Source organism: Pseudomonas putida, assembly GCF_028682395.1.
Classification (GTDB): Bacteria; Pseudomonadota; Gammaproteobacteria; order Pseudomonadales; family Pseudomonadaceae; genus Aquipseudomonas; species Aquipseudomonas putida_AB.
In genome coordinates, this window is the sequence record NZ_JANHLC010000012.1 from 1 (window position 1) to 113,338 (window position 113,338).

Below are 113,338 nucleotides of genomic sequence, written 5' to 3' on the forward strand. Positions count from 1 at the left end.
GCGCTTGGGCTCCGTGACTCTTATTAAGTTTATGTAGGCACGAGCGTGCTCGCGATCTCCAGCGATGCCAAAGACGCTGCAACTCGCGTGCAAGCTCGCACCTACAGGTTTTCGGGTTACGCCAGTTCCGGCGTGGCTTCGCCCGCAGCGGTGGCGCGCGAGAACTTCCAGGCATCACCGGCCGGCGCCATGCCCTTGTCGTAAGGCTTGCCCAGTAGCATGTAGAGCAGGCCGCAACCCATGACCACCGCAGTGGTCAGGATCATCGCGTAGTTGATAAACCAGGGTGCCTCGGGTGACCGTGGCCAAACCATATTGATAATCGCGCAAACCCCGTAGACCAGTGCCGCCAGATTGACCCAGATCCCCCAGGCTCCCAGGGTGAACTGGCCATTGGGCCGCCAGCCCTTGGCCCGGGCGATCAGCGCCGCGACCACGATCAACTGGAAGGCCATGTAGATACCAATGGCGGCAAAGCCGACGATGGTCGCGACCGCATCGGCCATAAACATGCCCAGGCAAACAATCGCCGCCGGCACCAGGCCGGTAACCAGCAGGGCCACCGATGGCACATGATTGGCCGACAGGCGCTTAAGCTGAGTGCTGCCGACGATCATTTCATCGCGTGCATAGGCGAACAACAAACGGCTCGCCGCCGCCTGCAGGCTCAGTACGCAGGAGATGAACGACACCATCACTACCGCCATCACCAGGCGCGAGCCAATCGGGCCGAAGGCATTGGCCAGGATGGTCGCCACCGGGTCGGTGTCTTCGCCGGCCAGGACCTTGGCCATGTCCGGCACCGACAGGATCAATGCCAGGCAGGCGAACATCGCCGCCGCACCGCCGATATAGATGGTCATGCGCATGGCCTTGGGAATGCGCTTGCCAGGGTTCGGGGTTTCCTCGGCGACATCGCCACAGGCCTCGAAGCCGTAGTACTGGAACAGGCCGGCCAGGGAGGCGGCGAGGAAGGCCGGCAGGTAGGAACCGTTGACTTCCAAGTTGAAGGTATCGAACAGCACGCTGAACGGCTGATGACGCTCGAAGATCAGCAGGTAGCCGCCGACCAGGATCGCCCCGACCAGCTCACAGAGAAATCCGAACATCGCTACCCGGGCCAGCAGTTTGGTGCCTACCAGGTTCAGCGCGGTGGACAGCAGGATCAGCGTCAGCGCGATATAGATATTGGCCTGAGCGCTTGGCTCGAAACCGAGCATCAGCGCCAGGTACGGCCCGGCGCCGACGGCGACCCCGGCAATGGTGGCGCACAGGGCCCAGGCGTAGACCCAGCCGACCATCCACGCCCAGCGCTTGCCGACCAGGCGGCGGGCCCAGGGGTAGACGCCGCCGGAGATTGGGAACTGGGAAACCACTTCACCGAAGATCAGGCAGACCAGCAACTGGCCCGCACCAATCAGCAGGTACGACCAGAACATCGGCGGGCCGCCAGCGGCCAGGCACAGGCCGAACAGGGTATAGACCCCGACGACGGGCGAGAGGTAGGTAAAGCCTAGGGAGAAGTTCTCCCACAGGCTCATGCTGCGGTTGAAATCCGAGCTGTAGCCCAGGGCACGGAGTTGTTCCGCATCCCGGTCAGCTTCGGCGCTTGCACGCGAGGTGGATGAGCCACTCATGTTATTTCCTCATTATCAATGGCAGGTGTTTTCAAAGTCGGTGGGTGGGCCCACCGTTGCTCGTGTCGAGCTTGTTGTTGTGATCGTGCTAAGGCCGCGAACCAGGCGCGGGTACGTCTGGGTCAGCGACCGTCGTCGTATTGGGAGAGCCACTCGACGGCCGCATCGCGGTAACGGGCAAAGCCCTTGTAGTCGACCAACTGCTGGTTCAGCCCCTTGAGTACCCGGTGCATGCGGCGGGCCCAGTCGGGGTGGGTGGCGATATCTTCGAGGCTCAGCAGGTAGGTGCGGATCGGGAAGACGATGGCGTTGCTGCGCGGCAAGCGGTGCAGGGGCTGCAATTCGATGCGCAGGTAGACCAGCTTGCCGGCATTTTCAGCGGTCACCATGGTGCGGTCCGGCGCCCATTCCGGCAGGCTTTCGGCCGAGACTTCGAGGCGCGGGTTGACCGTCAGCGACCAGTTCAGGCGGCGTACCGGGTGGCCGGTGCGCAGGCGCAGCAAGAACTTAAGCGCCCGGTCGAGCATGCCGATTTCCTTGACCAGCGGCACCGGGCCGTGGAATTCCTCCCAACTCATGCCCAGATTGAAACGCAACGAATAGTCGGCGCGCTGGGTGGCAATGCCCGCACCCCAGTAGAGGGTTCCATCGCGCTCCTCCTGGAGCACCCAATCGCCCTGTGCCTGGCGGGTGATGTATTCCATGGGTTCGTAAGGCAGGGTGGTCGGGTCGCCGAAGGTGAAGCGGTCGTCGATGTCGAGCAGGTGGTTGACCCAATGCCATTCACGGCCTTCGCGCTCAAGGCGGAAATACTGCGGATAGTCCCTGGCGTAGCACTCCATGATCAGTTCCAGCAGGTCCCATTGCGCTTCCATCATGTGTGGCGCCGAGACGTAGTGCATGCCCGGGTCTTTCTCCAGGGTGATGGCTCGGTCGCGGCATTCGCTGATGTAGTGCTCGTCAATGTCGAATGCCGCGCGGAACGCACCGTCGCCCACCGAGACGTGGGGCTCAAGGTTCATCGAGTACATGTAGTCGTCGTCAGGAAACGGGAAGGGCGCGCGGGCAATGGTCTGCGGGCTGTTGGCGAAGGTGTAGTCGTCGCGGTAGGTTTCGTCGGGCTTGAATTGGATTGTCATTGTTCTGTTTCCGTCGCTCAGAGGTCGATAACCAGGCGGTTGCATTTGGCCCGGGACACACAAGGCATGATTTTCTGGTTGGCCAGGCGGTCTTCTTCGCATAGCCAGTCGTCGCTGTGCAGCAACTCGCCGTCGAGTTCCAAGACCACGGTCTCGCAATGCCCGCAGGCCCCGCCCCGGCATAGGTACGGCAGGCTGTAGCCAGCTGCTTCGACGGCTTCGAGCATGCTCTGGTCAGGAGATACTTCGATGGTCGCGCCGCTGCGCCCGAGGGTGAAACTGAAGGCTTCGCCGCCACTGCTCTGTTCGAGGAAACGCTCGAAATGCACATGGCTGTCGGTCCAGCCCAGGCTTCGGGCGCAGGCCAGGGTCGCGTCGATCATGCTATCCGGGCCGCAGGCATAGACATGGCTGCCTAGGGGCCGGTTGGCAAGCACGGCGGCGATATCCAGGCGTGCCTCCACGCCCTTGCGGTACAGGTGCACCTGCTCGCCATAAATGGCCTGCAGCTCCAGACCCAGTTGCGCATGTGCTTCACCGCGTACCGCGTAGTGCAGCTCGAAGGGCACCTGGCTCAGGCGCAGTTCTTCCAGTTGCGAGATCATCGGAGTGATCCCGACGCCGCCGGCGATAAACAGATGCAGGCGTGCCTGCTTGACCAGCGGGAACAGATTGACCGGAGGGGTGACTTCTATCAATTCGCCTTCGCTGACGCGATCATGCAGGGCATTGGAGCCGCCGCGACCGTCGACCACCCGGCGCACAGCGATCTGATAGCAACTGGTGTCGTAGGGCGAGCTCAGCAGCGAGTAGGGGTTGCGTAGGGTATTGCGCTCATTGGCGATCAGTACCACCACATGGCTGCCGCCGGAAAAGGCTGGCAAATGGGCGCCGTCCGGCGAGACAAGGGTGAAGCGCTTGATTTCAGGGGTGACTGTTTCGATCCGCGCGACGCGCAGGTTCAGGGTTCCGTTTTGCTGGCTCATGTGTCGAGCTCCTCGGCCGGTGGCAGTTCGCCGGGGACTTCGGCATCTGCCTTGACGGCCTGGAAGGCCGCCAGTCGCCGGGAGTAGTGGTCGCGCACCACCAGCGTCACGCCGCAGCCGGGGCAGTCGTAGACGCGCTGGGTGACGTTTTCGGTGTAGGTGTCGCAATGCACGCACCAGACCCTGCGCACCAGGGTGCCGGAATGTTCGCGCAGCACTTCGTCGCGGTTCAGGTCGAACGGCGTGGCGACCTGCATGGCGCTGCCCAGAAAACTCTCGGACCCGGCGAGGTACAGACGGGTGCCCATGCGCGCAGCACCGAGCAGCGCCCGCAGGTCTTCGATCAGCGCCTGGTTGCTGGCATGGACTCGCAGTGCCTGGCAGCGGGTGTTTTGCAGGGCGGCGAGGTGGTCGTGCCCGGAAAACGATTCCTGGGAGTAGAGCAGGGTGACGGGAGCGTCCTGTCCCTGCAGAGCGTCGAGCAGTCGGAGCATGGCCCGGCCGCCGCTGCCCTGGCCGGCGACTATGTGGTGCAGGCCTCCTGGCAAAGGGTGCAACTGGTCGTAGACCGGTCGGCTTTTGATCCCGGTAATCAACATTCTTATTGTTCCTCCTGGCTGCCGGCTCGATAACGGACGGCCGGTTCTGTCGAAGATCCACGCACGCAGCGGGATTGAAAGAAGCAGAAGCACAGGCTATGCCAATTACTTATATATTTGATTTATAAGGATTTTAATTTTATGGAAAGGGCCTGAATAGGCATATGTGACAAGATGTGTATGCGGTATCGCAGCAGTGGCGACACATCCCTGTGTCGGTGGCGGGGTCAGTCGCGTTGCAGCTTGCGGATCAGCGTGCCGATATCGATGCCCAGGTGCTGGGCGGCCTTGCGCTTGCTGCCGCACAAGTGCACGGCGCGCAGGATGACCTGGCGTTCGAACTGCTGGACCTGCCGTTTGAGGTGCTGCCCATCCTGCTCGGGCTGGCTACCAGGAGCAGCGACGACGGGCAGCGGCCCGAGCATTTCCGCAGGCAGATGGTGTTCCTGTGCTTCGTCATCCGCCAACACCGCCAGACGTTCGAAGATATTCACCAGCTCACGGATATTGCCGGGGAAGTCATAGCCCATCAGGCGTTTGCGACAGGAACTGGACAGGCTCAGTGAAGGCTCGCGGTCGCGATTGATGCGGCTGAGCAGGATATCGATCAAAAACGGCAAGTCGTCCAGATGCTCGCGTAGCGGCGGAATTTCCACCGGCAGCACCGCCAGGCGGTAATAGAGGTCGGCGCGAAAGGCGCCGAGGCTGACTTGCTGGCGTAAGTCCTTGTTGGTCGCGGCAATGACCTGGACCTGTACGGTCTTGCTCAAGGGCGAGCCTACTGACTGGATGGTACTGTCTTCCAGAAATTTGAGCAGTTTGGCCTGGACATGCAGCGGGATTTCGCCGATTTCATCGAGAAACAGTGTGCCCCCGGATGCAGCTTCGATATAGCCCTGCTTGCCGCCCTGCAAGGCCCCGGTAAAGGCTCCGCGCTCATACCCGAACATCTCCGACTCAAAGAGGCTTTCCGGAATGCTGCCGCAATTGACGTGGATAAAGGGCCGGTCGCCCCAGCCGGCAGCTCGATGGATATGCCGGGCAATGGCGGTCTTGCCCACGCCGGGCTCGCCCAGTAACAACAGCCGGGCGCGACGGCGAAAGGCACGTACGCCGGTGTCGGCAATGCTCGACAGCAGCGGCGAGAGGTGCAGGGCATTGTCCTGGGGGTCGCTCAGCCCGTCGGGTTCGACCGGGCGCGGGCTCAAGGGCGAGCGCCGTACCGATTTGCCGGCGTCGCTGTCACGCAGACTCAATAGGCTGAAGGGTTTTTCATAGGGGCCGGTGGGAAGCGCCTGAGTGCTGGCCAGCAGTACACGGCCTTCGCGTGAGCGGGTCAGGGCGCTGTTGCTGCCGCGATTGAGCGCTGCCTGTAACTCGTCGTAGTTCAGGGCTGAGCGTTCGAAGAATTCGCTGTCGGACAAGCCGATGGCCTGCTGCCTGGAGAGGCGATTGAGGCGTTCGGCGGCCAGATTGATAAAGCGCACCCGCGCTTCGCCGTCACTGATGACCAGGGCGTCAGCGAAGGTGTCGAGCAGGGCATGCAGGGCCGGGGTTTCCAGCAGTACGGCGAGGATTTCACTGCTGACGCTGACGGAGGAGCGCATGCCCATTTGCAGGGGGGGAAGCAGGTGGCGGTCTTTCATGGGTGCAACTCTTCGACGTGCGCCGCGCCGTCACGGCTTTCACGCAGCACCGCGACCCGCCAGGCCACGCCTTCACGGATCAGAATACGCGAGCAATGCACGTTGAAATGCAGCACGCGGCCGTACTGGTCGGGCAAGGGCAGTTGTTGCCAGGTACGTTCCGCCAGCTCCTGATTGAGCAGGGTCTGGGCGATAGCGATGCCATGAGTGATGCCGAACGTTTGTTCGAACGCAGCATTGCGCCATTGCGGTTGCCGGGTTTCGTCGATGACCAGCACGGCATCGGGCACGGCATCGAACACTCGGCGCAGGGCCTCGATACGTTGTTCGGCGTCGTGCTGCATGCGCAGCTCCTGGCTGACATCGCGGATGCTGCCCCACATGCGCAACAACTGCCCATTGACGATGGTGGCGCGCACATCGTTCTCCACATAGGCAGGGGAGCCGTCGTGGCGCCGGTCCACGGATAAGGCGCCGTCGACGCTGAAACCAGATTCGATCAGGCGTCGGACAAACTCTTCGTTGGCCGGACTGCGGGGCCAGTAGAGCCGGACGGGTTGTTGATTGAAGTCGACATCGGAAGGCATTTCATAGACCCCGGCCATGGCCCGGTTGCACATGCGCCAGTGGGAGTCGTTTTCAAACACCTGGCGCACGATCTCGTCCGGCGAATTGTGAGTATCCACGGCCTGGGCGAACTCGATGCACCAGTAGGCAACCTTGGCACTGAACAGCATCTGGTTCATCACTTCATTGGCATTGCGCATCTCGCGCAGCTGATGGCCCAACGCCCCCAGGGGGATCATCAGCAGATGCAGCTGCGCAGGTTGCTGCGAGCGCCATTGCAATAGGCCGCTGGCAATCACCGGCAGGAGCCCGCCGTTGCGCCGGATCAGGGTCAGTTCCAGGCTCTGTACGCGCTCGTCCGCGGGCGGATTGGCGAACAATTGGCGCAAGGCCTGGGCCGAATCGGCGTTGTACAGGCGTTCGAGCGGTTGCTCCACAAGCTCTGCGCTGGCATAGCCCAGTTGGTCGCTAAGGCTGGCGGAAAGGCCAAGCAGGCGCCCATTGGCGGCGGTGGTGCTGGAAAGCGGCTGGGCCCTTTCACTGAGCAGGCTAAGAATATCCACAGGGGGTGGGCTCCATCAGGGTTGGAAACGGATTACTTGAAACACTATGCAAAAAAACTGATGGCATATTGCATGCCAGGCATCCGGTCCATGCTTTGTAGGAGGTTTACCTTCCAGGGTGCTGCACTTCTGCAGAAGTGTAGGCATTTTTGCATACGCATCTGCCTATTTTCTTTTTGTTTTCAGGGGTAATTCTTCATTGCTTGTAGGTTTTTTCATTTGTCGTTTCGGGTGATTTATCCGGCAATAGTCAACGGCCCTGGACGCTGTGTAGATGGCCAATAGCCCGTAGTACCTTTGCGGCCCTTCATGCAGGCGCTTTCATATCGCGCAGGGTTGTGCTCGGGCTGTAGCGGCTTTCGACATGCATTCCGGTCGCGATCAGGAGGTGGGCCTGCTTAATCCGCACAGGTCTGTCGTACACCGCGTTGTGCGGCCAGGCCTGGAGTGTGCGCCAGGAGAGTGGACCTTGAGTCATGGACTGAAACTGAATCGAATATCCGTCAAGCAGCGGTTGCTGTGGCTGTCGTTGCTGTCACTGGTGCCGTTGCTCGTGGTGGCCTTGATTTCGCTGAGCCAGATGAGTCGTCTGAATGCCGGGATCGACAGCCTGTACGCCGATCGCCTGGTGCCCATGCAGCAATTGCGCGAAGTCGCTGATGGCTACGCGGCGAGCCTGGTCGACCTGCCTCGCCAGTATCGGGCAGGGCAGTTGGAGGGGGCGGCCTTTGAGCGTGCGGTAAAGATGAACCTGGAGCAGGTGGAGCGCATCTGGGCCGCGTATCTGCTGACTTCCATCGAGGGCCGCGAGCGCGAGTTGGTCAATGAGGCCAATGCCAGGATACCCGAGGCCCGTAAACACGCGATCCAGCACCTGGACCATGTTGCCAATGGCCAGTTACGCGCGATGGATGTCGCATCGTTTGAACGCCAAACGAATGCCGCCTACGAGCCTGTGCAACGGGTCCTGGCGCAGTTGTCGGCTTTTCAGCTGGAGTATGGCAATGCCTTTCGCCTGCGGGCGGCGGCCGATTTCGACCGGCTGAAGCAGTACTACATCATCGGTTGCGTGCTGTTGATCGGGGTGCTGGGTGGGTTGGGCGGGTTGATTTATCGCTCTATCAGCCAGCCCCTGGGGCATGTCTGCGAGGTGATCCAGCGCATTGGCGAGCAGGCGGACCTGCGCCTACGTGTCGAGTTGGACGGTACGGACGAGTTGAGCCGACTTGGCGAGGACTTTAACGCCATGATCGCGCGATTCCAGGCGCTGATTGCTGATCTGAGCCTGGCCGCGAGCCAGTTGGCGTCCTCGTCGCAGCAAATGAGCCGTGTCAATGCGCTGGTCAGTAGCAACACGATGGCCCAGGAACAGCAAACCCTGCTGGTGGCCACGGCCATCGGGCAGATGAACGTGGCTATCGAGGCCGTCGCCGGGAATGCCCAGCAAACTTCCGCGCAGGCGCAGCAGGCGGATGATCGAGTGCGTGATGGCAGCCAACGCGTGCACGACAATCTGTTGGCCATCGAGGTCCTGGCAGGACAGGTGGATACCGCCACGCGGGTGATCGAACAATTGGGGCAGCGTTCCGAGGGGATTGGCGAGGTGCTGGTCACGATTCGCTCGGTGGCCGATCAGACCAATCTACTGGCCCTCAATGCGGCCATCGAAGCAGCGCGCGCGGGTGAGGCCGGACGGGGTTTTGCCGTGGTTGCGGATGAAGTGCGCAGCTTGGCCGGACACACTCAGCGGGCCACCGAATCGATTAGCCAGATGATCGGCCAATTGCAGGGCTCGGCCCGCGAGGCCGTGCAGACCATGGATCAGGCACGTAGCCAGGCGCGCAGCAGTGCTGAGCAGGCGGGTGAGTCCCGGGCGATTTTCGAAGCAATCAAAAGCTCGGTCGAGCGCATTGCCCAGATGAGCGGGAAAATCTCCCTGGCCACCGAAGAGCAGGCCGCGATGGGCGGCGAAATCAATCGCAATATCCTGAGCGTCAAGGAGAGTCTGGGAGAGGTGGGCGAAGGCTCGCGGCAAAGCTCCCAGGCGAGCCATGAACTGGCCGACCTGTCGGCGCAGTTGCAGCGTCAGGTCGAGCAGTTCAAGGCTTGAGAAGACCCTAGCGTGGCGCCGGGTCGAGCAGGTAGCGGCCCAGGGCCTCGAACGCCGGCAGGGTCACCGGATCATTGGCCGAGTTGCTCGCGATGGGGTGGGAGGCATAGCGCACGATGACCATTTCGGCCTTGGGGTCGATATAGATGCGTTGGCCATGGACGCCGCGCGCCATATAGGCGCCGTGGTCGTTATGACTGACCCACCACATGTCGCGGTAGCTGAAACCCGGCAGCAGGGTGTAGCCGGCCTTGGCGAACTGCTGCTGGTCGCCGCCGCGGCGGATATCTTCGATGACGGCCTTAGGCAGGATCTGTTCGCCATTGAACCGGCCATCGTTGCGCAACAGCTCGCCGAAGCGGGCCAGGTCGCGCAGGCCGGTATTCAGGCCGCCGCCGGCGAACGGGGTGCCGGTGGAGTCAACGGTCAGGTAGGCATCCTGTTCGGCGCCGATGCGGCTCCAGATGCGCTCCGACAGCAACTGGGCGACGTCGCGTCCGGTGGCCCGGGCGATGATCCAGCCCAGCACGTCGCTGTTGACGGTTTTGTAGGCAAAGGCTTCGCCATGTTTGCCTTGGGGCTGCACGGTCTGCAGGAATTCGAAGTAACTGCGCGGCCCGGTGTAGTCCTTGGGTTTGGGCAGCGGGCTGCCGGCCTGGGCGTGGGCCCAGACTTCGGCCTTGGGATCGGCATAGTCTTCGCTGAACTTGAGGCCGGTGGTCATGTCGAGGACCTGGCGCACGGTGGCATTGCCAAAGGCCGACTGCGCCAGTTCGGGCACATAGGCGCTGACCTGCTTATTCGCATCCAGTTTGCCTTCGGCCACCAGGGTCGCGCCCAGCGTGCCCATCACGGATTTGGTTACGGACATTGCCCCATGTTGGCCATCGGCTTGAAGGGCGCCGAAGTAGCGTTCATAGACAATCTGCCCGCGATGCAGCACCACGATCCCGTCCGTGTAGGCCGCCGCCAGGGATTGCTCCCAGGTCATTTTCTGCTGGCTGCCCAGGGGGGTGAAGCTGATGGCGTCGATATCCTTGCGCAGCGCGGTTGCCAGGGGCACTGGCGCACCAAGGCCACGGGACACATTGATGGTCGGCATCAATTGACGGAAATGGGCGACGCTCCAGCGAAATGCCGGGAAGCGGTAATAGCTGCCGTCTTCAAAGCGAATCTGGCGATCAGCCGGTGGTGGCGCGCCGACCATCCAGCCGAGCTTGACCGGGTCACTGGCGGCCGCATCCGGGAAATCGGCGGCATTGGCGCTGGCGACCCCGGCCAGCACAAGGGCCAGAGCCCGATACGTGTGTTTCAACGGAGCGGTAAACATGGCGATTCATCCCTGGCGCAAAGAGCTGCACTTTGGCTAAACCCAGGGAGCGACGCAAGGGGCCGCCGCTCCAGTCAATAGGCTGGGGCCGACCCGTCAGCCCAGGCGACGCTCAAGCAGTGCCCATAGCGCCGGGTCATTGAAGTCCTCGATCACCAGCGCGGCACCGTGGGCCAGCAAGGTTTCGCGACTCTGGCTGGTGGCCAGGCCCACCGTGGTGATACCGGCCGCCACGGCGGCGCTGAGCCCGGGGACCGAGTCTTCGAATGCCAGCGCCTGTTCGGCCCGGGCGTGGGTGCGTTGCAGGCCCGTCAGGTAGGGCAGCGGGTCCGGCTTGGCGCGGGCCAACTCTTCGGCCACCAGTACAGGCTCGAAGCGTTCGCGCAGGCCCAGGGCCTGGAGCATATGTTCGGCATTGGCCCGTGGGGCATTGGTGACCACGGCCATGGCAATCTCGCGCTCGCGAGCAAAATCGAGCAAGTGAACCAGCCCCGGCAGCGGTGCCAGATGCTGGGAAAGCTGGCGAAAACGCACTTCCTTGCGTTCGGCAAAGGCTTCATGTTCGGCGATGGATCGCCCGGGAAACAGGTAGTGGCACATGGCGGCATTGACGCAACCACTGACATGGGCCTCGAACGCCTCGCGGCTGAAGACCCGGCCTTCCTCTTCCAGGAGCAGTTGTTGCAACGCCAGCAGGTGCAAGCCGTCGGTGTCGGTCAGGGTGCCGTCGAGGTCGAACAGTAGCGCGTGGAGCATGGTGTGTTCCCGTACCTGAATCGTTAAAGCGCTAGCCTAACAGGCTTTATTGCCGATCAAGCCTGTTCGACCAAGGTCGCCTGTAGCCAATACAAGCCATCTGCCATGATGGTGGGTCATTATCAATTCAATCAATTCTGCTGCCATGAAACTATCCATGCAGCGGATGGCTGCGCCTGTCGGCGCAGTGTCTGGTCGTTGGAGTTTGTCTCGATGTCCCGCTTTTTCCACAGTGCTCCACGGGGTCAAGCGATTGCCCTGGGGACGCTGGCTGTTTGTGTATTTTTCCCCGTTCAGGGTCAAGCCAGCGGCTTTTTCGAGGACAGCCACGCCCGGCTGGAGTCGCGTACGTTCTATTTCAATCGTGATTTTCGCGATGGCCACACGTCCAACCCCCAGGGAGCGTCAAAGCGCGAGGAATCGGCCCAGGGCTTTATTCTCGATCTGCAGTCGGGCTATACCCCCGGTGTGGTCGGGTTTGGCGTCGATATGCTGGGGATGTACGGACTCAAGCTGGATTCTGCGGCCGATCGCAGTAACTCCGGTTTGCTGCCGTCCCGTGGCCAGGATCCTCGCGGGTCCGAGGATCAATACGCCAAGCTCGGCGCAACCGCCAAGGTCCGGGTGTCGCACACCGTGTTGAAATACGGCACCTTGCTGCCCGATCTGCCATTGCTCAAGTACAACGATGGCCGTCTGCTGCCTACCGCGTTCAATGGCGCGCTGCTCAACTCCGAGGAGATTCGCCACCTCAAGTTCATGGCCGCGCGGCTGGATCGCTATACCGCCCGTGACTCCACCGACCGCGAGGAGGTGCGCCTGAACTGTAAGAACAAGCGCTATGGTTGCGGCATCAGTACCGGGCATTTCGATATGTACGGGCTGGACTACCGCTTTGGCGAGCGGCTCAACGTCCAGTACCACTATGGCGAATTGGAGGATATCTATCGCCAGCACTTCCTCGGTCTACAGGCCAGTCAGCCCCTGGGTGCCGGCGTCCTTGGCGCGGACTTGCGGCTGATCAAAAGCGCCGACAGTGGCAAGGCCCTCGCATCGCGTATCGATAACCGGGCCGTGGGTGCGCTGCTGAACTACGCGGTGGTCGGCCATAAATTCAGTGCGGGCTGGCAGCGTATGAGCGGCGACAGTTCGATGCCTTACCTCGATGGCAGCAATCCGTACCTGGTCAACTATGTGCAGGTCAACGATTTTGCCGCCGCCCAGGAGCGTTCCTGGCAGTTGCGTTACGACTACGATTTCAAGGCCGTGGGTATCAATGGCCTGAGTTTTCTGACGCGCTATGTCAGTGGCGACCATATCAAGGTGCTGGGCCGAAACTCGGCGGGCAAGGAATGGGAGCGCGACAGCGAACTGAAATACCAGGTGCAGAGCGGCCTGTTCAAGGATGTCAGCCTGCGCTTGCGCAACGCCACCTACCGCAGCAATTACCAGAAATTTTCCCGTGATATGGATGAGACGCGGTTGATCGTCAGTTACAACCTATCGATCTGGTAGGCGCGGGCGGGATGCATTTTGCCGCGATTGACCGATAATCCCCGGCACGTATCCCCGCTGAGGACAGGCTATGAAGAAACTGCTGTTGATCGGTATCGGCGCCGGTGATCCGGAACAGATCACGGTGCAGGCCATCAAGGCGCTGAATCGAGCCTCGGTGTTTTTTCTGCTGGACAAGGGCGAGGCCAAGGACGACTTGTTGCGCCTGCGTCGGGAAATCTGCGAGCGCTATATCGAGACGCCGGGTTACCGGCTGGTCCAGGTCCAGGATCCGCTGCGCGACGGTTCGACGCCCTCGTACCGCGAAGGCGTCGAGCAATGGCATGAGCAGCGGGCGCAGTTGTTTGCCCGCCTGATCGGCGAAGAGTTGGCCGACGGTGAGTGCGGCGCTTTCCTGCTCTGGGGCGATCCTGGGTTGTACGACAGTACGTTGCGGATCCTGCAGCGGGTGGTCGATAACGGTTGCGAGCAGTTCGACTACGAAGTGATTCCCGGGATCAGTAGCGTGCAGTCCTTGGCGGCGCGGCACCGAGTGCCGCTCAACCGCATTGGCGAGCCGATCCGTATCACCACCGGGCGGCGCCTGGAAGTGGCGGACCTGGACAATGTGCTGGTGATGCTCGATGCCCATTGCAGCTTCCAGCGTTTTCTCGGGCAGGACCTGGATATCTACTGGGGCGCCTATCTGGGCACCGCCGACGAGCTCTTGATTGCCGGTCGACTCGATGAGGTCGCCGAGCGGATCGTGCAGGTGCGCGAGGCGGCGCGGCAGCGCAAGGGCTGGATCATGGACACCTACCTGCTCAGGCGTCCACTTGGCGAGTCGTAGCGGTTTCAGGCAAGCGGGCGGTTTTTCGCTTCGATCCACTGGGCCATGTACTGGGTGCTCTTGTGATGGTGATGGCGCAGCATGGCGCCGGTGAAATTGGCGCGGCGCAGTTGCGCCAGGTCGCGCTGGCAGGCGCGGATCCGTTCCACCAGTGCCGGGCCGTGCTCGCTCTGTTCATAGCGGGCGGCCAAAAGCGTGCGCCCGGCGTCCTGGGCCTGTTGCCAGGCCAACGGGTCCTGGTAGAGCCGGACCGCTGCGGCCGCCAGGGCCTCGGCCGAACTGGCAATCGCCCCCGGCCAGGGCAACGTGCCGTGCATGGCTTCGGCCCCGATCGGCGTGGTGACGTTCGGCGTGCCGCAAAGCATGGCGTCGGCCAGCTTGCCCTTGATCCCCGCACCGAAGCGCAAGGGCGCCAGGCAAATCCGCGCCTGGCGCATCACCTGCAAGGCATCCTCGGCCCAGTTCAGTACATGAAAGCCCTGGGCGGCATTGTGCAGGGCGGTGGCCTTGGGCGGCGTGTAGGCGCCATAGATATGCAACTGAGCCTGGGGCAGTTGCTGGCGAATCAACGGCCAGAGGCTGTTTTTCATCCAGAGTACGGCGTCCCAGTTGGGCGCATGGCGAAAGTTGCCGATGCTCAGGAAGTGCGCGCGCTCATCGAAGCCGGGCAGGGCGCCCTGCGGGCTGTCCACCATCAACGGGCACCAGTGCAGCAACGCCGGTGACAGGCCAAACGGACCGGTCAGCAGCTCGATCTCGACATCGGAGATCATCAGGCTCAGGTCCGAGCGGTAGATCGCGGCGATTTCCCGCTGGGCCAGATCGGTTTCGCTCATCTGGGTAAAGATCTGCGCCGGTTCAGGGGCGAACAATTCGCTGAAGTCTTCCTGGCGTGGGTCGGCTTTCAGGCAGGTCTTGAGCTGCTGTTGGCGGGCATCACGCAGGCTCTGCAAATCCGAGGTTTCCAGCACGCGCACGGCGTTGGGGCACTGCTGTTCGACCCGCCAGCCGAACTGCTCTTCCATCATGAAGCGGTCGAAGAGCACGATATCCGGCTGTAATTGGCTGATGAAGCGGTCGAAGCTGCTGTTATTGAGCTCGATCGCACACTCGTCGATGCCCAGGCTGCGCAGGTCGGCCTTGTGTTCGCCCTCGCTGGCGGGGCTGGCAAAGGTGATATGCCAGCCGGCGGCGAGAAAGCTGTCGAGGATCTGCATCATATGCCCGCCGGCGGCCGAGGAGCGTGGCTCGGGCCAGACATAACCGATGACCAGGACTTGCGTAGGACCGGGGCGATGCATGGACAGGGCTCCTCGAAGCGTGCAGGTAAAAAAGGCGGCGCATTAAAGCACAGGTGCAGGCTATCTCCGTCAGGTTTGCGCTGCCCGACATTGACCCGCCCCCAAGCACTGCGTAGCCTTGCGCTTTCGAGGTTCTCCGACCCAGGTCGGAGCTAAGACGGGAACGCGGAATGCCGCGGCTGCCCCCGCAACTGTATACGGTCCGACAGTTTTGCATGGCCACTGCCCACGGGCGGGAAGGCGCAAGACTCTGCTTGCTGGGCGCTATGCCTACAAGCCGGCTGTAAGCCAGGAGACCTGCCTCGTAACAGATTCTCACCTACAACCGGGCGGGGTGATCCGGTGGCGAACGTTTGCGCAGGCGGTGCCTGGGCATCGTCCCGTATGCCCGCCACCTTGCCAAAGGGCATCCGATGAAAACACTGGCCAAACTTCCCGTCACTATCGTTACCGGCTTTCTCGGCTCGGGCAAAACCACCCTGTTGCGCCATATGCTCGACAACGCCCAGGGGCGTCGGATCGCGGTGATCGTCAATGAATTCGGCGAGCTGGGCATCGATGGCGAGATTCTCAAGCAATGCTCCATCGGCTGCACCGAAGAAGAGGCCAATGGCCGCGTCTACGAACTGGCCAACGGCTGCCTGTGCTGCACGGTGCAGGAAGAGTTTTTCCCGGTCATGCGCGAACTGGTGGCCCGGCGAGGCGACCTGGACCATATCCTGATCGAAACCTCCGGCCTCGCGCTGCCCAAGCCGCTGGTCCAGGCCTTCCAGTGGCCGGAAATCCGCAGCGCCTGCACCGTGGACGCCGTGATCACCGTGGTCGACAGCCCAGCAGTGGCGGCCGGGACCTTTGCCGCCTTCCCGGACCAGGTGGATGCCCAGCGCAAGCTCGATCCGAACCTGGACCACGAATCGCCGCTGCATGAGCTGTTCGCCGACCAACTGTCCAGCGCCGACCTGGTGATCCTCAATAAGGCCGACCTGATCAGCGCCGAAGACCTGGCCGCCGTGCGCCTGGAAGTCGCCGAAGAACTGCCGCCGGCGGTCAAGGTGATCGAAGCCAGCAGCGGGCGCCTGCCGCTGGACGTGCTACTGGGCCTGGGGGCGGGCTCCGAGGAACATATCGACAGCCGCCATAGCCATCACGACCACCACCATGGTGACGGTGATGATGACCACGATGACCATGATCACGACGCCTTCGACTCGATCTCCATCGAACTGCCACAGACCGACGAAAGCCTGCTGCTCGATGCGCTGAGCCAATTGGTGGTGCAGCACGACATCCTGCGGGTCAAAGGCTTTGCCGCCATTGCCAACAAGCCGATGCGCCTGCTGATCCAGGGCGTGGGCACGCGCTTCGACAAGCATTTTGACCGCGCCTGGCGCGCCGACGAGCCGCGCAGCACGCGCCTGGTGCTGATTGGCCAGGACCTGGATGCCAGCGCCCTCGAAGCGCAATTGCGCGCTGCCTTGACCGCCTGACGTATGCACCTGCTCAGGACTCAGCCCGGTGGTTTCGTCTCGGACGACAATATTGCCGACCTTGGACAGACCCCCGCCGAGCTGGTGATCCTGTGCAGCGGCGATTCCAGCCTGGCATTGCTGGCCGAAGCGGCCCAGCAACTGCCCGATGACTACCCGAGCCTGCGCCTGGCCAACCCCATGCAGGTGCAGAATCACGCTTCGGTCGACCTGTATTTCGAGCAGGTGCTGCAGCATGCTCAGGTCATCCTGATTTCCCTGCACGGGGGCATTGCCTACTGGCGCTATGGCGTTGAACGCCTGGTGCAACTGGCTGAACGCGGTGTGACGCTGATTCTGGTGCCGGGTGATGACCGTCCGGACCCGGAATTGAGCGGCTTGAGCACGGTGTCGGCGGAGCAGGGCGAGCGCCTCTGGCATTTTCTGCGCCAGGGTGGGCTGGGCAATGCCCTGGAACTGTACCGCTGCCTGGCCAGCCAATGGCTGGGGCGCGATTACCCGTGGGACGAGCCGCAGGTTCTGGCGCGTACCGCGATCTATCATCCGCGCCAGGCCTTTGCCGGGCTGGCGCATTGGCAAGCCGACTGGAAGGCCGGGCAGCCGGTGGTGGCGCTGCTGTTCTACCGTTCCCATTTGCAGGCCGCCAATACCGCCTTTGTCGATGTGTTTTGCCAGCGGCTGCAGGCCGCCGGGCTGAACCCGCTGCCGATGGCGGTGGCGAGCCTCAAGGAGCCAGCCTGCCTGGCGGTGGTCGAGGATTGGCTGGATGAGGTGGACGCGGCGGTGATCCTCAACACCACCGGCTTTGCCCAATCGAGCCCGGAAGCCCCTCATCTACGCCCGTTTCGCCGCGATATCCCGGTGATCCAGGCCATCTGCGCCCAGGACAACGAACCCGGCTGGCAAGCCAGCGAACAAGGCCTGGGGCCGCGGGACCTGGCCATGCATATCGCCTTGCCGGAGCTGGATGGACGGATTATCAGCCGGCCCATCAGTTTCAAGGACCTGGCCTGGCGCAGCGAGCGCAGCCAGTGCGATGTGGTGTGCTACCGGCCGCAGCCCGAGCGTATGGATTTTGTCGCCAGCCTGGCCCGGCGCTGGAGCGATCTGGCGCGCTTGCCCAACGGACAGAAGCGAATTGCCCTGATCCTGGCCAATTACCCGACCCGCGATGGTCGCATCGGGAATGGCGTGGGCCTGGATACGCCGGCAGCGGCGTTGAATATCCTGCGAGCCATGCAGGCCGAGGGCTATCCCCTGGACGTCGAACTGCCGGCCAGCGGCACGGCGCTGATCCAGGCGCTGCTTGGCGGCGTCAGCAATGACCTGGAAAGTATTGACCTGCGGCCATGCCAGCAGAGCCTGGCGCTGGCCGAGTACCAGGCCATGTTCGACCGCCTGCCCGAGGCCAATCGCCAGGCGGTACTGCAACGCTGGGGCGCACCCGAGCGCGACCCGATGTTTCGCCGTGGGCGGATGATGGTCGCCGGGCTACGCCTAGGCCTGACCTTTGTGGGTATCCAGCCGGCGCGCGGTTATCAGGTCGATGCCAGCGCGGTCTACCACGATCCGGACCTGGTGCCGCCGCACGGTTATCTGGCGTTCTATTTCTGGCTGCGTGAAACCTACGGGGCCCACGCGACTATCCATGTGGGCAAGCATGGCAACCTGGAGTGGCTGCCGGGCAAGGGCGTGGGCTTGTCCGAGCATTGCTGGCCGGATGCATTGCTGGGGCCGCTGCCCAATATCTATCCGTTTATCGTCAACGACCCGGGGGAAGGTGCCCAGGCCAAGCGGCGTACTCAGGCGGTGATTATCGACCACCTGATGCCGCCACTGACGCGCGCCGAAACCTATGGGGCGCTGCGCAATCTGGAATTGCTCGCCGACGAGTACTACGAAGCGCAGTTGCTGGACCCGCGCCGCGCCCGCGAACTGCAGCGCGACATTCTCCAATTGGTTCGCGAGACCCGGCTTGACCGCGAATTGCAGCTCGATGGCACCTTGACCGGCGACGCCGATGCGGCGGTCTGGCTGCCGCGTCTGGATACTTATCTGTGTGACTTGAAGGAATCGCAGATTCGCGACGGCCTGCACATCTTTGGCGAGTCACCCGCCGGTCGACTGCGGATCGACACCTTGCTGGCCTTGTTGCGCATCCCCCGGGGCGACGGTCGCGGTGCGCAATCGAGCGTGCTGCGGGCGTTGGCCAAGGCCTTCGGGCTGGGTTTCGATCCCCTCGACTGTGCGCTCGCCGAGCCGTGGAACGGTCCGCGTCCCGACGTGCTTCTTGCCCTGGGCGACGAGCCCTGGCGTACTGCCGGTGATAGCCGCGAGCGGCTTGAACACTATGCCGCGCAGATGATCGAGCAGGCCCTGGCGGGGACGTTGCAGTTGCCGGCTGGCGCGGAGTGGGACGAGGTCCGGGCGATTGTCGACGCACTGCTTGGCGTCGTGGCGCCACGCCTGGATGGCTGTGGTCCGGCAGAAATGCACGGGCTGCTGGCCGCCCTGGGCGGACGCTTTGTGCCGGCCGGGCCCAGTGGCGCGCCCAGCCGGGGCCGGCTTGATGTGCTACCCACCGGGCGCAACTTTTACTCGGTGGATGTGCGCAATTTGCCCACGACTACCGCCTGGCGCATCGGCTTTCAGTCGGCCAGCCTGATTCTTGAACGACACTTGCAGGACCATGGCGACCACTTGCGTCAGCTAGGGCTGTCGGTCTGGGGCACGGCGACCATGCGCACCGGCGGTGACGACATTGCCCAGGCCATGGCGCTGATGGGCGTGCGTCCGGTTTGGGCCACCGGCAGCCAGCGCGTGGACGATTTTGAAATCCTGCCCTTGAGCCTGCTCGACCGCCCGCGGGTGGATGTGACGCTGCGAGTCTCCGGGTTCTTTCGCGATGCCTTTGCCAACCTGATCCGCCTGTTCGATGCAGCGGTGCAGGCGGTGGCGGCGCTGGATGAGCCGGATGATCTCAACCCCCTCGCGGCCAAGGTGCGCAGCGAGCGCGAACAGTTGCAGCGCGACGGCCTCGATGCCGAGCAGGCCGCGCGCCAGGCCGGTTGGCGAATTTTCGGGGCCAAGCCGGGCGCCTATGGGGCCGGCGTGCAGAATGCGATCGATGGCCGCCTGTGGCAGAGCCGCGAAGACCTGGCCGAGGTCTACCTGAACTGGGGCGGCTATGCCTATGGCGGCCAGGATGAGGGGACCGCTGCGCGCGGCCAATTTGCCCAGCGGCTGGGCCAGGTCCAGGCGGTGGTGCAGAATCAGGACAATCGTGAGCATGACCTGCTCGACTCCAATGACTATTACCAGTTCCAGGGCGGCATGCTGGCGGCGGTGGAGACCCTCGGCGGCGCACCGGCGGCCAGCTATCATGGCGATCACAGCCAGCCGGACCTGCCGCGTATCCGCACGCTCAAAGAAGAGTTGAACCGGGTGATTCGTGCCCGGGCGGCCAATCCCAAGTGGATTGCCGGGGTCAAGCGCCATGGCTATAAGGGCGCCTTCGAGCTGGCGGCGACGGTCGACAACCTGTTTGCCTTCGATGCAACCACTGGCCTGATCGACGATCATCAGTACGCCTTGCTGGCTGATGCGTACCTGCTGGACCCGGACACCCGCGACTTTGTTCGCGAGCACAACCCCCACGCCCTGCGGGATATGACCGAGCGCCTGCTCGAAGCCCAGCAGCGCGGCCTGTGGCAGGAACCCGGCGAGTACCGTGAGGCGCTGGAAAACCTGCTGCTGGATATTGAAGAAAATTGAGGCCCGAGATGAGCGATACCCCCCATTTCCCGTTGTCAGCCGTGGTGGGCGCCGATGAGCTGAAGCTGGCGCTGTGCCTGACGGCCATCGACCCGAAAATCGGCGGGGTGCTGATCGAAGGACCACGGGGCATGGCCAAGTCGACACTGGCCCGCGGCCTGGCGGACTTGCTGGTCAGCGGCCAGTTCGTCACCTTGCCGCTGGGGGCGACCGAAGAACGCCTGGTGGGCACGCTCGATCTGCAGGCGGCACTCGGTGAAGGCCGCGCTCAGTTCTCGCCCGGCGTGCTGGCGAAGGCCGATGGCGGCGTGCTGTATGTCGATGAGGTCAATCTGCTGCCCGATCACCTGGTGGACCTGCTACTCGATGTGGCCGCCAGCGGAACCAATCTGATCGAGCGTGATGGGATTTCCCACCGGCATTCGGCACGCTTTGTCCTGATCGGCACCATGAACCCGGAAGAAGGCGAACTGCGTCCGCAACTGCTCGACCGCTTTGGCTTGAATGTGGCGTTGGTTGGGCAGCCACTGCCCGAAGAGCGCGGGCAGATCATCCGCCGTCGCCTGGATTTTGACAGCGACCCACAGCGCTTTTGCGCACAGTGGGCCCAGGCCCAGGCGGACTTGCGCGAGCGTTGCGAGCAGGCGCGCGGGCGTCTGCACGAGATCGCGCTGGACGACCAGTCCCTGGCGAGTATTACCGAGCGCTGCTTTGCCGCCGGTGTCGATGGTTTGCGCGCCGACCTGGTCTGGTTGCGAGCGGCGCGGGCCCATGCTGCCTGGCGCGGCGCCGAGGTCATCGAGACACAGGATATCGAGGCGGTGGCCGAATTTGCCCTGCGGCATCGCCGTCGCGAGCCGATGCCCGGGAGTGCGCCGCAATCGCCGTCCAGTCCTGCCCCGGTGAGCCCGACCGAGACGGACGCGGGCCAGGGGCAATGGGGCGAGCTGGCGGCAGTGCCCTTGCCCAGCGGTGCCCGCCGGGAAATACCGAGCTGGCCAAAAAAGCCCTAGGCATTCGTCCAACCCAGCCCCGAGGGGCGGATGCCAGGCCCCGGGCCGGCCGGCTTGCCAGCGGTCAGCGTGGCGCGGCGCGCGTTGCGCAGCAAGGGCGTATCGATTGGACGGCGACCTTGCTGCAGGGGCGCCCACGGGCAGTGAGTGAACTGGTTTTTCGGCAACGGCGCAGCGCGAGTCATGAGCTGTGGCTGGTGATTGTCGACGCGTCGGCCTCGACCCGCCGGCATCAGGCACTCAGTGATGCGAAGGGGCTGCTGGCCCAGGTCTTCGACGATGCTTATCGCCAGCGTGCGCGCCTGGCGTTACTGACCGCCAGCGGCGCAACGCCGCACTGGCATGTCCAGGGGTTGAAGGCTGCCAAAGGGGTACGCGGTTGGTTGCAGGCGCTGGGGGCGGGCGGTGGTACGCCCTTGTTCGCGGCGCTGGAGGAGGCGGCACGCTGGCTGGTATTGCGCCAGAAGCACTTTCCAGAAGAGCAGCAGCGTTTGCTGGTGGTCACCGACGGCCGCTTGAAGGAGTGGCCGCGCCTGCCTCGACTCAACTGCCCGGGCTTGCTGGTCGATATCGAGCGCGGTCCGATCCGTCTGGGTCGTGCCCGGCAACTGGCGCACGACCTGGATGCCGAATACCGGCATATCGATACGTTGTAGCCGCTTACGCTTCGCCGCACGCGAGGCGGCGCTGAGCGGCGCGGTACCGGCGTATCAGGCGGGCATTACCCAGGGTTGCAGGGCATAGCCTTCGCGGCTCAGTTCGGCGCGGGCTTGCTGCAGCACGTCGGCCAGTTGCGCCGGGTCGGTGTAGGTGCGGCTGGAAATCTGTTTGCGACCGATACGCTGGTTGGTGCGGTCGATGACTGTCAGGCTCAGTTCGCCATTGCCGTCTTGTGGGGCCCAGGCGACGCATTGGAAAGGTTCAAAGGCGTGGCCGGCAATCAGCAAGGCTTCATTGAAACGGAGCGGGGCGTTCATGGGGTCTTCTCTCTGTATGCCCAATCAAGTCGTTGGCCGTCGGTTGGGCTTACCGTTCGGCGGGTTCCTTGTACTGATGCCCGCAGGTGGCCGTCGGGTCACAGAACTTCAGAACTTTTTTAAACTTTCGTTTATCTGGCGTGCTCGGCAGAGCCTAAAGCCAAGGCGCTGCCAGGCCGTTGATCGCTGTCAGTCTAATTCGGCATTAGGGTTATAGATAAACGGTACAAGGGCGCGTCAAGTTCTTGCTAACGTTACAGCCAGGTTTGCCAACGTACTGTTTCTAAATGGTTTACTCATTTGCAATAAAGGAACAGTGATGCCCGAAATTGCCTCGCAACGCCGTTTGCTGGTGGTCGATCCCTGTGATGATTGCCACCGTTTACTCCCCGGTTTGCGCACTGCCGGCTGGGATGTTGACAGTTGCAGCCTGGAGACCGCTACGGAGCGCAGTTGCGATGTCGGGCTGCTGCGTTTGCAGCCTTTTCACCTGGAACGCCCGGAAGCAGTCAAGGAGTTGATCAGCCACAGCGGCACCGAGTGGATTGCCGTGCTCAATCCGCAGATGCTGCGTGGGCAGAATGTCGGCGATTTTGTCTGCGAGTGGTTCTTTGATTTTCATACCCTGCCGTTCGATGTCTCGCGGGTCCAGGTCACCCTGGGCCGGGCCTTTGGCATGGCGCGCTTGCGTGGCCAGGGAGCGGTGCGGGTCGATGCGCCCGAGCATGAACTGCTCGGGGACAGCCGCTCGGTACGTGAGTTGCGCAAACTGTTGGGCAAACTGGCGCCGACCGAGTCGCCGGTGTTGATCCGTGGCGAGAGCGGCACGGGCAAGGAACTGGTGGCGCGGACCCTGCACCGCCAGTCCCAGCGCAATGGCAAACCCTATGTCGCGATCAATTGCGGGGCGATTCCCGAACATCTCATCCAGTCCGAGCTGTTTGGTCATGAAAAGGGCGCGTTTACCGGTGCCCACCAGCGCAAGGTCGGGCGTATCGAAGCGGCCCACGGCGGCACGCTGTTTCTCGACGAGATCGGCGATCTTCCCCTGGAATTACAGGCCAATCTCTTGCGTTTCCTGCAAGAGAAGCATATCGAGCGCGTCGGTGGCAGCCAGCCGATTCCGGTGGATGCGCGGGTACTGGCGGCGACCCACGTGGACCTGGAAGCGGCGATCCGCAATGGGCGTTTTCGCGAAGATCTGTACTACCGCCTGAATGTCTTGCAGGTGGTGACCGAGCCGCTGCGTGAACGCCATGGCGATGTGTCGCTGCTGGCCAACCATTTTGCCCACTTCTACAGCCAGGAAACCGGGCGCCGGCCCCGCAGCTTCAGTGAGGACGCCTTGGTCGCCATGGGCAAGCATGAATGGCCAGGCAATGTGCGCGAGTTGGCCAACCGGGTGCGCCGTGGTTTGGTGCTGGCCGAAGGGCGGCAGATCGAAGCCGGTGACCTGGGGCTGCAAAGCCAGCAGGCATGCATAGCGCCCATGGGCACACTGGAAGACTACAAGCTGCGCGCCGAGCGCCAAGCCCTGTGCGATGTCTTGAACCGCCACAGTGACAACCTGAGTGTGGCGGCCAAGGTGTTGGGTATTTCCCGGCCGACCTTCTATCGGCTGCTGCACAAGCATCAGATCCGCTAACCACGGCCTGCTGGCGCGTGCTTTAGCCAGGTTTCAGCTCGATGCAAAAAGGGCCCGCTGCGTGGGTACGCAGTGGGCCCTTTTTGGGGCGTGGCGCCTAGAAGTAGTAAGGGAATTTCAGGCTGAAGGTAAAGTCCGACGCGTCCGGGGTGAGACCGATGGACAGGTTGGGCACGATGGTCAGGTGCTGGTTGGCAGCAATCGTCATGCCGACGTTGAAATAGGCCGCATTGGCATCGCTGGTAACCACCGACTGCCAATCGCCGCCGTCCTGCTTGAGCTTGCTCTTCTGTTGAATCAGTTCGGAGACGGAGAAGGCCATACTCATCTTCTCGTTCAGCGCGAAAGCGATACCGGCCCCCAGTTGCCAGCTGTTGCCCAGGCGGACCTTGCCCGGATTTTTCTGGCCCTGGGTCGAGCTGATGTCGTCGAATGACTCCTCCAGGTTATAGGTGTAGGACAGGCTACCGAACAACACAGCCGGGTCGATGGTCTTGACCAGGGAGATGCCCGGGGTGACCGACCAGACGCCGTTACCCGTAGGCAGGCTCTCCGGCACGGTGAGGTTGGTGTTGGCCGTCGAGGCATTGACCAGTTTGATCCCAAACGGATCTTTGCCGGTTGGCGCCTTGACGCGCAGGGTCAGCACGGCATCGGGCAGATCGGGGGTTTCGTCGAGGAACTTGTAGGCAATACCGAAGTTGACGTCGCCGATGGTCGGGTCGCGGGTCACGGTTTTTTCGGTGATCGCCTGGGCATTGCCGCCCTGGGCGCCGCCGGACTGGTAGGTGGACTCGCGGTAGACCACGGGGACGTTGAGGTCGAACTGCCAGCGTTGGTCGAGGTTATAGCGACCGGTCAGGTCCAGGGTCCAGTTATCGGCCTGGATGCGGTCCAGGTTGATATCACCGAGGAAAATCGCGTCCAGCGCCAGGAAGCCATTGAGGATCAATTGTTTGGTGTCGTAGCGCGAGTAGGTCAGGCCGGTTTCGAAGCTGAACGTACCGCCGCCGAAGAAGCCGCTGGCTTCGTCGTACAGGTTGGTGACGCTCTGGGCCGGTTCCGAATCGTCTTTGAGCGACTGGCCATAGGAGCTGCCCCCCGCAGCTGTGCCAGCGCTGTTGGTGGCGACCGACGAGCCTTTTTTCAGCTCGGCGGGTGAGCGCACCAGGCGGTTAGGCGGCGTCACGGCGGGCTGAGCCTCGACCTGGCGGACCCGTTGTTCGAGGACCGACAGGGCGTTCTGTTGTTGATCGTAGCGTTGGCGCAGCTCCAGGAGTTCTCTCTTTAATACCTCCACTTCCGAGTCCGGCGCCGCCTGGAGCATGGCGGCGGGGAAAAACGTGCCTAAACATACAGCTACGCGAAGTACCGACGATCGATGCATGGGAAAAGCCGTCCTTTATAGTTCTGATATCGAGGCTCAGCGTAGTTCAATATCCTATATTGCGTAGGCCCTTTAGTTGATCCAAATTGCAGTCCAGCGCCCCCACCGTTGGCATGTTGTTGCGTAGCACCACATTCAACTGGGTCATGTTGTTGACCATGTTGCTGGCACCCAGCAGGGTGGTGTTTTGCATCACGCCACCCTGGGCAATTTGCTGCAGGGTGTTGCCTTGATTATTGTTGGCCTGGATGTTCAGCAGAACCCCGCCGCTGTTGACGCTGACGCTCAGATTACCGGCCCCGTTGGTGCCGGTGATTGGGGTGCCGCTGGTCAGGAGTTGCCCTTGCGGTGTGCTGCTGGCGGGTGGGTTGTTGCTTTCGCTGACATTGATACTCACGTTGTTGTAAGCACTGTTGTTGTCGCCCGCAGCGCGAATGCTCTGGGTTACGCCCTGGGTGGTGCTCAGGCCGGCGCCGCCGGTGACTGTCCCGGTGCCGGTACTGGTGGGGGTGCCATTGCCGGTTGTATTGACCAGCGAGACGTAGAACTGCGGTTTGATCGTGGTTTGTTGCACTTGCATGGTGGTGGTGGCGCCAATCACGTCACCACTGGCGTTCTGCCAACTGGTGCTCATGACCACGCCAAAGCTGATGATCCGCCCGGGCATTACATAACGTCCGCGCAGTTGGGCCAGTTCCTGGTCCTGGACTTCGATCGGTTTGAAGGTTGCGCTCGCCTGGAGGGGCACGATGGCGGCGAAGCAACCAGCTAACAGCCAGTAGGGGGTCTTCATTTGCTGCTCCCGGAGCATCCAGCCCCATTATCATTATTGCGCCTCTAGAAAAAGTCGCTCTGAATGAAGCCGAAGTCCATCAGTTCCGCGTCCTTGACCGGGTTGAACCCGTCGAGCTGGTTCTTGGCGGTCAAGGGGGTGGGAGGGTCGAGCAAGGCGTTGGTCTTGTCGTAGCCCGGGCCGATCACGGCGAAAACGATGCCGTTCCAGCCTTTGATGAAGTCTTCGCGCGAGTACCGTTTGTGGCCCAGCACCGGGTCGCCGACATAGACCCAGTCTTTCTGTGCCCGCTGCATCACGACGAAGTGCTTGTAGCCACGGATTTCCATCAGCACCACGACCGGAATCGTCACGCTGTCCAGGCGATCGGGAGGGATCCGATAGCCCCGGGCACGCATGCCGATACTTTCCAGGTAGCGCTTCATATCGAGCATGGAAAAGCCGTTGGTTTGCACCTGCGCCGCGTCGGCGGTCTGTAGCATGCCCTTGATCACATGTTCTTCGTCGACATCGAGCCAGTAGGCTTGGCGCAGGATCGTCGCCAGGGAGGCGGCGCCACAACTGAAGTCGGTTTTCTGCTCGACCAGGTCGCTGAAGCGGCGCTCGCGAATACTCTGCACGGGTTTATAGATGAGGACGCCGCCACTGAGGCCGGGAATCGGCATCTGCCCGGCATACACCGGAGCGGCCAGGCAAAGTAGAAGAGAGAGCGCAAGAGTTCGCATGATCGACACGCCTCTGAATGCAGAAAAGAGCCCTGTTGCCAGGGCTCTTGTTGTTGCAGCGATGACTACTTGCCGGCGCAGGCCGAGCAGCCGGCGGCAATCGACAGCGAGTTGCTTTGTTGGTTGCCCACACCAGCGGCGTTGTTCACGCCGATGTTGCCGGAGTTGCCATTGACCGAGTAGTCGAGGCTGGCGTTGTTGGTCACGACATTTTTCCAGCCATCAGGTTTAGGCATTTGTGGGTGGTTTTTGTCGAGCCATTTGTCATCCATCGCTTCGTATTTGCGGTCGGCGAGGTTGTTCACGATCAGGCCGGTTTCGGTCTGGCTGGTCGCGTTGCCTGCGGTCGCTACACGGCCGCCGGACACGGCAATGGCCAGGTTGTTTTTCTGTTGGTTGAAGTTGCCGGCAGCGTTGTTCAGGCCCAGGTTGCCGGAGTTGTTGTTGGCCGAATTATCCAGCGACGCGTTGTTTTTGGTGCTGTAGTTGGCCACGGTGTTGTACGAGTTGTTCTGGGTCACGTTGGTCGCGGCGGCTGCGGAACCGAAGATGAAGTGCTCGTCGGCCGTGGCGATGGCGGCGGAGTTGTCTTGTTGGTTGCCGTCGCCGGAGGCGTTGTTGACGCCCACGTTGCCTTTGTTGTCATTGACCGAGTGGTCCATCGAGGCGTTGTTTTTGGTGCCCTGGTTCAATACCGCGTTGTTGTGGGTGTACTGGGTATCGATTACGGCGGCACTGGCGCCATCGGTGTTGGCCGGTGTTGGTTTTGGATCGTGTTTGGGTGGATTGGCTTGTGCGGCCATGGCCATGATTGCGGCGAGGGCGAAGGCCAGTGGCTTCAGAGCGGTTGTTGTTTTCATGATGTCTCTCCGTGCTGCTGATTGAGTTAAGTGTTGGTACTTGTCTCTAACTGCACTTCGTGTCGGATCAGTCTGCGACCCGGATGCTCAGGGTATTGGCCATGCGGTTTCCCACCCCGGCACTCTGGTTCAACTGCGTCACCCCACGGCTGCCGGTGAAGGCCTGGTCGCCGGTGACGACCTGGCGGCTACCGCTCTGGGGATCAGTTGCTCCCGAGTTGTTCGACAGCGCGACGTTCTGCTGCAGGAGCGCGCTGTCATCCATGCTCTGCGGTTGGGCACTGATGCTGACCCGCATGACATTGATCATCTGGTTACCGGCACCGGCGGACTGGTTGACGCCCAGTGAGCCGCTGCCGTTGCTGAAAGAGTTGCCGAGGATCTGGGCCTTGGCGTTGATCGAAGGGTCGAGTTGACCCGAACGGGTCTGGCTCAGGTTGTCGTGCGTTGCGGCCTGAGTCCCGATGGCGATCGAGCGGCTGTTGATCTGTTGTTGCTGGTCACCGGCGGCCTGGTTGATAAGCTGGTTGCCGCGGTAGTTCGAACCGCTGTTGTTGATCGTGGCGGTGTCATTCACCTGGGCGCTGGAGTCGGCCAGGGCGCTGGCGCTGGTGAGCAGCGCGAGAATCAGAATGGACGCTTTCATCTTATTGGCCCCGGGTCAGAACATTGAGGGCGCCCATGCCTTGCTGGACGCTTCGATTGACTTGGCCGGCGACCCCTCCGGTGCCGGCGCTGGAGCCGCCTTGCAGGGCGCCCATACCGCCCGGCAGGCTGCCGTTGCTGCTGTTGCTCAGGCCGCGCAGGGTGCTGCCATCGGGCATCAGGGCGTTGCGCACGGTGTTGCCGGAATTGACCCCGGCAAAATCGCCGTCGCTCAACTCACCCCGGCTGGTCAGGCCGATGATTCGCCCCGAGGCGTCGGCATTGACGGTGGTGGGGTTGGGGTCCGGGCGCATTGGCGGGTTGCCGAAGGCATAGGGATGGACATCACGGGTCAGGACAATCTCGCCATTACCCTGGGCCAGAGCCTGGAAGCTCAGCGCGGCGCTGAGGGCAGTGCCTATCAGCAGCGTGCGGGTAAAGCCAGAATTGAGCATCTCCACGGTGGCATTCCTTCTGCAAAGTACGCCGGCTTCGATCAGCCATGTGAAGGACAGAGCAGGGCCCATGCCAGTTTTTGAAAAGTCTTTGAAAACAGAGGCTTGGGTTAGGGGAGGGACGGGGAGGCGTGGGCAGTGTTTCAAAGATGAGACAGGCCGTCGGGCAAGCCAATGGCCATTAGTTAGCCGGCCCTCTATTCCGGGGGTTGTAGCGGACTGTATCAGTGACTTAACAGTATTCGAGGAGAACGCGCGCACCCCCGGGTTTGGCTGGCTGCACCGCGCCTGGGTGTTTCAGAAGTGGACACTTGCAACGAACGCGAGGCCGAACACCAGCCTCAGCCGAGCAGGCGCTCAACTGCGGCAAAGGCGCCTTGACGGCGCTGCTGCCAGTCGCCTTCAAGCACCTGGAGGGGCTGCTGGTGCGCGATCAGCCAGGTTCGGCTGGCCTCGAAGAACGCCTGGCGCTCCTCCAGCAGGGGCTGGCACCGCTGGCCATCGTCATACCAGCCGACCCCCGTCGGGGACAGCAGCAGGTGCAGGTCGTAGTGGCGAGCCAGCAATTGCGGTTCGAGCCAGGCTGGGCAGTCATCGAACAGCACCTGGCTCCAGAGGATATTGCTGAGCAGGTGCGTGTCGAGAATCAGCAGCTCGGGTTGTCGAGCCCGGGCCGCATCTTCCCAGGCCAACTGGCCATTGGCGATCTGGCTGATATCGGCCAGGCAGGTATCGCGCTGGTGCTGTTCGATAAAGTGGCGGACATATTCTGCGACCTGCACGCCGCCAAAGTGCGCGAGCAATTCACCGGCCAGCCAGCTTTTACCGCTCGATTCGGGTCCTGCCAGCACCACCACTTTCATGAGCGTAGCGCCGGATCGGCGCGCCATTCACGCCAGCCTTGCACGGCCAGCAGGGTGAAGAGTGCGTAAAGGGCGGCGGTGAGATAAAGGCCTTTGTAAAGAAACAGGCCGACAAAAATCACGTCGACCGCGATCCATAGCGGCCAGCATTGCACACGCTTTTGCGCCATCCACAGTTGCGCGACCAGGCTGAAACTGGTCAGTGCGGCGTCGAGCCAGGGTTGTGCCGCATCGGTCCAGTGGGCCATGGCAGCGCCCAGTAGGCCCCCGGTCACCGCGCCGACGGCGAGCCCGGTGCAGAGGCTGCGCGCATCCAGGCTCGTGACATCCCGGCCATGGGCCGCGAGGCCGCCACGGGTCCATTGCCACCAGCCGTAAAGCTGCAGGACGGCGTAGATCAGTTGCAGGAGCATGTCCGAATACAGCTTCACTTCGTAGAAGATCCAGCTATAGAGCACCACCATGACCAGGCCGATCGGCCAGCACCAGGGATTCTGTTTGACCGTCAGCCAGACAGCGATCACCCCGAGCCCGGCGGCGAACAGTTCAAGCATGGACATGGTGGTTCCTTGGGCAATGGCGAACAGGGCCCGGATTGTAACCACACTGCGGCGGATTTGCTGCCCTGGCGAGGTGACGACCCTGGCGCACGCAATGGTGCGCGCGCCAGGGCCCGGGGCGTCAGACCTTGAACTGACGCAACAGGCTGTTGAGTTGCTCGCTCAACTCGCGCAAATGCAGGCTGGCGGCGCTGGACTGTTCGGCCGCCAGCGCTGTGCCGTGGGACAGGCCGGCGGCCTGGGTGACGTTCTGGTTGATGTCTTCGACGGTCTGGGCCTGCTGCAGGGTTGCGCTGGCGATGGAGTCGTTCAGGCTGTTGAGGTTGCGCAACGCCTGGCCGATGGACGCCAGGCTCTGGCCTGCTTGGCTGGCTTGTTCGACGGTGAGTTGCGAGGCGCGGCTGCTGGCGCTGATCACCTGGACGGCGGCATCGGAATGATTTTGCAGGCGCTCGATCATCGACTGGATTTCTGCGGTCGATTGCTGCGTACGCTGGGCCAGCAGGCGCACCTCGTCGGCCACCACCGCGAAGCCGCGGCCCTGCTCGCCGGCCCGGGCGGCCTCGATGGCGGCGTTGAGGGCCAGCAAATTGGTCTGTTCGGCAATGGCGCGAATCACCTCCAGGACCGTGCCGATCTGGGTGCTTTCACCGGCCAGGGTGCGGATGACGTCCACGGCTTCGTCGATGGTGCCCGAGAGCGCATCGATCTGGCGCAGGCTGCCGTCGATATTGAGCTGGCCCTGGCGGGCCTGGGCCTCGGCATCGCGGACTTCACTGGCGGCGTGCTTGGCGTTCTTCGCCACGTCCTGCACCGCGTAGGTCACTTCGTTGATGGCGGTGGCCACCAGTTCCATCTGCTGCGATTGCTCCTGGCTGCGGTTCTGGGCCTGGATCGCGTTGTCGCCCAGCTCGCCGGAGGATTGCCCCAGGGCGCTAGCCGAAGCCTGCAACTGGCCAACCACTGCGCGCAGCTTGGCGGTAAACCCGTTGAAGTGGCGGGACAGCTCGGTGACTTCGTCATTGCCATGGGTGTCGAGGGTGCGGGTCAGGTCGCTTTCGCCGCTGGCGATATTGGCCATGGCGTGGACCGCCTCGCGTAACGGATGGACGATACTGCGGGCAATCATGACGACCAGCAGGGTCATGACCAGGGCAATGACCAGCCCCATGGCGGAAGCCTCCAAGAACTGGCCGTAGAACTCGGCCTGCATATCATCGATATACACGCCCGAACCGATGATCCAGCCCCAGGGCTCGAACAGTTGGATGTAGGAGGTTTTCTGCACCGGTGTGGAGGCGCCGGGCTTGGGCCAGCGGTAGTCGATGCTGCCAGCGCCCTGGCTCTTGGCCAGGCTGACCATCTCATTGAACAGCGCAAAACCATCCGGATCGCGGATGGCACTCAGGTCCTGGCCTTCGAGCTTGGAATTGGCCGGGTGCATGATCATCACCGGCTTGAGATCGTTGATCCAGAAGTAGTCGTTTTCCCCGTAGCGCAAGCCGCGCACGGCGGTCAGTGCCTGCTGCTGCGCGGCCTCGCGGCTAAGGGTGCCTGCGCTCTCCAGGCCATGGTAATAGGCAAGCAGGCCGCTGGCGGTCTGGACCACATGGGCGGTTTTTTCGGCCTTGGCCTGGTACAGATCGTTATGGATCTGCTTGAGCATCAAGAGCCCCAGTGTCAACAGCATCACCACAGCCACTATCAGGATGAGCCACAAACGTCGGCTGATCGACACTCTGCGCAAGCTGTTCATAAAACCGTCACTCCTTGTTCTTTTTTTTGAGGCTGTCTACTGGCCAGCATCGAAGCATGCTTTGCCATCCAGGCCAAGCATGCTTTTGGCTAGTTACGCTCAAGCGTTATTCGGGCATGTCTGCTAGGATTTCGCGCCTGGACCGCCAGGTCGATAGTTGCGGCCTGATTATTCACGGTTTTCCAGGGCGCAGGACTGACGTCCGGCAGGTTTTCGGTAGGAAAGCCTGTCTGCCGCCACTTACTTCACACTAATCAAAAGGGGCCTGCCCGGCGCAGTGCTTCAGGGTAAATGATGGATTTCTGGACCGCCGCACAGGCATTGATACTCGGTATCGTCGAAGGGCTGACGGAGTTTCTGCCTATTTCCAGCACAGGACACCAGATCATCGTCGCGGACCTGCTCGACTTCGGTGGCGAGCGCGCGATGGCCTTCAACATCATCATCCAGCTGGGGGCCATCCTGGCGGTGGTGTGGGAGTTTCGCCGCAAGATCTTTGAAGTGGTACTGGGCTTGCCCCGTGAACGCACGGCCCAGCGCTTTACCGCCAACCTGCTGATTGCCTTTATGCCGGCGGCGGTGCTGGGGGTGATTTTTGCCGATCTGATCCACCATTATCTGTTCAACCCGATCACGGTCGCCGTGGCCCTGGTGGTGGGCGGGGTGATCATGCTCTGGGCTGAACGCCGCCAGCATAGGGTGCATGCCGAGACGGTCGATGAGATGACCTGGAAGGATGCGCTCAAGGTCGGCTTCGTCCAGTGCCTGGCGATGATCCCGGGGACGTCGCGCTCCGGCTCGACGATTATCGGTGGCCTGCTGTTCGGCCTGTCACGCAAGACCGCCACCGAGTTTTCGTTTTTCCTGGCCATGCCTACCATGGTCGGCGCCGCCGTGTACTCGGGCTACAAGTACCGCGACCTGTTCCAGCCGGCCGATCTGCCGGTGTTTGCCATCGGCTTTATCACCTCGTTTATCTTCGCCATGATCGCGGTCCGCGGTTTGCTCAAGTTTATCGCCAACCACAGCTATGCGCTGTTTGCCTGGTACCGGATCGCCTTCGGCGTGTTGATTCTGGCGACCTGGCAGTTTGGCTGGATCAACTGGGCGACGGTTCAGGGCTAGGTATTATGGAGCGATCAGGGCGGATCAAGAGCTGGAACGAAGCCAAGGGCTTTGGCTTTATCCAGCCGGAGCAGGGCGAGCCGGTCTTCGTCCATCTCTCGGCGTTGCATGGCGAGCGGCGACCCGCGGTCGGGGATTCGGTGCTGTTCGTTGCGGGGCGTGATGCCCAGGGTCGGGTGCGGGCCGAGCATGTGCGCCCGGCGGGTGAGTGGCAGCTCGATGAGCCGTCGATTCGCCAGCGCCCGGCACGCCAGCCGGCCAAACCCGCGAGTGCCAGTGCGCGGCCGCGCCGGGCCCGCGAGCCAGGGGGCGTGTCGATTCGCCAGCCCGGGCTCAAGGCCTTGCTGTTTCTGGGCTTGTGCGCGTTGCCGGTCGGCGGGGCGCTGCAGCTCTGGCTCAAGGGCGGCTCGCCTTTGCCGTTGGCTGCCTACGGGTTGGTCAGCCTGATCGCCTTCTTCCTGTATTGGGAAGACAAGCGCAAGGCGCAGAGTGATAGCTGGCGTACGCCGGAGAATGTGCTGCACGCCGCCGAGCTGGCCGGCGGTTGGCCTGGGGCCTTGCTGGCGCAGCAGGTGTTTCGCCACAAAACCCGCAAACTGTCCTATCAAGTCACGTTCTGGACCATTGTTGCCCTGCATCAGGCGTTCTGGGGCGACCGACTGCTGTTGGGCGGGCGTTACCTGGGCAGGATACTTGGCCCGCTGATGGGCTTCTAAAGCAATAGACCGACCTGCGTGCGCTTGGGCAGCTTGCTGACCACCAGTTGATGGGAGCGCGTCAGCAGCGCGCGCAGTTCATCGGCGCCCAGCGGGTAGGGCGCATTCATGCTGATCCACTGGGCCCGTGCCAGATACGGCGCCGGGCGGATACCAGGGCGATCGACATGGCCCAGAAACAGCTCCTTGTCGACCTTGAAGGACAGCGAATTGCCCTGCAGGTTAAGCAGGGCGAACATCTTGGTCTCGGCAATCGAGAACACCCGTACACCGCCCCATTTATAGTCTTCGCGGGCGCCGGGCAAGGACAGGCAAAATTGCGCGACCTGTTCTTCGCTCAGGGTGTTGTTGCTCATAGCAATTTATCTCCACAGTTTTTAAAGGCCTGGGTGACATGGTCAATCCAGGCGCGCACGGCTGGCAGCACGCCGCGTCGATGGGGATAGACCGCCTGCAGCCAACCGCCGGGGAGCGACCATTGCGGCAGCAATTGGACCAGTTGGCCGCTGGCCAGCTCCTGCTCGCAGTACATCATTGGCAGGATGGTAAAGCCCAGGTCGTCGAGGGCACAGGTCTTGCGCACGATAAAGTCGTCGATGCCCAGGCGTGCTTCAAAGGCCAACTCGCGCTTGTTTCCCTGTGGGTCGAGCATGCTCAGGTGGACCAGGCGGTCGGCCTCCAGGGCGCCGAGCAGCGGGGCATTTTTCAGGTCGTCCGGGCTGGCGATCCGGTGCTCGCGGACAAACGCCGGGGTGGCCACCATGACGGTTTGTGCCTGGCGCAGGCGGCAGGTGACCAGTAGCGGGTCCTCATCGCCCAGCTCCCGTACGCGCAGGGCAACATCGATCCCCTCGCTGATCAAATCGACCCGACGATTGAGCAGCAGCACTTCCAGCTCGACCTGGGGATAGCTGGCCAGAAACGAGGCGATCACATTGGGCAGGATTTCCTGGGCGAGGCCCACGGGGCAAGACACCCGCAATCGCCCGCGCGGTTCGCTGGACATGCTGGCCACCGCTTCATCGGCCATCTCGGCTTCCAGGAGCATGGCCTGGCAATGGCGCAGGTAGCGCTCACCGACAGCGGTCAATTTCAGCTTGCGGGTGGTGCGCTGCAAAAGGCGGGTACCCAGGCGCTCCTCCAGCTCGGCGATGCGCCGTGACAGCCGTGACTTGGGGATCCCCAGTCCGCGACCGGCCGCAGCGAATCCGCCGGCTTCGACCACTTTGGCGAAATAATAGAGATCATTGAGGTCTTGCATGTGTGGCAGCTCTATTGTCCTACTGGTGAGACAAACTATCGCATTTGAGCTGACTAATCTTCTATTGGTTTCGCCTGTAGGATTATCCCATCTGATCGCCGGTGGCGGTCCTCACGTGGAGATCCCTCATGAAACTGCTGCATATCGATTCGAGCATCCTTGGTGAACATTCGGCTTCCCGCCAACTGAGCCAGGAGCTGGTTGAAGCCTGGAAAGCCGCCCAGCCGCAAGCTGAGGTCAGCTACCGTGACCTGGCCAGCGACGCGATCAGCCATTTCTCTTCCGCTACTCTGCTGGCCGCCGGCACTGCCGAGGCGTTGCGCGATGCAGCCCTGCGCCATGAAGCAGAACTCAGCGCTTCTACCCTGGCCGAGTTTCTCGCGGCCGATGCCGTGGTCATTGCGGCGCCGATGTACAACTTCAGCATTCCCAGCCAACTCAAGGCGTGGATCGACCGGATTGCGGTCGCCGGCCAGACGTTTCGTTACACCGAAGTCGGCCCTGAAGGCTTGTGCGGTAACAAGAAGGTGATCATTGTCTCCACGGCCGGCGGTCTGCACGTGGGGCAGCCTACCGGGGTGGGTCATGAGGACTACCTGAAAGTCATGCTGGGGTTCCTCGGCATCACCGATATCGAGTTTGTGCGCGCCCATGGCTTGGCTTATGGCGAAGACGTGCGCAGCAAAGCCCTCAGCGACGCTCGGGCGCAAATCAGCGAGCAGTTCGCCGCCGCGTAAAAGCGCTGTAAATGGGCGCGGCCCCCCGCGTTGCAGCGGCTAAACTCCGTACATCCACCCATGAACATGGGGCGGTGTCCGGAGTTTTTTGCCTTTCAAGGGGCGTATGGCGCGGGTTATGCAGTGCATTGATGTAGGCTGCGCTACCCAGACCCCGTCGGCTGATTCGTGAAGCTGGGTTCAGGCCCGGATTTCAAGCACTTGCAGGGAGCAGGGGTGGCGCGCAAGCATTGAAGGTGGGCATTCCCATGAAGCGTCTGTGTGCACTGCTACTGATTTTCCTGTCGAGCAGCCTGGTAACAGTGCACGCGGCCCATCCGCAACACTGGAGCGTCGGCTACCATCGGCTGACCTTCCTCGATCCGCTGGATTTGCAGCCCATGAAGGCCATTGCCTTCTATCCCTCGACCGGTCGTGAACAGCGGAGCAAGATTGGCGGCTACGCGATTCAGGCGGCTGCCGAGGCGAAGGTTGCCATCGGTCGCTTTCCCTTGCTGATGCTGTCCCATGGTAATACCGGTACGCCCTTGGCCCTGCACGATCTGGCGACCTCATTGGCCCGCCAGGGCTTTATTGTAGTGGCGGTGTTGCACCCCGGGGACAACTACAAGGACCACAGTCGCCTGGGGACCCTGAGCAACCTATATGGGCGGCCGATGCAGATTTCCGAGGCCATCACCGCGACGCTGGGCGATCCGATGCTGTCACCGTTTATCGAGCCCAGGGAGGTCGGGGTTATCGGGTACTCGGCCGGTGGTGAGACGGCGTTGATACTGTCCGGCGCCCAGCCCAGCCTGGACCGCCTGCGCCGCTATTGTCAGGAGCGACCGCAGGACAACGATGCCTGCAAGACCCAAGGCGAGCTGATTGCCGATCGCGACGACCTGCAGCCGGAGGCTGACCCACGGGTGGGCGCGTTGATGCTGATGGCGCCGCTCAGCCTGATGTTCGGCCGCGAGACGCTGTCCGGCGTGCATGTGCCGGTGCTGCTGTATAGCGGTGATGGCGACAGCCTGGTATTTCCCGACAAAAATGCAGCTGCGCTGGCGCGCAAGCTGCCGGTGGCGCCCCAGTTCAGGTTGTTGGCCGGGGCGGGCCATTTCGTGTTTATGGCGCCCTGCGATGATGAGCAGCGGCAAGCGACCCCGGGGCTGTGCAACGATGCGGCGGGGGTCAATCGCGAGGATATCCATCGTGACTTGATCCATGAGGCCGGGCTGTTTTTTTCGCGTACCTTGAGCGTGCCCAGCGGCGCGGGGCTGCAAACGGCGGGTCACTGAGTCAGGCCGCTCGGCGTGAAAGCACGAGCGTCAGGCCCAAACCCAGCAGCGACAGCAGGGCCGCGCTGAAGAAAATCCACGGATAGCCAAGGTTCAGGGCTACGGCGCCCATCAATGGGCCGGCGATCGCCAGGGCCAGGTCAAAGAACAAGGCGTAGGCGCTGAGCCCTGCGCCACGGCTGCTGGTGGGCACCTGTTTGATCGCTTCCACGCCGAGCGCCGGATAGACCAGCGAGAGGCCGATTCCAGTCAGCCCGGCACCGGCCAGGGCCACGGCGGTGGAGGGGGCCAGCCAGAGCAGGCCCAGGCCCAAGGTCTCGATGCTCATGCAGGCAATGGCGGCGGCAAATCCGCCAAAGCGGTTGATGCAGCCGATAAAAAATAGCCGGGCGACGATAAAGCACAGGCCAAAGACCGTCAGGCAGTACGCGGCGCCGCTCCAGCCACGTTCGATATAGAACAGTGCAATAAAGGTAGTCAGGGTGCCATAGCCGATGGACGCCAGCGTCAGGCTGGTACCGTAGGGTGCGATCCGGCCGAATACAGCGCGAAACGACAAGCGCTCGCCACGAATCAGCGGCACCGAGGGTTTGTTGCGGATCAGCAGCAGGGCACCCATGGCCAGCGCCGAGAGGCTGAGGCCAAGGCTGCTGAAGCCATAATGCTCGACCATCACCACGCCCAGCGGAGCACCAATGGCAATCGCCCCGTAGGAAGCGATGCCGTTCCAGGAAATCACCCGGGCCGTATGTTCGGCACCGACCTGGCCGATGCCCCAACTGATGGTGCCAACGCCAATCAGGCCCTGGGCGATGCCCAGCAACAGGCGCCCGCTAATCAGGACGCCCAGGCTCAGCAGTGGCAGGTGCTGCCAATGGGCCGACAGCCAGGTGAGCGCACCACTCAGGAAAATTCCCAGCAGACCGTAGATGATTGCCCGCTTGGTGCCGATGCTATCGGCCACGCGCCCGGCCATGGGGCGGCTGAGCAGGGTCGCCAGGTACTGCGAGCCGATGGTCAGGCCGGCGATGATGGCACTGAAGCCCAGTTGGTCATGGACATAGCCGGGCAGCACGGCAATGGGCAGGCCGATGCAGAGGAACGCAATAAAGGTATAGAAGACGATGGAGACGATTTGCAGGGTGATGGCCATGGAGCTGGCTTGGGGGGCTGACTGCGCAGGCATGGCGGCTCGATCGCGGGCGGGCGGTGGGAGTGCGCCATGATGGCGTGCCCCGGACGTAAATGAAAGCAGGCTAACGACTTGCTCGGCACTCTTGGTGCGCCCACTGAGTGCTGCACCCACGCAAAAGCCCCGTCAGGGGACGGGGCTTTGGGTGGCTGCAAAGACGACGTTAGAACACGACGCCCTGGCTGCGCAGGTAGTCGTCGTAGGTGCCGCTGAAGTCGATCACGCCGCTTGGGCTCAGCTCGATGATACGCGTGGCCAGGGAGGATACGAACTCACGGTCGTGGCTGACGAAGATCAGCGTGCCCGGGTAGTTTTCCAGCGCCAGGTTCAGCGATTCGATGGATTCCATGTCCAAGTGGTTGGTCGGTTCGTCCATGATCAGTACGTTCGGCTTTTGCAGGATCAGCTTGCCGAACAGCATGCGGCCCTGTTCACCCCCGGAGATGACCTTGACCGACTTGAGGATCTCGTCGTTGGAGAACAGCATGCGGCCCAGGGTGCCACGGATAACCTGTTCGCCTTGGGTCCACTGGCCCATCCAGTCGAACAGGCTCATGTCCTCTTCGAAGTCGTGGGCGTGGTCCTGGGCGTAGTAACCCAGTTCAGCGGCATCGGTCCACTTCACGGAGCCGGCATCCGGGGTCAGTTCGTTGACCAGGGTGCGCAGCAGGGTAGTCTTGCCGATCCCGTTCGGGCCGATGATCGCGACGCGCTCGCCGGCTTCGACCTGGAAGCTGAAGTCCTTGAACAGTGGCTTGCCGTCGAAGCCTTTGGCCATGTGCTCGACGATGACCGCCTGGCGGTGCAGCTTTTTGGTTTGCTCGAAGCGGATGAACGGGCTCACACGGCTCGAAGGCTTGACCTCGGCCAGTTGGATCTTGTCGATCGCCTTGGCGCGGGAAGTCGCTTGCTTGGCTTTCGAGGCGTTGGCCGAGAAGCGGCTGACGAAGGACTGCAGCTCGCTGATCTGGGCTTTTTTCTTGGCGTTGTCCGACAGCAATTGCTCGCGGGACTGGGTCGCGACGGTCATGTACTCGTCGTAGTTGCCCGGGAATAGGCGCAACTCACCGTAGTCCAGGTCAGCCATGTGGGTGCACACGCTGTTCAGGAAGTGACGGTCGTGGGAGATGATGATCATCAGGCTGTTACGCTGGGTCAGGATGTTTTCCAGCCAGCGAATGGTGTTGATGTCCAGGTGGTTGGTCGGTTCGTCGAGCAACAGCACTTCTGGATCGGAAAACAGCGCCTGGGCCAGCAAGACGCGCAGTTTCCAGCCTGGGGAGACTTCGCTCATCGGGCCGAAGTGCTGTTCCAGGGGGATACCCAGGCCCAACAGCAGCTCGCCGGCACGGGATTCGGCGGTGTAGCCGTCCATTTCGGCGAATTCGGTTTCCAGCTCGGCGACGGCCATGCCGTCTTCTTCGCTCATTTCCGGCAGGGAGTAGATGCGGTCGCGCTCGGCCTTGACCCGCCACAACTCTTCGTGACCCATGATCACGGTGTCGAGCACGGTGAATTCTTCATAGGCGAACTGGTCCTGGCGCAGTTTACCCAGGCGCACATTCGGTTCCAGCATGACCTGGCCGCCCGACGGGTCGAGGTCGCCACCGAGGATTTTCATGAAGGTTGACTTGCCGCACCCGTTGGCACCGATCAGGCCGTAACGATTGCCGCTGCCGAACTTGACGGAAACGTTCTCGAAGAGCGGCTTGGCGCCGAATTGCATCGTGATGTTAGCTGTGGAGATCAATTACTTTACCTATCAAGGGGTTACGTTGCGCTTGCTTGAGCTGGGACCAATGTGGGGCCAATCTGGAGTTTTTCCAGTTCACTCCAGGCTGGGCCTGAGTTGATCCAGCGCGCATAAGTCGACAGCAGCATCGGCGCAGGGTGGCCGAGTTGCAGGAGAGATGAATGCGGGGTTCATGCCGGACATAACGCATATTGTCGCATATGTAGGGCGGCAGTTGTATGGCAGCCTGTATCGGATGCCCAGCGCTCCCAGGGCCGGCCCCCATTGCTTATGCCTAGTCAGGCGTCTGAGTTAGGTGTGCGCTCATCTACACAGTTTTAGATCGGGCCGGACTATAGCGCTATCGGCTCAGCCAAAAAGGGCACGCTGCCATTGCTGTTCACCGATGATGGCTATAGGGCTGCCACTCTCTCTCAACTCGACGGCCTTCATTATTTTTGTTCCGTAGCTGCTATGGCGCCACTGATCGTTTCCGATGCTGCCCACGACCAGATAATGGATCTTCTTGCTGACGCCGGCGCCAATAATACCGCCTCGATCTTCGACCAGGGCCTGGCAGTCTTTCCGCGGGCCGTAGGCCATGATCCCGGTGAAAACGAACAGTCGGCCATTCCAGGCCAGTTCCGGTTCAGGGCTGTTGAAGGGGAGATCATTGGGGGCGCTGTACTGTTGATCGCTTGCCTTGGGCTTGTCGATACTCAGGCCGCTAAAGCCTTGCAGAAGACCGATAAGCTCAAGTGACTCATCGGCATCGAGTACGCCATCCAGGAGCATGTTGGACAAGCGTGCATACAACAGATTGATCACGGGGTCTTCAAGGTGAACGAGGTTGGTTTCAATCCAATCCTTGAGAAACAGTCCTTCAGCGGTCGAGATAGTGCCATCGGCGGCGAGCCCGGCGGCAAGGCCAACGAGTACGTCGGCCGAGCGCCTGTCGATTCTCGCGCTATGGAAGTACCGGCTGTGTGCAAATTCGTCGTGAATATCAGTCATACCTTCATCCTTGAGCAGAGACACATGACGGGTTGGATCAGTGGATGGTCGAGGCTCTTCGAAACTCGCCGATACGGATCCGGTCCAGCGCTCGGTTGAGCCCATCCAGGGCGTTCAGTAGGGCCTCTGCTTCGGCCTCGCGGCCCTCACCCCAAAGGCGTTCCGCCATTTTATTGAGGGCCTGGATCGCGTGCTCAATCTCGGCAGCGGTGGCTGTTGCTTTACGTTCAGGCTGTTTCTTCGGCATTTGATGACCCTTATAGCAGGGCATTATCCTCATTTTTTTGCGCAAATACATCGCCACTAAATGACCGCGCCTGCAGCCAAGGCTAATCAGCCTTAGCCCGTACAACCCGCCTTGTCCGCACTTTGCTCGTAGACTCGGTCGGCTGCTCAGATTGCCCATGCACCTGGTGGACGGGTGTGTGTTGCTGCTGTCGATCTGCGTGTTTCGCTGTTGCCCTCTCCTTGATAGCATACTGATATTGCAGTCGCTGAAATAAGGAAATCAGAGTGAAGCAAGCGATCCTGAAAGCGTTTGGCAGTATCTCTGCCGAGTATTATGTGAAGCATTTTTTCATCGGCGCGATCCTGCCGTTCATTGGCTGGTTGATGCCCAAGCCCTGGGAGTTTTGGGTATATCCATTTGTCATCGTCAGTTGCCTGCTGTACCCGTACTCAAGGTTTATCTATGACAAGCTGCTAGGTGGCGTGGAGCGGTTTGTCACCAGTTTGCTGAGCGGCAACATGGCGTTTCTGGCCAAGGGTTTCACGGTTTTTTCCTGCTTCTGCTTTGCCATTCTCATGGCGCCGATCGGGCTGTTTTACCTGTATCACTATCCGGACGAGGTCGCCCTGGAGGATTGATCCAGGCACCCTCTGGTCCACAAAAAGCCCCGCCAAGTGCGGGGCTTTTTATTGTGGGTGGTGAAGGCACCAGGCTGGCCGCTTCAGCGCAACGGCTTATGCATCCGGCGGGACATCGTCCACGGAGAGTGGGTCGCCCTTGTGAAGCGAACGGCATTTCTCTGAGTTGTAGATGTTGACCAGAAGCTGGTCCTGGTCGTGTCGGGAGAGCGATTTAAGCCCCCACTTCGCCTTGATCTCGTCATGCATTTTCTGGAAGTCGGCAGGCTCTGGTTTGTACCCGCTTTTGGCGGCGACCCAGTTGGCATGATCGGTAATCACATCGATCATCCCGGGTTTGCCGACCAGTTTGGCCGCCATGGAGCATTCCAGGATCTGCTTTATTTCGTTCTTGGCGTTGTCATTTGAACAACCGGCCAGCACGCAGACCGAGGCAGCAAGGGCAATGAGCTTTTTCAATTCGGGCCTTCCGTGAGCAAAAGAAGGCAATTGAAGCAGCACCGGAACGGGCCTATCAACTAGTTAAAGGCCATTTGCTATTATTTGCCCGGTAAGGGCTCTACAAATAGCGTCGTCATGGGCCTGCTGGCGCTTGGGGATGGCGCTGGCCTACTAAAAATAAACACAATTCATGGAGTGAATGGGCATGTTCGGATTTATTGCAGAAAAGGCAAAGTCGCTTGGCGGGGCTGTGGGTGAGGCGGTGACCTCGGCCGGCGAGGTGGTAGTGTCAGCCAAGGACTCGGTTGTGGGCAGTGTGAGCCATGGCGCCAGCGCGGCCTCGTCGCAGATGGAGGCACATTGGCCAGCAGTTGAGAAACTCCTGGTCGATGGGTTGTTGACCGTGACTCACGATAGTTTGAAGAACGACGAGGTCTTTCTTGTCGCCATAGAGAAAGCCTTTGAACTATTGCCGGCGCCGATCCGTTTATTGCTCCCGAGGTCGACATTTATCACGTTCAGCCTGGCCCGCCGAAACGCCATCGTGCAACGTCTGCAAGCTCACCAGGAATCCCGCCTGCTACTGGGCAATGCCAAGGCGGTGGAGGTCGACGTCGACGTATAAGCATGGCCATGCAACTACTCGGCTTCAGAGTGGCTTGCCAGCGACCTGATAATGACTCTGGACAAAGCCGTTTTCCGAGGCCGATGTGCTGATCAGGCGAAGTGCCCGTTCGCGATTTCCTTCGCCAAATAGCGCGATGCCCTGTCCCAGCAGTACGGGAATACGGGTGAGGATGATTTCGTTGATCAGGTCGGCAGCGAGAAAGGCCTGGATGGTCTGTCCGCCATCGATGTAAAGGTGCTTGAAACCACGAGCCGACAACTGTTCGACGATCGATACTGGAGCACCGGACAGCACCTGCACCTTGCCCTCTAACGTGGGGGGGACGCTTACGCCTTGGCGTGACAGGACAAAGACCGGCGTGTTCGCGTAGGGCCACTCAGGGAACGACAGCACCTTGTCAAAGGTGTTCCTGCCCATCACCAAGGCATCCACGGTCGCCATAAAGTCGTCATAGGTAACGCCATTCAGGCGCGAACACTCATATTCGGGGCGGTGAAGCCACTCAATATCGCCGTCCGGCCGGGCGATGAAACCGTCGAGGCTCGCCGCAATAAAAACCGAACATTGAATAGCCATGGACATAAGACTCCTTTTTTTGCGCGTTTTAGCCAGCAGTGACCGGCCTCAGGCCGCCCTATCTGTTTGCGTTTGAATGGCGTATCAGAGCTAAAAAACAGGCTCAGTGGGGCGAGCCTGGTGGGCCGATCGATGTCGAAGGGCGGCCCCTCGGCGCTTTGCACGCATCCACGGCTTGTGGTATCGGCTGCAGCTGTTTTATCCCCGGAACCATAGCAGAGGCGCGCCGTGCAGGTATGAAAAACGGGGGCCGGCGGCGGGCTTGGAGTGCCGGCGCGATGCCTGACAGTTGAGCGGTATTTTGCTGCCGATCTGACGTAGCATGGCCGCGTGCGATCAGCTTTCGCCGATATCGGGAATAACAGTCGAAACACTCAGGGAGATAGCTTTGACGCGCGTATCCACGGCACACACGCTACGGGCTTTATCCGAGCTTGATTACTATGACTGCCGATCAGTCCTGCTTCCTGGGAAAATCACCGCGCTTGAAGCCTGGAACGGCATGACCGCCAATCCACAGCTGTTCATGCGCCTGGCTTTTCGCGCGAGGGACGCGATTTCGGCGTTGTTTGGGGTCAAGCGGATCGGCGGGCTCTCGGGGCAGCGGTCTGAAGCGATCAGCGCCGGCCAGATGCTGGATTTCTTTTTGGTGGAGCACAGCGCCCCGGACCTGCTGGTGCTGACCGAGCGTGACCGGCACCTGGATGTGATGATTTGCCTCTCGATCACCGATCGGGTGTGCACTATCACCTCGTCGGTTGTGACCCATAATCGTTTTGGCCGCTTCTACATGCTACCGGTAGGTCCGGTGCATCGGCTGATTATCAAGGCGAATCTAAGGCAACTGAAGCGCACGCTTGAAGGGCGCCAGGGCGCTAAACAATAGCCCTGGCGGTGCTCAAAAACGATTCAGGCTGAAGCGTACATGCGCCAAAGCAAAAGGGGCCTGGGTTTGCACCCCAGGCCCCTGGTCATGGCATCAATGCCCTCAAGCCTTGACTGACGTTGCACCGATATCGAAGCGGTCCAGGTTCATGACTTTGGTCCAGGCCGCCACGAAGTCGCGGACAAAGCGCTCGTTGGCGTCGGCGCTGGCATAGACCTCGGCCAGCGCCCGCAGGACCGAGTTGGAGCCAAACACCAGGTCGTTTCGGGTTGCGGTGTACTTTACAGCGCCAGTCTTGCGATCGCGCCCCTCGTACAACTCGGTCGAGCCGTCCGCCGCTTTCCAGACGGTGGCCATGCTCAACACATTGACGAAGAAGTCGTTGCTGAGCACACCGACCCGGTCGGTAAATACCCCGTGGGCGCTGGCGTCGAAGTTGGTGCCCAGTACGCGCAGGCCTCCGACCAGGACCGTCAGTTCCGGGGCGGTCAGGGTCAGGAGCTGCGCCTTGTCGATCAGCAGGGTTTCGGTCGACGTGTCGCCGACCAGGCGGCGGTAGTTGCGCAGGCCATCGGCGACCGGCTCCATCAGGTCGAAGGACTCGATATCGGTCTGGTCCTGCCGGGCGTCGACCCGACCGGCCGCGAACGGTACATCCACGGCGACACCTGCGGCTTTGGCCGCGCGTTCCACGCCCACCACACCGGCCAGAACAATGATATCGGCCAGCGAGGCCTTACCGCTGGCTTGTTGAATCGCCTGCAGACGAGGCAGCACGCTGACGGCGATCTGGTTGACCGGCCAGTCCTTCTGCGGGGCCAGCGCCAGGCGTGCGCCGTTGGCGCCGCCGCGTTTATCACCGCCGCGGAAGGTCGAGGCCGATGCCCAGGCGACCGACACCAGCTCACCGACCGAAAGACCCGACTCGTTGATCTTCGCCTTCATATCCGCAATATCGACGGCCGAGGGATTGTGTATCGGTGCTGGCAACGGGTCTTGCCAGATCAGGTCCAGTACCGGTACTTCCGGCCCCAGGTAACGTGATTTGGGGCCCATGTCGCGGTGGGTCAGCTTGAACCAGGCGCGGGCAAACGCTTCATTGAAGGCCTGCGGGTCATTGAGGAAACGGCGCGAGATTTTCTCGAAATCAGGATCGAAGCGCAGGGTCAGGTCGGTAACCAGCATGGTGGGCTTGCGTTTTTTCGACGGGTCGAAAGGATCGGGAATGATCTCGGGCGCGTCCTTGGCCTCGAACTGGATGGCCCCGGCCGGGCTGCGCGTCTGTACCCACTCGAAGTTGAACAGGTTCTCGAGAAAGTTATTGCTCCACTGGGTCGGCGTCTGTGTCCACACCACTTCCAGGCCGGAGCTGATGGCATCGGCACCGGCGCCACTGCCGTAGGCGCTGGTCCAACCCAGCCCCATCTGTTCAATGGGGGAAGCTTCGGGATCCGGCCCGACATGGCTGGCAGCACTGGCGCCGTGGGTCTTGCCCAGGGTGTGGCCGCCGACGATCAGCGCGACAATTTCTTCATCGTCCATGGCCATATTGCCAAAGGTGGCGCGTATGCCCGGTGCGGCCGAGAGCGGATCGCCGCTGGCATTAGGGCCTTCGGGGTTCACGTAGATCAGGCCCATTTCAGTGGCCGCCAGAGGGTTCTTGGCCAGCACCTGCGGGTCGCGATGGGCCAGCCAGGCTTTCTCGTCGCCCCAGTTCACATCCTGGTCGGGCTCCCACACATCGACCCGCCCCGCGCCGAAGCCGAAGGTGCGAAAGCCGCTGTTTTCCAAGGCCACGTTGCCCGCCAGGACAATCAGGTCGGCCCAGGAGATCTTCTGCCCATATTTTTGCTTGACCGGCCACAGCAGGCGGCGTGCCTTGTCCAGGCTAACGTTGTCCGGCCAGCTATTGAGGGGCGCAAAACGCTGCTGGCCACGTCCGGCGCCGCCGCGTCCGTCCACCGCGCGGTAGGTCCCGGCGCTGTGCCAGGCCATACGGATAAACAGACCACCATATGTGCCCCAGTCGGCGGGCCACCAATCCTGCGAATCGGTCAGCAGTGCCTTGAGATCACCCTTGAGGGCGCTGTAGTCGATGGAGTTGAATTGCGCCGCGTAGTTGAAGTCCGGGCTTAACGGGTTCGAGCGTTCGGAGTGCTGGTTCAGCAGGTCCACGCGCAACTGATTGGGCCACCAATCAGTGCTGGTGGTGCTACGGTCCCCAGCGGCGTGGAAAGGGCATTTTGGCTCGTCGCTCATGGTCGGATTCCTTGCTTGGCTATCAGGTCGGACAGTTCGGGTAGTTAGGATGGTTACGACAGCTTTTTAACGAGGCTGTTTTTTTATAGCGTTGGCAAATGACAATAGCAGGCCGCCCGGGAAGTATCCTTGTCGGGGGTCTACAGACTGGAGGGGCTCGGGGCTTGACCTTGGCGACTGATGGCACTGGGGATCCGGTGCGCGCACTATTGAAGGTTTTTCAGCCTGACCCTATTGCGCGCCAGTTGCGCGCGTTCGCTCCAGGAGCGGGTGTGGCTGGCCTTGTTCCAGCGGACCTTGCTGATCTGGCGCTCGCGGGCTTTTGCCATGGCGTGGCTGATCTGGCGCAGGCTGAAGATGATACCGGCGCATTCCCCATGATTGAGGAGTGCGGCTTTCCAGGCTTGCAGCTCGCTCATGCTCGATTGCTCGATAATGATGACTTTCTTGCACCCACTGGCTACGAAATGGATCTCGTAACGTTCCTTCATCCGCTCAACATCCGTCCCTGGCTTTTAAGTGAGAAAGATTATCATTTGATCGGCGATTTAGCACGGCTTTGAATGGCTCAAGCCGCGAGGAGAGGGGCAGGCTAGAGGTGTTGGGCGGGGCTGAGCAGCCATTGCGGCGCGTTGGCGCGGCGCAGCTCGACGAGCGCGATTTGCGCGATGGTCAATGCGGTGTCGGGGTGGCTGCCATCTTCCTGATGCCACACCGCGGAAAGGGCCGCCCAGCTCAGGATCCAGGCCAACAGGCGAGCGGGCTCAAGGGCGGCGGCCTGGCTGATGACGGCGACTTGCCTGGCAAGGCGCCCTGGCGCGGTTGCGGTCGCGAAGTCAGGGTTGCAGAACACATTGGCGAAATCAAAGCCGCGCTCCCCCAGCAGGCCCTTGGGGTCTATCGCCAGAAAACCACGTTGGCCGGCATCGAGAATATTTTCGTGATGGAGGTCGCCATGCAACACGCAGACCTCCTGTGGTGCGGCTAGTAGCCGGGTGGCAATGCCGGCAGCGGCGCCCAGCATGCCGGTGTGCGGTGTTTCGGCGTGGGTCAGCGCTTCGAACCACCGAGCCAGGGGCACCAGTGCTGGCACGGGTGCGAGGCGTGGACGATGAAGCCTGGCGGCCACCTGGCAGAGGATCCGGCTGGCGTGGTCATCGTCGCCCTGGCGGACGATGTCATGCAGTGTGCTCCCGCTGGTGGCGCGTTCTAGCAGCAGGGCCTCGCGCTCCAGGCGCAATACAGCCATGGCGCCGTCGCCGTCCCACCACTGCATCAGGTGTGAGCCGCGGCACTCTTCGGTGCTCATGGCGATCTTCAGCATCGCGGGCGCACCCTGATACCGGACCGGCTGCAGCCAACTGGAGTGCGTGCGAAACGCCGGGCCGGCTTCGCTCAAGTGCCAGCGTGCCCGATAGTGGCGCAATTGCGCCTGGCCATCGTCGGCAGGCGGAGGAGGGGTCACGGGGTTTTCCATGGAGGGCAGTGGACCGTCACGGCGTTCACAAATCAAGCACAATAAGCGGCTGCCCAGGTGCTGCCGGTCTCATTAGACTGCCTGGCACCGTTGAAGGGAGAGTCCGATGGACGTGCTGATCAGAGTGGCGACACGGGAAGATGTGGACAGTCTGTTCGAGATCCGCACCAGCGTGGAGCAGAATCACCTGAGTCGCGAGCAGATGGCCGCGCTGGGTATCACCCCGCAAGTGCTGGGGCAGGCCATCGAAGACAGTGAGTGCGTATGGATCGCCGAGGTGGAAGGGCAACCGTTGGCCTTTGTAATGATCGACCGCGAGACCGGTGAACTCTTTGCGCTGTTTGTCAGGCCCGGCCACGAAAACCGCGGGTTGGGCCGGCGGTTGATGGGGGTGGCCGAGGCGGCGCTGTTCGAGCAGCACGAGCGGATCTTTCTGATTACCGATGGGCGCCAGAACATCAGGGCCAACGGCTTCTATCAGCGGCTCGGCTGGGTGCTTGCCGGCCGGGAAGACCATGACGATGTGCGCTACGAAAAATGCCGACCCTGAACCCCAGGCCAAACCCACCGTTGTTGCCTTTAAATGCCGGAGATTGCCATGAAGGGAAGTTGTCTGTGTGGGGCCCTGATGTATGAGGTCGACAGCCTGGATATGCCCATTGTCCACTGTCATTGCCAAACCTGCCGCAAGGCCCATGCTGCGCCATTTGCCAGCACTGCCGGGGTCATGCGCGAGCATTTTCGCTGGCTGCAGGGGGAGGAGCGCTTGGCTCGCCATGAGTCCTCGCCGGGTAAGTTTCGATATTTCTGCAACAACTGCGGCAGCCATCTAATGGCTGAGCGTGTAGGTCAGCCCCATGTGATCGTGCGGGTGGCCACGCTGGACGATGACCCCGGTATGGCCGCTACGGCGCATATCTGGACTGAGCACGACCAGCCCTGGCTGGGTTATGCCGGTTTATGCCGCCATCAGCGGATGCCGACATAATCCCGGCAGGCGTGCGAGCAGGGCATTTGCGCCCATGGCGGCGAACCTTCCGGGCGGTGGGCTATCGAAACTCTGTCTATCTGCCATCGATCAGGAGAGCGTGTCATGAATGCCTATGGATTCAGTCTGCCGGCGCTGTTGCTGGCCACCGGCTTGATTGGCCCCGTCGGGGCTACCGAGAGGCTGTCGCCGCCGCCCGTTGTCCCGATTCAGTTGGCGCAGGGCTCAAACGATAGCGCCAACCCCTACAACAGCCCCATTCGCCGGGCCAACCCCAATAGCCGCCAAGGTAGCGCGCCAGCCACGCCGCCTGTTCGCGGGCCCAGTACCGCACCGGTGCCACGGGCGCCTACCCTGGAAAACGGTGGCATCGGCAATGGCTATCCGCGCGCCCAACCGCAGCCCCGGGCAATTGAACCGGGCACGCCGCGCCAGCATGCCAACGACCGCCCATAAGCGTGCCCCCTATAGAAGGAATCCCGTATGGCAGTAAAGCCCCCTCTGGCCGGCCTGGTGGTCGCCCTGTTGTGTCTGAGCGTCGGTAGCGCCGCCCAGGCTGCACAGACGTTTGAATCCGAACTGGGGCCGGTCACGGTCACTGAGTTGAATAAGGGCCTGGAACATCCCTGGGCCTTGGCCTTTCTGCCTGATCGCGCGGGTTTCCTGATGACCGAACGGCCAGGCCGCCTGCGCGTGGTCGATGCCCAGGGGCGCCTGGGCGCGCCTATCGAGGGGCTGCCGCCGGTCTGGGCCAAAGGGCAGGGCGGCCTGCTGGATGTGGTGCTGTCGCCGGGCTTTGCCGAGGATCGCCTGGTCTACCTGTCCTACGCCGAGGGCGGTGGTGCCGATGGCAAGGCCGGTACCGCCGTTGGTCGTGGGCGGCTATCGGCCGACCTGACGCGACTCAGCGATTTCAAGGTGATCTTCCGCCAGGAGCCGAAGTTGTCGACGGGCAATCACTTCGGCTCGCGCCTGGTGTTCGACCGTGATGGTTATCTCTTTATTGCCCTGGGCGAAAACAATGAACGGCCGACGGCCCAGGACCTGGACCTGGACAAGTTGCAGGGCAAGGTGGTGCGTATTTACCCCGATGGCCGGGTGCCAGACGATAACCCTTTTGTCGGCCAGGCCGGGGTTCAGCCGCAGATCTGGTCCTACGGCCACCGCAACCAGCAGGGCGCGGCGCTCAACCCCTGGACCGGCACGCTATGGACCCACGAGCATGGCCCGCGTGGCGGAGACGAGGTCAATATCATCGAGCGCGGCAAGAACTATGGCTGGCCCGAGGCGACCTACGGCATCAACTATTCGCTGTTGCCGATTCCGGAGGCCAAGGGCAAGCACGTGGACGGCGCGGTGGATCCGCACCACGTCTGGGAGAAGTCGCCGGCCATCAGCGGCATGGCGTTCTATGACGCCGAGCGCTTCAAGGCCTGGCAACACAACCTGTTTATCGGTGCGCTGGGGGCCCAGACGTTGATTCGCCTGCAGTTCGAGGGCGACAAGGTGGTCCACGAAGAGCGCTTGCTCGGCGAGTTGCAGGCGCGCATACGGGATGTGCGCCAGGGGCCGGATGGCTATCTGTATGTGCTGACCGACAGCGCCCAGGGCGCATTGCTCAAGGTCGGGCTGGAGTAGGTCGCGCTCGGGTCGCCGTGCTCCAGGGCACGGCGACCCGATGGGCTCAACCTGATCGACTTAACCCGAACAACTTAACTGAGTAGCGGGCGTAGAAAGCTGCGCTCGTAGTGCAGGATGAATTTCTTTTCCAGCACCGAATCCACCAGGGCCTGGCTTTGCGGATCGCTCAGCGCGGCATGGCGATAGGTTTCATACGCCGCGAGGGAAGGGAAACTGAACAGGCAGTAGGCAATATTGCTGGCGCCTTCACTCGGCAGGAAATAGCCGTGATGGGTGCCGCCCAAGCGTTCCACGACCCGGATCCAGACCTTGGCATAGGCCTCGAATTCGCCAAGCTGGTAGGGATCGATCACGTATTTCACATGGCAGGTAATCACGGGTGCGCTCCGTTGGGTTACTCGACTTTCGCCGATTTGATCTGCTTGCCCGCCGACCAGAGCCGGTAGCGCACTTCAACACCCTCGGGGGCATAGACCACGATCGGCAGCTTGCTGTTGTAGCGCAGCAGGAAACCTTCGCCGACCACTGGGACAAAGTCCTTGCGGGTCTTGCCATCGGGGCAGGCCATCAGGGTGCTGGTCGGGCCGTTGACGCTTTCCAGGCGATAGAACGGATAGCCCCAGCCCTCCAGCGTCTTCTCTTCGAGCGTGCCGCCCAGGCGCTGGTGGTTGCAGTCGACGGTCAGGGTCTTGCCGGCCATGATCTCGACCTTGTACTGGTCTTCGCGCTTCTGCTTGGGCAGGTGGATGACCTGGCGAGTGAAGCCCGCTTCGGCCTTGGGGTATGGGGCGACATCTTCGAGCTTGGCGGCCTGGGCAGTGCCTGCCAGGGTGGCGAGGGTGATCAGCAGGGGGATGGAGCGAATCGTCGGCATGGTGAGCCTCCTGGCTATCGGGTATGGATCTTTTTAACCGCTGGGCCCACGCAATGCAAACCGTCTGCAAGCCGATGCACGAGCCCTGGCCCGGCAGGCAGAAAATCTTCTGCAGGCACCGGGATAGATACCTTAGCAGCGAGGTCAAACTGCCAGTAAACTGCTCCCTATACTCCCCATCATCCTTGTTCAGAGGTTTTGCATGACACTCAGTCCTTTTGCGGGCAAGCCGGCGCCAGCGCAGTTGCTGGTCGATATCCCGCGACTGGTGACGGCCTACTACACCGGCCGGCCCGATGCTGCCATTTCCACCCAGCGTGTCGCCTTCGGCACCTCAGGGCATCGCGGTAGCTCTTTCGAGCTGAGTTTCAACGAGTGGCATGTCCTGGCGATCAGCCAGGCCATCTGCCTGTATCGCCAGGCTCACGGGATCGACGGTCCGCTCTTCGTCGGCATCGACACCCACGCCTTGTCCACGCCTGCCGGCGCCACGGCGCTGGAAGTGCTGGCAGCCAACGGGGTCGAGGTCATGATTGCGGCGGGCGATGTGTACACGCCAACGCCGGCAGTGTCCCACGCGATTATCTGCTACAACCGCGGTCGCACCCGTGGCCTGGCCGACGGTATCGTGATTACCCCCTCGCACAACCCGCCGGACAGCGGCGGCTTCAAGTACAACCCGCCCAATGGCGGCCCGGCCGATACCCATGTGACCAAATGGATCGAAGCCAAGGCCAATGAACTGCTGGCCAGCCGACTCGAGGGCGTCAAGCGCATGGACCATGGGCAGGCGCTCAAGGCCAGCACCACCCACCGTCATGATTACCTCAATAGCTACGTGGCCGACCTGGCCAATGTCATCGACATGGACACCCTGCGTGGCGCCGGGCTGCGCCTGGGCGTCGACCCGCTCGGCGGGGCCGGGGTCAATTACTGGTCGGCGATTGCCGAGCACTACCGGTTGAATCTGGACGTGGTCAATACCCAGGTCGATCCGACGTTCCGTTTCATGTGCGTCGACTGGGATGGCAAGATCCGCATGGATCCGTCCTCCAGCCACGCCATGCAGGGCTTGATCGGGCTGAAGGATCGTTTCGACGTGGCCTTTGCCTGCGACCCGGACCATGATCGCCATGGCATCGTCACCCCGTCCGGCGGCCTGCTGGCGCCAAACAACTACTTGGCCGTGTCCATCGACTACCTGTTCCAGCATCGGCCGCAATGGCGAGCGGATGCGGCCGTGGGCAAAACCGTGGTCAGCAGCGGCCTGATCGACCGCGTCGCGTCGCGCCTGGGTCGCCGACTGTACGAAGTGCCGGTGGGCTTCAAGTGGTTTGCCGACGGCCTGTTCGACGGCTCCCTGGGCTTTGGCGGCGAAGAAAGCGCCGGGGCCTCGTTCCTGCGCCGTGATGGCCAGGTCTGGAGCACCGACAAGGACGGGCTGATTCCGGCCCTGCTGGCAGCCGAGATGACCGCCCGCACCGGTCGTGATCCGAGCCAGGCCTATCGGGCGCTGACCGACGAACTGGGCGAGCCGTTCTCCGTGCGCGTCGATGCCAAGGCCACGCCGCAGCAGAAAGCCCTGCTGGGCAAATTGGCACCGGCCCAGGTGACGTCGACCCAACTGGCCGGCGAAGCGATCCAGCAGATCCTCAGTCATGCACCGGGCAATGACCAGGCGATCGGCGGGCTCAAGGTCATGACCGAGAATGGCTGGTTTGCCGCGCGTCCTTCGGGCACCGAGGATATCTACAAGATCTACGCCGAGAGCTTTATTGGCGACGATCACCTCAAGCGCCTGGTGGAAGAAGCCCAGGTGCTGGTGGACAAAGCGATTGCCTGACGTGGCCGCACAGGCTGGCGAGCGAACGCGCTCTGACCGGTAGGCCGCAGGCCGGTAGTGGAACAAGGGGCGTCCTCGGGACGCCCCTTGTTTTTGCTGCGGTAAATTCTCCGCTTTGTCGGCTAAGGCTCTGATCGAAAAGCATTTCACTAGAAAATCCAGGCAAATGCGGCGACCATGGGCATCCCCGTCCGCACACCTCGAGTACAGGAGCCCGCGTGTCGCAAGATCGTCCCGCCGAACTGCCCCAGCCCGCCCAATTACCCTGGTTCAAGCGCCAGTTGGCCCGAATGCTGGGCGCTAGCCTGGATCGCCTGAACATCCATCACCGGGCGTCCTGGTTGCAAGGCCAGGCCGACGGCTTTCGCAGTGGCCATAGCGCTGGGCATGACTACGGCTACGACCTGGGCCGCCTCGACGGTATCGAGGAGGGTCGTCAGGTTTTGCTGATTCGCGACACCCGCAACCAGGAGCCACTGGCACCGGCCATCGACGACCAGTTGTTCGATGACTGGCGGCTACCGCTCGGTGCCGAGCTGAAGAAGCTGATCAAGGCCGATGTCGCCAGACGGCTGCCGGCCCATGCCCAGCCCAGCGCGGCGCAATGGAAGATGATCTTCAGCGATACGCCCTCGACCTCGGTGATCGCCGGCGCGGGCGCGGGCAAGTCGACCTCGCTGATCCTGCGGATCCTGGTGTTGCATCACTACCTGGGGTTTGAGTTGGAGGCCTTGACCGTCGTGACCTTTACCCGGGAGTCGCGCAAGGACTTCGTGGCCAAGCTGCAGGAAATCTTCCGCCTGTGGGGGCTGCCTCTGGACCTCAAGACGGCCAGGGAGCTGGTACGTACCTTCCATTCGCGGATTCTGCCGATGGTGCGCAGCCTGCCCGGCTTCGAGCGCCTGCGCGCCTTCGAGAGCCTGGGCAGCGAGAGCATGGAAGGCGACAGCAACCCCTTCGACCTGCGCATCAACGACAGCCAGCGCCAGTTGCTCAATGCCTGTTACCAGCGCCTGTACCGCGAAGATCCAGCCTTTCGCCAGGCCTTGGCGCCACTCTATCGCCATGCCTTGCAGCTCAAGGCGCTGGAGCGCGATCACCCCGATGTCCAAAAACGCGTGGCTGTCACCGAGCTGGCGGCCCAGCGTGACCAGGCCTTGTGCGACAGCGTCGAGGGGCTGTGGCGGCGGGCCGGCGCCTGGCCTATCGCGGGCATCGAGTCCCGGCGCCAGACGCTGGAGATCAATGGCGCGTCATTCCAGTGCCACGGTTACATTGCCGAGCTGGACGCCTGGGTGGTGCTCGGCTTCGATCCCGCTGAAAGCCCGCAACTGAGCCGTCCCGATGCCAAGCTGAGCATTCGGGCGGAATGGGCAGTCAAGCGCACGCTGTTTCAAGCTTTCTGTCGTAAGCCGGTGATCTGGCTGGAGAGCTATGAGTCTGCAAAACGTGTGCTGTCGGCCCTGGCGGGGGATGCCAGCGCCGGTCCTGGTTTTGACTACCGGCTCAAGGGTGAACTGGCCTCGGCACCGTTGCTTGACTGTTTTGTCGCCGCCGCCGGGTTTATCGAGAACCTCGGCCTGGACGTGCTGGCAGCCATCGGCGGGATGAGCTTTGCCGAAGACGATCCCGATCGGCACTTCTTTATCGCCCTGAGCCTTTACTGGCGGGCGTTTGAAGACCATCTGCTGGACCAGAAGCCCCCGGTCATGACTTACAACCGGATGTTCGCCCTGTTTGGCGAAAGCACGCCTGAAAACCTTGAATTGCTGGATAACGGCGTATTGCGCCCGCTGTCCCATTTGATGATCGACGAATTCCAGGATGTCTCGCCGCAGATTGTCTCCTGGCTCCGGGCCAGCCTGCGGGAAATTCGCCGGCGCGGCCCAGCCCTGCACGCCGGACGCACCGCCCAGCGCTCATCGCTGCTCTGCGTGGGCGACGACTGGCAATCGATCTATGGTTGGCGTGGCAGCTCGCCCCAGTACTTCATGGACTTCACCAAGACCTTTGTCTCGCCAGCCACCACCCGGGTGATGCTCGCGGAAAACTACCGGAGCCAGCAGCACATCATCGATGCCGCCGAGCATATCGTTCGCACTGCGCCAGCGATTGCCGGGAAGAAGGCCCGAGCGGCGGGTGCCAGTAAGGAACTTCGACCCGTCCAGGTATTCGATCGTGACGATGCAGCCCTGGCTCAGCGACTGAGCGAGCACTACCAGCAGGGCGATTCAATATTGATGCTATTTCGAAAAGGTAGCGATAAGTTGCTGATTGAAAAGCATATTGAGTCAATAGTTAAGGTGGATTCTAGCTTGCCAGCCGAGGCGCGTCGGCTGAAACAGCTGACTTATCACAGTGCCAAAGGCCTACAAGCTGACGCGGTGTTCCTGCTGGGTGATTGCCAGCACCTGAGCAGCTCGCCCTACAAGAACCAGCTCTATCGCCTGGCGGGCCTGGGCAAGGCCGGTGAACTCGAGCCCTACGACGCAGCGCAGCAGGACGAGACCCTGCGCCTGGCGTACGTTGGGATCACCCGGGCCGTGGCGCACTGCTACTGGTACGTGGATCCGGTCACGCCAGGTGAGGCCCTGCAACCCAGGGCTTCGGCGCGTGTACCCGCGGATCGGCCCTACTTCAGCGATCAGCGCCCATAAGAAAGCCCGCACGAGGCGGGCCTTGATCGTGGGTGGGAGGCGCTAGCCGATAGCGCGCAGGCCTACGGGAGGGATAAAGGCTTCGAGTTCGTCCTCGACCGCCTCGATGATTCGTTCGACATCCGTGGCATTCATGACCGTGGCACAGGGAATGCCGGCAATGGCAATCATGGTTTCGCCGCTGGCCCGATCAAACAGGCGAGCAACCATGCTACCGGGGGCATCCATGGTCGCCTCGAAGCCCATGGGGTGAAAATGCCAGCGCATCAGTTGGCATGCATTAGGGAAGGTGACCTTGTTCATTCTGCCCACCTTGTTCATAGAGCGCTCCTTTGCTCATGTGAATAACGAGCAGGCCTGGAAACGGCACTGCCCAATGGGGTCCCAGGCCCCGGGACAAAAGCCCGAGACTGAGATTAAAAATAGCACCCGGTTGCGCCGCGCCGGCGGCTTTTTTATGTCCGTTGGGCGGTTGTTTCTCAATACTTTGATGTCCGTCATATCCCCAGGCCTTTCGGGGCAAAAGGCCATTATTGTGGGCGGTCGATTGGCGGGCTCGAGCGTATTTTTGACCGCCCCCACGACAGCGATCCCGGCCAGGCATTAGGATCAGCGCCTTCGACCAGGAGGATTGTGCAATGTCGGCATGGCGCTCGCTCAGCTTGTGGATGGACCAACTCGATGAGCCGCTGCAGCCCAGGGCGGCGCTGGAGAGCGACCTGGAGGTCGATGTGGCGATTATCGGCGCCGGGTATACGGGGCTCTGGACTGCCTATTACCTCAAGCGCCATGCCCCTGAGCTGAACATTGCGCTGATCGAGGCGCAGACGGCCGGCTTCGGCGCCTCGGGCCGCAATGGTGGCTGGCTGATGGGCAACCTGCTGGGTGAACACGCTCTGCTGGGCGCTCTGGCGCCATCGGTACGCCGCGAATCCTTCGAACTGCTGCACGGGATTCCCGATGAAGTGGCTGGCGTTCTCGAGCGAGAAGCCATCGCCTGTGATTACCGCAAGGCAGGGGTGCTGTATTGCGCGGCGCGTTACCCCGAGCAGGCGCAGAGCCTGCGCCTGTACCTGGACACGCTGCGCAGCCTGGGTCTGGGGGAAGCCGACTATCGCTGGCTGACCCCGGCCGAACTGGCCCCGCAACTGCGCATGGCTAATGTCTATGGCGCGATCCACAGCCCCCATGTCGCCACCTTGCACCCGGCGCGTTTGGTACGTGGACTGGCGCGGGCGGTGGAGGCCTTGGGGGTCACGATCCATGAACAAAGCCCGGTGACCGGCTGGCGTCCCGGCCAACTGCACACGGCCCGAGGGCAGGTCAGGGCGCGTTGGGTTGTGCCCGCCGTGGAGGGCTATGCCGGTTCTCTGGCGCCGTTGGAGCGTTATCAACTGCCGGTCCAGAGCCTGATGGTGGCCACCGAGCCGTTGTCGACCGCGTTGTGGAGCGAAATCGGCCTGGACCGCGGCCAGGCTTTTGGCGAGAGCAGCCGCCAGGTGACCTATGGTCAGCGCACTGCCGATGACCGGTTGGTCTTTGGTGCCCGAGGCGGCTATCGCTTTGGCGGGCGCCTGCGCAACGATTTCACCCTGACGTCGAATGAGGTGGGTTTGCGCCGCCAGTTGTTCGGCGAACTGTTCCCGCTGCTCAAGGACGTGCCGATCAGCCATGGCTGGGGCGGCAACCTGGGGATGTCGCGGCGTTTTCACCCGCATATGTTGTGCGACCGCCGGCAGGGGATTGCCCTGGCCGGCGGTTATGGCGGCGAGGGCGTCGGGGCCAGCAATCTGGCCGGGCGGACCTTGGCCGACCTGATTCTGGAGCGCGAGAGTGTGCTGGTTCGCCAGCCATGGGTGATCACCGAAGGTGGGTTGGGTGCTCTGCGGGCCTGGGAGCCGGAGCCCTGTCGCTGGTTGGGCTACAACGCCATCGTGCGCAGTTTTGTCCACGAAGATCGGGTCCTGAATAACCCGTTGACCCCACCTTGGCGGCGCCGGCTGGCCAGTGGGATCGCCAATTGGCTGGAAGGCTTTATGGGCTGATTCGCAGGAAAGGCGGCGTTCTCAGACGCTTAAACGTTTAATCGGCAGGTGTTCGCCCAGGCATGTGTCTCAAGGATGAAACACACGTAATGCTTTGAAATATTTTTCCATGTTTCCCGCAAAAAACCTCAAGCCCGGCCGATATACAGAATAGGCCCATTCAGTTCTAAAGCACCGAGGGGCCAGACCTTCAGGTGGGCACCCGTCGGCCGCCTGAGCGTACTTCTGCATGGATGCCCGTCGCCTTTATCTCCCGAGAGTCACTCTATGTCCCTACGTAACATGAATATTGCGCCCAGAGCTTTTCTCGGTTTTGCGTTCATTGCGTTGCTTGTGATTGTGCTGGGCGTGTTTGCCCTGAACCGCATGACGGTGATTCGCCAGGCGTCCGTCGATATGGAGGCCAACCAGTTGCCGAGTATCAGCGCCCTGGGCAACCTGACGGAGAACGTACTGCGCTTGCGCATTACCTCGTTCCGCATCCTGGTCAACCGCGAGCCAGCGGCGTTGCAGGATACGGAAGTGCGTATCGGCGACCTGGTAAGAAAGGCTCGCCAGGCCCAGCAGACCTACGCGGCCCTGCCGGCCGAAAGTGAAGAGAAAGCGCTGTACCAGCGCTTTGCCGCCACCCTGGACGACTACTTGCGGGCCCAGGAGCAGATGCTCGAATTGTCCCGTCAGGGCAAGACCGAGGAAATGCGCACCCTGATCAATACCCAGATCAAGAACGGCACCGACCAGATGGGTGAGCAGTTGAACAAGTTGGTCGAGATCAACAGCACGGGCGCAAAACAGGCGGCCCGCGAGGCCGGTGAGCATTACGACAACGCCAACCTGGGGATTATCCTGGTGGCGCTGGTGGCGGCGGTCATGACCGTGCTGCTGGCATGGCTGCTGACCCGCAGCATCGTCGCTCCCTTGGGCCGGGCCCTGCAGGTGGCCGAAACCATTGCCGCGGGCGACCTGACCCAGCCGGTCAAGGTGGATGGCAAGGACGAACCGGCACGCCTGTTGGCTGCGCTGTCCACCATGCAGGGCAGCCTGCGCAAGACCATCGAGCAAATTGCCGGCTCGGCGACTCAATTGGCCTCGGCGGCCGAGGAACTGAGCGCGGTTACCGAAGAAGCGTCTCGTGGCCTGCAGCAACAGAACAATGAAATCGAGCAGGCGGCCACGGCGGTCAATGAGATGACGGCGGCGGTGGAAGAGGTGGCGCGTAACGCGGTTTCAACGTCCGAAGCGTCCCAGCAGTCCAACCTGGCCGCGCGCGAGGGCCGCGACCGGGTGGTGCAGACCGTCGACGCGATCCAGTCCATGACCCACGATGTCCAGAGCACGTCAGTGCTGATCGAAGGCCTGGCGGCCCAGGGCCGGGATATTGGCCAGGTACTGGACGTGATCCGGGCGATTGCCGAGCAGACCAACCTGCTGGCACTCAACGCTGCCATTGAAGCGGCACGGGCCGGTGAAGCCGGACGCGGGTTTGCCGTGGTGGCCGACGAAGTGCGCGCCCTGGCCCATCGCACCCAGCAATCGACCCGGGAAATCGAGCAGATGGTTGCCGGGATCCAGAACGGCACGGGCGAAGCGGTGCAATCGATGCAGACGAGCAACCAGCGCACCCAGAGTACCCTCGAGATGGCGCGAGCGGCGGGCGTGGCGCTGGAGCAGATCACCGAGTCGATCAATATGATCAACGAGCGCAACCTGGTGATCGCCAGCGCTTCGGAAGAGCAGGCTCAGGTTTCACGCGAGGTCGACCGCAACCTGGTCAATATTCGCGACCTGGCCACGCAGTCGGCGGCTGGGGCCAACCAGACCAGCGCCGCCAGCCATGAGCTGTCGCGCCTGGCCGTGGACCTGAATGCCATGGTTGCCCGCTTCCGTACCTGACCGTCATCCCCCCTGTAGGCGCGAGCAAGTCGCTCCTACAGGGGGCCTCAGACCTGGCGCAGGCGAGGTTCGAACAGCACCGGAGCCAGTTGCTGGGCCTGGGACACCGGCAGGCTGCAGGATTCGCCACGGCCCATGGGGAAGTAGTGGAAGCCTTGCTGCGTCAGGCGCTCGGCATCGTAGAGATTGCGCCCATCGAAAATCACCGGGGCCTTGAGCCGAGCCTGGATCAGCTTGAAATCCGGTGCCTTGAACTGCTGCCATTCGGTGCAGATGATCAGCGCATCGGCATCGGCCAGAACCGACTCCGGGGTGCCCATCAGCATCAGGCGCGGATCTTCGCCGTACAGCCGCTGGGTTTCCTGCATGGCTTCGGGGTCAAAGGCACGGATCCTGGCACCGGCGGCCCAGAGTTCTTCCATCAGCACCCGGCTCGGTGCATCGCGCATATCATCGGTGTTGGGCTTGAACGCCAGGCCCCAGAGAGCAAAGGTACGGCCCTGCAGGTCGCCTTTGTAGAAGGCCTTGATCCGCTCGAAGAGCTTGTGTTTCTGCCGCTCGTTGATGGCTTCCACGGCTTGGAGCAGGTCGCTGGAGCAATGCGCCTGTTCGGCGCTGTGGATCAGCGCGCGCATGTCCTTGGGAAAGCACGAGCCGCCGTAGCCGCAACCCGGGTAGATAAAGTGGTAGCCGATCCGCGAATCGGCGCCGATGCCCAGGCGCACCGCCTCGATATCAGCACCCAGGTGTTCGGCCAGTTCGGCGATCTGGTTGATAAAGCTGATCTTGGTCGCAAGCATGCAGTTGGCCGCGTACTTGGTCAGCTCGGCGCTGCGCAGGTCCATAAACATAATGCGGTCGTGGTTGCGATTGAACGGCGCGTACAGCTCGCGCATCACCTCGCGCACCGCTTCACTGGCGCAGCCGACCACAATGCGATCGGGGCGGCGGCAATCACTGACTGCCGAGCCCTCCTTGAGAAACTCTGGATTGGAGACGATATCGAATTGCAGTTGGCGCCCGGCCAAGGCCAGGGCCTCTTCGATATGGCGGTGCAAGGCATCACCGGTGCCGACCGGTACGGTGGATTTCTCCACCAGGATCAGCGGCTCACTGCGATGGCGGGCCACGGCATCGCCGACTGCAAAGACATAACGCAGGTCGGCCGAGCCGTCCTCGCCCGGCGGCGTGCCGACGGCGATAAACAGCACTTGGGCATGTTCGACGGCCAGTTGCTCGTCATGGGTAAAGCGCAGACGCTGATTCTCCAGGTTCTCGCGCACCAGCGTCGCCAGCCCCGGCTCGAAGATGCTCACGTGGCCTTGCTGGAGAAGTTTGACCTTGGCCTCGTCGATGTCCATGCACACCACGTCATGGCCAACCTCGGCCAACACCGCCGCCTGGACCAGGCCGACATACCCGCAACCAAAAACACTGATTTTCATAAGAGATCCCTGGGACCGGTGGTGCTTCTAAAATTGATCGTCAAAACGCCCAGCGTGACCAAAGCCACGCCCAGCGTTCGAGTGCTCGTAAAGCCTTCGTCAAACAGCGGCAGGCTGGCGGCCAGCACATAGACCAGGACATAGCTGATGCTCAGCAGTGAATAGGCGCGGCCCAGGGGCAGGTCGCGCAGGGCGGCCAGCCAGCAGAGCATCGATAACCCATAGGCGATGATCGCCAGCGCCACCACCGTCAACGCCGCGCCAGCCAGTTCCCCGGCCTCCAGAGCGGCCGGCCACTGTGTGGGCGTGGGCAGACGGCTCATGCTCCAGCGCATGCCCAACTGCGCGCCACTGGCCAACAGCACGCTGGCGGTGGCCACGCCGATACCCCGCGCCGTGCTCATACCTGGCGCCCCAACAGCACCACCCCGGCGATGATCAGCGCCACGCCACACCAGTGCCGCGCATCGATGGGTTCCTTGAACCCATAACGCGCCACCAGGGTGATCAGTACAAAGTTCAGGCTGAGCATGGGGTAAGCAATGCTGACCTCCAGGCGTTGCAGCACCAGCAGCCACACCAGCAGGCCGAGGCCCAGGCACAGCAGCGCGAGCCAGAGCCAGGGGCTCAGCAGTTTTTGCCCAAGGCTCGTGGGCGTAACGCGCCAGCGCTCCACGGCCAGCTTTTGGGCAATCTGGCCCAGGCAGGTCAGCAGGCAGGCGCCGAGCAGCAGGGCCAGGGTCATGGCGCGCTCGCCGGGATAATCAAAATCACCATATTGCCTTCCTGATAGCGCACGGCGTCCTTGGGCAGGCGATCCATCTCATGGCTGGTGTCCGAGCGCTTGACCCGCATCACCACGCCCACCGGACCGTCGCGCCGGGCCTGGAGCAGCCATGATTCGACTTCCTCCAGGTCGATTCGCCGGTGGCTGGCCTCAGGGTACGACAGGCCATATTTCACCTCGCCGGTGGTGTTATACAAAGTCACCTTGGGTCGCTCCAGGCGCCAGGCCAGGGCCGAGGCGGCGCCCAGATCGTTGCTCAGCAGGTGTTTGCTGGTGGCCAGTTCGTCGGCATGGCGGGCGATAAAGCCGTCGGGCATTTTGTTGAAGACCACCGCGTTGGGCATGCTCGCCGGCAGCAGCAGGACCAGCAGGCCCATGCCCAGTGCCGGTGCGGCCCAGAAGGCCCGTGGCCGGGTGATTGCCAGGGTGTTGGCGCCGATCCAGCCGAGCAGGAACAGCACCAGCAGCGTCAGGTGCAGCGGTTCGTCGTGATAGAACGGCTTTTTCCATTGGAAGAACCCCAGGGCCAGGAGCGCCACGGTGCCCAGGGCCAGATTGAACCCGGCATTGAGGCGTAGCAGCGCGACCTTTTGTTGCTCCAGGTACAGGCTCAAGCTGTGCCCCATCAGCAGGGCCAATGGCAGCAGGCACGGCATGATGTAGGTCGGCAGCTTGCCCCGGCTCAGGCTGAAAAACGCCAGCGGCAGAAGCAGCCACAGCAGCAGGAACACGGTCGAGCGCTGGCCCCGGCTCTGCCAGGCCTGCGTGAAGGTGCGCGGCAGCCACAGCGCCCAGGGAATACTCGCGGCGACCAGCAACGGCAGGTAGAACCACCAGGGCCGCGAGTGTTGGGCGTCCTCGCCGGCAAAGCGGCGGATATGCTCGTGCCAGAAGAAGAACCGCCAGTAATCCGGTTCGCGCATATGCACCGCCAAGACCCAGGGCAGGGCAACCAGGGTGGCGACCAGAATCGCCACTAGGCCATAGCCCACCAGCTCCTTGAAGCGCTTCTGCCAGATCATGTAGGGCAGGCCGATCAGTACCGGCAGCAGCAGGGCCAGGAAGCCCTTGGTCATAAAGCCCATGCCGCAGGCGAACCCCAGCAGGGCCCAGGCGCCCAGCCGGCTGCGGCGAGTGGTGGTGTCGACGGCAAACCACAAGGCCACCAGGCTCAGGTTGACCCAGAGGGTGAACTGCGGATCGAGGTTGCTGTAGCCGGCCTGGCCGGCGATCAGCCCGAAACTCATGTAGAGCAGGGCGCAGGCCAAGCTTTGGCGTGGGTCGCGCCACAGGCGTTGGGCGATCACATAGGCCAGGAACACGCTGAGCCCGCTGCTGATGGCCGAGGCCACCCGTACGCCAAACAGATTGTCGCCGAAGATCATCTGGCCGATGGCGATAAACCAGTAGCCGGCAATGGGTTTTTCAAAGTAGCGCAGGCCCATGAAATGGGGCGAAACCCAGTCGCCCTTGAGCAGCATTTCCTGGGCGATCTGCGCATAGCGGGGTTCGTCCGGGATCCACAGGCCGTGGGTGCCCAACGGCAACAGATAGAAGAGTACAAAGGCGCCCAGCAACAGGGGCCATGTCCAGCGTCGGGTCATGGTCGTTGCACTCCCAGCCAACCTTCGCGACCGCTCAGGGTGCCGCGTGACAGCTGCCCGGTGGGCAGCGTCTCCAGGGCCTGGGGCAGCAGGTGCCTCAGGGGTTGAAAGCGGATATCGGAACTGGCCGCCTGGGCCAGCAGTTGGCGAAACTCTTCAGCCATAAGAATCCCTTCGACCTCGGCATGGATGGTGTAAACGTTCAGCGCCCGGGCGCTGAACCGCTGGAGAATGAAGGCGTTGAAATCCTCGGCCGCGACCTGCGGGCCCACCACTTCATCGAAGGTCGGCAGGTCCACCGGAATCTGCGGTGTACCCGGACGTCCGTCGGGCAGGCGCGGACGAAACAACTGGGTGCCGCGACAATCGCTGTTGTAGCGAAACCCGAAGCGCTCCTTGGCCGCGACCACCCGCTCATCGGCGCGCCAACCGGCGGCGGCTGAGCACTCGACGGGCTGGCCGAGAATATCGGCCAGGGTCTCGACGCCCTGGCGGATCTGTTCCTGCAGTTGCGCGTCGCTCCAGGTCCCGGCGTGCGCCTGCCAGCCATGGTGATCCCAGGCATGCAGGCCGACTTCATGCCCGGCCTCGCGGGTTTGGCGCATCAGATGGCCCAGGTCCCGGCCAATCGGCTTGCCCGGCCAGGCAGTGCCGGCCAGCAGGATGTCCCAGCCATAGAGGCTGGCGGCCTTGGAGCGCAGCATTTTCCAAAGGAAGCGCGGCTTGACCAGGCGCCACAGATGACGGCCCATATTGTCCGGGCCGACGCTGAAGAAAAAAGTCGCCTTGATCCCGGCTTCATCCAGCAGTTCCAGCAGGCGCGGCACGCCTTCGCGGGTGCCGCGATAGGTGTCGACGTCGATGCGCAGGCCCGCTCGCATCAGCGCTGGCCCTCCTGTTCGAGCAGGGCTTCGTGGAGGAAAAAGTCCAGGGTCTTGCCAATGGTGATGCTCAGCTCAGTCCCCGGCTCCCAGTCCAGCAGGCGGCGGGCGTTGTCGATGCTCGGCTTGCGGTGGCTGACATCCTGGTAGCCGGTGCCATAGAACGCCTGGCTTTCCACGTCACGGAAACCGGCGAACGGCGGGAAGTGACCGCGCAACGGATGGGCTTCGAACTGGCGCAGCAGCTCTTCGCCCAATTGGCGGATGCTGGCTTCGTTGTCCGGGTTGCCGATATTGATGATCTGCCCGTCACAGACGCCGCCGCGGTTCTCGATAATCCGTGCCAGGGCCTCGATGCCGTCCTGGACATCGGTAAAGCAACGCTTCTGTTCGCCGCCGTCGACCAGGCGGATCGGCGTACCTTCCACCAGGTGCAGGATCAACTGGGTAATGGCCCGCGAGCTGCCGATCCGGGCCGAGTCCAATCGGTCCAGGCGCGGGCCCATCCAGTTGAAGGGGCGGAACAGGGTAAAGCGCAGGCCCTTCTGGCCGTACGCCCAGATCACCCGGTCCAGCAGTTGCTTGGACACCGAATAGATCCAGCGCTGCTTGTTGATTGGCCCGACCACCAGGTTGGAGGTGTCTTCGTCGAAGTGGCTGTCCTGGCACATGCCATAGACCTCCGAGGTCGAGGGGAAGACCACCCGCTTGTTGTACTTGACGCAATAGCGCACCAGCTTGAGGTTTTCCTCGAAGTCCAGCTCGAATACCCGCAGCGGATTGCGCGTGTACTCGATGGGCGTGGCAATGGCCACCAGGGGCAGGACCACGTCGCACTTCTTGATGTGATACTCGATCCACTCGGAATGGATGCTGATATCGCCCTCGACAAAGTGAAAGCGTGGGTGGCTGCGCAGGCGTTCGATGGCGTCGCTGCCGATGTCCATGCCATGCACTTCATAGCGCTCGTCCTGCAGCAGGCGCTCGGACAGGTGATTGCCGATAAACCCGTTGACCCCCAGGATCAGCACCCGTGTGCGTCGCTGGGCGCGCGCCGCCTGGCTGCCGATCAGGCGCGAGCCCTCGACCAGACCCAGCTCGCGGGCCAGTTGCGCGCCGCTGAGGTACAGGCCGTTGTCGCCACGCTGGCCGGCGCGGATCTCCAGAGAGTCCTCGCCGCAGGCAATGCGCAGTGGGTCGCAGCTAATGACCCGGCCAGGGGCCTGGCCGTCATTGCCCGGTACCACCTCAGCGCTCCAGACAATCAGCTTGTGCTCACCCACCGGGCAAAAGGCGCCGGGGTAGGGCTGGGTCACGGCGCGCACCAGATTGAACAAGCGCTCGGCCGGCAGTTGCCAGTCGAGCAAGCCATCGGCGGCGCTGCGGCGTCCGTAATAGCTGGCCTGACTTTCGTCCTGGGCGGTTTCCGGCAGTGGGCCACGGGCCAATGCCGGCAAGGTGTCGCGCAGTAGCGCTGCGGCGCTTTCGCGCAGTTTGGCGTGCAGGCTCAGGGCGGTGTCCGCCCGTTCGATCGGTACGCGACGCTGGGCGATGATGGCCCCGGCATCGGCCCGTTTGACCATGCGGTGCAGGGTGACGCCGGTTTCGGTCTCGCCATTGACCAGCACCCAGTTGGCCGGTGCCCGCCCGCGATAGCGCGGCAGCAGCGAGCCATGCAGGTTGTAGGCCCCGCGGCTGGCGCAGGCCAGTAGCGCTTCGCCCAGCAGGTTGCGGTAATAGAAGGAGAACAGGTAGTCGGGATTCAGTTGGCGGATCCGCTCGACCCACAGTGGGTGATTGGCATCTTCCGGGGCGTGCACGGGAATCCCCCTGCGTGCGCAAAGTTGCGCCACGGAGGCGAAAAAGGTGGTTTCCCCGGGGGCATCGGCGTGGGTGAACACGGCGGCAATCTCATAGCCGGCGACGAGCAGGGCTTCGATACCCACGCAACCGATATCGTGATAGGCGAAAACAACGGCTTTTGAACTCATGGGGCTACCTGGCTGGAGGAAGTGGAATCTGTGCGCACCACACTGGCGTGGTCAGCCGGGGACGGCGCCCGCCAGATGGTTTCGATAAAAAATCGCGGACGCGCGCGCACATCGCTGTACATGCGGCCCAGGTACTCGCCCAGCAGGCCCATGCCGATAAATTGGCCGCCAGTGAAAATAAACAGCACCGCAAACAGCACAAACGTGCCGTCACCGGCCCACGCTGCGCCGAAGATCAGGCGCAGCACAATCAACAGCACGGCGAACAGCCCGCCGAGCAGGGCGATGCTGAAGCCGATGATGCTCAACAGCCGTAGGGGCGTGGTGGTCATGCAGGTAATCAGGTCGAACATCAGGTTGATCAGGCGCATGGCGCTGTATTTCGAGTCGCCATGCTCGCGCTCGGCGTGGTGTACCGGCAGCTCGCAGGTATGGCGCGCAAAACTGTTGGCCAGGATCGGAATAAAAGTGCTGCGTTCGCTACAGGCCAGCATCGCCTGGACGATGGAACGGCGGTAGGCGCGCAGCATGCAGCCGTAGTCGGTCATGGCCACGCCGGTGGAGCGCTGCACGGCCAGGTTGATCAGCCGCGAGGGCCAGCGACGCCACGCCGAGTCCTGGCGATTGCTGCGCACGGTGCCGATCACGTCATAGCCCAGCGCGGCCTGCTGCACCAAGCGCGGAATTTCTTCGGGGGGATTCTGCAGGTCGGCGTCCAGGGTAATCACCAGGTCGCCACGGCACTGTTGGAAGCCGGCCATGATTGCTGCGTGCTGGCCGTAGTTGCGATTGAGGATGACCGCCACCACCGGGCTGCCCGGTCGGTTGGCGGCGGCCTGCAGCAACTCGGCACTGCGGTCGCGACTGCCGTCGTCGACCAGGACGATTTCATGTTCGCGCCCCAGTTGTGCGCAAGCTGCTTCGGTGCGGCGCAGCAGCTCGGGCAGGCTTTCTTCCTCGTTGTAGACCGGGATGACGATGGACACGCAATCGATGGGATAAGGCTTCATGCATGAGCTCCGACAATGTCCTCAATGGCCCCGACTACCCGCTCGAAATCCTCCTCGTGCATGTCAGGAAACAGTGGAATCGAGCACAGGCGGGCCGAGTTCCATTCGGTGTGGGGTAGATGCACGTCTGGGAAACGCTGGCGGTAGTAGGTGTGCAGGTGGGTGGCGATAAAATGGATACCGCTGCCGATCTCACGGGCCTGCAGGGCTTTCATAAAGGCTTCGCGGTCCAGGCCGCAGCGCTCGGGGTCGATACGCAGGATAAACAGGTGCCAGGCGTGCCGTTGGGGGTAGGTGGGCAGGTGCAGCGGTTGCACTGGTAGGTGGGCCAGGCGTTGCAGATAGCCCTGGGCCAGTTGCTCGCGGCGCTGGTTGATGGCGTCCAGACGGTGCAACTGGACCAAGGCAATCGCGGCATTGAGGTCGGCCAGGTTGTATTTGAAGCCAGGTTCGATCACTTGGGCCTGGGGCTTGCGGCCATGGGTCAGGCGGTCATAGGCATCCACGCCGAGGCCGTGGAATTTGAGCATGCGAATGCGGTTGGCAAAGGCTTCGTCGTCGCTGACCAGCATGGCCCCTTCGGCGCAGGTCATGTTCTTGATGGCGTGGAAGGAGAAAATCGCCGTACCCCGCGCGCCGACCGGGCGGTCGCGGTACTCGGTGCCCGCCGCGTGGGCGGCATCCTCGATCACGGCAATGCCATGCTGCTCGGCCAGGGCGTAGAGCGGATCAAGGTCGAACGCCGCGCCTGCGTAGTGCACCGGGATAATGGCTTTAGTACGCGGGGTGATGGCCTGGGCGATGATCTGTGCATCACTCATCAGCGTGTCGCGGTCGACATCGACAAACACCGGGGTGGCGCCCAGCAGGCAGATCATATTGGCGGTCGAGACCCAGGTCTGCGAGGGCGTGATCACTTCGTCACCTGGGCCGATGCCCAGAGCCAGCAGGGCGATATGCATGGCCCCGGTGGCGGAGGACAGTGCGACGGCATATCGGGCTCCAACCCGCTGGGCAAATTGCTCTTCGAGTTCCTGGTTTTTCGGGCCCGTGGTGATCCAGCCCGAGCGCAAAACCTGCTCGGCTGCCGCGATTTCCTCATCGCCCATGCTGGGGCGGGAAAAGGGTAGAAAAGTGGGCGTCATGGGACCTCTTGAATAACGGCAGGCGCAGCCAGTAAGTGACCGGAGAGAATAAGTATCATTGCTGGGTGTTCTATCCTGTGGGCGTAATCGTTGCGTCCTGTCAACGCACTCTGCGAGTGCCAAGATGTTGTTTTAAATAATGTTTAGCTGGATTAAAGCTTAAGTTCTTAAAAGGTAAAGGGCGTTGGCTTATTTAATTGCGAAGGTCAGCTTTGCTTGAGGCTGGCCGGCACTTCGTTGCAGCAAAGGTAGTTCTTGAGCTGTTAAATGAATAGTGGCTAAAGGTTAAGATTCTGTCGTTTATTAAGGCTGTACAGCGTTTATTCAGCTAGCGAGGCTTTAATCATCAAGATAGGTTTGTCATGTGTATGGAAGAGTCTGAAAAGTGCTGGGCCTGCAACTGTCGGGGTGTACTTTTTATACACTTTTATTTAGTGCCTCTCTGCGATGCGGTCGCAAGCCTCCGGTGCAGCGCCCCGGGATTAAGGCAGCACGCCCAGCACGGTCCAGATCTTGCGGGTATCGGTGTCGGCGGCGATCAATTCGCCCAGCAGTTCGCGCAAGGGTTTATTACCCCAATCGATGGCCCGGTTGATCAGATACGGCACGGGGCTGTGGGGTTCGACCCGAGCCAGGTAGTCGGAGATCATCTGCAACTGGCGATAGGCCTCGTCCCGTGAGGCAGGTTGCCCCAGTGCCGGGGCAGGAACCGGTGTTGCGCTGGTGGCGACAGGCGGGCTGGGTGGTTCGACGACCACTTCAACGGGCGTTGGATTGGGGTGCATGGCCAGTAGCTCCTGCAAGGCTTGGAAGTGGGAGTCGAACAGCTTGCGCAGAGGCGCAAAGGAGGGGGCCTGTTCCTGCAGGTGTCCATCGCACCACTGGTCCAGGCGTGCCAGTGGCTCGCAGCACTGTTGCAACAGGGCCACGCGCTCGCGCAGTGCCTGGGCTGGCGTCTTGCCCAGCGCATCGCGCAACTGGCGCAACAGGGTGTCGGCCGCCTGGGCGCTGGCCTGGGCCCGACGCTCATCGCTTTTGCTGCGGGCCTGCTGTTGCAGGGTTCGCCATTGATCCAGGGTAAAACTCTCGAAGCCACGCACGTGGCTGCCCAGCAAGGGCAGGTTGAGGTTCATCAACTCGGCGTAACGGTGGATCAGGCTGTTCAGGGGCGAGACCAGCCAGCTTTCGCCAGGCCCATCGGTCCGTGGGTGAAGCGTACGGCCATAGCGTTCGCACAGGCCATCGAGCAGCTCCAGTGCCACGCACAGGCCGGCGGCCTGGTAACGCTGGATCCAGGCTTCGCCCAACCAACTGGCGACCAGCAGGTCCTTGGCCTGTTCGCTGAGCAGGCGACAGGCCAGTTCTTGGGCCGCCAGCCAGTCAGCGGTTTTCAGATCGTGCTCCCAGACCCCGGTGGGCAGGCTCGCATCGTCTTCGCGCCGGGCCTCGCGCAGTAGCGCAAAGTCGCGCGTACCCCGCAGGCTGTGGCCACTCGGTTCAGCGTCGGTGATAGGCGCCCACAGGGCGGGCAAACGTTCGCGCAGGGTGTGTAGGGAGGCCTGCTCGTTCATGGCATGACCTCGATGCCCGCCAGCGGCGTCGGGGCCAGCGAACCAAAGGGGGATGCCGGGGCACTGACGGGCAGTGGCGTCAGTGCCAGGGCCTGTTTACCGCCAATGGCCTTGAGCGAGAGGCGCATAAACATCAGCGCCCGCGCGTCATGGTTGGCCTGGGTGCGTACGGGCAGCTGCAACGCCAATGGCCGGTCGACACTGTCGGCCGCCGGGAAACGCTCCACGGCCTGGTTGGCACGGATAAAGCGCAGCAGGGCCCACGGACCGTCATAGGACCATTCGGCCTGCAGGTCGGCGACCGACAGGGCGGCCTGGTGCGCGTCCGGGATCGGCCGTTGCGGGCTGCCGATGGCCCAGCGCAGGCCCAGTTGCACCGGTTCGCCGACGCTCCAGCGGGCCTGGCTGGCCTGCTCGGCCGGATAGTTGGCCAACCGGCCGCCGGCGTTGAAGTTCCAGTCGATCACCTGGTCGGCGCCCCGTTCGTCGTCGCGGTCAGTGCGCCAGCGGATCTCCAGATCAACGCCGCGCAGGCCTTCCTTGTCACGCAGCAACATGGGCCCGAGCCACAGGCGCGCGCTGCTCAATTGATCGAGAAATGCCCGGGCGACCGGCGAGTCGGGCCCGTAGGGGTTGTTCAGGCCGGTCATCGCAATGGGCAGTTGGGTATCGATCAACTCCAGGAACTCGCGAACCCGGTCCGGGTTGGCATCGCTGACGCCACCGTCGTAGGCAAAGGGAAAACGCCCGGCGAGGAACTGGTTGAAGTAGCCGCTCAGTTGCTGCCAGGCCTGGGCCGCATGCCCGACCTGCAGGCTGGCGCAGCGCTGCAGCGCCTGCTCGCGATAGGTGCGGGTGAGTGCCGCCAGTTCGCCATGCCCCTGGTGCAGCGTAACGGCCGCCAGCAGCGTAGCGCAGTTGCCGGTATCCATCTGGTTGAAATCGCGGTTGACCAGTTGCTCGAAGAGCATGGGCGAACTGACGGGGTTCTGCTCGCTGTACTTGCGCATTTCCACGGCCATGTCGAGAAAGGTATCCAGGGTTGCCTGATCGCTGGGCCGTAGCCGCTCGCGCTCGGCGTTGAGCCAGTCGAGGGCGCCCCGGTTATTGCTCAACTGGTCGCCGATCAATTTGAACTGCTGGGCGAAGGTCTGTTTCAGGCCGGGCTGGTCCGCCACTTGGTAGTGGTTCAGCGTCAGGTTGTGGTTGCCGTTCCAGGCGGCAAAGTCGAGGGGATGGCTGAATATGGGCAGGGCGTTGATCTGCTGGTCGGCGCGGTGAATATCGTTCAGTGCGCGGCTGTCGAGCTCGCGGCGCAGGGCATCGGCATGCCCGGTATCGGCAAAGGCGGTGAAGACATGCAGCACTTCCAGGGCCTTGACCGGCGACAGCTCGAATTCGCGGTGATCCCCTAGGGGGCTCGATTGCAACGGGTTTGGCGGGCTTTCATTGAGGCGCTGCCACATGGCCGTGGCCGTAGCGGCCTGGGCCGCACCGATCACGGCCTTGCGGTAGATTGGCGGCAACTCGGCCACATCCTGTTGCAGGTATGTCTGGTAGCTGGCATGGAACCGCAGGGCCTCTTCGAGGGCCAGGCTGTCGAGATTGCGCAGGCTCGGCCGGGCGCCCACGGCCCCGCCCTGGCTCAGTGCGGCCTGGCTGAAGTCCTGGCGCAGCAGGGCTTCGACGCTCTGGTCGAGCTTGTCGACATGGCTCTGCAGCTCCAGGCTGCCGCCTTTCTGCTGGCGTAGCAGGCCCTGCTGGTTGTTGCCTTGCTCCAGCCAACGATCATGGAAGGTCCGTCGCAGGCTATCGGCATAATTCTCCACTTGCAGCACGGCCTTCGGGCCAATCAGCGAGCTTTGCCGGCTGCGCTCCAGCAACGCCTGGTAGCCGGGCGCCAGCTCGCTGCTGGAGCCCTGGCTCCAGACGACATTGCTCAGGCCGATCAGTTGGCGCAGGTGGTCGATCTGCTCGCCGAGCACTTCCAGTTCACCCAGGCTGTTGCGCTGACCACTTTGCAGGCTGCGCAGGTGTTCCGTGAGCGCGTTGGCGGTGCTGGTGAAACTCTCGCCGCCGAACAGTTTGTCGAGCCAGGCGCGCATGCTCGCCTGGTAGCTGTCCGAAACCCGGCTGCTGAATTGGTTGACCTGGGCCCCGTTCGCCAAGGGCAGCGGTAGGCGCGTCAGGGTGCGGTTGTAGTAAGGGTCGAAGAACAGGGTCTGTCCCTGCAGGCTCAGGCCGAACAGATCGTTGGCCACGACACTGATGTCATCCAGAGGACGCAGGTCGCCTTCCACGGCCTGGATAAAGCGTTTGTACTGGCTCTCCAGGCTCAGGCTGCGCTGGACCAGCAGCGAGGCGCGCTGGTAGTCGGTTTCCCGGGTGCCATCGGAGCGGGTGTCGCTCAGGCTTTCGAGGTCGCGCATGATCTTGTCTTGCACCGGCTCGAACAGCTGGCGCAGGGCCCGCTCGCGCAACAGCTGACTCAACTGACGTTCGAAGGGGGACGCCCAGGAGCCAGGCAGGGCCACCGCGCTGTAATCCCAGCGGGGGGCTTGGCCCAGCAGGTTCCAGAAGCTGCTGATGCGCTTGCGGGCACTGTCGTCGGCGCCGCTGCTGAATACCAGGTTCTGGTCGTTGTGCAGCAGGGTTGCAAGGCGGCTGGCGTCTTCGCTGCGCTGGTTCCAGGCCCAGAGCATGGCGCAGAACCAGATAACCCCGAGGCCGCCGGCGCTAAATGCGAGTATCCGGTGGCGGCGTTCGCGCAGGTCCAGAATGCGCCCAATCGGCTGGGCTAGGCCCTGTTCGGCGACGATACGCTGGCGCCACAGGCGTTGGGCAAACAACGGCACGGCCGGTTCGGCCGGCACATCGTCGGCGAAAGGGTCCAGGTTGGCGTCGGCCGGGTCGGGGCTGGGCGCGGCGCAAAAGTACAACCCGCGCAGGCGCGGGGCCTCACCCAAGGCGTTGCCCTGGAACACCGGATCGCACAATGACTGCAAAGGATCGCGCAGGGCCAGCAGGTGCTCGGGCAGTCGGTACAGGTCGGGGTCGATATGGCCCTTGAGTGTGGCCAACTCGACCAGGCTTTCGCACAGGGCGGCATTGAGCAGAGCCAGTGCCTGGTCGATCCAGTCAGCCTGCCAGGGCGTATTGACCGGATAGCCCGACGACCAGCCCAGCGGCATATCCCGACTATCGCCCGGTAACTGCTCGATCAGTTGGCTCACCCCGGGCTGCTGCTCGATCCCTCCGATCAGCAGGTAGACGGGCAGGCTTAGCCCCAGGCGCTGTTGCAGATCCATGAATTTGCGCCGCGCGGCGAGACCAGCGCTGGCGGCCGTGGCGGGCTGCAGCAAAGGTTCGAGGGCGCAGAGCCAGAGCACCGCATCGAGGGGGCGATGGGGGCGGGCATGGAGCAACAGGCCGAGCAACTGGCGCCAGAGCTTGAGCTGCACGCTGGCGTTCTCGCCATGGCTGAACAAGGCCTGGGGGACCACCAGCACTGCGCCGTCGGGGCCATGCCACCAGCGGCCGAACCAGGCCGGTTTCGGCGCCGGCACCAGGCCCCAACTGGTGAGCAGGGGCTCGGCGTACTCGTCATCGCCAAGCATCAGCAGCCAGGGTGTTTCATAACGATCACGTACGCCCAGCGCCTGCTCCCACTCGCGCAGCGCGGCAAAGAAACTGCGGCTGGCGCCATTGAGATGCAGCCATGAGAAGTGCCAGAGCACGGCGAGAACCACCACCAGCAACAGCAGAACGATCAGTAGGGTGCTTGCGTAAGCCATCACAGCGCACGCTCCGCCAGGGGGTGGCTGAGGCTCTGCTCGATGGCCGGCTCCAGGCGCTGGGTGATGTTCCACCAGAACAATTGGCTGACCCCGAGCAATAACAAGAGCCCCAGGCCGATTGCCATGCCCAGGCGCAGGCTATCGGGCAGGCTGCGCCGGGTCCGCAGTTGCCTGGGTTCGACTTGGGTCGGACGCTCCAGTTGGAGCAGCCACTGGCTGTCGGTGGCCGGACGCTGGCGGGTGAAGGCGAACAGGGCGCGCCGCCATTTTTCATGAATCGCCTTGCCGTTGGCGATGCGCAGACGCCCCTCGAACCCGAGCACCAGGCACAGCAGGTAGACATTGGCCAGGTCGCGGGTGGCCGGATCACGCGTCATTAGCAGGCGGCCAATGGCGACGGGCAGGCGGTCGCCGGCCGAGCTGCTGCCGAACAACCGTGCTTCCAGCGGCCGTTCCAGCCACAGCGCCTGGCCTGGCCAGTCGTTGAACAGCAGATGCTCGTCGACCAGGGCGACAAAGGCGTACAGGGTGGCCTTGGCCTGATGCCCGTTGGCTTCACCGACGGCGGCAAACGCGCTGCGCCACAAGCGTCGGGCTATCGCGCCGGCCTGTTCGGCGCTTTGGGCCACCTGGACTTGCGGGTCCAGGGCGCTGGGCAATTCGTCGCGCCAGCGCAGCCATTGGTTCCAGGCCAGGGTGAAGGCCTGGCTCAGGGGCGCTGTGGCAAATGGGTTCAATTGTTGCGGCGTGTAGGTGTCAGCCATGGTCGGTCCGGTCCCTGGTCCTGCTTAGTCCTGTGTATTGGCGTCGAACAGCACAATCTCCATGGGTGCTGTCAGGGTGCTTTGCGTCATGGGGACGAAAAGAAACAAACGTTCCTTGGGCTTGAAGCGTTCGCCCTGAGCCCGAAGGCTGAACAGCCTGAAAGATTCCCCGACGCTATAGGCCACCTGTTCACTGCGCTCCAGAGCCTTGACCTCAAAGCCCTGGGAGCGTTGGCGAATCAGTGGGTCGACCTGGGATTCGGAGGTGATGACTGCATGCTTGAGCCACTCCAGCGCGGCCTGGGGGCCGACGCCAGCAGGCATGCGCACGCCGATGACCAATTGCTGCTTCTGGCTTTCGAAGTCGAGCAACTCAATGGAAAAACGCCGGTCCTGCAAGGTGAAGTCGCGGCGGCTGTAGCCGACGCGGATATTGCTCAACTTGGCAGTCAGCCAGGTGAGTACTGCCTGGAAACTCTCCAACAGGTTTTCATAGGCCAGCGGGGCGAAGGTCGGCATGCCCTGTTCCAGGTCCAGGCTGACCAGGGCTCCGGCCATGTTCATCAGTTGCAGGTAGAGATCGGCGGGGTGCACGACCCCGCAGTCCAGTGCGGCCTGGACGCCGGGCAGGCAGGTCCAGATGGCGCTCAACTGGCGGCGCAGTTCGGCGCTTTCCACTAGTTTTCCGTCGTCTTGCAGCCGGCGCAGACGGACCGTGAGAAAGTCGATCTTGTGCCGGGCGAGGGCGCAGAGCTTGTTGATTTCCAGGCTGATCGGCGAGTCGGGCGCGAGCCGTGGGCTGGGTGGCTGGTAGGGCAGGCAGGTAAATGACTGGCCTTTGCAGTCCAGGCGCAGCAACGGCAGGTAGAGGGAATCGCTCAGGCCGGCCCGGGTGACCAGGCGCAAGTGTGGCCGCAGCACCGTCAGCGGCTGGGGGAACTGACCACTTTCCAGGTCCGGCAGCGACTCGCTCTGCAGGCTGCGCAGGCGCTCGCCCCAGGGTACCAACTGGCGGGCCCGCCACTGGGGGGCGACGGCCAGGTAGATCATCAGCTCGCTGTGACCGAGACGATAGTGATCGTTGAGTTGCAGCTCCAGCAACGGGTCCTTGCCCCGCTCGCGATCAAGGTCGACGACCAGCCCGTCGGGCATCACCGCACGCAGTTCGCTCACCCGCACCAGGCCGCTGCCCAGACGTGTGTCGTCGATGACCAGGCGCTCGACCCCCCAGAACCACGGATGGGCCCCCAGTGCATGGCGTGCCGACAGGGCTTCTGCGCGCAGCGATTGCAGCTGGAAGTGTTGTGGTAGAAGGGCCATGCCCTCGTGCCAGCAGATCGCGTCCGGTATGCCTGACATGCGTTACTCCTTGACCATCCTGGTAAATCGCGTGGGTATTGTGTCCTTCACGCGGGTTGAGTCCTTATTGGCCCTGGGCATCGAGCAGGCGCATTTCCCGAGCGCCCAGACGAAGCCAGATACTGGGTTGGTGCTCGACCAGTAAGCGATGGGCGCCCGGGGTGTTATAGCTGGCAAACAGCAAAAGTCCACTGCCTGGCCGGCCTTTGAGGGGATTTTCCTTGAGTTCCAGAAACTGCCCGGGGACCACCTCCAGGTGCCACACCGAGAACATGTTCGGGTAGTCGCGCGCCAGTTGCGCCCGTTGTTCGAACCACTGGCTGGCGGGGGTGGCTTTGAGGCGCTCGAACAACTGGCTATCGCTGGCGACGACAAAGTCGATGGCGATCGGCGTGTCGTTATTGGCGCGCGGTTCGACATCGACGGTGACATGGTCCAGTGCGACCTTGGGCGCGAATAGGCTGCAACCGCTGATCTGAAAGGCCAGGAACAGGGCGGCTATCCAGCCGATTTTTCGGAACTTGTACGAATCCATGTAATCCCATTCTGATTTTTCTGTAAAAACTTACTTGCATTCTTATAGCCGTCTTCTAAGGTTTTGCCACAGCTCGTCATGCCGAATCTCGATTGTCTTGCCGCAGTGCCAGGCAATCGGGGTGCTGAAGACAGAAGTCAAACGGGACGCAACGCCCCGCATGAACCCGAAGGAGATGGGAAATGGCTGGTAACAACGAAAGTACTCAGCACCTGCTGGGGCGTAATCGTCCGCCGCGCGTACAAATCACCTACGACGTCGAGATCGGCAATGCCTTCGAGAAGAAGGAACTGCCGCTGGTGGTCGGCATTCTGGCGGATCTATCCGGGCCGGACTCGAAGGTGCAAGCGCCCGCGCTCGGCGCGCGTCCGTTTATCAATATCGATGTCGATAACTTCGATTCGGTCCTGGGCAATATCAAGCCGGGAGTGTCCTTTACCGTGCCGAGCAAGCTCGGTGATCCGAATGCGGCGGATGCCGCGGACGCCAAGCTCAATGTCTTCCTGGAGTTCAGCAAGTTCGAGGAATTCAATCCGGCCAACATCATCGAGAAAGTCGATGGCCTCAGGGAAATGTTCCACAAACGCCAGAAGCTTCAGGACCTGCTGATCAAGCTCGACGGTGACGCGGCGCTGGACAAGGAACTGGTCAAGAGCCTGGCCAGCGAAGAGGCGATCAAGCAGTTCAAGGCCCTGCTCGATGAGCAGAGCGCGGCGGGCGGTGACACCGGGAAAAAACCGCTGAGCGACAAAGACCCGGCAGCCGATACCAACGCCTGATCCCACCCCTGCATGGAGCAACCCCCATGGCCAAGACCGATACCGAAAGCGGCACCACCCAGACCACCGAAACGGTGTCCCTGCTCGACACCATCGTTCAGCAGATGATCCAGGACGAAGGCCAGAAGCCTTATGCCCGGCAGATGCTCGAGGCATTGACCGAAGAGGTCAGCGATGTACAGCTCAAGGTCGACCAGGACCTGGTGAGTTTTATCAGCAAACGCATCAAGGAACTGGACGAAAAGATCAGCCAGCAGCTCAACCTGATCTTGCAGCACCCCAAGCTCAAGGAGCTCGAAGCGTCCTGGCGCGGCCTGCACCAGTTGGTGGTCAACACCGAAACCAGCACCACCCTGAAACTGCGTCTGCTCAATATCACGCGTGAAGAACTGCGCCTGGACCAGGAAAAGACCGCTGAGGCCTTCGACCAGAGCGCCCTGTTCAAGAAGGTCTACGAGGAGGAGTACGGCACCTACGGTGGCGACCCCTTCAGCCTGCTGATCGGTGACTTCAGCTTTGGCCGCAGCGTGCAGGACATTGCCCTGTTGACCAGTCTGTCGAAAGTCGCGGCAATGGCCCATGCGCCCTTTATCGCCGCCGCCGACCCCAAGCTGTTCGACCTCAAGGCCTTTACCGACCTCGCGGTGCCCCGGGACCTGGCCAAGGTCTTCGAAAGCCTGGAACTCGATGGCTGGCGCCAGTTCCGCGCCTCGGAAGACTCACGCTATGTCTCGCTGGTCCTGCCGCGCTACCTGATGCGCCTGCCTTATGGGCCGCTGACCGTACCGGTCAAGGGCCTGAACTTCACTGAGGAGGTCAACGGTCAGGAGCACGACAAATACCTCTGGGGCAATCCGGCCTGGCTGCTGGCCCAGCGCATTACCTCGGCCTTTGCCAAGCATCGCTGGTGCGCCGCGATCCGTGGCGTCGAGGGCGGCGGGGCGGTGAGCAACCTGCCGTTCCACACCTTCGATACGCCCGCCGGTGACAAGTCCCTCAAGTGCCCGACCGAAGTGGCGATTACCGACCGCCGGGAAAAAGAACTCGACGACCTCGGCTTTATTGCCCTGTGCCATCGCAAGAACACCTCCCAGGCGGTGTTCTTCGGCGGCCAGACCACCAACAAGCCGCGGACCTACAATACGTACGAGGCCAATGCCAATGCGCGGATCTCCGGGATGCTGCCGTATGTGCTGGCAGCCTCGCGCTTTGCCCATTACCTCAAGGTCATCCTGCGCGACAAGGTAGGCAGCTTTGCCAGCCGTGACAGCGTGCAGACCTACCTCAACAACTGGATCGCCGACTACGTGCTGATCAATGACAACGCCCCCCAGGAAATCAAGGCGCAGTACCCGTTGCGCGAAGCCCGGATCGATGTCAGCGAAGTGCCGGGGCGTCCGGGCAGCTATCGGGCCACGGTGTTCCTGCGCCCGCACTTCCAGCTTGAAGAACTGACGGCCTCGATCCGTCTGGTGGCGAGCCTGCCAAGCCCGGCAGCGGCCTGACAGGCGCTAGCAGTTGCGTTGACCCCGCCGCGGTGCGGCGGGGTTTCTTTCTATTCAATGGCAGTACACGGAGCTAAACGCGATGGATGCGATCATTCTCGACCTGGGCGGCGATATCAAAGGCGACTCGATGTTGGAGGGTTTCAAGGACAAGATCGAAGTCATGTCCTATAGCCATAACGTCGCCATGCAGGTCACCAACGACGTCAGCAACTCGGAGCGGACTTCCGGTAAACCCCATATCGGCGAGTTCACCCTGACCAAGTTCATCGACACCTCCACCCCGTCGCTGAACGAATACTGCTGCGCCGGCAAGCCGATTCCCGAAGCCAAGATCACCATTGGACGCAACGCCTCGGAAACCAGCGGCCAGTTGATGCCCTTTATCGTCTACACCCTGACCAATGTCGTGCTGTCCAACGTCAGCGTCAGCGGTGGCACGGGCGGCAAGCCGGTCGAGACCCTCTCGCTGAACTTCACCAAGATCAAGTGGGAACTGACCGCCCAAAAAGACGACGGCACCAAGGAAGGCACCGCAGCGGCCACCTGGGATCTGGCGGCTAACAAACTGGTCAAGTAATCCCGGGGCTGCACAGGAAGTCTGCCCATGGGCATTGCACTGTTCGATCGCCTGGCCGCCGGGCCGGGCGAGGCGTATGCGGCGAGCGACAGCGCGGTCGCCGAGTCGATTCGCCTGGAGCTTGAGCGCCTGCTCAATACCCGCCGTACCACCCGTGAGCATCGGATGCCGGCGAGCATCATCGACTACGGCATCGACGACTGGAGCAACTTCTACGCGGACCGCGAGGCGGATCGGCGTGCGCTGCTGCGCGACGTCCGCCAGACCATCGAGCGTTTCGAGCCCCGTTTGCGCCTCAGTGCCCTGGATGTCGAAGCCGTGCCGGGGCAGCGGCGCAAGCTTATCCTGCGCATTGCCGGACACCTGCGCGGCAGTGAGGCGCTGCTGGAACTGGTCATGAGCTTTGGCGACAGCAGTTTCGAGGTGCGCTATGAATGACTCGATCGATGCGCAACTGCTCGACTATTACCAGCGCGAGCTGACCTGGTTGCATCGTACCGGGGCCACTTTCGCCCAGAACCATCAAGCGGTGGCCGCCAATCTGCGCTTGTCGGCCCAGGGCTCGCAGGATCCCCATGTCGAGCGCCTGCTCGAAGGTTTTGCCTTGCTGGCGGCCCGTTTGCAGCGCCGGCTGGACGATGATTACGCCGAATTCAGTGATGCCCTGCTGGAACAGATCTATCCCCTGGCGCTGCGCCCGATGCCCTCGTGCGCCATCGTCGCGTTCTCCCCTGATCCGCTCAAAGGCCAGTTGAACAATGGCTATACGCTGCCTCGGGGCAGCCAGCTGTTTGCGCCGCCCCAGGCGCCGCGCAGCGACAGCATTTACTGGCGCACCAGCACCGATGTGCAGTTGTGGCCGTTGAGTGTGGCCGAGGTCAGCCTGCTCGATCGCACGCGCGCCAGTGACGTCACCGGGATACCCCAGGCGTTGAGTGCGTTGCGCCTGGAACTCAGTGGCTCGGACAAGGTGCCGTTGGGCACGCTGGGCATCACTCACCTGCGGATCCACCTGGCGGGTAATCCGCTCAATCGGGCGCAACTCTATGATTTGCTGTCGGCCCATAGCCTGGATGTGTGCTGCGGCGTGCCAGGGGAGCCGGCCTCGGTGCGGCTCAATGCCAAACCCCTGGCGGTGGGGTTTGCCGACAGTGAACAATTGCTGCCGGAAGAAGATGGCCTGCATCCCGGCCTGCGTCTGCTCGCCGAGTACTTTGCGTTTCCCGACAAATTTGCCTTCTTCGATCTGCCGGTACGGATCCCGCCGCTGGCCACCGACCGGCTGGTGATCCATGTGGCTTTTGACCGCGCGCCCGTGCACCGCATCAGCCTGCAACGCGAAGATATCGCCCTGGGTTGCACCCCGGTGATCAATCTGTTTGCCCGCACCGCCGAAACCCTGCGCCCGGATGGCAGCCGCAGTGAACATCGCCTGGTGGCCGACGCCCATCGTGAAGACAGCGTGGAAATCCACAGTATTACCAGCCTGCAAGCCAGCAGCGCCGATGCGCTGTTCCCAGTGGCGCGTTATTACGGTTGCCAGCATGGCCAGAGCGATGTGCGGTTGTTCTGGCATGCACGCCGCACTGCCGGCCTGAATCCGAACCGGCGTGGCACCGACCTGCTGCTCAGCCTGGTCGATCCCCAGTTCGAGCCCCTGAGCCAGTTGCCGGGCCTGAGCTTTACCGCCAAGGTGTTGTGCACCAATCGTCATCTGGCCGAGGAACTGGGGCCTAACAGCAAGCTGAAATTCGAACTCAGCGGGCCGGTGGCCGCCATCCGCTTGCTGAAAAGCCCGACCGCACAATCCTTGCCGCCCTTGGGCGGAGCTTCGCGCTGGCGACTGGTGGCGCAGCTCAACCTCAATCACTTGTCGCTGGTCGAGGGTGATGATGCTTTGGCCGCGCTCAAGGAAATGCTCAGCCTGCACAATCTGCGCAATGACAGCAGCATCGAGGCGATGATCAAGGGGATCGCGCGCATGGACACGGTGCGTGTGGTCGACCAGGTGGGCCGGGATGCCTGGCGGGGCTGGCGCAACGGCCTGGAAGTGCGGATTCAGCTCAATGACGAAGCCTTCGCCGGACAGAGCCGGATGTTGTTTGGTGCGGTACTGGCGAATTTTCTCGCGCTCTACGCCAACCTCAACTGCTTTGTCCGTACCTGCCTGATCCATAACGACGAGGAGGTCATGCGATGGCAGCCGGACAGCGACCCCGGCCTGGTTCTCTAGGCGAGCGCCTGCGCCAGGCGCCGCAATCCTTCGAGTTGCTTCAGGCCCTGCTGGTACTGGAGCAGGAGCGTCCCAGCAGCACCTCTCTGGCCTGCGGCAATGATCCGCGCCACGAAGTGGTCCGCCTGCGTGGGCCGCTGACGCCGGTGTTCGCCCCCAGTCAGATCAGCCGGATCAGTTACACCGAGGAGGAGGGCGGCCCGCCGCAATTGGTGCTGCATACACCGGTGTTCGGCCTGGGCGGCCCGGATGGACCGCTCCCTTATGCTTATCAAGAGTGGCTGCAACAACGTGCGCGGGACAAGGATGAAGCCACCGCCGAGTTTCTCGATCTGTTTCAACATCGCCTGCTCAGCCTGCTGTATCGGGTGCAGCGCAAGCATCGCCTGGCGCTGCCTTTTTGCGAGCCGACCCAAAGCCCGGTGTATCGCCAACTATTGGCGCTCAATGGGCTGACGCCTGCCAGGGAGCAAGCGCAGAGCCGCGCGGTGGTGGCCCGCACTGCGCTGTTTGCCAATCGCCGGCGTTCCCTGGCGGGCTTGCACAATCTGGTCAGCCAGCGTTTCGGGCTAAATACCCGCATCGAGGCTTTCCAGGGCGCCTGGCGCACGATTCCCGGTGCCAGCCAAAGTGTTCTGGGCCGGGGGCCGAGCCCGCCAAAGTTGGGGCGCGGGGCCCTGATCGGGCGTCACGTCTGGGATCAACATGCCGGGATTCGAATCACCCTGGGCCCGCTGGACAGCGATCAGGTTCGCGGTTTTTTGCCTGAAGGCGCCGATCATCGCGCATTGGGCCAGTTGGTGGCGTTTTATCTGGATGCGCAGCTGGCGTGCAGCCTGCGCCTGTTATTGAAAGAGACGGCGCCGCTACAGCTGCAGCGCCAGCCCGAGAGCGCCGTGCGCCTGGGCTGGGGCAGTTGGCTCAAACGCGTCAACGGGCTGTGCAATGCGCCCATCGAACTGCAACTGGACTTGCAACAGGAACCCTGACCATGGAACTGGCCGCGCTTATCTCACGCCTGAACGGTGCCTGCCACGGCGCCCTTGAACGGGCTGCCCAGCGCTGTCACGGGCGCAACCAGCATTTTGTCGAGATCGAGCACCTGCTCCTGGAACTGCTCGATGTTGACGCTGGCGACCTGTCGCTGCTGTTGCCGCAACTGGGGCTCGATCGCGATGCCCTGGCCGCGGAGATCAACCGTAGCCTGGAGCGCTTCAAGACCGGTAATACGCGCTATCCGGTGCTGTCTGCGCAAACCGTGGCACTGATCGAGGATGCCGTGGTGCAGGGCAGTGTGCTGGGCATCCACGGTGTGCGTTCGGGGTTGCTGCTCCTGGCCCTGCTGGACCGGGAGGAACGTCGTCAGTTGCTCCAGGTAAGCGCACCCTCGCTGCTGGGGATCTCGCGCGAGACCTTGCGCGAGCATCTGCTGGAATGGACGGCCGGCTCCGTCGAATCGAGCCTGCCGGTGCAAAAGCCGGCCCGCGCCGGGGCACCGCCGACGGCGCGCGATTCGCTGCTGGAGCAGTACACCCAGGACCTGACCCAGGAAGCACGCGAGGGCCGGATTGACCCGATTGTCGGGCGTGACAGCGAGATCCGGCAGTGCATCGATATCCTCCTGCGGCGGCGCCAGAACAACCCGATCCTGGTGGGGGCGCCAGGGGTGGGCAAGACCGCCGTGGTCGAGGGCCTGGCCCGGCGGATCGCCGAAGGCAGCGTGCCGCCGCCGTTGCAGGACGTCAGTGTGCGGGTGCTCGACCTGGGGCTGCTGCAGGCCGGGGCCGGGGTCAAGGGCGAGTTCGAACAGCGTCTCAAGGGGGTGATCGAGGGCGTGCGCAGCGCCAGTCCCAAGGTCATTCTGTTTATCGACGAAGCTCATACCATGATCGGTGCCGGCGCCGCAGAGGGACAGAGCGATGCGGCCAACCTGCTTAAACCCGCCCTGGCTCGGGGCGAGTTGCGCACCCTCGCGGCCACCACCTGGCTGGAATACAAGAAGTACTTCGAAAAGGACCCGGCCCTGGCCCGGCGTTTTCAACTGGTCCAGGTCGAAGAGCCGGACGAGGCCACCGCCGTCGGCATGCTGCGCGGCATCGCCGGCAAGCTGGAGCACCACCACGGCGTCAAGGTGCTGGACGCGGCGATCCACGATGCGGTGAAGCTCAGCCAGCGCTATATCTCCGGTCGGCAGTTGCCGGACAAGGCCATCAGTGTGCTCGATACCGCGTGCGCGCGGGTTGCGCTGGCCCAGCATGATGTGCCGCCGCAACTGGAAACCCTGCGCCATCGCCAGATGGCCCTGGCCGATGAGTTGCAGCGCCTGCGCCGTGAGCAGGCCACGGGGCATGACCATGCCCGGCGCATTGGCGCGCTGGAGATCGAAGACGGCGACGGCCGTGTGGCCATGCGCGAGCTGGAACAACGCTGGAACGAAGAGCGGGTGGCGGTGGTCGAGTTGCTGGAAACGCGGGTGCGCCTGCTCGAACTGAGCGAGCAACTCAACCCCGACAGCGCGGATGCCGACCTCGACAGCCGTATCGATCAGCTTTCAGCCGAACTGGCGCGCCTGGAAAGTGGCCTGGAAGTGATTCGCCAGGATGACCCGTTGGTGCCCGAGCAGGTGGACTCCAAGATCGTCGCGGCGGTGATCGCCGGCTGGACCGGGATTCCGCTGGGCAAGATGCTGGCCGACGAAGCCTATGCCCTGCGCACCCTGGACCAGCGGCTGGCACAACGGGTGATGGGCCAGACCGCCGCGCTTGGGGTGATTGCCCAACGTATCCAGGCTTATCGTGCCGGGTTGACCGACCCGCAGAAGCCAGTCGGGGTGTTCCTGTTGCTGGGCCCGACCGGGGTCGGCAAGACCGAGACCGCCTACGCCCTGGCCGACGCGCTGTATGGCGGCGAGCGCAACCTGATCAGTATCAATCTTTCCGAATACCAGGAAGCCCATACCGTCAGCCAGCTCAAGGGCGCGCCGCCGGGTTATGTCGGCTACGGCAGCGGCGGCGTGCTCACTGAAGCGGTACGGCGCAAGCCCTATAGCGTGGTGCTGCTCGATGAAATCGAAAAAGCCCACCCGGACGTGCTCGAAGCCTTTTACAACGTGTTCGACAAAGGCCTGATGGAGGATGGCAGCGGGCTGGTGGTGGACTTCAAAAACACGGTGATGCTCGCCACCAGTAATGTCGGGGCTGAGCTGATTCTCGACACACCTCTGGCCCAGCAACAGGGCGAACCGTTCAATGAGCGCCTGCGCAAGGTGCTGGCCGCCGAGTTCCGTCCAGCCTTTCTGGCCCGCATGACCGTGGTGCCATATCGGGCCCTGGCGGATGAAACCCTCGAAGCGATTGTCCTGAGCAAGCTGGAAAAGCTGCGCGAGCGCTACCTGGCAGCGACCGGCAAGCGTTTCGACTACGACGATGGGATTGTCCAGGCCGTGCTCGCCCAATGCAGTGCGGCAGGCGCGCGGGATATCGAAAATGTGCTGATGGCGCAGGTGGCCGGGAAGCTGGCGCAGTGGGTGCTGGAGTGAGTCGATAAAGCACTACGGATCCAATTAGAGGAAGGAGTCTCTCAAAATGTTACTGAGTGTGCTGATAGGGAAAGTACGCGCTAAAACCCTCACCTGCGGTGATGTGGTCAGTGAGTTGATGCGTCAACCGACCCAGGCGATAGGTCGAAAAATCGAGTCCCATGTGCATATGCATGCGATGGAAGGCTTCAAGTTGTCCCAGACCAAGTTCTCGGGGACTGCCGACCAGTTGCTCGCTAAAAAGGGGCAATGGGAGCAACCCACCCACCTATTTCCGTCCAACCCTGTTAACGATGTGGGCCGGCGAGTGTTTACCGGCGTGCCGCCGACGCCACATCTATCCAATGATGTACTGCAAGACGGTGATCGCCTGCCGCTGCTGAATGATTTCGCCTATCGCACCGGGCTTGGCGAGTTGCCGTTGATTGAGACTTCAACCAGTACGGTTCGTAAGCGCGTAAAAGGCGGGCCGCCTCTCCCGGAGACCTACGAGACCATTACGCAAAGCGCCGCTGGATATCAGGCTACAAAAGGCGGCATCACTAAAACACTGATAGTGGGCATCGGGCCTGACGAGTATTTCTGTGTCCCGGGAAAACCAACCGAGTTGGGCATCAGGGTCGACAAAACCATTGTTGCGGCGCGGGTTGCCAAGTCACCGGTACATACGATGTTTCCCGACTCTGAGTCACTGGTATTGCATCTGACTGCTGCATTAGGATCCGATGCCGGGCTGGTAGTGCTGGAGGCACTAGAGGCGCTGGGTACCGGTGCGGTCGACACAGTGGGATTGTTTTCCAAGACGGCGGTCAGATCGGTGACAGATTATGATCCCAAGATCCCGAATGTGATGCTGGAGCGCTCCGTTGAGGTTGATCAAACCCAGCCACGTCTCGTTACGGGGTTCTATCCGATGACGGGCAATGTCAATGTCAGCGCCTGCGCCATTGATCATGTGGTCGTGGTAATGGGGTACAGCGCGTGCGGGAGATTGACCTTGAAAACCTGCTATCCGAGCAAGGAGACGACGCTGGATAGCATTGGCAAAGACTCTGCCCCCCTCGAAGATTTGGCCGAGACCGTTTACAGCAAGACCTTTGTAAAGGTCATCCAAGCCAGCGCCGTTACCCTTAAGTGGTAGTGCGTTGCTGCAGGGAATCCGTTTGGCCCACTTAGCAGGCGTTACATGACTCGCCCCGAAGATACAAACACCGGCTTTGCCCTGTCAGGACCCGTTGTCACTAGCATGTTCGCCCAGAGTGCCACAGCCGACGAGGCACTGAGTCAGCTTGGGGTAGCGTCCATCTCGGGGTACAGCGTCAGCAGCCTGGTGATGGGGGATGCCATCGCCAGCCACGTCACCCTGACCCTGCACAACGATGCGCAGCAGCGCCCACTGGATGGCTTGTGCGCGCAGATCCGTCAGCTCCCGGCCGACAGCACCGCCGAGCGCTACAGCCTGCTGCTGCGCCCCTGGCTCTGGTGGCTGACCCTGGCCAGCAATAACCGGGTCTTTCAGAACCTGAGCACCAGCGATATTGTCACCGGGATCTTCAAGGACCACGGTTTCAGTGATTTCCGCCTGCAATTGACGGGCACCTATGAGCCCCGCGAGTACTGCGTGCAGTACGCTGAAAGCGACTTCGCGTTTGTCTCGCGGTTGCTGGAGGACGACGGCATCTTCTGGTTTTTCAGCCATGCCGAAGGTCGGCACACCCTGGTGCTGGCCGATAACAATGACGCCTTTCCCGACTGCCCGAACAACGCCGCGCTGAAGTATCTGGGCCAGCAGGTCGGTGAACGGGAACTGCACGGCATCCGTTCCGGCCAGTTGTGCCGCCAGGCCAGCAGCGGTGTCTACAGCGCCACCGACTATCAGTTCGTCACCCCGACCACCTCGCTCTATGAGCGCGCCGAAGCCGTGGCCGGGCCGCAGGCGATCTACGAGCACCCGGGCGGCTATACGGCCAAGGCTCGCGGTGATGCATTGGTCAAGCAACGGGTGGAAGCCCTGCGTACCGAGGAGCTGCGTTTTATCGGTGAAAGCGACTGTCGCTGGCTGGTGCCCGGGCATTGTTTCACCCTGAGCGGGCACGATGACCCGGCGGCCAATATCGAATGGCTGCTGATCAGCGTCACCCATGAAGTCAGCCACGAGCACTATCGCAACCGCTTCGAGGCCATCCCGCGCAGCGTGCCTTATCGGCCGCAGCGCCTGACCCCCAAGCCGCGCATGCATACCCAGACGGCACGGGTAGTGGGCAAGGCGGGGGAGGAAATCTGGACCGATGAGTACGGGCGGGTCAAGATCCAGTTTCCCTGGGATCGATTCGGCGAAAAGAATGAAAACAGCTCATGCTGGGTCCGGGTCGGCCAAGCCTGGACCGGCAAGGGTTTTGGCGCGCAATTTATCCCGCGGATCGACCAGGAGGTGATTGTCACCTTTATTGATGGCGACCCCGATCGCCCGCTGGTCACGGGCTGCCTCTATAACGGCAGCAACGTGTTGCCTTACGCGTTGCCGGCCAATCAAACGCAATCGGGGATCAAGACCCAGTCGTCGCTGGGCGGCGAGGGTTTCAACGAACTGCGTTTCGAGGACAAGAAGGATGCCGAGGAAGTCTTCGTGCAGGCGCAGAAAGACCTCAACATCAATGTGCTGAACGATAGCAGCGCGACCGTTGGCCATGACGAGACGCTTACGGTGCAAAACGCCCGCACCCGCACGGTCAAGGAGGGTGATGAAACCATCACCCTGGAGAAAGGCAAGCGCAGTGTCACCCTGCAAACCGGCAGCGACAGTCTCGATGTCAAGGGTGACCGGATCCTGAAAGTCGGCGGCAACCAGCAGCACAGCACCGAGGGCAACTACACCGAAACAGTGACCGGCAACTACCAGTTGACGGTCGATGGCAACCTGACGATCAAGGTCAGCGGCACCCTGACCCTGCACAGCACCGGTGATTTCAAGGCCGGCAGCGATGCCAACCTGGAAAGCAAGGCGGGCATGGCCTTGAGCAATCAGGCGGGCACGGCTCTGAGCAACAAGGCCGGTACATCACTGGAAAACAAGGCCGGTACCACCCTGACCAACGACGCCGGCATCAGCCTGATGAACAAGGGCGGTGCGCAGCAGACGGTCGATGGCGGTGGGATGCTGACAATCAAGGGCGGGCTGGTGAAGATCAATTGAGGGCCAGGGCATGAGCAGCAGCGGGCCGGTCGAGGTACAGCGTGGCGATAGCCGCCTGGTCGGACAACTGGATAGTGGTGCATTGCAGGGGCTGGCACGCGTCAGCGAACAGGGTCGACCCCAGGCTGCAATGAGCTATCACCAAGGGGCGTTACAGGGGCCAATGGTGCTTTACCATCCCGACGGCAAGCCTTCGGCCAAGTTGACCTTCAAGCAGGATCGGTTGCACGGCCCGGCCAGTTTCTACAACCCTCAGGGCCATCTGGTGCGCGAGGTGCAGTACCGGCTCGGCCAGCTCCATGGCCCGGCCAGCAACTACTTCGAAGATGGCAGCCTGGCCTCGCGCGAGCATTACCAGAACGGGCAACTGCAAGGCCGTTGCCAGCGTTATCACGCCAATGGCTGTTTGGCCGAAACCATCGACTATCACCAGGGCCAACCGCTCGAAGCCAGCCGGCGCTATGCCGCTGACGGGCGCCCGCTGAATGCCCAGGGCCAGCCGATGGCGCGTTGGCGTTGGTGGTGGCTGAGCTGGTCCCAGCCACCGGAGTGAGAGCCTGCGCGATTGTCAGGGAATCAGCGTCTGGACCTGGCCTGGGAAGACGATTTTGATCACCCCGGCCCAGGTGCACATCAACGTGCTATTGGCATCCAGCGCCGGCATGGGGCCGAGCAGCACTGTGGGTGCTCCGCCAGGGATCCAGGGGGCGGCAGTCACGGGGATACACGGCATGGGCACCAGTACGCCCAGGGCTGCGGCCGTCGCCGCGGCCACCGTGGGATTGGCCATGCTGGTGCACAGGCCGAAGGGCAGGATATTGACCAGCGGGATATGGTCCATCAGGTTGGCGGCCGGCATGCCGCCGATCAGTGTGCGGTTCTGCGGCAGGACCATCAAGGGCGCCGGTGCAACGCCGAAGCTGCATTGCAGGGTGGCGCAGGAACAGACGTGGGGACTGCCCATGAAAAACTCCATTCATCCATGAAAAGGCCTCCCGAGTATAGCCAGGCTCCCGCCCGGGTGCAGGTGCCTGGCTCATAGGGGCTGCGAGGCTATTGGGCGGCCCGGTTACTTGCCGCGATCAACTGATCGATCCGCTGCAAGTGCTGGCGATTGTCGTGGTCCCAGGGATGGAAGCCCGGACGGAAGTAATCCAGCCACGCCAGGGCGATGCGCGGGAAGATGCCCTGGCGCCCGTAGAGGTACTTGATCACCCGCCAGAGTCCGCGCAGATGCCCGCCAGCGCGCCGGTCGGCGATCAGCAGGCGAACATGGAAGTCGAACACCACCAGCCAGAAAAAGACCGTGGTGGTGAGCATGCTGCCAGTGCGGATCAGGTAGCGTTTCAGGCCGGGCTCCAGCACCGTATTGAACACATCGAAGGACACCGATTTGTGCTCGGTTTCTTCCAGGGCGTGCCAGATCCAGGTCTGCCGGTAGCCTTCGACGGAGTCACCCAGGCGTGTCGGGTCGCTGAGTAACAGGTCGGCCAGCATCGCGGTGTAGTGCTCCAGGGCGACGGTGATGGCCAGGTTGAAGGAGGCCGGAAAGTACTTTTTCTGCCATTGCAGAATCATCCGCAGCCGGCGGTCCAGGGTATGGGCTGGCAAACCTGCCGCCTGCAGCAGGTCGTTGTAGCGCACGTGCTCGCGGCTGTGCATGGCTTCCTGGCCGATAAAACCCTGGATCTCGCGCTTGAGCTGTGGATCGACGATACGGTCGCGGTAATGGCGCACGCTGTCCATGAAGAACAGCTCGCCGGCTGGGAATAGCAGGGACAGGGCATTGAAGAAGTGGCTGACATGGCGGCCTTGCTCGTGCCAGTCCTTGGCGCGCGAGGCGGGGAGTGAAAAGGTCAGATCGCGACGGATGGGGAGCATGTTCAGTTCTCCTTGGAATAGGCGCGAGCCTTGCGCTGGGCCTTGGGCGCCAGGCGGCGGCTGGCCATGACCACCAGCGCCTGGTAGGCCGCGGGCAGCAGACGGATCAACCAGTCGATGGCATGGGCGTCACGGCCGATCAGCACGCGGCGGCGATTCTTGCGCACGCCCTGCAGGATGACCTTGGCCGCCTGTTCGGCGCTGGTGATAAAGAATTTTTCGAAATCATCGCGGGCCTGCTGCTCGTTCTCGATCAAAAAGCCGTGCAGGTTGTCGCGGATACGGCTGGTGCGGGCGATATCGGTACGGATGCCTCCGGGTAGCACGCAAGTGGCACTCAGGCCGCAGCCTTGCAAGTCCAGTTCCTGGCGCAAGGCTTCGGTGTAGCCGCGAACCGCGAACTTGCTGGCGTTGTAGCCGGCCATGCCAGGTTGGGAGAACAGCCCGAAAACGCTGGCGGTGTTGATGATGTGCCCGCTGCCGGCCTGCTTGAGATAAGGCAGGAAGGCCTGGGTCCCGTGCACCACGCCCCAGAAGTTGATCCCCATGATCCACTCCAGATCGGTCTGCTCCATGCCCTCGACCGTGCTCGACAGCGCGACGCCGGCGTTGTTGAAAATCAGGTGCACCGCGCCATGCTCCTGCGCACTCTCGGCGGCCCAGGCGAACATGGCTGCGCGATCGGCCACATCCAACTCGCGCAGGCTGATGCGCACGGGCAACAGGGTGGCGGCACGCGCCAGTTGGACGGTTTGTTGCAGACCCGCCAGGTTCTTGTCGGCCAGGGCCAAATGGCAGCCTTCGCGTGCCAGGGCAATGGCCAAGGCCCGGCCCATGCCGGCAGCGGCACCGGTAATGGCGGCGACCCGCCCGTTGAAATGCTTCATGGGCGCGGTCCTGTGGTAGAGGTTTGCGGGCTGATGTCATGGGCTGGGCTGGCGCGATAATCCTGCAGGCGAAAGTTGCTGGTCAGGCGTTTGAAGCGCCAGGTGGACCCAGGCCACAGCGTGGTGTTCTTGCCGGTCCGCGGGTCCAGGTACCAACTGGCGCAGCCGCCGGTCGACCAGATGGCCCGCTTGAGGCGTCCCTGCAGTTCGCGGTTGTAGGCGGTTTCCACGAGAGGGCTGACTTCGATGCACGCCAGGCGCTGGCGCTGCATGGTTTGCACCGCCTGGAGGATGTACTCGACCTGGGCCTCGATCATCAGAATCATCGAGTTGTGCCCCAGCCCGGTATTCGGCCCGACGATCATGAAAAGGTTGGGGTAGCCGGGCAGGGTGGTCCCCAGATAGGCATGGGCGCCGTTGTGCCAACTGTCCAGGATGTCGAGGCCATCGCGCCCGATCAGCATGCCCCGGGGCAGGGGCGCGGTGGCTTGGAAACCGGTGCCGAAGATCAGGCAGTCCGCCGGGTGGCGCACGCCATCGGCAGTCACCACGGCATCGGCCTCGATCCGCTGGATAGCCTGGCTGACCACCTGCACATGGCTACGGGTCAGGGCCGGGTAGTAGTCGTTGGACATCAGGATGCGCTTGCAGCCAATGGTGTAGTTGGGGGTCAGCGCCTGGCGCAGCCCAGGGGTCGCGACCTGTTTGTGCAAATGCCGCAGGGCCATGCGCTGCACCACTTTCATCAGTTGCGGACGATGAGCAAAGGCCAGGACCCGGCTTTCCAGCATCCAGTAACGCACGCTGCGCGCCAGGCGCTGGGTAAAGGGCAGGTGCTTGAAGGCCCAACGTTCCAAGGTACTCAAGGGCCGGTCCGGCTTGGGCAGGATCCAGGGTGGGGTGCGTTGGAACAGATCGAGATGGGCCACCTTGGGCACGATCTGTGGCACAAACTGGATGGCGCTGGCGCCCGTACCGATTACCGCGACCCGTTTGCCTTGCAGGGAATAGCCATGATCCCAGTGTTGGGAGTGGAAGGCCTTGCCCTGGAAGTTCTCCAGCCCCGGGATATCCGGCAGCGCCGGGCGCGACAAGCCGCCCATGCCCGACACCAGCACCCGGGCGCTGAGGCGTCGGCCATTGGCGAAGCGCAGGGCCCAGCGCTGGCGGGCTTCGTCATACACGGCGGTTTCCAGGGCCAGGCCCAGGCGCAGGTAGGGGGTAATCGCGAAGCGCTCGGCGCACTGCTCCAGGTACGCGCGGATCTCCGCAGCGGGGGCGAACTGGCGACTCCACTGCGGGTTGGGCGCGAAGGAAAACGAGTAGACGTGCGATTGCACATCGCAGGCGCAGCCGGGGTAGTGGTTGTCGCGCCAGGTGCCGCCGAGGGCGTCGGCCTGTTCGGCAATCAGGAAGTCCTCAAGGCCCGCCTGTTTGAGTTTGATGGCCATGCACAGGCCGGCAAAGCCGGAACCGATGATGGCGATATCAATGCTCTCTTCGTCGTCCATGGGCGGTGAGTACGCATTCATTGTGTGTACCTCTTGTGGGTGCAACCGGGCTGCCGGGAGTGAGTGGTCGGTTTGTGCAGGTTTAGCATTGCACATTTAAATTATTTGTTTTAAAAAATAATTTAAATAGCTAATCTGAAAATCCTTAGCGGTGGATATGCGCAGTCAGTCGCCAGGCCTAACCGGGACTGGCAAGGCGCCGCACAGAGGGTTTGCCGGTGATCCCCGTCAGGGTGACGTGCGACAGCGGCGCAGGGAGGCGGAGGGCAACGCTATGGAAAACGGATGGACGGTCGCCGTTGGCGCACTGGTCGTGGGCTCGGTGCTACTGAATTGGGTCAGCCGACGCATCACGCGCCGAATCGAAGAAAAAGTGCCGGTCGATGGACGTTTTATCGAGGTCGACGGTGAGCGTGTCCACTATGTGGATGAAGGGCAGGGCCCGGCGCTGGTGATGATTCACGGCCTTACCGGTTGTTCGCGCAATCTCACCTACGCCCTGGCCCCGGCCCTGCGTAACCGCTATCGGGTGATTACCTTGGACCGCGCCGGCTGCGGTTACTCGACCCGCGCCCCTGGCGCGCCGTGCGATCTTGCGACCCAGGCGCGGTGGCTGGCCCAGGTGATCCAGACGCTGGGCCTGACTCAGCCCCTGGTGCTCGGCCATTCCCTGGGTGGCGCTATTGCCTTGGCCCTGGCCCTGGATCATCCCCGGGCCGTCAGTGGCCTGGTGCTGGTCGCGCCGCTGACTCATCCCCAGCGCAGGTTGCCGCTGGTGTTTCTGTCCCTGGGCATACGTCCCGCGCTGTTACGCCGCTGGCTGGCCGCGACGCTGGCCACGCCCATTGCGGTGTTGGGGCGCCGGGGTGTGCTCAAGGGCGTATTCACCCCGGACCCGGTGCCGGATGACTTCACCGAACGGGGCGGCGCGCTGCTGGGCATGCGCCCGGGCAGCTTTTATGCCGCCTCCAGTGAGATTGCCACGGTCAACGCGGCATTGCCGGGCATGGTCAAGCGCTACGCCACGTTGCAGTTGCCGGTCGGGCTGATCTACGGCGCCCAGGATCGTGTGCTCGATTATCGCCAGCATGGCCTGGCCCTGGCCGAGAAAGTGCCGGGGATCCAGCTCAAGGTGCTTGAAGGGCGCGGGCATATGTTGCCGATCAGTGCGGTCGAGCAGGTGGTCGCCATGGTTGACCGGGTGGCGGGCAAAAAACATCTGGTCGACGTCAGTTCTCCCAGTCCCACCCGCGCTGTGCCGTAGTCGGCGCGATTTTATTGTCGGCCAGGGTTATGGCCGGAAACCTTGCTCCAGAGCCCTGCCTGAATGCAGGCAAAGAAATATCCGGCGAGACATTCAGAAGGTTCTAAGAAATTAGTTGACGACCTATCGGATCCGAGCTATTTCTTTTAAAAAATATTTTGAATGTTTTTTTTGAAATGCAATTGAGCGATTAAAATAATGAAAATAACGCCTTTTATCGCATTTTCTGTCTCGAACGACGCCTATCGTCTTCGCGGCGGCATTCATTCTCGCAACAGCACCCAGCGGTGGTCGGCATGAACGCCTCGGTAGCGGCGTCCGCCGCCTGGAGCGACAGCAAGCGTCACCTCTGGTGGCTCGGCACACTGCCCATGGCGACCCCTCTGCTCGCCGGCTTGTTCGCCCTGACCACCGGTGTCCAGGCGCTCTGGTGGAGCGGGGTGGTGGTGATCTTCGGGTTGATCCCGCTGATCGACGGCCTGCTCGGCGAAGACACCAGTAACCCACCTGAATCCATAGTCCCGGACCTGGAGAAACAACACTACTACCGCTGGATCGTGTACTCGTGCGTGTGGCTGGTCTGCCTGTCGCTGGTGGTGACCGCCTGGCTGGCCACTGGAGGGATCGACTGGATTGCCGCCGGTGGCCTGGTGCGCCTGGCGGACAGCTTAGGCTGGCACGGTGGTTTTGCCAGTTTGATGAACTATTTTACCGAACGCGCCCAGGTTCATGGCGCCGTGCACTGGTCGACCTACCTGGGCATGGCCATGTCCACCGGCGCGGCCACCGGCATCGCCATCAATATTGCCCACGAACTGGGTCACAAACCGCGGCCGTTGGCGCAGTGGCTGGCCAAGCTGGCCCTGGCGCCGACCTTCTACGGGCACTTCTTTATCGAACACAATCGTGGTCACCATGTACGGGTCGCCACGCCCGAAGATCCGGCCAGTTCGCGACTGGGCGAGAGCTTTTGGGCGTTCCTGCCGCGTTCGACCTGGTTCAGCCTGCGTTCGGCCTGGCACCTGGAACGCGAGCGCCTGAACAAGCAAGGCCTACCGGTGCTGCACTGGCGCAACGGCGTGCTCTCGGCCTGGCTGTTCAGCGTGGTGCTGTGGGGCGTGTTGATCGCCTGGCTGGGGGCGGCGGTGATTCCGTTCCTGCTCATCCAGGGCATCTACGGGTTCTCGTTGCTGGAGGTGGTCAACTATGTTGAGCACTACGGCCTGCTGCGTCAGAAACAGCCCAATGGTCGCTACGAGCGCTGCTCGCCGCGCCACTCCTGGAACAGCAACCGGATCGTCACCAATATTTTCCTGTTCCAGCTGCAACGGCATTCCGATCACCACGCGTATCCGACGCGGGCCTATCAGTCGCTGCGTCACTTCGACGAGTCGCCGCAATTGCCCTATGGCTACGCCAGCATGATTGTCTGGGCCTATGTGCCGTTTCTGTGGCGCCGCTTGATGGACCACCGGGTCCTGGCGCACTACGACGGCGATGTCCGCCTGGCCAATCTGCACCCGAGCAAACGTGCCGGCCTGCTTGAGCGCTACGGCCAGAGCAACACCGAGTAACGCTCCACGTCAGCGCACGTGCCCACTGCTTCCAGTGCGCATGACGGGGATCGGCTTGCCCGCCAAACGGGTGGGTCAGTAACGCAACGCAGTGGGTTGACCCGAAAAACAATAAGTACAGAGAAGGAAGTCAACGATGCACAACCCAACCTCTACCGCCGCTCGCCGACTGATGGCTGCGCTGTTTGCCCTGGCGGTGATCGCCCCGGCCCAGGCCGCGCGGATCGAACCGGTCGGCAGTGAATTCAGCGCCAAGGGCCCGATCAGCTTTGCCAAAAGCATTATCAGCGCCGATTGCACCATCGAAGTCAGCGGCAAGGTCAGCCCCGACGGTGCCTTCGCCAGTGTCGAGAAAGTCGCGTTTCTCGGCGGTTTCAAATGCAGCCAGGTCACCGCCACGCATCTGCCCTGGACCCTGGTTGCCAAGGATGAAGGCAGCGGCTCGATGTCCGGCATTAGCGTGAATGTGGGCGCGCCCCTGGTCGGTGGCGACTGCGGGCCGTCGACCGCCAATGGCACCTGGAACAATCAAAGCGGCCAACTGAAGGCCGCCGGGGTGCAGATCGACGGTGGTTGCACGATCAAAACGGTATCGATCCAGATGCCCCCCACGTTTCGGGTAGTGGCCGAGTAAGCGGCCGATCAACGGATTCTGAATTTGGCTGGAAAGGGAAGCTCGGTCGCAGTACTCCGTGTGCCTCGTGATGGCCATTACCCCGGCGAATGATTCGCCATACATGTGAGGAATAACAACAATGAAAGGTTTCAAAACCCTCGTAACGCTTAGCTCCTTTGCCCTCTGCCTGGGCGCCGCATCACTGGCCAGCGCGGCCACCATCGGTGCGCCCGGTCAGACGTTCAATACCCCGGGTGGCAGCATCACCGTCAAGTCGCCTTCTTCGTATGGGGCGGCGGTGACCTGCTCGATCGACTTCCATGGCGTGGTGAACGCCAACGGCACTGCAACCATCGATGGTGCCACCGTCAGCGGCAGCAACCCACTGTGTGGCTTGCCGAAGATGAAAGGCTTCCCTAACCCGGGCTGGACCCTGGCGCTGGATACCAACCCAGACAACACCGTCACCAAAGGCACTGTCACGAACGTGGGCTACACCATCGCGTTCATCCCGGCGACCAATTGCGGCCCGACCACCATCGACGTGACCTGGGATGGCACGGCGCTGCATGCCACCAACCAGGCGTTGAGCGGCAGCTGCACCGTGGTGTCCCTGGATGCAACACCTAGCCCGGCTGTGACCGTGACGCCTTAAGGCCCGCGGTAAAGGGTTGATCACCCGTTGAAAAGCGGGTGTCTCGAAAGAGGCGTCCGCTGTAGCAAGACCAATAATAATAAGGAGTGGGGCATGAGCAATAACAAGCGTCAGGTACAGGGCTTAATTGCAGTGGCATTACTGGGCAGCCTGATCGCGGGCACTCCCGCACATGCGGGCGGTTTTTCGACTCCCACCTATGGTGCTCCTGGCTGGGGGCGCGCATTCGGGGGTGGTTCGTTGTTCAAGAACGATCCCGCTGCGGCGTTCAACAACCCGGCGGCCATGGCGTTTATCGATCAGGCCGTGGCACAGATGACGATCGATTACGCGCGTATCAACATCAAGTACAAGGGCGAGGCCTACGGCTATGACGGCCAGCCACTGCAGTCCGGGAACCTCGACCTGGCAAACGGCATCATCAACCAAACCGGGCCGCGTTCCGGTGATGGCGGTGAGGGCGGCTTTACCGCGTGGCTGCCGACCGGTTTCATGGTCATTCCGATCAATGACCAATTGAGCTTCGGCCTGAGCCAGGTGGTGCCTCAGGGCATGCGCAGTACCTGGGACGAGGGCTGGAAGGGCCGCGATTTTGCCGTCGACACCAAAATCGAGACGGTGGGCCTGACCGGCTCCCTGGCGTTCAAGGTCAACGATCAGTTCTCTGTAGGTGCGGGCGTGATCGTTCAACACAGCAAAGGGTTCGTCAGCCAAAACATCGACCTCACCGGTGCTGCGGCATTGGCCCCGTTGTTGACGCTACCGCCGGGCTTGGGCGATGCATTGATGCGGGTCAAGGTCGACAACACCTCGGTCGGCTGGTTTGCTGGGGTTGAGTGGAAGCCGACCCTACAGGACTCCATAGGCTTGAACTACCACGCCAAGATCAAGAACAAGATGGAAGGCAAATACAATATCCGTGCAGACGAAGCGCTGTACGGCATCATGACCACCGAGGTACTGCCGGGCGAGACCCTGGTTTCCCTGGCCTACCCCGGGCTGCAACTGATGCCCGATGGCGCCAAGGCCAGCACTCAACTCGACATCCCGGCCACGGCTTCCGTCGACTGGGTCCATGAGTTCAACGAGCGCTTGACCCTGGGCGCGAGCGTCACCTGGACCCAATGGTCGTCGTTCGAATCCCTGACCCTGAAGTCCAACGGCAACCTGATCGTCGCGATCCCATACAAATACAAGGACTCGTGGATGTACTCCTTCGGCGGTGACTACAAACTCACCGATCAGTTGACGCTGCGCGCCGGTATGGCCTTCGACCAGACCCCGACCCGCAACTCGACCCGTGACCCACGTATCCCCGATGGCGATCGTATTTTCGCTTCCCTGGGCTTTGGCTACGACATCCGCGCGATTCCAGGCTTGAGCATCGATGGCGCCTACTCACGGCAGTTTGTGGAGGAGGTGAAACTCAAGACGCAAAACCAGGACCGCCTTGGCGGCTCGCGCCTGGACGGCAAGGCCGAAAGCAAAGGGGAGGTGGTCAGCGTTTCGGCGACCTACCGTTTCTGATCGCAAGGTTGGGATAGCAACCGGGGTGATGCCCAGCGCGCTCGTTGTGCTGGCATCACCGACGTATCGACGGGTCGCGCATCGGCCCGTCCATAGCCCCAATTCATATTCAACGTTGATCGATCCGCCAGGCTGACCCGTTCAGTCGGATTTTTTTGGCCCAAGCATTAAATAAATATTTAAAACAATTATTTGAAACGATTTCTGCGGTAGCCGCAAACCCGGGTGATCCACCCGGCTTGCACCGTGCAATAGGCACTGAATTAAAGAGAGGTATTCCATGATTGTCTGGTTATTGGTGGGACTCGTCGCGGTCCTGGCCCTGGCGTATCGGCAGGCAACAGCGACCCTGTGGCTGGGGGCGAGCCTGATCTGGCTGGGGGTGGGTTATCTCTTGAACCTGGTGGGCACGCCGGGGCTGGCCCTCGGGGCGCTGGTTCTGGTACTGCCGGCTTTGATCCTGGCGCTCAAACCGCTGCGCCGCACGTTGCTGAGCCAGCGGGCACTTAAATGGTTCCGCCAAATCATGCCGGCGATGTCCGACACCGAGCGGGCCGCCATCGAGTCCGGCACCGTCTGGTGGGATGCCGAGCTGTTTAGTGGCAAGCCCGATTGGTCACGGCTGCTGGAGGCCGCACCGGCGCGCTTGAGCGCCGAAGAGCAGGCCTTTCTCGACAATGAAACGGAAAAGCTCTGCGATATGGCCAATGACTGGGAAACCACTCAGGTCTGGCAGGACCTGTCGCCCCAGGGCTGGCAGTACACCAAGGACGCCGGTTTTCTCGGCATGATCATTCCCAAGGCATACGGCGGCAAGGGCTTTTCCCACTATGCCCATTCCCAGGTGGTGATGAAGCTGTCGACCCGCTGCTCGGCGGCGGCCATTTCGGTGATGGTGCCCAACTCCCTGGGCCCGGCCGAATTGTTGCTGCACTACGGCACCGAGGCCCAGCGCCAGCACTATCTGCCGCGCCTGGCGCGCGGCGAGGATATCCCTTGTTTCGCCCTGACCAGCCCCTATGCCGGTTCCGATGCTGGGGCGATTCCCGACCTGGGCGTGGTCTGCATGGGCCTGCATGACGGCCAGGAAGTGCTGGGTTTCAGCCTGACCTGGGACAAGCGCTACATCACCCTGGGCCCGATCGCCACGGTACTGGGCCTGGCCTTTCGTGCCGAAGACCCCGATGGGCTGCTAGGCCCGGCCGGCAGCCTGGGCATTACCTGTGCGCTGATCCCCACCGACCATCCGGGTGTCGAGACCGGGCGCCGGCACTGGCCGCTCAATGCGGTGTTCCAGAACGGCCCGACCCACGGCAAGGACGTGTTTATCCCCTTGGAATGGGTGATTGGCGGGCGTGAACAAATCGGTAATGGCTGGCGCATGTTGATGGAGTGCCTGGCGGCTGGCCGGGCGATTTCCTTGCCCTCGGCCAACGTCGGCATGAGCAAGGTCGCAGTACGCGGCACCAGTGCCTATGCCGCGATGCGCAAGCAGTTCGGCCTGCCTATCGGCCGGTTCGAAGGCGTGCAGGCGCCATTGGCCCGCATGGCCGGGCATCTGTATGCCTGCGATGCGGTGCGCAAAGTCTCGGTGGCGGCGTTGGACGCGGGCGAGAAGCCCTCGGTGATTTCCGCCATCGCCAAGTACCACGTGACCGAACGGGCCCGCGTTGTGGTCAACGACGCCATGGATATCGTCGCCGGCAAGGGGATCTGCATGGGCCCGAACAACTTCCTCGCGCGCGCCTACCAGCAAAGCCCCATCGCGATCACAGTAGAAGGCGCGAATATCATGACCCGCTGCCTGATCATCTATGGCCAGGGGCTGATCCGTTGCCATCCCTATGTGCTGCGTGAAATGGAGGCCGCGCGGGCCGAAGGTCGGGAAGGGCTGGTCGCCTTCGACCAGGCCATGTTCGGCCATATCAGTTTTGTGCTGGCCAACAGTGTCCGTGCGGTGGTCCACGGGCTGACCGGCGGGCGCTTTATCGCGGCACCGAAACAGGCCGATGGTGCGCTGGCGGGTTACTACCGACAGATCACCCGGCTCTCGGTGGTGCTGGGGCTGATCTCGGATATCTCCATGGGGGTGCTCGGCGGCGCGCTCAAACGCAAGGAAAGCATCACCGCGCGGCTCGGCGATATCCTGTCCCAGCTGTACATCCTGTCCTGCGTGCTCAAGCGTTTCGAGGACGATGGCCGGCCCCAGGCCGATCTACCTCTGGTGCACTGGGCCGCCCAGGATGCACTGCTGCGGGCCCATGAAGCCCTGGCCGAAACACTCGACAACTACCCGTCGAAAGCGGCTGCTCGCCTCCTGCGCGGGTTAACCTTTCCATTCGGCATGCCCCAGCGCAAGCCCTCGGATCGCCTGCTGGGCGAGATCGCCACCTTGGTCCAGAGCCATGGCGACAGCCGCGATCGGCTACTGGCCGACTCCTATATGCCGCAACCGGATGTCGACAAACTGGCCTATGGCGAGCTGGCGTTTCGCTTGCTGCCCCAGGTCGAACTGATCGAGGTCCGGCTCAAGGCCGCCGTGAAGCAGGGGCAGATCGAGCCCTTGCCGATCTCCACGGCGGCGTTCGTGACCTGGCGGGTCAAGGCGCGTGCCTTGGGGCTGATCAGCGAAGACGACGAACAACTGCTGGGCCGATATGTGGAATACGGCGATCACGCGATCCAGGTCGACGACTTCCCCCAGGACTTCGGCCTGCTCGAAGCCCTGCAACAGCGCCAGCAGTACCACGATGGCAAGGGCGCACGGCGCCGGGCCAGCCGTGAGGCGGACAAACCCCTGGCCAATGACAGTGCGCTGTGACCGCAGCCTGACTTCTATCGGAATGGATTTATGACCGACGCTTATCTTTCCTTCGTCAATTCCCCGTGGGGGCGCTGGCTGGCCCGCACGGCCGGGCTGCCACAGCCCTTGCCCCTGCAGCGTCATCGTCAGGGCCAGCAGGCCTTGGGGGCCAACCCGGTGGTACTCGGTGGTGCGGCCCAGGGCCGCCTGCTGGGTGAGTTGCAGCGCATTTTCGCCGCCACCGACACCGTGGCCGCCCAACCGGCTAGCCCCGAGGCACCGTCCACGGTCAAGGTCCAGGGCCTGGTGTTCGATGCCACGGGGCTGGCCGATATCGCCCAACTGGACGAGCTGTACCGGTTCTTCCACGCCAACGTGCGCAGGCTCACTGCCCATGGGCGGGTGGTGGTGCTGGCGACGCCCCCGGAGCAGTGCCGCGATCTGCCGCACGCCACTGTGCAGCGTGCGCTGGAAGGCTTTGTCCGCTCCCTGGGCAAGGAGCTGCGCCGGGCAATCACCGCGCAACTGATTTATGTCGAGCCTGGGGCCGAGGCGGAAATGGACAGCACGCTGCGCTTTTTCCTGTCGCGGCGCTCGGCCTATGTGTCCGGGCAAGTGATCCGTATTGGCGAGCCGGTGGATGCGCCCCACGACCCCAGCTGGGAGCGGCCACTGGCCGGGCGTCGGGCGCTGGTGACCGGCGCCTGTCGGGGCATTGGCCTGGCAATCGCCCAGGTGCTGGCCCGCGACGGCGCCCAGGTGGTTTGCCTCGACGTGCCGCAGCATGCCGACGCCCTGCAGCAGGCGGCCCAGTCGGTGGGCGGCACGCCCCTGGCCATGGATATCTGCGCGGCGGATGCGAGCAAGCGGTTACTGGAGTTTGTCGGCCAGCACGGCGCCTTCGACCTGGTGGTGCACAACGCCGGGATTACCCAGGACAAGACCCTGGCGAAAATGACCGAAGCGGCCTGGCGTCAGGTACTGGCGGTCAATCTACAAGCCCCGCTTGAACTGAGCCTGGCGCTGCTCGAAGGCCAGGGCCTGCTGCCGGGCGGGAGAATCGTGTGCGTGTCATCGATCTCCGGGATTGCTGGCAATCTGGGCCAGAGCAATTACGCGACCTCCAAGGCCGGGGTCATTGGCCTGGTCCAGGGCCTGGCACCTCTGGCGGCCCGCCAGCAGGTCACGGTCAATGCGGTGGCGCCGGGCTTTATTGAAACCCAGATGACCGCCAGGATTCCGCTACTGATCCGCGAAGCGGGACGACGGATGAATGCCATGTCCCAGGGCGGGCAGGCGGTGGATGTCGCCGAAACCATTGCCTGGCTGGCGCATCCGGCGTCGGGCGGGATCAATGGCCAGGTGGTACGCGTGTGCGGGCAAAGCCTGCTGGGAGCCTGATTCGTGAGCCATGAAGCCCTGATGCGGATCATCGATCCTGCGCCGTCGCGTAGCCGTTTGCTGCTCGATGGCGTGCGCAGCCTGCGCAAACCCAAGCCGCCGGCAGCGCCGGTGCTGCCCGGCGAGCGTCTGGTACGCCCGGCCGTGGCGCTGGACGCGACGGCCATCGCCGAATACGCCGAGATCTGCGGTTATCGCCATGAGCACGGCGTGCCGTTGGCCTTTCCCCATCAATTGGCCTTTCCCTTGCACCTGCTGTTGCTGACCGCGCGTTCGTTTCCCTATCCGGCCAGCGGCATGGTCCATCTGGCCAACCATATCCGCCAGTACCGGCGGTTGAGCGCCGGTCAGGCGCTGCGCCTGGAAGTGTATGCCGAGCGCTGGGTTGCCCATCCCAAGGGGCAGGCGCTGAGTATCGCGACCCGGGCCATCAGCGATGGCGCGCTGGTGTGGGAGAGCGACAGCCTGTACCTGCGCCGGGGCGTGGCGGCACCGGTGGGCGAGCCCTGGAACGCCGGCCTGGACAGCCCCGCTGGGCTTATGCAGCGGACCCAGCGCTGGACGCTGCCGGCCGACCTGGGGCGGCGTTTTGCCCGGGTCAGCGGTGATTTCAACCCTATCCATACGTCGCGCCTGGGCGCGCGGTTTTTCGGCTTTCGTTCGGCCATTGCCCATGGCATGTGGACGCTGGGCCGGGCCCTGGCCGCCCAACAGCCACCGCGGGCGCTAGACGCCGCCGAGTTGCAGTGCGAGTTCAAGCTGCCTATCCACCTGCCGGGCGAAGTCGCCTTGTGGCGCGTACCGGCCGGTGGTCCACGGCAGTTTTTTGAAGTGCGCGACCGTACGGGCGAACGACCGCATATGCGCGGCCTGTTTATCTGGGGAACCCCGTTATGAGCCAATACAGCTTTACCCCCGCGCCGGTCCGGCGCGTGGCCATTGTGGGCGGTAATCGCATCCCGTTCGCCCGCTCCAACGGCGTGTATGCCCAAGACAGCAATCAGGATTTGCTGGTCGCCGCGCTGCAAGGCCTGGTCGACCGTTACCAGTTGCATGGCCAGCGCCTGGGCGAATTTGCCGCTGGCGCGGTGATCAAGCATTCGCGTGATTTCAACCTGGCCCGTGAAACCCTGTTGTCCACCACCTTGGCCCCCCAGACCCCGGCCTATGATGTACAGCAAGCCTGTGGCACGGGGCTGGAAGCGGCCCTGCTGGTGGCCAATAAAATTGCCCTGGGGCAGATCGAGGTAGGCATCGCCGGCGGCGCCGACACCACCTCCGACGCGCCTATCGGCATCAACGAGCAGTTGCGCAAGACCCTGCTGCGGGCCAACCGGGCCAAGGGCACGCTGGCCAAGGTCCGCAGTCTGCTGGGCGCGCGTCCGGGCATGCTGTTTAAACCCTTGCTGCCCCGCAATGGCGAGCCCCGCACCGGGCTGTCCATGGGCGAGCATTGCGAAGCCATGGCCCAGCGTTGGCAGATCCGCCGCCTGGCCCAGGACGAATTGACCCTGGCGAGCCATCAGCGCCTGGACGCGGCGTACCGCCGGGGCTTTTTCGATGATCTGGTAACGCCCTATCGCGGGTTGGGCCGCGACAACAATCTGCGTGCCGATGCCAGCCTGGAAAAGCTCGCGGGCCTGGCCCCGGCCTATGACCGGCGCAATGGCACCCTCAGCGCCGGGAACTCGACCCCACTGACCGACGGCGCCTCCGTGGTACTGCTGGCCAGCGAGGACTGGGCGGCGGCGCGTAATTTGCCAGTCTGGGCGTACCTGCGCACCGGCGAGACCGCTGCGGTGGATTTTGTCGATGGCAGCGAAGGGCTGCTGATGGCCCCGGCGTATGCCGTGCCCCGCATGTTGGCCCGCGAAGGGCTGGGCTTTGCCGACTTCGACTTCTTCGAGATTCACGAAGCGTTTGCCGCCCAGGCGCTCTGCACGCTCAAGGCCTGGGAAGACCCCGACTATTGCCGCGACCAACTCGGGCTGGAGCAACCCCTGGGACCGATCGACCGCGCCAAGCTCAACGTCAATGGTGGTTCCCTGGCCTGCGGGCATCCGTTTGCGGCCACGGGCGGGCGCCAATTGGCGAGCCTGGCCCGGGCGATCCACGAACGCGGAGGCGGGCGCGGGCTGATTTCCATCTGTGCTGCCGGCGGGTTGGGCGTGACCGCCATCGTCGAAAAATAAAACAACAATAAGGAAATGAGCCCATGAGTGTCGCCAATCTGCATACCGTCGAACGTCGCTGGCTGGACGCCTACATGCCCGGCGTGCCGGCGGATATCGAGGCCGAGATCGAGCGTTATCCATCGCTGCGCGAAGTGTTTCTCGAACACCTGCTCAAGTACCGTGATCGCACGGCCTACGTCAGTATCGGCACCGAAATGGGCTACGCCCAATGGCAGGATCGCGCCTTTGCCTTTGCCGCTTGGTTGCAGGCCAAGGGCGTGAAGAAGGGCGATCGCGTGGCGTTGATGATGCCCAATTGCTTGCAGTATCCGATCTGCCTGCTGGGCACGATCCTGGCCGGTGCCGTGGTGGTCAACGTCAACCCGCTGTACACCGCCCATGAGCTGCGACATTTGCTCAAGGACAGCGGGGCGCAGACCCTGGTGATCTTCGAAAATTTTGCCCACACCCTCGAAGTGGCCCTGGAAGGGCGCAGGCTGGAAAATATCGTGATCGCCGCCATTGGCGATCTGCTGGGGACCTTCAAGGGCGCTGCACTGAACTTTGCCTTGCGCCATGTGCAAAAGCAGGTGCCGCGTTTCGACCTGCCCACGGCGCTGCGCTTTCCCTCGGTGCTCAAGCAGGGGCACAAGCTGGACTATCGTCCGGTGCCCTTGGATCGTGAGGACCTGGCATTTCTGCAATACACCGGCGGTACCACCGGCGACGCCAAGGGCGCCATGCTCAGCCACCGCAATATCCTCGCCAACCTGATGCAAGCCAAGGCCTGGGTCGGCGATCAGCTCGACGAGAGCGGCCAGGAGACTAATGTCACGCTGCTGCCGCTGTACCACGTGCTATCGCTGACGGTGAATTGCCTGATGTTCATGTGCCTGGGCGGGCGCAATATCCTGATTGCCAACCCACGGGACGTGGCGCGGGTGCAGATGATCCTGCGCAAGGAGCGCTTCAATGGCATTGTCGGGGTCAACACCCTGTTCAATGGCTTGCTGGAGAACGATGAGTTCCGCGCCCGGGACTTTTCCCAACTGAAACTGGCCATTGCCGGCGGCATGGCCACCCACACCGCCGTGGCCAAGCGTTGGCAGCAAGTGACCGGTGTTCCGATTATCGAGGGCTATGGCCTGACGGAATGCTCGCCGGTGGTGAGTATTAGCCCTATCGATATCAAGCGCATGCGCGAAGGGGAGTTCACCGGAACCATCGGCGTGCCGCTACCCTCGACCTGGGTGCGCTTTATGGGCGAGGACGGTCAGTTGGTCGGGATTGGCGAGGAGGGCGAATTGCAGGTCCGTGGCCCCCAGGTGATGCAGGGCTACTGGCAGAAACCGCAAGAGACCGCCCAGGTGCTCGACCGCCACGGCTGGTTGTCCACCGGCGATATTGGGGTGATGGATGAGCGCGGCTTTATTCGCCTGGTCGACCGCAAGAAGGACATGATTCTGGTCTCGGGTTTCAACGTCTATCCCAATGAAATCGAGAACGTGGTGGCCCTGCATCCCGGCGTGGCGGAAGTGGCGGCGATTGGTATCGAAGACATGGCCGCGGGCGAACGGGTGAAGATCATCGTGGTACGCAAAGACCCGAACCTGACGGAGGCGCAACTGCTGGCTCACTGCCGTGAATACCTGACGGGCTACAAAGTGCCGAGGGTGGTGGAATTCCGCACCGAAGAACTGCCGAAAACCACGGTTGGCAAGGTCCTGCGCCGAGCGCTGCGCGACTGAGTGGCCCCCTGTAGGCGCGGGCGCTGTTGTGACGTCAACGCCCGCGTCGAGGGGACCTTGCCCGCCCCCGCAACCTACGGGCCTGGCGCTTCAGTCGGCTAACCGCACCAGCCCCGGCCCGAGCCCGAACACTTCGACGCCCGCCGCCGTCGACTGGCCGGTGGTCACGGTTATCCGCTGCGACGGTTGCTGCGCCGTTGCCCGGTATTCAATCTGTAATCCCTTATCCGTGCGCTGGATGGCTTCGGCCGGCACGACGATTGCCTGGTCATTGCGGTAGGTGACGATGGTCAGCCGCGCGCTCATGCCCAGGCGCACCCGCTTCATCTGCTCGGCACTGAGCCTGGGAATCGACAGGGTGACCGGGAACTGGGCGCTGCCCCCGGGTGTGTCACCGGGCAGGGCCAGGCTGCTGACGATCTCGACCGAGCCATTGAGGCGCTCACCGTCAAAGCCGTCGCCCAGTACTTCTACCGTCTGGCCCTGGTGCAGTTGGTTGATGTCCAGCTCGGAGACCCGGGCGACGATTTTCAGTTGCTCAATGCTCGACAGGCCAAACAGCACTTGGCCCTGGCTGACCTTGCTGCCGGCCTGGATCGGCGCCGTCGGGGCGCTACCGGCCCCGGCCTGGTTGGCGCCCGGGGCCGGTACCACGATGCCGGAAAACGGCGCGAGCAGGTCCTTGCCATCCAGTAGCTTGTGCAGCGCATCGTATTTGACGGTGGCGTTGGCCAACTCCATCTCGGCGATCTGCCGGTACTCGCCCTGGCCCTGGTCAATCGCCTGTTGCAACTCGATCTGGGCGGCGCCCAGATCGATGTGCTGACTACGGCTCTGTTGCTCCAGCTCATCGAGTTCATTGCGCGGGATAATGCCGCGGCTGTAGAGCGTGCGACTTTCTGCCAGCCGACGCTCCACGTTGCGCAAGGACATCTCGGTGGTGCGCAGGGTCCGGCGGGCTCGCGCGACCTGAGGGCCGTTCAGCCAATCCTGCATCTCGCGCACGGTGCGCCGGGCCTTGAGTTGGGTGGAAAGGGCGTCGCGCAACTGCACTTCGAGCAAGGCCGGGTCCATGCGCAGCAGCGGTTGCCCGGCTTCGACGCGTTGCCCCAGTTCCACCAGCTTGTCCTGCACATTGCCATCGAAGGGGGCGGTGAGGGTGATGGTCTTCTCGGGCTCGATCTTGCCCACCAGGCCAATCTGGTGAACCAGCGGATCGGCATTGACCGTCAGCCAACGTTGCGCGTGCGGCGAACTGTCGGCGGGACTGCGGTAGCTGAAGACCACCACGCCCGCGACGACCAGGACCATCAGGGCGCAGGCGCCCTGCACGCGGCGTTTACGTTTATCAGAAGTCATTGAGCGCGATATCCCAACTTTCCAAGGTCATGCCCAGGGTCAGATCCAGCCGGGTCTGGGCGTTCAGGTAAGCAATCAGGGTGGTGAGGCGGGCGTTTTCGGCGTTGCGCAGATCGTTTTCAAAACTCAGCACCTGGAAGTTGCTGGAGCGTCCGACATTCAGTTTTTCGCGCTCGATCTCCAGCTTGCGTTTGGACAGCTCGACGGCCCGCAGGGAGATTTCGTACTGGCGCCAACGAACACCCAGGTCGCGCACCACATCGTTGACACTGCGCTCCAGGGCCTGGCGTGCATCGGCGAGCACCAGCTCCTGGTTCTGGACCTCGACCCGGGCGTAGACCTCGGCACGGCGAGTGCTGAGGTCGCCGATGGGAATCTCCACCTGGATCCCGGCGTAACTGTCCCACCGCCGTCCGCCTCCGCTGTTGTAGTCGCTGTTGAAGCGATCACGGACCTGATTGGCCCCAGCCACCAGCGACACATCCCACAGGCTCTGGTTTTTTGCGACCACCAGGTTGATATCGGCCTGTTCGCTACCGATCAGTTGTGCCAGGTACTCCGGTTGCTGTTGCTGGGCCAGGCGCAGGGCGTCCTGGCGATTGACCTCCATGCGCACGGCTTCCAGGGCCTCGCTGGCGCGAATCGGCGTGGACAGGTCCAGGGCCAGCAGGCGCAGGAGGGATAGGCGGCTGATATCGACCAGGTTCTGCGCTTCCTCCACCCCCAGTTCCTGGCTGGCGATATCGGCCTCGGTCTGGACAATCTCGAATTCCGCCATGCGTCCGGTTTCAATCAGCGCTCGGTTGACCGCCAGCAAGGCGCGGGAGCGTTCCAGTGCGGCCTGGGAGATTTTCAGTTGCTCCTGGCTGCGCAGAATTTCCCGATAGGTCGAAATGATCTGGCTGATGGTCTGCGCGACATTGGCCTTTAGCGCCAGGCGATTGGCCTGTTCTGCCAGGCGGGCCTGGCGCACCGGGGCGGTGGTGACATCCCACCCCGCGCCGCGCAGCAATGGCTGCACCACGCTGAGGTCAAGGCCATCACTGCGATAGCGTCCAGCGCGGTCGGCATTGCTCAACTGCTGGGTCCAGGCCAGGCTCAGGCGGGTGCCGTACTCGCTCAACAAACTGGTCGTCGGTGTCACGCTGCTTTGCTGGCCGCGATCCTGGGAGCCTTTGTTGGTCTGGTAGCGGGCACTCAACAGGAGTTTGGGACTGAAGGTGTCTTCGGATATCCGCAGGTCGAATTTTTGCGCGACCCGTTGCAGGTACGCGCTGCGAATCCCCCGGTTATTGCGCAGCCCCAGGTAAACCGCATCGCCTAGGGTCAGGTTGGTGGTCTGGCCGCTCAACAGCACGGAACCCGCACGGTCGTGGTTGCTGGAGGGGGCCGACGGCTTGATTGAAATCTCGGCGCCGGCCGAATCATGTACACCGATGGCGAGCAGCATGAGCCAGCCCATCCAGCGCCTACTCATCGCGCAGGGCCTCCACCGGTTGCAGGCGTGACGCCGAGATCGCCGGGTAAATGCCAAAAAACAGCCCCACCAGCAACGTGCTGCCAACACCCAATGGCAGCGCGAGGATCGCCAGGGAAAACTGCCAGCCCGAAACCCGCGCGTAGAGATAGGCCGCTCCCAGGCCCAGCACGCCGCCGCACAGCGCACCGACCGCCGTGAGGGTTACGGCTTCGAGCAGAAACAAATTGCGGATATCCCGGCGGCGAGCCCCAAGGGCCATGCGCACACCGATCTCCCGGCGCCGTTCGGCCACATTCATCAGCATCACGTTCATCACGCCGACGCCACCGCCCACTAGGGAAATGCCGCCCAGTGCCAACAGCAGATAACCGAAGGTCCGGCTCTGGCGGGTCATGCCTTCGAGAATCTGCTCCGGCACCTGGACCTCCACATCGCGCCCGCGCAATTGCTGTTTCAGAGCTTCGACCAGGGTCTGGGCGGTTAGGCTCATGTGCCGGTCGGAAACCGCCCGGGCGATGACATTGCCGATCTGCGGTGAAACGGCGATCCGGCGCATGCCTTCCAGGGGCACGAAGACGCTGTCATTGGCCTGGATTGGTACAAGCACGGCGTTGGGTTGGGATTCGAGTATGCCGATCACCATAAACAGGTAGTCGTTAATGCGGATCCGGTCGCCCACCGTCAATGGCAAGCGCCCGGTACTGAGGTTGCGCGCCACCTGGGCGCCGACCACAGCATGGGTTTGCCCCGGGTCGTAGGCCGAGAGAAAGCGCCCCTCGCGCAACCTGAGCCGCATCGAGGCCTCAAGGTCGTGGGTGGTGCCGATGACAAAGGCGTTGCTCGTGCGCCCCTGGAACACCAGTTGGCTGCTGGATTGGGCGGTGGGGGCGATATGCGCCAGGCCGGGCGCGGCCCGGTGCAGGCTCGCCAGATCAAGGCTGGCAGGCATCGGGGTGCGGCTGCCTGAGGCCGTGGGGAACTGGGCGACCAGGATATCGGTGCCCATGTCCTTGAAGATCGAACTGGCATCCTCGGCCGCGTTATGGCCGATATTAATCAAGGCCACCACCGATGAACTGCCGATCACGATGCCCAGCAGGGCGAGGATCGAACGCTTGCCCAGGGTGCGCAGGCTGACCATGGCTTCGTGCAACAACTGTGCGGGGCTATGTTCCAGTAATGCGCTCATGGCTGTTGGGCCTCGCGCACCACACCGTTCTGGACCAGGACGTTACGTTGCAGGTGGGCGGCGATGGCCGGGTCGTGGGTGACAATGATCAGGGTGACCTGTTGCTCGCGGTTGAGGCTCAGCAACAGGTCCATGATCTCCCGCGCGGTGCTGCTGTCCAGATTGCCGGTCGGCTCGTCGGCGAGAATCACCGCGGGTTCGCCGACCAGTGCCCGGGCAATGGCAACGCGTTGTCGCTGGCCACCGGAAAGATCGGCCGGCCGATGGCTGGCACGGGCCTGTAGGCCGACCTGCTCGAGCCGATGCATGGCCTGGGCCAGAGCTTCGCGTCGAGGGGTGCCGCGATAGGCCAGGGGCAGGGCGACATTGTCCAGCGCACTGAGGCGCGGCAGCAGGTTGAAGCTCTGGAACACGAAGCCTATCTGGCGATTGCGCATGGCTGCCAACTGGTCGGCGCTGGCGGCGAGGATGTCGTGTCCGGCGAAGTGATAGGTGCCGCTGTCGGGCAAGTCCAGCAGGCCGAGGATATTGAGCAAGGTACTTTTGCCCGAACCCGAGGCGCCAAGGATGGCGCAACTGTCACCGGCATGGATCTGCAAGCACACGTCATCGAGGATCGTTAGGCACTGCTCGGCCCGTTGGTAGCGCTTGGCAATGCCGTGCAGGGAAATAAGGCTGTTGCGTGCAGAGGTCTTCATCATGATTACCGGCCGCTGGTACCGGGGAGCGCGAGTCCATCCATGAAATCTCAAGAAACAAATTCAAGAGGTTCCTGACGTCATCCCCAAACACGTTTTATTTCTTATTTTTAAAAGATTCTTTGAATAGTAGCTGCGAACCCCAGCCTTGACCAGCCGGGTTTAAGTGGCAGGCCATGGAAAATGTGACGCTGGGAAAAGCCCTTTCGTCTACGTTCAATCAGGCGTGGTAAGCACTGGCAAAGTCGGCGAAACGCTTGCTTTTAAAGGGTTTCGCGGGTATAAAAAATCAAATTTTATTTTAAAACGCGATTTTTCGCCGGGGTCTCCAGCCCCTCCCAAGCAATAGGCTGCTCTCCTTATGGTCGTAAAAAAACTCAGTGCTCCGAACGTGACCAAGACCCGGCTGCTGGATGCTACCGAGGCGCTGTTTATCAAGTACGGCTATGACGCAGTCCTGTTACGACAGATTACCGAGCGCGCCCAGGTCAATCTGGCGGCGGTGAACTACCACTTTGGCGACAAGGATTCGCTGATGAAGACGCTGCTGATGCAGCGCCTGGAGCCGCTGAACGAGCAGCGCCTGGAGTTGCTTGCCAAATGCGAAGAAGAGGCCAAGGGGCCGCTCGATTGCGACACCCTGCTCGGCGTGCTGTTCGCCCCGGCCATGGGCCTGGAGCGTAGCGACCCGGCCAGTGGCGAAGGACGTTCGTTCATTCGCTTTCTCGGCCGTGTTTACAGCGACACCTCGCCGTTTATCCAGGAATACCTCAAGGAGCATTACCGCCCGGTGTTCGAGCGCTTTTTCGCGGCGTTTGCCCTGGCATTGCCCGATGTTCCGCGCAATGAGCTGGGAGTGCGGCTGCAGTTTGCCCTCAAGGCGATTTCCGGGGTGATGGCGGGGACCGAGTTGCGTTTGTTGATCAGTGCAATGAGCCTGGGCCGCCCGGCGACCGATGCCGAGGTCATGGCGAAACTGATCAGCCTGGTCTCGGCCGCCATTCGCGCGCCCCTGCAGAACGTCGAATCGGAACAGGCCCTGGCCAGGGTGCTGGATACCCAGCGCCAGTTGCGCCAGCAAAACGCCTCGTAGCAGCGGTCACGCCAGCGCGTCGCGATTGCCGCGAGGCTGCGCTGGAATCCGTCTGGATAAGGCGCAGCGCAGCGGTTCTGGCCGGTTTCAGGTGGCGGTCAGCGCCTCCAGCTGCACGCAGGCATGCTCCACCAATTGATGCTGGGTCGCCAGGCGCTCACTCACCCCCTTGACCACCTCCATGCGCGTCAGCGCACCGGCCTGGATCTCCTCCATGGCCTGTAACGCCGTGGCCACCCCGCGCAGGCTGCTTTCACTGGACTGGCCAATATGCTCAACCCCGCTACGGGTCTGTTGCGCGGTTTTTTCCAGGCCGGCGGCGATGTGGCCAATCTGTTCGCTGGACTCGTTGGCCCGTACCGCCAGGTTGCGCACTTCATCGGCCACCACTGCAAACCCGCGGCCATGGCTGCCGGCCCGGGCGGCTTCGATGGCCGCATTGAGTGCGAGCAGATTGGTCTGGCGGGCGATGTCCTGGATGCTGCCGACAATCGCCCCGATGCGCTTGGATTGCTGGCCCAACTCGTCGAAGACCCCGTCGATGCGGCTCATATAGTCGCTCAAATCATGAATAGCACTTTGCGAGGCACGAATGCTGGTGGCGCTTAATGCGACTTGCTCGCCGGAGTGGCGAGCCAGTTGGCTGGCCGCCTGCATCTGCTGCTCGCTACTGGCCACGTTGTCCTTGATGGCCTGCAACTGCGCGCGCAA

General features: G+C 62.6%; 99 protein-coding genes, 3 pseudogenes and 1 riboswitch (1 of these 103 cut by a window edge). Of the genes and pseudogenes, 45 read left to right on the top strand and 57 right to left on the bottom strand.

What is annotated here, in order from left to right; translation table 11 throughout:
- Nucleotides 1-116: 116 nt before the first annotated feature.
- The 6 genes from NPS46_RS22425 to NPS46_RS22450 form a co-directional block, all read right to left on the bottom strand.
- Nucleotides 117-1,637 (bottom strand): APC family permease, encoded by a 1,521-nt coding sequence (locus NPS46_RS22425; protein WP_274111118.1) that lies wholly within the window; start codon nucleotides 1,635-1,637, stop codon nucleotides 117-119.
- A gap of 122 nt (nucleotides 1,638-1,759) precedes the next feature.
- Complete coding sequence (locus NPS46_RS22430) at nucleotides 1,760-2,776, bottom strand: heme-dependent oxidative N-demethylase family protein (RefSeq protein WP_274111120.1); 1,017 nt, start codon at nucleotides 2,774-2,776, stop codon at nucleotides 1,760-1,762.
- A 17-nt stretch (nucleotides 2,777-2,793) separates the two neighbouring features.
- Entirely contained in the window at nucleotides 2,794-3,762 is a 969-nt protein-coding gene (locus NPS46_RS22435; RefSeq protein WP_274111122.1) for a PDR/VanB family oxidoreductase, read from the bottom strand.
- Entirely contained in the window at nucleotides 3,759-4,361 is a 603-nt protein-coding gene (locus tag NPS46_RS22440; protein ID WP_274111124.1) for a dimethylamine monooxygenase subunit DmmA family protein, read from the bottom strand. The genes NPS46_RS22435 and NPS46_RS22440 overlap by 4 nt, the downstream gene beginning before the upstream one ends.
- 227 nt (nucleotides 4,362-4,588) lie before the next feature.
- Entirely contained in the window at nucleotides 4,589-6,007 is a 1,419-nt protein-coding gene (locus NPS46_RS22445) for a sigma-54 interaction domain-containing protein (RefSeq protein WP_274111125.1), read from the bottom strand.
- Entirely contained in the window at nucleotides 6,004-7,137 is a 1,134-nt protein-coding gene (locus tag NPS46_RS22450) for a PAS domain-containing protein (protein WP_274111127.1), read from the bottom strand. The genes NPS46_RS22445 and NPS46_RS22450 overlap by 4 nt, the downstream gene beginning before the upstream one ends.
- A 364-nt stretch (nucleotides 7,138-7,501) precedes the next feature.
- Here NPS46_RS22450 and NPS46_RS22455 point away from each other — a divergent pair, with 364 nt between their 5' ends.
- Complete coding sequence (locus NPS46_RS22455; protein ID WP_425312779.1) at nucleotides 7,502-9,247, top strand: methyl-accepting chemotaxis protein; 1,746 nt, start codon at nucleotides 7,502-7,504, stop codon at nucleotides 9,245-9,247.
- A 7-nt stretch (nucleotides 9,248-9,254) separates the two neighbouring features.
- On the opposite strand, the gene NPS46_RS22460 is transcribed toward NPS46_RS22455, so the two are convergent.
- On the bottom strand, nucleotides 9,255-10,577 hold the full coding sequence (locus NPS46_RS22460; protein ID WP_274111131.1) for a serine hydrolase domain-containing protein: 1,323 nt from the start codon (nucleotides 10,575-10,577) through the stop codon (nucleotides 9,255-9,257).
- 96 nt (nucleotides 10,578-10,673) lie between these two features.
- Nucleotides 10,674-11,333 (bottom strand): HAD family hydrolase, encoded by a 660-nt coding sequence (locus NPS46_RS22465; RefSeq protein ID WP_274111133.1) that lies wholly within the window; start codon nucleotides 11,331-11,333, stop codon nucleotides 10,674-10,676.
- A 213-nt stretch (nucleotides 11,334-11,546) separates the two neighbouring features.
- Here NPS46_RS22465 and NPS46_RS22470 point away from each other — a divergent pair, with 213 nt between their 5' ends.
- Both NPS46_RS22470 and cobF read left to right on the top strand, forming a co-directional pair.
- Nucleotides 11,547-12,848: an OprD family porin gene (locus tag NPS46_RS22470; RefSeq protein WP_274111135.1), complete on the top strand. Its 1,302-nt coding sequence runs from the start codon at nucleotides 11,547-11,549 to the stop codon at nucleotides 12,846-12,848.
- Between the two features lie 70 nt (nucleotides 12,849-12,918).
- Nucleotides 12,919-13,677, top strand: a complete 759-nt coding sequence (gene cobF / locus NPS46_RS22475; RefSeq protein ID WP_274111137.1) for a precorrin-6A synthase (deacetylating) — start codon at nucleotides 12,919-12,921, stop codon at nucleotides 13,675-13,677.
- A 5-nt stretch (nucleotides 13,678-13,682) separates the two neighbouring features.
- Here cobF and NPS46_RS22480 read toward each other — a convergent pair whose 3' ends face one another.
- Nucleotides 13,683-14,978, bottom strand: a complete 1,296-nt coding sequence (locus NPS46_RS22480; RefSeq protein WP_274111139.1) for a glycosyltransferase — start codon at nucleotides 14,976-14,978, stop codon at nucleotides 13,683-13,685.
- Nucleotides 14,979-15,090: 112 nt separating this feature from the next.
- A riboswitch (cobalamin riboswitch) is annotated at nucleotides 15,091-15,297 on the top strand.
- A gap of 94 nt (nucleotides 15,298-15,391) precedes the next feature.
- Here NPS46_RS22480 and cobW point away from each other — a divergent pair.
- Genes cobW through NPS46_RS22500 form a run of 4 tightly spaced genes read left to right on the top strand, consistent with a single transcriptional unit; the run spans nucleotide 15,392 to nucleotide 21,908 of the window.
- On the top strand, nucleotides 15,392-16,465 hold the full coding sequence (gene cobW / locus NPS46_RS22485; protein WP_274111141.1) for a cobalamin biosynthesis protein CobW: 1,074 nt from the start codon (nucleotides 15,392-15,394) through the stop codon (nucleotides 16,463-16,465).
- A 3-nt stretch (nucleotides 16,466-16,468) separates the two neighbouring features.
- Nucleotides 16,469-20,239: a cobaltochelatase subunit CobN gene (gene cobN / locus NPS46_RS22490; protein WP_274111143.1), complete on the top strand. Its 3,771-nt coding sequence runs from the start codon at nucleotides 16,469-16,471 to the stop codon at nucleotides 20,237-20,239.
- Nucleotides 20,240-20,247: 8 nt separating this feature from the next.
- A complete protein-coding gene (locus NPS46_RS22495) occupies nucleotides 20,248-21,252 on the top strand; it encodes an ATP-binding protein (RefSeq protein WP_274111144.1) in 1,005 nt (334 codons plus the stop codon).
- Nucleotides 21,177-21,908: a vWA domain-containing protein gene (locus NPS46_RS22500; protein ID WP_274111146.1), complete on the top strand. Its 732-nt coding sequence runs from the start codon at nucleotides 21,177-21,179 to the stop codon at nucleotides 21,906-21,908. Before NPS46_RS22495 ends, NPS46_RS22500 begins: the two co-directional genes overlap by 76 nt.
- A 54-nt stretch (nucleotides 21,909-21,962) precedes the next feature.
- On the opposite strand, the gene NPS46_RS22505 is transcribed toward NPS46_RS22500, so the two are convergent.
- Nucleotides 21,963-22,229 (bottom strand): hypothetical protein, encoded by a 267-nt coding sequence (locus NPS46_RS22505; RefSeq protein WP_274111148.1) that lies wholly within the window; start codon nucleotides 22,227-22,229, stop codon nucleotides 21,963-21,965.
- A gap of 319 nt (nucleotides 22,230-22,548) precedes the next feature.
- Here NPS46_RS22505 and NPS46_RS22510 point away from each other — a divergent pair, with 319 nt between their 5' ends.
- Complete coding sequence (locus NPS46_RS22510) at nucleotides 22,549-23,874, top strand: sigma-54 dependent transcriptional regulator (protein WP_274111150.1); 1,326 nt, start codon at nucleotides 22,549-22,551, stop codon at nucleotides 23,872-23,874.
- 97 nt (nucleotides 23,875-23,971) lie between these two features.
- Here NPS46_RS22510 and NPS46_RS22515 read toward each other — a convergent pair whose 3' ends face one another.
- The 10 genes and pseudogenes from NPS46_RS22515 to NPS46_RS25505 all read right to left on the bottom strand — a co-directional run.
- Nucleotides 23,972-25,261, bottom strand: coding sequence for a hypothetical protein (locus tag NPS46_RS22515; RefSeq protein WP_274111152.1), 1,290 nt, complete (start codon nucleotides 25,259-25,261; stop codon nucleotides 23,972-23,974).
- A gap of 46 nt (nucleotides 25,262-25,307) precedes the next feature.
- Complete coding sequence (locus tag NPS46_RS22520) at nucleotides 25,308-26,054, bottom strand: hypothetical protein (RefSeq protein ID WP_274111154.1); 747 nt, start codon at nucleotides 26,052-26,054, stop codon at nucleotides 25,308-25,310.
- A gap of 44 nt (nucleotides 26,055-26,098) precedes the next feature.
- Nucleotides 26,099-26,779 carry a C39 family peptidase gene (locus tag NPS46_RS22525; protein ID WP_274111156.1) on the bottom strand — a complete coding sequence of 227 codons (681 nt, stop codon included), beginning with the start codon at nucleotides 26,777-26,779 and terminating at the stop codon, nucleotides 26,099-26,101.
- A 65-nt stretch (nucleotides 26,780-26,844) separates the two neighbouring features.
- On the bottom strand, nucleotides 26,845-27,639 hold the full coding sequence (locus NPS46_RS22530) for a heme utilization protein (protein ID WP_274111158.1): 795 nt from the start codon (nucleotides 27,637-27,639) through the stop codon (nucleotides 26,845-26,847).
- 67 nt (nucleotides 27,640-27,706) lie between these two features.
- On the bottom strand, nucleotides 27,707-28,285 hold the full coding sequence (locus NPS46_RS22535) for an adhesin (protein ID WP_274111160.1): 579 nt from the start codon (nucleotides 28,283-28,285) through the stop codon (nucleotides 27,707-27,709).
- Nucleotide 28,286: 1 nt separating this feature from the next.
- Nucleotides 28,287-28,739 (bottom strand): hypothetical protein, encoded by a 453-nt coding sequence (locus NPS46_RS22540; RefSeq protein ID WP_274111382.1) that lies wholly within the window; start codon nucleotides 28,737-28,739, stop codon nucleotides 28,287-28,289.
- Nucleotides 28,740-29,080: 341 nt separating this feature from the next.
- Nucleotides 29,081-29,602 carry an AAA family ATPase gene (locus NPS46_RS22545; RefSeq protein ID WP_274111162.1) on the bottom strand — a complete coding sequence of 174 codons (522 nt, stop codon included), beginning with the start codon at nucleotides 29,600-29,602 and terminating at the stop codon, nucleotides 29,081-29,083.
- Nucleotides 29,599-30,162 (bottom strand): nicotinamide riboside transporter PnuC, encoded by a 564-nt coding sequence (pnuC, locus tag NPS46_RS22550; protein ID WP_274111164.1) that lies wholly within the window; start codon nucleotides 30,160-30,162, stop codon nucleotides 29,599-29,601. Before pnuC ends, NPS46_RS22545 begins: the two co-directional genes overlap by 4 nt.
- Before the next feature lie 121 nt (nucleotides 30,163-30,283).
- A complete protein-coding gene (locus NPS46_RS25500) occupies nucleotides 30,284-31,018 on the bottom strand; it encodes a methyl-accepting chemotaxis protein (protein ID WP_425312781.1) in 735 nt (244 codons plus the stop codon).
- A gap of 120 nt (nucleotides 31,019-31,138) precedes the next feature.
- Nucleotides 31,139-31,918 (bottom strand): annotated as a pseudogene (locus tag NPS46_RS25505) (cache domain-containing protein); the annotation flags it as partial.
- A gap of 294 nt (nucleotides 31,919-32,212) precedes the next feature.
- Between NPS46_RS25505 and NPS46_RS22560 the strand changes: the two are divergent.
- Together NPS46_RS22560 and NPS46_RS22565 are read left to right on the top strand one after the other, a co-directional pair.
- Complete coding sequence (locus tag NPS46_RS22560) at nucleotides 32,213-33,043, top strand: undecaprenyl-diphosphate phosphatase (protein ID WP_274111168.1); 831 nt, start codon at nucleotides 32,213-32,215, stop codon at nucleotides 33,041-33,043.
- Nucleotides 33,044-33,048: 5 nt separating this feature from the next.
- Nucleotides 33,049-33,759, top strand: coding sequence for a cold shock and DUF1294 domain-containing protein (locus NPS46_RS22565; RefSeq protein WP_274111170.1), 711 nt, complete (start codon nucleotides 33,049-33,051; stop codon nucleotides 33,757-33,759).
- On the opposite strand, the gene NPS46_RS22570 is transcribed toward NPS46_RS22565, so the two are convergent.
- Both NPS46_RS22570 and NPS46_RS22575 read right to left on the bottom strand, forming a co-directional pair.
- A complete protein-coding gene (locus tag NPS46_RS22570; RefSeq protein WP_274111171.1) occupies nucleotides 33,756-34,115 on the bottom strand; it encodes an MmcQ/YjbR family DNA-binding protein in 360 nt (119 codons plus the stop codon). The genes NPS46_RS22565 and NPS46_RS22570 overlap by 4 nt on opposite strands.
- The gene (locus tag NPS46_RS22575) at nucleotides 34,112-35,020 is read right to left on the bottom strand and encodes a LysR substrate-binding domain-containing protein (protein ID WP_274111173.1); all 909 of its coding nucleotides are present in this window, start codon (nucleotides 35,018-35,020) and stop codon (nucleotides 34,112-34,114) included. Before NPS46_RS22575 ends, NPS46_RS22570 begins: the two co-directional genes overlap by 4 nt.
- A gap of 128 nt (nucleotides 35,021-35,148) precedes the next feature.
- Between NPS46_RS22575 and NPS46_RS22580 the strand changes: the two genes are divergently transcribed.
- Nucleotides 35,149-35,757 (top strand): FMN-dependent NADH-azoreductase, encoded by a 609-nt coding sequence (locus NPS46_RS22580; RefSeq protein ID WP_274111175.1) that lies wholly within the window; start codon nucleotides 35,149-35,151, stop codon nucleotides 35,755-35,757.
- Nucleotides 35,758-36,005: 248 nt separating this feature from the next.
- On the top strand, nucleotides 36,006-37,037 hold the full coding sequence (locus NPS46_RS22585) for an alpha/beta hydrolase family protein (RefSeq protein ID WP_274111177.1): 1,032 nt from the start codon (nucleotides 36,006-36,008) through the stop codon (nucleotides 37,035-37,037).
- 1 nt (nucleotide 37,038) lies between these two features.
- Here NPS46_RS22585 and NPS46_RS22590 read toward each other — a convergent pair whose 3' ends face one another.
- The 5 genes and pseudogenes from NPS46_RS22590 to NPS46_RS22610 all read right to left on the bottom strand — a co-directional run bounded on the left by NPS46_RS22590 (nucleotide 37,039) and on the right by NPS46_RS22610 (nucleotide 41,222).
- Entirely contained in the window at nucleotides 37,039-38,223 is a 1,185-nt protein-coding gene (locus NPS46_RS22590; RefSeq protein ID WP_274111179.1) for an MFS transporter, read from the bottom strand.
- 169 nt (nucleotides 38,224-38,392) lie between these two features.
- Nucleotides 38,393-39,979 carry an ABC-F family ATPase gene (locus NPS46_RS22595; protein WP_274111181.1) on the bottom strand — a complete coding sequence of 529 codons (1,587 nt, stop codon included), beginning with the start codon at nucleotides 39,977-39,979 and terminating at the stop codon, nucleotides 38,393-38,395.
- Nucleotides 39,980-39,999: 20 nt separating this feature from the next.
- Nucleotides 40,000-40,255: pseudogene (locus NPS46_RS22600) on the bottom strand (site-specific integrase); the annotation flags it as partial.
- A 75-nt stretch (nucleotides 40,256-40,330) separates the two neighbouring features.
- Nucleotides 40,331-40,975 (bottom strand): BRCT domain-containing protein, encoded by a 645-nt coding sequence (locus NPS46_RS22605; RefSeq protein ID WP_274111183.1) that lies wholly within the window; start codon nucleotides 40,973-40,975, stop codon nucleotides 40,331-40,333.
- 37 nt (nucleotides 40,976-41,012) lie between these two features.
- Nucleotides 41,013-41,222, bottom strand: coding sequence for a hypothetical protein (locus NPS46_RS22610; RefSeq protein WP_274111185.1), 210 nt, complete (start codon nucleotides 41,220-41,222; stop codon nucleotides 41,013-41,015).
- Nucleotides 41,223-41,488: 266 nt separating this feature from the next.
- On the opposite strand from NPS46_RS22610, the gene NPS46_RS22615 reads away from it, so the two are divergent.
- The gene (locus NPS46_RS22615) at nucleotides 41,489-41,842 is read left to right on the top strand and encodes a hypothetical protein (RefSeq protein WP_274111187.1); all 354 of its coding nucleotides are present in this window, start codon (nucleotides 41,489-41,491) and stop codon (nucleotides 41,840-41,842) included.
- 96 nt (nucleotides 41,843-41,938) lie between these two features.
- Here NPS46_RS22615 and NPS46_RS22620 read toward each other — a convergent pair whose 3' ends face one another.
- The gene (locus NPS46_RS22620) at nucleotides 41,939-42,301 is read right to left on the bottom strand and encodes a hypothetical protein (protein WP_274111189.1); all 363 of its coding nucleotides are present in this window, start codon (nucleotides 42,299-42,301) and stop codon (nucleotides 41,939-41,941) included.
- A 187-nt stretch (nucleotides 42,302-42,488) separates the two neighbouring features.
- On the opposite strand from NPS46_RS22620, the gene NPS46_RS22625 reads away from it, so the two are divergent.
- Nucleotides 42,489-42,908, top strand: a complete 420-nt coding sequence (locus tag NPS46_RS22625) for a hypothetical protein (RefSeq protein WP_274111191.1) — start codon at nucleotides 42,489-42,491, stop codon at nucleotides 42,906-42,908.
- A gap of 24 nt (nucleotides 42,909-42,932) precedes the next feature.
- Here NPS46_RS22625 and NPS46_RS22630 read toward each other — a convergent pair whose 3' ends face one another.
- Nucleotides 42,933-43,487, bottom strand: coding sequence for a dihydrofolate reductase family protein (locus NPS46_RS22630; protein WP_274111193.1), 555 nt, complete (start codon nucleotides 43,485-43,487; stop codon nucleotides 42,933-42,935).
- A 388-nt stretch (nucleotides 43,488-43,875) separates the two neighbouring features.
- Between NPS46_RS22630 and NPS46_RS22635 the strand changes: the two genes are divergently transcribed.
- Complete coding sequence (locus tag NPS46_RS22635; protein ID WP_274111195.1) at nucleotides 43,876-44,373, top strand: DUF2867 domain-containing protein; 498 nt, start codon at nucleotides 43,876-43,878, stop codon at nucleotides 44,371-44,373.
- A gap of 102 nt (nucleotides 44,374-44,475) precedes the next feature.
- On the opposite strand, the gene katG is transcribed toward NPS46_RS22635, so the two are convergent.
- From katG to NPS46_RS22650, 3 genes are all read right to left on the bottom strand, one after another.
- Nucleotides 44,476-46,632 (bottom strand): catalase/peroxidase HPI, encoded by a 2,157-nt coding sequence (gene katG, locus NPS46_RS22640; RefSeq protein WP_274111197.1) that lies wholly within the window; start codon nucleotides 46,630-46,632, stop codon nucleotides 44,476-44,478.
- Between the two features lie 206 nt (nucleotides 46,633-46,838).
- Nucleotides 46,839-47,123, bottom strand: coding sequence for a hypothetical protein (locus NPS46_RS22645; RefSeq protein WP_274111198.1), 285 nt, complete (start codon nucleotides 47,121-47,123; stop codon nucleotides 46,839-46,841).
- A 101-nt stretch (nucleotides 47,124-47,224) separates the two neighbouring features.
- Complete coding sequence (locus NPS46_RS22650) at nucleotides 47,225-48,097, bottom strand: aminoglycoside phosphotransferase family protein (RefSeq protein ID WP_274111199.1); 873 nt, start codon at nucleotides 48,095-48,097, stop codon at nucleotides 47,225-47,227.
- Between the two features lie 118 nt (nucleotides 48,098-48,215).
- On the opposite strand from NPS46_RS22650, the gene NPS46_RS22655 reads away from it, so the two are divergent.
- The 4 genes from NPS46_RS22655 (at nucleotide 48,216) to NPS46_RS22670 (ending at nucleotide 50,735) form a co-directional block, all read left to right on the top strand.
- Nucleotides 48,216-48,659: a GNAT family N-acetyltransferase gene (locus NPS46_RS22655; protein ID WP_274111201.1), complete on the top strand. Its 444-nt coding sequence runs from the start codon at nucleotides 48,216-48,218 to the stop codon at nucleotides 48,657-48,659.
- 48 nt (nucleotides 48,660-48,707) lie between these two features.
- Entirely contained in the window at nucleotides 48,708-49,097 is a 390-nt protein-coding gene (locus tag NPS46_RS22660; protein WP_274111203.1) for a GFA family protein, read from the top strand.
- A 105-nt stretch (nucleotides 49,098-49,202) separates the two neighbouring features.
- A complete protein-coding gene (locus NPS46_RS22665) occupies nucleotides 49,203-49,553 on the top strand; it encodes a hypothetical protein (RefSeq protein WP_274111205.1) in 351 nt (116 codons plus the stop codon).
- Between the two features lie 27 nt (nucleotides 49,554-49,580).
- On the top strand, nucleotides 49,581-50,735 hold the full coding sequence (locus NPS46_RS22670) for a PQQ-dependent sugar dehydrogenase (protein ID WP_274111207.1): 1,155 nt from the start codon (nucleotides 49,581-49,583) through the stop codon (nucleotides 50,733-50,735).
- A gap of 74 nt (nucleotides 50,736-50,809) precedes the next feature.
- Here NPS46_RS22670 and NPS46_RS22675 read toward each other — a convergent pair whose 3' ends face one another.
- Both NPS46_RS22675 and eco read right to left on the bottom strand, forming a co-directional pair.
- The gene (locus NPS46_RS22675; protein WP_274111209.1) at nucleotides 50,810-51,115 is read right to left on the bottom strand and encodes an NIPSNAP family protein; all 306 of its coding nucleotides are present in this window, start codon (nucleotides 51,113-51,115) and stop codon (nucleotides 50,810-50,812) included.
- A 17-nt stretch (nucleotides 51,116-51,132) separates the two neighbouring features.
- A complete protein-coding gene (gene eco / locus NPS46_RS22680) occupies nucleotides 51,133-51,612 on the bottom strand; it encodes a serine protease inhibitor ecotin (RefSeq protein WP_274111210.1) in 480 nt (159 codons plus the stop codon).
- A gap of 202 nt (nucleotides 51,613-51,814) precedes the next feature.
- Here eco and pgm point away from each other — a divergent pair, with 202 nt between their 5' ends.
- Complete coding sequence (gene pgm, locus NPS46_RS22685; protein ID WP_274111211.1) at nucleotides 51,815-53,455, top strand: phosphoglucomutase (alpha-D-glucose-1,6-bisphosphate-dependent); 1,641 nt, start codon at nucleotides 51,815-51,817, stop codon at nucleotides 53,453-53,455.
- Nucleotides 53,456-53,745: 290 nt separating this feature from the next.
- The gene (locus tag NPS46_RS22690) at nucleotides 53,746-56,112 is read left to right on the top strand and encodes a UvrD-helicase domain-containing protein (protein WP_274111384.1); all 2,367 of its coding nucleotides are present in this window, start codon (nucleotides 53,746-53,748) and stop codon (nucleotides 56,110-56,112) included.
- Between the two features lie 42 nt (nucleotides 56,113-56,154).
- Here NPS46_RS22690 and NPS46_RS22695 read toward each other — a convergent pair whose 3' ends face one another.
- Nucleotides 56,155-56,433, bottom strand: coding sequence for a DUF1652 domain-containing protein (locus tag NPS46_RS22695; protein WP_274111213.1), 279 nt, complete (start codon nucleotides 56,431-56,433; stop codon nucleotides 56,155-56,157).
- Nucleotides 56,434-56,750: 317 nt separating this feature from the next.
- Here NPS46_RS22695 and NPS46_RS22700 point away from each other — a divergent pair, with 317 nt between their 5' ends.
- From NPS46_RS22700 to NPS46_RS25515, 3 genes and pseudogenes are all read left to right on the top strand, one after another.
- Nucleotides 56,751-58,157, top strand: a complete 1,407-nt coding sequence (locus tag NPS46_RS22700) for an NAD(P)/FAD-dependent oxidoreductase (protein WP_274111214.1) — start codon at nucleotides 56,751-56,753, stop codon at nucleotides 58,155-58,157.
- A gap of 282 nt (nucleotides 58,158-58,439) precedes the next feature.
- A pseudogene (locus tag NPS46_RS25510) lies at nucleotides 58,440-59,192 on the top strand (MCP four helix bundle domain-containing protein); the annotation flags it as partial.
- Nucleotides 59,187-60,050, top strand: coding sequence for a methyl-accepting chemotaxis protein (locus tag NPS46_RS25515; RefSeq protein WP_425312782.1), 864 nt, complete (start codon nucleotides 59,187-59,189; stop codon nucleotides 60,048-60,050). The pseudogene NPS46_RS25510 and the gene NPS46_RS25515, both read left to right, overlap by 6 nt.
- 47 nt (nucleotides 60,051-60,097) lie before the next feature.
- Here NPS46_RS25515 and NPS46_RS22710 read toward each other — a convergent pair whose 3' ends face one another.
- From NPS46_RS22710 to NPS46_RS22770, 13 genes are all read right to left on the bottom strand, one after another.
- Nucleotides 60,098-61,495: a UDP-glucose dehydrogenase family protein gene (locus NPS46_RS22710; protein WP_274111217.1), complete on the bottom strand. Its 1,398-nt coding sequence runs from the start codon at nucleotides 61,493-61,495 to the stop codon at nucleotides 60,098-60,100.
- Nucleotides 61,492-61,899 carry a 4-amino-4-deoxy-L-arabinose-phosphoundecaprenol flippase subunit ArnF gene (arnF, locus tag NPS46_RS22715; protein ID WP_274111219.1) on the bottom strand — a complete coding sequence of 136 codons (408 nt, stop codon included), beginning with the start codon at nucleotides 61,897-61,899 and terminating at the stop codon, nucleotides 61,492-61,494. Before arnF ends, NPS46_RS22710 begins: the two co-directional genes overlap by 4 nt.
- Nucleotides 61,896-62,240, bottom strand: a complete 345-nt coding sequence (arnE, locus tag NPS46_RS22720) for a 4-amino-4-deoxy-L-arabinose-phosphoundecaprenol flippase subunit ArnE (RefSeq protein ID WP_274111221.1) — start codon at nucleotides 62,238-62,240, stop codon at nucleotides 61,896-61,898. Before arnE ends, arnF begins: the two co-directional genes overlap by 4 nt.
- Nucleotides 62,237-63,886 carry a lipid IV(A) 4-amino-4-deoxy-L-arabinosyltransferase gene (gene arnT, locus NPS46_RS22725; protein WP_274111223.1) on the bottom strand — a complete coding sequence of 550 codons (1,650 nt, stop codon included), beginning with the start codon at nucleotides 63,884-63,886 and terminating at the stop codon, nucleotides 62,237-62,239. The genes arnE and arnT overlap by 4 nt, the downstream gene beginning before the upstream one ends.
- Nucleotides 63,883-64,767, bottom strand: a complete 885-nt coding sequence (gene arnD, locus NPS46_RS22730; protein WP_274111224.1) for a 4-deoxy-4-formamido-L-arabinose-phosphoundecaprenol deformylase — start codon at nucleotides 64,765-64,767, stop codon at nucleotides 63,883-63,885. The genes arnT and arnD overlap by 4 nt, the downstream gene beginning before the upstream one ends.
- Nucleotides 64,767-66,758, bottom strand: a complete 1,992-nt coding sequence (gene arnA, locus NPS46_RS22735) for a bifunctional UDP-4-amino-4-deoxy-L-arabinose formyltransferase/UDP-glucuronic acid oxidase ArnA (RefSeq protein ID WP_274111225.1) — start codon at nucleotides 66,756-66,758, stop codon at nucleotides 64,767-64,769. Before arnA ends, arnD begins: the two co-directional genes overlap by 1 nt.
- The gene (gene arnC, locus NPS46_RS22740; protein WP_274111226.1) at nucleotides 66,755-67,768 is read right to left on the bottom strand and encodes an undecaprenyl-phosphate 4-deoxy-4-formamido-L-arabinose transferase; all 1,014 of its coding nucleotides are present in this window, start codon (nucleotides 67,766-67,768) and stop codon (nucleotides 66,755-66,757) included. The genes arnA and arnC overlap by 4 nt, the downstream gene beginning before the upstream one ends.
- Nucleotides 67,765-68,913: a UDP-4-amino-4-deoxy-L-arabinose aminotransferase gene (gene arnB, locus NPS46_RS22745; protein WP_274111228.1), complete on the bottom strand. Its 1,149-nt coding sequence runs from the start codon at nucleotides 68,911-68,913 to the stop codon at nucleotides 67,765-67,767. Before arnB ends, arnC begins: the two co-directional genes overlap by 4 nt.
- A 482-nt stretch (nucleotides 68,914-69,395) precedes the next feature.
- The gene (gene tssA / locus NPS46_RS22750; protein ID WP_274111230.1) at nucleotides 69,396-70,484 is read right to left on the bottom strand and encodes a type VI secretion system protein TssA; all 1,089 of its coding nucleotides are present in this window, start codon (nucleotides 70,482-70,484) and stop codon (nucleotides 69,396-69,398) included.
- Entirely contained in the window at nucleotides 70,481-74,278 is a 3,798-nt protein-coding gene (locus NPS46_RS22755) for a type VI secretion system protein (RefSeq protein WP_274111232.1), read from the bottom strand. Before NPS46_RS22755 ends, tssA begins: the two co-directional genes overlap by 4 nt.
- Nucleotides 74,278-75,045: a DotU family type IV/VI secretion system protein gene (locus NPS46_RS22760; protein WP_274111234.1), complete on the bottom strand. Its 768-nt coding sequence runs from the start codon at nucleotides 75,043-75,045 to the stop codon at nucleotides 74,278-74,280. The genes NPS46_RS22755 and NPS46_RS22760 overlap by 1 nt, the downstream gene beginning before the upstream one ends.
- 24 nt (nucleotides 75,046-75,069) lie before the next feature.
- Nucleotides 75,070-76,404 carry a type VI secretion system baseplate subunit TssK gene (gene tssK / locus NPS46_RS22765; protein WP_274111236.1) on the bottom strand — a complete coding sequence of 445 codons (1,335 nt, stop codon included), beginning with the start codon at nucleotides 76,402-76,404 and terminating at the stop codon, nucleotides 75,070-75,072.
- Between the two features lie 64 nt (nucleotides 76,405-76,468).
- The gene (locus NPS46_RS22770) at nucleotides 76,469-76,939 is read right to left on the bottom strand and encodes a type VI secretion protein (RefSeq protein WP_274111238.1); all 471 of its coding nucleotides are present in this window, start codon (nucleotides 76,937-76,939) and stop codon (nucleotides 76,469-76,471) included.
- 182 nt (nucleotides 76,940-77,121) lie between these two features.
- Between NPS46_RS22770 and tssB the strand changes: the two genes are divergently transcribed.
- The 10 genes from tssB to NPS46_RS22820 all read left to right on the top strand — a co-directional run bounded on the left by tssB (nucleotide 77,122) and on the right by NPS46_RS22820 (nucleotide 89,320).
- Complete coding sequence (gene tssB, locus NPS46_RS22775; protein ID WP_274111240.1) at nucleotides 77,122-77,718, top strand: type VI secretion system contractile sheath small subunit; 597 nt, start codon at nucleotides 77,122-77,124, stop codon at nucleotides 77,716-77,718.
- A 26-nt stretch (nucleotides 77,719-77,744) separates the two neighbouring features.
- Nucleotides 77,745-79,223, top strand: a complete 1,479-nt coding sequence (gene tssC / locus NPS46_RS22780; protein WP_274111242.1) for a type VI secretion system contractile sheath large subunit — start codon at nucleotides 77,745-77,747, stop codon at nucleotides 79,221-79,223.
- An 82-nt stretch (nucleotides 79,224-79,305) separates the two neighbouring features.
- Nucleotides 79,306-79,803, top strand: a complete 498-nt coding sequence (locus NPS46_RS22785; RefSeq protein ID WP_274111244.1) for an Hcp family type VI secretion system effector — start codon at nucleotides 79,306-79,308, stop codon at nucleotides 79,801-79,803.
- Between the two features lie 27 nt (nucleotides 79,804-79,830).
- Complete coding sequence (gene tssE / locus NPS46_RS22790; RefSeq protein ID WP_274111245.1) at nucleotides 79,831-80,241, top strand: type VI secretion system baseplate subunit TssE; 411 nt, start codon at nucleotides 79,831-79,833, stop codon at nucleotides 80,239-80,241.
- The gene (gene tssF, locus NPS46_RS22795) at nucleotides 80,234-82,036 is read left to right on the top strand and encodes a type VI secretion system baseplate subunit TssF (RefSeq protein WP_274111246.1); all 1,803 of its coding nucleotides are present in this window, start codon (nucleotides 80,234-80,236) and stop codon (nucleotides 82,034-82,036) included. Before tssE ends, tssF begins: the two co-directional genes overlap by 8 nt.
- Nucleotides 82,000-83,025: a type VI secretion system baseplate subunit TssG gene (gene tssG, locus NPS46_RS22800; protein ID WP_274111247.1), complete on the top strand. Its 1,026-nt coding sequence runs from the start codon at nucleotides 82,000-82,002 to the stop codon at nucleotides 83,023-83,025. Before tssF ends, tssG begins: the two co-directional genes overlap by 37 nt.
- A gap of 2 nt (nucleotides 83,026-83,027) precedes the next feature.
- Nucleotides 83,028-85,574: a type VI secretion system ATPase TssH gene (tssH, locus tag NPS46_RS22805; protein ID WP_274111248.1), complete on the top strand. Its 2,547-nt coding sequence runs from the start codon at nucleotides 83,028-83,030 to the stop codon at nucleotides 85,572-85,574.
- 46 nt (nucleotides 85,575-85,620) lie between these two features.
- Nucleotides 85,621-86,715 carry a hypothetical protein gene (locus NPS46_RS22810; RefSeq protein WP_274111250.1) on the top strand — a complete coding sequence of 365 codons (1,095 nt, stop codon included), beginning with the start codon at nucleotides 85,621-85,623 and terminating at the stop codon, nucleotides 86,713-86,715.
- 45 nt (nucleotides 86,716-86,760) lie between these two features.
- A complete protein-coding gene (gene tssI, locus NPS46_RS22815; protein WP_274111252.1) occupies nucleotides 86,761-88,767 on the top strand; it encodes a type VI secretion system tip protein TssI/VgrG in 2,007 nt (668 codons plus the stop codon).
- Nucleotides 88,768-88,777: 10 nt separating this feature from the next.
- Nucleotides 88,778-89,320, top strand: coding sequence for a toxin-antitoxin system YwqK family antitoxin (locus NPS46_RS22820; protein ID WP_274111254.1), 543 nt, complete (start codon nucleotides 88,778-88,780; stop codon nucleotides 89,318-89,320).
- 15 nt (nucleotides 89,321-89,335) lie between these two features.
- Here NPS46_RS22820 and NPS46_RS22825 read toward each other — a convergent pair whose 3' ends face one another.
- From NPS46_RS22825 to NPS46_RS22840, 4 genes are all read right to left on the bottom strand, one after another.
- A complete protein-coding gene (locus NPS46_RS22825) occupies nucleotides 89,336-89,731 on the bottom strand; it encodes a DUF4280 domain-containing protein (protein WP_274111256.1) in 396 nt (131 codons plus the stop codon).
- Between the two features lie 89 nt (nucleotides 89,732-89,820).
- Nucleotides 89,821-90,648 (bottom strand): metal-dependent hydrolase, encoded by an 828-nt coding sequence (locus tag NPS46_RS22830; RefSeq protein ID WP_274111258.1) that lies wholly within the window; start codon nucleotides 90,646-90,648, stop codon nucleotides 89,821-89,823.
- Nucleotides 90,649-90,650: 2 nt separating this feature from the next.
- Nucleotides 90,651-91,535 carry an SDR family NAD(P)-dependent oxidoreductase gene (locus NPS46_RS22835; protein ID WP_274111260.1) on the bottom strand — a complete coding sequence of 295 codons (885 nt, stop codon included), beginning with the start codon at nucleotides 91,533-91,535 and terminating at the stop codon, nucleotides 90,651-90,653.
- Nucleotides 91,532-93,067 carry a flavin-containing monooxygenase gene (locus NPS46_RS22840; protein WP_274111262.1) on the bottom strand — a complete coding sequence of 512 codons (1,536 nt, stop codon included), beginning with the start codon at nucleotides 93,065-93,067 and terminating at the stop codon, nucleotides 91,532-91,534. The genes NPS46_RS22835 and NPS46_RS22840 overlap by 4 nt, the downstream gene beginning before the upstream one ends.
- Nucleotides 93,068-93,320: 253 nt before the next feature.
- Between NPS46_RS22840 and NPS46_RS22845 the strand changes: the two genes are divergently transcribed.
- The 10 genes from NPS46_RS22845 (at nucleotide 93,321) to NPS46_RS22890 (ending at nucleotide 106,808) form a co-directional block, all read left to right on the top strand.
- Entirely contained in the window at nucleotides 93,321-94,310 is a 990-nt protein-coding gene (locus tag NPS46_RS22845) for an alpha/beta fold hydrolase (RefSeq protein WP_274111263.1), read from the top strand.
- A gap of 296 nt (nucleotides 94,311-94,606) precedes the next feature.
- Nucleotides 94,607-95,884 carry an alkane 1-monooxygenase gene (locus NPS46_RS22850; protein ID WP_274111264.1) on the top strand — a complete coding sequence of 426 codons (1,278 nt, stop codon included), beginning with the start codon at nucleotides 94,607-94,609 and terminating at the stop codon, nucleotides 95,882-95,884.
- A gap of 136 nt (nucleotides 95,885-96,020) precedes the next feature.
- Nucleotides 96,021-96,518: an alkane oxidation protein activator PraA gene (gene praA, locus NPS46_RS22855; RefSeq protein ID WP_337994241.1), complete on the top strand. Its 498-nt coding sequence runs from the start codon at nucleotides 96,021-96,023 to the stop codon at nucleotides 96,516-96,518.
- Between the two features lie 121 nt (nucleotides 96,519-96,639).
- Nucleotides 96,640-97,155, top strand: coding sequence for an alkane oxidation protein activator PraB (praB, locus tag NPS46_RS22860; protein WP_274111266.1), 516 nt, complete (start codon nucleotides 96,640-96,642; stop codon nucleotides 97,153-97,155).
- A gap of 93 nt (nucleotides 97,156-97,248) precedes the next feature.
- The gene (locus NPS46_RS22865) at nucleotides 97,249-98,682 is read left to right on the top strand and encodes an outer membrane protein transport protein (protein ID WP_274111268.1); all 1,434 of its coding nucleotides are present in this window, start codon (nucleotides 97,249-97,251) and stop codon (nucleotides 98,680-98,682) included.
- Between the two features lie 280 nt (nucleotides 98,683-98,962).
- Nucleotides 98,963-101,503 (top strand): acyl-CoA dehydrogenase, encoded by a 2,541-nt coding sequence (locus tag NPS46_RS22870; RefSeq protein ID WP_274111270.1) that lies wholly within the window; start codon nucleotides 98,963-98,965, stop codon nucleotides 101,501-101,503.
- A gap of 30 nt (nucleotides 101,504-101,533) precedes the next feature.
- The gene (locus NPS46_RS22875) at nucleotides 101,534-102,886 is read left to right on the top strand and encodes a 3-oxoacyl-ACP reductase (RefSeq protein ID WP_274111272.1); all 1,353 of its coding nucleotides are present in this window, start codon (nucleotides 101,534-101,536) and stop codon (nucleotides 102,884-102,886) included.
- Between the two features lie 21 nt (nucleotides 102,887-102,907).
- Nucleotides 102,908-103,783 carry a MaoC family dehydratase gene (locus tag NPS46_RS22880; RefSeq protein ID WP_274111388.1) on the top strand — a complete coding sequence of 292 codons (876 nt, stop codon included), beginning with the start codon at nucleotides 102,908-102,910 and terminating at the stop codon, nucleotides 103,781-103,783.
- Nucleotides 103,780-105,078, top strand: coding sequence for an acetyl-CoA C-acetyltransferase (locus NPS46_RS22885; RefSeq protein WP_274111274.1), 1,299 nt, complete (start codon nucleotides 103,780-103,782; stop codon nucleotides 105,076-105,078). Before NPS46_RS22880 ends, NPS46_RS22885 begins: the two co-directional genes overlap by 4 nt.
- A gap of 23 nt (nucleotides 105,079-105,101) precedes the next feature.
- Nucleotides 105,102-106,808 (top strand): AMP-binding protein, encoded by a 1,707-nt coding sequence (locus tag NPS46_RS22890; RefSeq protein WP_274111276.1) that lies wholly within the window; start codon nucleotides 105,102-105,104, stop codon nucleotides 106,806-106,808.
- A 90-nt stretch (nucleotides 106,809-106,898) separates the two neighbouring features.
- On the opposite strand, the gene NPS46_RS22895 is transcribed toward NPS46_RS22890, so the two are convergent.
- Genes NPS46_RS22895 through NPS46_RS22910 form a run of 4 tightly spaced genes read right to left on the bottom strand, consistent with a single transcriptional unit; the run spans nucleotide 106,899 to nucleotide 111,534 of the window.
- A complete protein-coding gene (locus NPS46_RS22895; RefSeq protein WP_274111277.1) occupies nucleotides 106,899-108,167 on the bottom strand; it encodes an efflux RND transporter periplasmic adaptor subunit in 1,269 nt (422 codons plus the stop codon).
- Nucleotides 108,157-109,644, bottom strand: coding sequence for a TolC family protein (locus tag NPS46_RS22900; protein ID WP_274111278.1), 1,488 nt, complete (start codon nucleotides 109,642-109,644; stop codon nucleotides 108,157-108,159). The genes NPS46_RS22895 and NPS46_RS22900 overlap by 11 nt, the downstream gene beginning before the upstream one ends.
- A complete protein-coding gene (locus NPS46_RS22905) occupies nucleotides 109,637-110,836 on the bottom strand; it encodes an ABC transporter permease (protein WP_274111279.1) in 1,200 nt (399 codons plus the stop codon). The genes NPS46_RS22900 and NPS46_RS22905 overlap by 8 nt, the downstream gene beginning before the upstream one ends.
- Entirely contained in the window at nucleotides 110,833-111,534 is a 702-nt protein-coding gene (locus NPS46_RS22910) for an ABC transporter ATP-binding protein (protein ID WP_425312780.1), read from the bottom strand. Before NPS46_RS22910 ends, NPS46_RS22905 begins: the two co-directional genes overlap by 4 nt.
- 361 nt (nucleotides 111,535-111,895) lie before the next feature.
- On the opposite strand from NPS46_RS22910, the gene NPS46_RS22915 reads away from it, so the two are divergent.
- Nucleotides 111,896-112,627 (top strand): TetR/AcrR family transcriptional regulator, encoded by a 732-nt coding sequence (locus NPS46_RS22915; RefSeq protein WP_274111282.1) that lies wholly within the window; start codon nucleotides 111,896-111,898, stop codon nucleotides 112,625-112,627.
- Nucleotides 112,628-112,714: 87 nt separating this feature from the next.
- Here the strand turns inward: NPS46_RS22915 and NPS46_RS22920 are convergent, their stop codons facing one another.
- Nucleotides 112,715-113,338 carry the 3' portion of a methyl-accepting chemotaxis protein gene (locus NPS46_RS22920; protein WP_274111284.1) on the bottom strand. The gene runs 309 nt beyond the window's last position, so 624 of the gene's 933 nt are visible here — the last part of the coding sequence; its start codon lies off the right edge, out of view; its stop codon occupies nucleotides 112,715-112,717.

Coding starts and splice junctions, on each gene's coding strand:
- NPS46_RS22580 (WP_274111175.1), top strand. CDS start 35,149: ATGAAACTGCTGCATATCGATTCGAGCATCCTTGGTGAACATTCGGCT.
- NPS46_RS22515 (WP_274111152.1), bottom strand. CDS start 25,261: ATGCATCGATCGTCGGTACTTCGCGTAGCTGTATGTTTAGGCACGTTT.
- praB (WP_274111266.1), top strand. CDS start 96,640: ATGAAAGGTTTCAAAACCCTCGTAACGCTTAGCTCCTTTGCCCTCTGC.
- tssH (WP_274111248.1), top strand. CDS start 83,028: ATGGAACTGGCCGCGCTTATCTCACGCCTGAACGGTGCCTGCCACGGC.
- tssB (WP_274111240.1), top strand. CDS start 77,122: ATGGCTGGTAACAACGAAAGTACTCAGCACCTGCTGGGGCGTAATCGT.
- NPS46_RS22545 (WP_274111162.1), bottom strand. CDS start 29,602: ATGAAAGTGGTGGTGCTGGCAGGACCCGAATCGAGCGGTAAAAGCTGG.
- NPS46_RS22910 (WP_425312780.1), bottom strand. CDS start 111,534: ATGAAGACCTCTGCACGCAACAGCCTTATTTCCCTGCACGGCATTGCC.
- NPS46_RS22880 (WP_274111388.1), top strand. CDS start 102,908: ATGCGGATCATCGATCCTGCGCCGTCGCGTAGCCGTTTGCTGCTCGAT.
- NPS46_RS22755 (WP_274111232.1), bottom strand. CDS start 74,278: ATGGCTTACGCAAGCACCCTACTGATCGTTCTGCTGTTGCTGGTGGTG.
- NPS46_RS22605 (WP_274111183.1), bottom strand. CDS start 40,975: ATGACTGATATTCACGACGAATTTGCACACAGCCGGTACTTCCATAGC.
- NPS46_RS22575 (WP_274111173.1), bottom strand. CDS start 35,020: ATGCAAGACCTCAATGATCTCTATTATTTCGCCAAAGTGGTCGAAGCC.
- NPS46_RS22655 (WP_274111201.1), top strand. CDS start 48,216: ATGGACGTGCTGATCAGAGTGGCGACACGGGAAGATGTGGACAGTCTG.
- pgm (WP_274111211.1), top strand. CDS start 51,815: ATGACACTCAGTCCTTTTGCGGGCAAGCCGGCGCCAGCGCAGTTGCTG.
- NPS46_RS22915 (WP_274111282.1), top strand. CDS start 111,896: ATGGTCGTAAAAAAACTCAGTGCTCCGAACGTGACCAAGACCCGGCTG.
- tssG (WP_274111247.1), top strand. CDS start 82,000: ATGGCAGCCGGACAGCGACCCCGGCCTGGTTCTCTAGGCGAGCGCCTG.
- NPS46_RS25515 (WP_425312782.1), top strand. CDS start 59,187: ATGCAGGGCAGCCTGCGCAAGACCATCGAGCAAATTGCCGGCTCGGCG.
- NPS46_RS22665 (WP_274111205.1), top strand. CDS start 49,203: ATGAATGCCTATGGATTCAGTCTGCCGGCGCTGTTGCTGGCCACCGGC.
- pnuC (WP_274111164.1), bottom strand. CDS start 30,162: ATGTCCATGCTTGAACTGTTCGCCGCCGGGCTCGGGGTGATCGCTGTC.
- NPS46_RS22560 (WP_274111168.1), top strand. CDS start 32,213: ATGGATTTCTGGACCGCCGCACAGGCATTGATACTCGGTATCGTCGAA.
- cobN (WP_274111143.1), top strand. CDS start 16,469: ATGCACCTGCTCAGGACTCAGCCCGGTGGTTTCGTCTCGGACGACAAT.
- NPS46_RS22520 (WP_274111154.1), bottom strand. CDS start 26,054: ATGAAGACCCCCTACTGGCTGTTAGCTGGTTGCTTCGCCGCCATCGTG.
- tssF (WP_274111246.1), top strand. CDS start 80,234: ATGAATGACTCGATCGATGCGCAACTGCTCGACTATTACCAGCGCGAG.
- NPS46_RS22630 (WP_274111193.1), bottom strand. CDS start 43,487: ATGGCTATTCAATGTTCGGTTTTTATTGCGGCGAGCCTCGACGGTTTC.
- NPS46_RS22690 (WP_274111384.1), top strand. CDS start 53,746: ATGCTGGGCGCTAGCCTGGATCGCCTGAACATCCATCACCGGGCGTCC.
- NPS46_RS22850 (WP_274111264.1), top strand. CDS start 94,607: ATGAACGCCTCGGTAGCGGCGTCCGCCGCCTGGAGCGACAGCAAGCGT.
- NPS46_RS22425 (WP_274111118.1), bottom strand. CDS start 1,637: ATGAGTGGCTCATCCACCTCGCGTGCAAGCGCCGAAGCTGACCGGGAT.
- NPS46_RS22825 (WP_274111256.1), bottom strand. CDS start 89,731: ATGGGCAGTCCCCACGTCTGTTCCTGCGCCACCCTGCAATGCAGCTTC.
- NPS46_RS22625 (WP_274111191.1), top strand. CDS start 42,489: ATGTTCGGATTTATTGCAGAAAAGGCAAAGTCGCTTGGCGGGGCTGTG.
- arnC (WP_274111226.1), bottom strand. CDS start 67,768: ATGAAGCCTTATCCCATCGATTGCGTGTCCATCGTCATCCCGGTCTAC.
- NPS46_RS22845 (WP_274111263.1), top strand. CDS start 93,321: ATGGAAAACGGATGGACGGTCGCCGTTGGCGCACTGGTCGTGGGCTCG.
- arnD (WP_274111224.1), bottom strand. CDS start 64,767: ATGCGAGCGGGCCTGCGCATCGACGTCGACACCTATCGCGGCACCCGC.
- praA (WP_337994241.1), top strand. CDS start 96,021: ATGCACAACCCAACCTCTACCGCCGCTCGCCGACTGATGGCTGCGCTG.
- NPS46_RS22495 (WP_274111144.1), top strand. CDS start 20,248: ATGAGCGATACCCCCCATTTCCCGTTGTCAGCCGTGGTGGGCGCCGAT.
- NPS46_RS22670 (WP_274111207.1), top strand. CDS start 49,581: ATGGCAGTAAAGCCCCCTCTGGCCGGCCTGGTGGTCGCCCTGTTGTGT.
- NPS46_RS22870 (WP_274111270.1), top strand. CDS start 98,963: ATGATTGTCTGGTTATTGGTGGGACTCGTCGCGGTCCTGGCCCTGGCG.
- cobW (WP_274111141.1), top strand. CDS start 15,392: ATGAAAACACTGGCCAAACTTCCCGTCACTATCGTTACCGGCTTTCTC.
- arnB (WP_274111228.1), bottom strand. CDS start 68,913: ATGACGCCCACTTTTCTACCCTTTTCCCGCCCCAGCATGGGCGATGAG.
- NPS46_RS22770 (WP_274111238.1), bottom strand. CDS start 76,939: ATGGATTCGTACAAGTTCCGAAAAATCGGCTGGATAGCCGCCCTGTTC.
- NPS46_RS22895 (WP_274111277.1), bottom strand. CDS start 108,167: ATGACTTCTGATAAACGTAAACGCCGCGTGCAGGGCGCCTGCGCCCTG.
- NPS46_RS22585 (WP_274111177.1), top strand. CDS start 36,006: ATGAAGCGTCTGTGTGCACTGCTACTGATTTTCCTGTCGAGCAGCCTG.
- NPS46_RS25500 (WP_425312781.1), bottom strand. CDS start 31,018: ATGGAACTGGTGGCCACCGCCATCAACGAAGTGACCTACGCGGTGCAG.
- NPS46_RS22645 (WP_274111198.1), bottom strand. CDS start 47,123: ATGAAGGAACGTTACGAGATCCATTTCGTAGCCAGTGGGTGCAAGAAA.
- NPS46_RS22590 (WP_274111179.1), bottom strand. CDS start 38,223: ATGCCTGCGCAGTCAGCCCCCCAAGCCAGCTCCATGGCCATCACCCTG.
- NPS46_RS22435 (WP_274111122.1), bottom strand. CDS start 3,762: ATGAGCCAGCAAAACGGAACCCTGAACCTGCGCGTCGCGCGGATCGAA.
- NPS46_RS22530 (WP_274111158.1), bottom strand. CDS start 27,639: ATGAAAACAACAACCGCTCTGAAGCCACTGGCCTTCGCCCTCGCCGCA.
- NPS46_RS22565 (WP_274111170.1), top strand. CDS start 33,049: ATGGAGCGATCAGGGCGGATCAAGAGCTGGAACGAAGCCAAGGGCTTT.
- NPS46_RS22500 (WP_274111146.1), top strand. CDS start 21,177: ATGGGGCGAGCTGGCGGCAGTGCCCTTGCCCAGCGGTGCCCGCCGGGA.
- NPS46_RS22525 (WP_274111156.1), bottom strand. CDS start 26,779: ATGCGAACTCTTGCGCTCTCTCTTCTACTTTGCCTGGCCGCTCCGGTG.
- katG (WP_274111197.1), bottom strand. CDS start 46,632: ATGAGCGACGAGCCAAAATGCCCTTTCCACGCCGCTGGGGACCGTAGC.
- NPS46_RS22440 (WP_274111124.1), bottom strand. CDS start 4,361: ATGTTGATTACCGGGATCAAAAGCCGACCGGTCTACGACCAGTTGCAC.
- tssK (WP_274111236.1), bottom strand. CDS start 76,404: ATGTCAGGCATACCGGACGCGATCTGCTGGCACGAGGGCATGGCCCTT.
- tssE (WP_274111245.1), top strand. CDS start 79,831: ATGGGCATTGCACTGTTCGATCGCCTGGCCGCCGGGCCGGGCGAGGCG.
- arnA (WP_274111225.1), bottom strand. CDS start 66,758: ATGAGTTCAAAAGCCGTTGTTTTCGCCTATCACGATATCGGTTGCGTG.
- NPS46_RS22710 (WP_274111217.1), bottom strand. CDS start 61,495: ATGAAAATCAGTGTTTTTGGTTGCGGGTATGTCGGCCTGGTCCAGGCG.
- NPS46_RS22480 (WP_274111139.1), bottom strand. CDS start 14,978: ATGCATCGCCCCGGTCCTACGCAAGTCCTGGTCATCGGTTATGTCTGG.
- NPS46_RS22695 (WP_274111213.1), bottom strand. CDS start 56,433: ATGAACAAGGTGGGCAGAATGAACAAGGTCACCTTCCCTAATGCATGC.
- NPS46_RS22760 (WP_274111234.1), bottom strand. CDS start 75,045: ATGGCTGACACCTACACGCCGCAACAATTGAACCCATTTGCCACAGCG.
- tssA (WP_274111230.1), bottom strand. CDS start 70,484: ATGAACGAGCAGGCCTCCCTACACACCCTGCGCGAACGTTTGCCCGCC.
- arnF (WP_274111219.1), bottom strand. CDS start 61,899: ATGAGCACGGCGCGGGGTATCGGCGTGGCCACCGCCAGCGTGCTGTTG.
- cobF (WP_274111137.1), top strand. CDS start 12,919: ATGAAGAAACTGCTGTTGATCGGTATCGGCGCCGGTGATCCGGAACAG.
- NPS46_RS22835 (WP_274111260.1), bottom strand. CDS start 91,535: ATGAAGCATTTCAACGGGCGGGTCGCCGCCATTACCGGTGCCGCTGCC.
- NPS46_RS22465 (WP_274111133.1), bottom strand. CDS start 11,333: ATGCTCCACGCGCTACTGTTCGACCTCGACGGCACCCTGACCGACACC.
- NPS46_RS22810 (WP_274111250.1), top strand. CDS start 85,621: ATGTTACTGAGTGTGCTGATAGGGAAAGTACGCGCTAAAACCCTCACC.
- eco (WP_274111210.1), bottom strand. CDS start 51,612: ATGCCGACGATTCGCTCCATCCCCCTGCTGATCACCCTCGCCACCCTG.
- NPS46_RS22885 (WP_274111274.1), top strand. CDS start 103,780: ATGAGCCAATACAGCTTTACCCCCGCGCCGGTCCGGCGCGTGGCCATT.
- NPS46_RS22570 (WP_274111171.1), bottom strand. CDS start 34,115: ATGAGCAACAACACCCTGAGCGAAGAACAGGTCGCGCAATTTTGCCTG.
- NPS46_RS22510 (WP_274111150.1), top strand. CDS start 22,549: ATGCCCGAAATTGCCTCGCAACGCCGTTTGCTGGTGGTCGATCCCTGT.
- arnE (WP_274111221.1), bottom strand. CDS start 62,240: ATGACCCTGGCCCTGCTGCTCGGCGCCTGCCTGCTGACCTGCCTGGGC.
- NPS46_RS22470 (WP_274111135.1), top strand. CDS start 11,547: ATGTCCCGCTTTTTCCACAGTGCTCCACGGGGTCAAGCGATTGCCCTG.
- arnT (WP_274111223.1), bottom strand. CDS start 63,886: ATGACCCGACGCTGGACATGGCCCCTGTTGCTGGGCGCCTTTGTACTC.
- tssI (WP_274111252.1), top strand. CDS start 86,761: ATGACTCGCCCCGAAGATACAAACACCGGCTTTGCCCTGTCAGGACCC.
- NPS46_RS22840 (WP_274111262.1), bottom strand. CDS start 93,067: ATGAATGCGTACTCACCGCCCATGGACGACGAAGAGAGCATTGATATC.
- NPS46_RS22900 (WP_274111278.1), bottom strand. CDS start 109,644: ATGAGTAGGCGCTGGATGGGCTGGCTCATGCTGCTCGCCATCGGTGTA.
- NPS46_RS22455 (WP_425312779.1), top strand. CDS start 7,502: ATGCATTCCGGTCGCGATCAGGAGGTGGGCCTGCTTAATCCGCACAGG.
- NPS46_RS22905 (WP_274111279.1), bottom strand. CDS start 110,836: ATGAGCGCATTACTGGAACATAGCCCCGCACAGTTGTTGCACGAAGCC.
- NPS46_RS22830 (WP_274111258.1), bottom strand. CDS start 90,648: ATGCTCCCCATCCGTCGCGATCTGACCTTTTCACTCCCCGCCTCGCGC.
- NPS46_RS22785 (WP_274111244.1), top strand. CDS start 79,306: ATGGATGCGATCATTCTCGACCTGGGCGGCGATATCAAAGGCGACTCG.
- tssC (WP_274111242.1), top strand. CDS start 77,745: ATGGCCAAGACCGATACCGAAAGCGGCACCACCCAGACCACCGAAACG.
- NPS46_RS22540 (WP_274111382.1), bottom strand. CDS start 28,739: ATGCTCAATTCTGGCTTTACCCGCACGCTGCTGATAGGCACTGCCCTC.
- NPS46_RS22875 (WP_274111272.1), top strand. CDS start 101,534: ATGACCGACGCTTATCTTTCCTTCGTCAATTCCCCGTGGGGGCGCTGG.
- NPS46_RS22430 (WP_274111120.1), bottom strand. CDS start 2,776: ATGACAATCCAATTCAAGCCCGACGAAACCTACCGCGACGACTACACC.
- NPS46_RS22610 (WP_274111185.1), bottom strand. CDS start 41,222: ATGCCGAAGAAACAGCCTGAACGTAAAGCAACAGCCACCGCTGCCGAG.
- NPS46_RS22660 (WP_274111203.1), top strand. CDS start 48,708: ATGAAGGGAAGTTGTCTGTGTGGGGCCCTGATGTATGAGGTCGACAGC.
- NPS46_RS22460 (WP_274111131.1), bottom strand. CDS start 10,577: ATGTTTACCGCTCCGTTGAAACACACGTATCGGGCTCTGGCCCTTGTG.
- NPS46_RS22890 (WP_274111276.1), top strand. CDS start 105,102: ATGAGTGTCGCCAATCTGCATACCGTCGAACGTCGCTGGCTGGACGCC.
- NPS46_RS22535 (WP_274111160.1), bottom strand. CDS start 28,285: ATGAAAGCGTCCATTCTGATTCTCGCGCTGCTCACCAGCGCCAGCGCC.
- NPS46_RS22700 (WP_274111214.1), top strand. CDS start 56,751: ATGTCGGCATGGCGCTCGCTCAGCTTGTGGATGGACCAACTCGATGAG.
- NPS46_RS22445 (WP_274111125.1), bottom strand. CDS start 6,007: ATGAAAGACCGCCACCTGCTTCCCCCCCTGCAAATGGGCATGCGCTCC.
- NPS46_RS22820 (WP_274111254.1), top strand. CDS start 88,778: ATGAGCAGCAGCGGGCCGGTCGAGGTACAGCGTGGCGATAGCCGCCTG.
- NPS46_RS22505 (WP_274111148.1), bottom strand. CDS start 22,229: ATGAACGCCCCGCTCCGTTTCAATGAAGCCTTGCTGATTGCCGGCCAC.
- NPS46_RS22865 (WP_274111268.1), top strand. CDS start 97,249: ATGAGCAATAACAAGCGTCAGGTACAGGGCTTAATTGCAGTGGCATTA.